This window comes from Brevundimonas sanguinis (genome assembly GCF_029636725.1).
In the GTDB taxonomy this organism is placed as follows: domain Bacteria; phylum Pseudomonadota; class Alphaproteobacteria; order Caulobacterales; family Caulobacteraceae; genus Brevundimonas; species Brevundimonas sanguinis.
The window spans coordinates 1-112971 of sequence record NZ_CP116770.1; the positions used below are offsets into that span (position 1 = coordinate 1).

Below are 112971 nucleotides of genomic sequence, written 5' to 3' on the forward strand. Positions count from 1 at the left end.
ATGATCGGGGGCGTGGCGATGGCGGGTATGACGGATCCCAACCGTATCTGGATGGAGGCGGCGGACCGCCTGAAAACTGAGATCGGCGACGGACCCTTCAGCAGCTACATCGCGCCTTCGGCGGTGCGCGTGGATTCTCAGGGCAATCTGATCCTGGTGACCCCGACCGCCTATGCGCGCGACTGGGTGCGCAAGAACGCCCTGCGTCGGATGAACGAGCTGTGGCTGGGCCTGGACGGCCTGTCGCGTCGCCTTGAGGTCCGCTGCCGCGCCGAGATGGGCTCCGTGCCCCCGGCTTCCGCCTCGCGTGAAGCCCCGCGCCTGGCCTCGATCAGCGCCGCGCCGGCGGCCGCGCCTGCCGCCCCCGCCTTCGCCCCGGCCACCGACGGCGCCCGCGCCGTGCGCGCCGCGGGCCTGCAGGAACGCCTGACCTTCGACAGCTTCGTCGAGGGCCACGGCAACGCCTTCGCCCTGGCCATCGCCAAGCAGGTGGCGTCCTGGGCCGACGGCCACTTCAACCCCGTTTTCTTCTGCGGCCCCTACGGCTACGGCAAGACCCACCTGCTGAACGCCATCGCCTGGGAGGCGCAGCGCCTGCGCCCGGACGCCAAGGTGGTCTATCTGACCGCCGAACGCTTCCTGTCGACCTTCGTGCGCGCCATGCAGGACCGCTCGACCGCCGCCTTCAAGGAGAGCCTGCGCTCGGCCGACATGCTGCTGCTGGACGACGTCCAGTTCGTCGGCGGCAAGACGAGCACCCAGGAAGAGCTGCTGAACACGCTGACGGCCCTGATCGAGGACGGCAAACGCATCGTCCTGTCGGCCGACCGCGCGCCGGTGGCCCTGACCGACGTCGAGCCGCGCCTACGCAGCCACCTGGCCGCCGGCCTGACCTGCCCGGTCGAGGCGGCGGACCGCGACCTGAAGGTCGCCGTCGCTCAATCGCGTCTGAACGCTCTGGCCAAGCTGGGCGTCGTCACCGGCGAAGCCCGCCCCGAGGTGCTGGAGCACCTCGTGGACCGCACCCCCGGCTCGATGCGCGAACTGGAAGGCGCCGTGAACACCCTGGCCGCCGTGGCCGGAAGCCGCCTGTCGGCCCTGACCGTCGACGAGGTCCAGACCCTGCTGGGCGCCGCCCTGCGCACGGGGCCTGAGCGCCGCATCACCGTGGACGAGATCCAGAAGACGGTGGCCGAGCACTTCAACCTGAAACAGGCCGACCTGCTGAGCGAGCGCCGCACCCGCGCCATCGCCCGCCCGCGCCAGGTCGCCATGTATCTGTGCAAGCAGCACACCACGCGCTCCTACCCCGACATCGGCCGCCGCTTCGGCGGGCGCGACCACACCACCGTCCTGCACGGCGTCCGCAAGATCGAAGAGCTGATGCCCAAGGACGACCAGATCGCCCGCGACGTCGAGGCCCTGACCCGCAAACTGCGCGGGTAGGCCGGGCAGCATCACCGCCCCCTTCTTTCGTCATCCTCCGGCTTGACCGGAGGACCCAGCGGCGCCGAAGGCGATCTTCGCCGCAGGCGTCGCGCGCGCGTCTTCGCGCTGACGCTCGCCGCTGGGTTCCCCGGTCTGCGCCGCTCCGCGGCTTGCCGGAGAATGACGGAAAGAGGATCCGGCCTGTGGAAATCGGGGGCAAGCGCCTCTGCCCGTTGCCCCTTTCGCTCAATGCGCTAGTGTTCCTGCCCATATTTACGGCGACGCTGCTTCGACAGGGTCGCGACCGGGCGAGACCATATGCAGCTGACCATCGAACGTTCCGCGCTTCTTCGGGCCCTGGGGCACGTCCAGAGCGTGGTCGAGCGTCGCAACACCATTCCGATCCTGTCCAACGTGCTGCTGAGCGCCGGGCGCGACCGCCTGTCGTTCGCCGCCACCGACCTGGACATGGAAATGGTCGACGAGGCCGAGGCCCAGGTGAACGTCGAGGGCCAGATCACGGCTCCGGCCCACACCCTGTATGAGATCGTGCGCAAGCTGCCGGACGGCGCCGAGGTGTCGCTGACCTATTCGGGCGATGATCCGCGTCTGGTGGTGGCGGCGGGGCGCTCGCGCTTCAACCTGCCGGTGCTGCCGGCGGGCGATTTCCCGGTCATGTCGACCGAGGCTTCGGGCGCGCGCTACACCCTGCCCAAGGAAGACCTGGCCCGCCTGATCGACAAGACGCGCTTCGCCGTCTCGACCGAAGAGACGCGCTACTATCTGAACGGCCTGTATCTGCACACCGTGGCCGACGGCGGCATTCCGCTGCTGCGCGCCGTGGCCACCGACGGCCACCGCCTGGCCCTGGCCGAGACCCCGGCGCCGGAAGGCGCGGCGGGCGGCCCTGGCGTCATCGTGCCGCGCAAGACGGTGGATCAGGTCCGCCGCCTGCTGGACGACGGCGCCGGCCCGGTCGAGGTCCAGGTCTCGGCCCAGAAGATCCGCTTCGAGTTCGGCCAGGCCAGCCTGACCTCAAAGGTCATCGACGGCGCCTTCCCTGACTATCTGCGCGTCATCCCCAAGGGCAATGACAAGCAGGCCGACATCGACAACAGCCTGTTCGCCAAGGCCGTCGACCGCGTCGCCACCATCTCGGCCGAGAAGAGCCGCTCGGTGAAGCTGGCCTTCGACAACGACCGGGTGAAGTTGACCGTCCGCAACATGGAGGCCGGCCAGGCCGAGGAAGAGGTCGAGATCGGCTATTCCGACGAGCCGTTCGAGATCGGCTTCAACGCCCGCTACCTGCTGGACGTCGCCGGCCAGATCACCGGCGAGACCGCCCACTTCAAGTTCGCCGACCCGGCCAGCCCGACCCTGGTGCTCGACCCGGCCGACGTGGGCGTCCAGTACGTGCTGATGCCGCTGCGGGTGTGAGTTGACCACTCCTGAACCGCACCTCGTGTTTCAAGGTGCGGCATGGAAGTCGGGGCTAAGGACGCTTGGAGCGATCGGCGTCCTGGCCGGCGCTGTCTGGATGTTGGGCAGCGACCACGAATCTTCTCGGTATCCAAAGGCGACGCGCGACATCATTGCAATCGGCTGCATTATATGGGCCGGTTGGGACGGTATCCTGTCGTTTGTCAGGTTGTGCCTTCCCCCTGAACTTGTTCTGACCAAAGAAGGGTTCAGCGTTCGAGACCTGGGAAAGGCTCGGTTGATGCGCTGGGAAGACATTCAGAGTTTCGAGTTGGTTGAGCGCCGCCGCGGAAACGCGGCTGGCTACGTCCTCAAGCCGGAGGCGAGGCGACGCGTCCGAGGTTTGCCGCGGCTCAGGGCCGGCATTGATGGAACAATCGCCGTATCTCCTGAGGAGTCGCCGGGGTATGTCGTCAAGATTCTAAACGACTGGCGTCGGTGCTATGCGCCGCCGTCCTGACCCCAGCGCCCTTGATCACCTCCCTCGCCCTCACCGACTTCCGCTCTTACGCGGGCGCGACCCTGCCGGTTTCCGGCGGGACGGTGGTGCTGCATGGGCCGAACGGAGCAGGAAAGACCAATCTGCTGGAAGCCGTCAGCCTGCTGACCCCTGGCAAGGGGCTGCGCGGGGCGACGGCGGCCGAGATGGGGCGGCGCGAGCCGGGCGAGGCGGTCGGGCGGCCCTGGGCCGTGGCGGCAACGCTTAGGGGCGCTGATGGCGACGAGGTGCGTCTGGGCACCGGCGTTCAGACCATGGGACCGTCGGCGCGGCGCATCGTGCGCATCGACGGCGAGACGGCCCCGCCGGGGCGGCTGCTGGATCATCTGCGCCCCGTCTGGGCCACGCCCGAGCAGGACCGGCTGTTCTCGGACGCGCGGGCCGAGCGGCTGCGGTTCTTCGACCGGCTGGTTTTCGCCGCCCATCCTGACCACGCCGCTGTCGTCTCGACCTATGAAAAGGCCCTTCGCGAGCGGCTGCGCCTGCTGACCGACGAGACACGCCCGGCCGACCCCCTGTGGCTCGACGCCCTGGAGGCTCGGCTGGCCGAGAGCGGGGCGCGCGCCGCCATGGCCCGCGCCGCCGCGCTGAAGGAACTCCAGGCCGGCATCGACGCCCGCGCCGACCGCCCCTTCCCCCAAGCCGATCTGGGGTTGGCCGGTCCGGCCGAAGAGATGGCCACGGCGGGCGCCGACGAGGCCGACATCGTCGAGGCGCTCGGAGAAGGCCTGATGCGCGCGCGGCCCCGCGACGCCGCCGCCGGGCGCAGCCTGTTCGGCCCGCACCGCTCGGACCTCACCGCCCTGCACCGCGAGAAGAACCGGCCCGCCGCCGAAGGCTCGTCGGGCGAACAGAAGGCCCTGGTCCTGAACCTCATACTGGCCCAGGTGACGCGCCTGGCGGATCAGCCCGCCCAACCGATCCTGCTGCTGGACGAGGCCCCCGCCCATCTGGACGAAGCCCGCCGCGGTGCCCTGTTCGACGAGATCGAGGCGCTGAAGCTTCAGGCCTTCATGACCGGGACGGAGCGGCCGCTGTTCGCGGCTTTGGAGGGACGGGCGCAGTTCGTGGCGGTGGAAGGCGGCGGGCTGTCTTCCCCTTCTCCCCTTGTGGGAGAAGGTGGCGGGCGGAGCCCGACGGACGAGGGGTGACCACGCGACCTTGCCGGTTTTCCCGAGCCTTTAGCCATCGTACTTAAACCTCACGCAGACACCCCTCATCCGAGCGCCTTCGGCGCCCACCTTCTCCCGCAAGGGGAGAAGGGAAAGAGTGGCTTTTCCCGTCCAATTTCCTATATATCGGAGACTTCGGGACGCGCTGATTTGCGCCCCTGAGACAGGCGGTCGAACCGCCGCCTCTTCCCCGTCCGCCCGCGGACCCTGAGCCGACGTTTTCATGACCGAACAGACTGCTCCCTCGCCCGAATACGGCGCCGATTCCATCAAGGTTCTCAAAGGCCTGGACGCGGTGCGCAAGCGCCCCGGCATGTATATCGGCGACACGGACGACGGCTCGGGCCTGCACCACATGGTCTATGAGGTGGTGGACAACGCCATCGACGAGGCCCTGGCCGGGCACGCCGATCTGGTCACCGTCACCCTGAACGAGGACGGCTCGGTCACCGTGACCGACAACGGGCGCGGCATTCCGGTGGCCACTCACGCCGAGGAAGGCATTTCGGCCGCCGAGGTCATCATGACCCAGCTGCACGCCGGCGGTAAGTTCGACCAGAACTCCTACAAGGTGTCAGGCGGCCTGCACGGCGTGGGCGTCTCGGTCGTCAACGCCCTGTCGGACTGGCTGGAGCTGGTCATCTATCGCGAGGGCAAGAAGCACAGCGTGCGCTTCGAGCGCGGCGACACCGTACGGTCGCTGGCCGTCATCGGCGACGCCCCGATGCGCGAGGACAAGGGCCGTCTGCTGACCGGCACCGAGGTCACCTTCTATCCGTCGATCGACACCTTCAGCCACATCGACTTCGACCTGAAGACGCTGGAACATCGCCTGCGCGAAATGGCCTTCCTGAACTCGGGCGTGGTCATCAAGCTGAGCGACAAGCGCGGGCCGGAGCCGGTCGAGATCCTGCTGCACTATGAGGGCGGCGTCGAAGCCTTCGTGCGCCACCTGGACAAGTCCAAGACGCCGATCCTGAAGGACGTCATCGTCATCCGCGGCCAGAAGGACGGCATCGAGCTGGACCTGGCCCTGTGGTGGAACGACAGCTACCACGAGACGATGTTGTGCTTCACCAACAACATCAACCAGCGCGACGGCGGCACCCACCTGTCGGCCTTCCGCGCCAGCCTGACGCGAGTCATGGGCGCCTATATCGAAAGCTCAGGGCTCGCCAAGAAGGAGAAGGTCTCCGTCTCGGGCGAGGACGCCCGCGAGGGCCTGACCTGCGTCCTGTCGGTCAAGGTCCCGGACCCGAAATTCTCCAGCCAGACCAAGGACAAGCTGGTCTCGTCCGAGGTGCGTCCGGCCGTTGAAAGCCTGTGCTCCGAGGGTTTGTCGACCTGGTTCGAGGAACACCCGGTCGAGGCCAAGCTGGTCGTCTCCAAGATCATCGAGGCCGCCTCGGCGCGTGAAGCCGCCCGCAAGGCGCGCGACCTGACCCGGCGCAAGTCGGCGCTGGAGATATCCTCCCTGCCCGGCAAGCTGGCCGACTGTCAGGAGCGCGATCCGGCCAAGTCCGAACTGTTCATCGTCGAGGGCGATTCCGCCGGCGGCTCGGCCAAGCAAGCGCGCAACCGCGAGAACCAGGCCGTCCTGCCCCTGCGCGGCAAGATCCTGAACGTCGAGCGCGCCCGCTTCGACCGGATGCTGTCGTCCGACACCATCGGCACCCTGATCCTGGCGCTGGGCACCGGCATCGGCCGCGACGATTTCGACGCGGACAAGCTGCGCTATCACAAGATCATCCTGATGGCCGACGCCGACGTCGACGGCGCCCACATCCGCACCCTGCTGCTGACCTTCTTCTATCGTCAGATGCCGGAGCTGATCGAACGCGGCCACGTCTACATCGCCCAGCCGCCGCTCTATAAGGTCTCCAAGGGCAAGCAGCACCGCTACATCAAGGATCAGGCGGAGATGGACGCCTATCTGATCGAGGAAGGCAGCGCCGAGGCGACGCTGGAGCTGGCCTCGGGCGAGGTGCGCGCCAGCATGGACCTGCAGGAACTGGTCCGCGAGGCCAAGGCGTTCAAGGCCCTGGTCGACCGCCTGGCCAGCCGCGCTCCGGCCTTCGCCATCGAACAGGGCGCCCTGGCGGGCCTGTTTGACGAAAACACCGGCGAGCTGTCCGACCGCGCCACGCGCGCAGCCGAGCGGCTGAACCTCTACGCCGAGGAAGGCGACGGTCCGTGGAGCGGCGAACTGGCCGCCCAGGGCGGCGTGGCCTTCACCCGCGTGCGCCGCGCCGTCAGCGAGACCATCGTGCTGGACGAGGTGCTGGGCCGTTCGCTGGACGCCCGCCGTCTGGCCGAGCGCGCCGCCGCCTTCGACGGTCTGTTCGCCACCCCGGCGGTCTATCGCCGCAAGGACAAGACCACGACCATCCGCGGCCCGCTGGACCTGCTGGCGGCCGTGCTGGACGCGGGCAAGAAGGGCATCGCCATCCAGCGCTACAAGGGTCTGGGCGAGATGAACCCGGAACAGCTGTGGGAGACGACGCTGGACGCCAACGCCCGCACCCTGCTGCAGGTCAAGGTCGAGCACGGCGACGACGCAGACGACCTGTTCGCCAAGCTGATGGGCGACGTGGTGGAGCCCCGCCGCGAGTTCATCCAGGAAAACGCCTTGGACGCCGCCGTCGACGCCTGACGGTTAGAGCGGAATCGGTTGAGTTGGGCGCATGCCCGACTCAACTCAGATATTCGCGCCAGAACAATCGCCTAGAGCATCACCATGACCGTGTGCGCGAGCAGGACGATCAGTCCCGCCCACTGCACGGCGGCGGCCGGCCAGATCAGCATGGGGACGATGCAGGCGAAACGGACGCCCTGATAGATCAGCATTGTCGGGATAACCGGGGCGATCGGCTCATTCAGCTTCAGAATATAGACGATATTGACGATGGTGCTGGCGAGCACCGGGACCAGCAGGGCGCCGACGATCACCCTGCGGTGCTGGGCGTAATAGGTCTCCAGCGACGCGACTTCATCATAGCGGGGCCGGATGACCTGGCTGATGAAGATGTACGGCAGGGCCATCGCCAGACAGATGAACAGCTCCACGGCCCCCAGCCTCACGCCGGCCTGGGCGCGGAACAGGGACAGCCACTGCTGGCAGGCCGCTATCAGCACGAGGGCGCCCAGAAGAGGGACCGTCCAGCCGATCATCACCCGGCCGCGCGCCTTGTACATTTCGGCGAAGGCCGTCGCGACATTGGCGACCGCCAGCCCGAGCAGGAGGGCGTAAAAGGCGAAGAGCGCGTCGAATTCCTGCAGGGCGTTCCCCGATCGTCGGGACGCATTAATAACCCTGTTTTTTGAGATCAAAAGCGCTTATTCGGCGCCGGCTGTCGCGAGCGCCGAGAAGAGCCGGCTAGGCGATCTCCACCCGGTTACGGCCATTCTGCTTGGCGCGGTACAGGGCGTCGTCGGCTTCCTTGACCAAATAGTTCTCATCCGGATGGCCCCCGTGTTCGGCCGCGCCGATGGACACGGTGACGTGGAAGGGTTCCAGACCCGAGGCCGTAATGGCCTTGGTCGCCAGGGCCTGGCGCATCCGTTCGGCGATCGTCGCAGCCTGGCGCAGGCTGGTTTCGACCAGGACGATCAGGAACTCCTCGCCGCCATAGCGGAAGACGAAATCGCTGGGGCGCACGTTCTCGGTGACCGCCTCGGCCACCTGGCGCAGCACCTCGTCGCCGATGGGGTGGCCGTGGGTGTCGTTGATCCGCTTGAAGTGGTCCACGTCCAGCAGCAGCACGGACAGCGGCGTGTGGTTGGCGTTGGCGAAACCGATCTCTCGGCTCAGGATCGACGACAGGAAGCGCCGATTCAAGGCGCGCGTCAGCGGATCGCGTCCGCCTTCCATCCCCGCCAGCCCCTGGAACATCTCGTTCAGCAGGAAGGCGACCTCGTCCACCGCCGCCTCCAGCGCCTCCAGCGGCCCGGCCAGATCAGACGAAGCCGCGCCCGGCGTGAAGCGAGGCAGCAGTTCGGCGTCGATGCGCTCCATCGCCGCGTTCAGTCGCGTCAGGTGGGGCGAGCCGTCGAACAGGAAGTCGGCCCGGTGGCGAATCCACAGGCCGAAGGGCGAGGCGCTGAGCGCGCCCGCCCCCTCCACCCCGCCCGAGGCCAGGATGCGGAACAGGGTCTTCTGGCTCCATTCCATCAGGCCGGCGCGCTGGCTCTCGCGCTCGAAATGGATGTCCTGGTCCAGCGAGAACAGGCGATAGGCCTCGTCCAGCCGCGCGCGATTGCTGGCGCCCTTTTCATAGGACTGGCTCATCAGGCGCAGGGCGTGGTCGATGCGCTCGCCGGCCAGCCGCAGCAGCTCAAAGGCGGCCGGGTCGCTGGCCAGGGCGTCGGCCAGCCGGCCCTTCAGCACCGCCGCCCCGGCCATGACCAGATGCATCGGAATCTTGATGCGGGCGTGGACCTCGCCGATCTTCTGCTGGCGGGCCGCAAAGGCCGCCCCGGCCAGGTCGGCGCCGGGCGCGAAAAGATCCACCAGCCAGCGGCGCAGCGAGGGGCTCAGCCGCTCCTGGACCACGGAATGATGCAGGAAGGAGCGCGCCTCTTCATCGGCCAGGAGAGCGTCGTAGAAGGCCGCCACCAGGGCGTCGGCATGATCTTCAACGCGTTGGCGCAAACGGCCCAGGGACGCGGCGTCGCCGGCGCGCGAAAGCACGCCGTCCTGAGGATCAGATGAAAGCTGCAAAACGACTGCTCGATACTAAAAACGCGGCGCCCGATCGACCGAGGGCGGCCTTAACCCCAAGGGCCGACCGGCACAAGCGGCCCCTTCGGCCGCGTCAGCGCGAGTCGGGACGTCCGGCTTCGATGAAGGCGCGGATCGTCGGGAAGGCCGCCGTTCCGCGCTTGTCCTCGCACACGATCTCCTTGACGTAGGAGTCCAGAGAATTGCGCACGATCGGCTCGAAATCATAGCCGTCGTCGATCCGCTCCTGCTCGGCGCCGTCCGGACCGTAATACACCTCTTCGCCCGCCTTCGACTGGTTGGCGGCGCAGCGGAAGCTGACGGTCCCGATGCTGTGCGACAGATCCGTCGGCTCGCCCTTGGCGGGCACGCGCGCCAATCGGGCGCTGGTCACGCCGTCGGCCTGTGCGATCGAATCGACATCCACCATGAAGGCGGTGGCCGAGCTTCGCGAAATGACGTTCCAGTTTTCAGGCAGAGCGGGCGATGCAGCCAAACCCGCAACGGCGGACAGGACGATGATGGATTTCTTCATGAGAACCTCCCCAGATCCAATGATTTCACTCCTGATCGTCGTAAAATTCAATCCATCACGCCAAGAGCCTCTCGCCGAGGTTTCGCCGCTATCTGACGGCAGGTTGACGCCATGAGCCGGTTTTCCGTTGTCCTGACCGCCCTTTTTCTGAGCCTGACGACTGCCGCGGCGCCCGCTGGGGCGCGCTCGCTCGCTGTCTCGCCTGCGGCGAGCCCTGCCGCAATCCCCGGCGCGTTTCAGTCCTCGCGCATCGTCGTAGAGACGCGCGGACAGGGGCCGGACGTGGTGCTGATCCCCGGCCTGGCCTCGACCTCGGCGGTCTGGAGCCGCACCGCCGACGCGCTGCAGGACCGCTACCGGGTGCACCTGGTCACCGTGCGCGGCTTCGGCCCGCTGGCGGCGGCGGGCAACGCCGAGGGCCGCATCGGCGGGCCGGCGGCGGGGGAAATCCTGCGCTACATCCATGAGGCGGGCCTGGATCGTCCCGCCCTGATCGGCCATTCGATGGGCGGGCAGATGGCCCTGCGCGTCGCGGCCGAGGGCGGCGGCCGCGTCGGCCGGGTCATGGTGGTGGACGCCTCGCCCTTCTTCCCGTCCCTGATCAGCCCCGGCTCGACGGTGGGCGATGTCGAGCCTCTGGCGCGGCTGGCCTATCAAGGGCTGATGCTGCTGGGCGATCAGGTCCTGCGCACCCAGGCCGCCTCAATGGGGCTGGAGCTGGGCGGCGCGGCCGACAGCCTGTTCAACGGCCTGGGCTGGCAGGGCGGCGACCGGCGCGTCCTGGCTCAGGGCCTGTATGAGGTGATGACGGTGGATCTGCGCTCGCGCCTGCCGCTGATCCAGGCGCCGGTCACGGTCGTCTATGGCTGGAGCCCAGACGCCGACAGCCCGCGCAGCCACGTCGACGGCCTGTTCCGCGACGGCTACCGCTCCCTGCCCCGCCCGGCGACCTTCGAGCGGATCGAGGGCGCCGAACACATGGTCATGATCGACCGACCGCGTCAGTTCCAGCAGGCCGTCGACCGCTTCCTGCGCTGAGGCTTCACGCCACGGCGTCCAGAACCTCCAGCACCGCCGGCCCGTAGCGGTCCAGCTTGCCTGCGCCGACGCCGGGGATGACGGCCAGTTGGTCCAGGCCGCGCGGCTCCTGCAGGGCGATCTCGACCAGGGTCTTGTCCTGGAAGATGACATAGGGCGGCACGCGCTGCTCGATGGCGCGGTCGCGGCGCCAGGCGCGCAGGGCCTCGAAACGGGCGCGCACATCGGCGTCCAGCCCCTCGACCGCCAGATTGCGCCCGGCGTTGCGGCGCGGCTTGTCCAGCGCCACGGCCCGGATCGGCGCCTGCCGCACCCGCACCGGCCGCTCCCCGCGATAGACGGCCCGCACGGCCTGCGCCTCGCCCAGGCGGATGATCGGCTTGCCGTCGTTGGGGTCTTCGACCAGCAGGCCCTCGAACAAAAGATGGTCGATCACGTCGCGCCAGGCGGCCAGCGACAGGTCGGCGCCGATGCCCCAGGTCGACAGCCCCGCCTCCCACGGCTGGACGTCCTTGGTCTTGCCCAGCAGGTGATCGACGACGCGCGTCCGGCCGAAGCGTTCGCCCAGACGCTGGACCGCCGCCAGCGCCTTCTGCGCCGGCACTACGGCGTCGAAGGTGGCGGGCGGGTCGCCGCAGATGTCGCAGACGCCGCACGGCTGGGCGTCCTGCTCGCCGAAATAGCGCCGCACGGCCTGGGGCCGACAGGTCGCGCCGTCCAGCATGGCGAACAGCTGGCGCACCTTGCGGGTCTGGACCTGTTTGACCTCCTCGGCCATCGGCCGCCCCTCAAGGCGACGCAAGGACCAGGCGATGTCGGACGGGCCGTAAAGCGTGATGCCCTCGGCCGGTTCGCCGTCGCGCCCCGCGCGGCCGATCTCCTGCCAATAGGCCTCCAGAGAACCGGGCGGATCGGCGTGGATGACGAAGCGCACGTCCGGCTTGTCCACCCCCATGCCGAAGGCGATGGTGGCGACCATGACGGCGCCGTCCTCGGCCAGGAAACGCTCCAGCCGCCGGTCGCGCTCGCGGGCGTCGAAACCGGCGTGATAGGCGATGGCGTTGCTTCCGGCGTCTCTCAGGGCGTCGGCCACCCGCTCGCAGCCGTCGCGGCTTCCGCAATAGACCACGCCCGACTTGCCGCGCCGTTCGCGCACCAGTTCGATGACGGCGGCGTCGGTGCGGGCGCGCGAGCCGTTGACCTTGCGTTCGGCCGACAGCTGAAGATTGGGCCGGGCGAAGCTGTCGACGAAAACCCGCGCCTCGCCCAGCCGCAGCGAGGCCAGAATATCGTCGCGCGTGCGGGCGTCGGCCGTCGCCGTCACCGCGATGCGGGGCGTGCCGGGGAAGATCTCGGCCAGTCGGCCCAGGGTGCGATAATCGGGCCGGAAGTCATGGCCCCACTGAGACACGCAGTGCGCCTCGTCGATGGCGATCAGGCTGATCGGCAGCTCGGCCAGCCGGTCCAGCATGGCGCCCGACGCCAGCCCCTCGGGCGAGACGTAGAGCAGGTCCAGCTCCCCCGCCCGCGCCGCCCGCCACACGGCCGAGCGCTCGTCCATCGTCAGGCCTGAATCCAGACGCGCGGCGGCCACCCCCTGCTGTTTCAGCGCCTCGACCTGATCGGTCATCAGGGCGATCAGCGGCGACACGACCAGACCCACGCCGGGCCGCAGGATGGCGGGCACCTGATAACAGACGCTCTTGCCGCCGCCGGTCGGCAGCACGGCCATCACGTCGCGTCCGGCCAGCACCTCCTGGATCACGCTGGCCTGCAGGCCCCGAAAGTCGGCATGGCCCCAGACCCGCTCCAGCAGCGTCCGCGCCTCGTCCAGGGTCGGAAAGGCGGCGTCGGTCGGGCGAGGGTCGAACATGGCGGGGGTTGTGCCGTATTCGTTCCGAGGTGTCATCCCGTCATCGCCGCGCCGTCGGGAACCGCAGCCCCCGTTGTCACGAGGCCGCTTTCGGGCTTACCTCCGCGCAACAACGGAAAAAGAGCCCCGCATGACGGACACGCCCGCCGGAACCGGCAAACGCATTGAACTGACTATCCGCGCCCTGATCCTGGGCTGTTTGCTGGCGGCGGTCTTTACGGCGGCCAACACCTATCTGGGGCTGAAGGTCGGCCTGACCTTCGCCTCGGCCATTCCGGCGGCGGTCATTTCGATGGCCCTGCTGCGGGCGTTCCGCGGCTCGACCATCTGGGAGAACATGACCGTCCAGACCGTCGCCTCGGTCGGCGGCGCCATGAGTTCGATCATCTTCGTCCTTCCCGGCCTGGTCATGATCGGTTGGTGGATGGACTTCCCGTTCTGGGAATCGGTGATGATCTGCATCCTCGGCGGCGTGCTCGGGGTGACCTTCTCCATCCCGCTGCGCCGCACCCTGGTCGTTCAGGGCGGCCTGCCCTACCCCGAAGGCGTCGCCGCCGCCGAGGTGCTCAAGGTCGGCTCGCCCGGCGCTGAACAGACCGAAGAGGCCGTGCGCGAGAACCGTTCGGGCCTGTTCGTGGTCATCGGCGGGGCGATCGCCTCGGCGGTCTTCGGCTTCCTGGCCGCCGCGCGGGTCTTTGCGGCCGAGACGGCCGCCTTCCTGCGCCTTCCGGCCGCCCTGGGCGGCGGAGCCACCGGCGTCGGCTTCTCCATGCAGTTCGCCCTGCTGGGCGCCGGCCACCTGATCGGCCTGGCCGTCGGCCTGACGCAGCTGTTCGGCCTGGTTCTGGCCTGGCTGATCTTCGTGCCCATCCTGACCTCGCCCGAGTTCGCAGCCTGGGCCGCCGCCCACGGCCTGCCGTCGGTCGCCGCCTCCGTCCCGGCCGACGCCGGAGCGGAAGGCCTGGCCATGACCGTCTGGGCGCGCGAAGTCCGCTTCATCGGCGCAGGGGTCATCGGCGTGGCCGCCCTGTGGACGCTGGCCAAGCTGGCCAAGCCGCTGGTCGCAGGCCTGGCCTCGGCCGTCTCGGCCCAGTCGCGCCGCGCCCACGGCGAGACGCTGGAGCTGACCGAGCAGGACATCCCCATCAAGATCGTCGGCCTGCTGTCCGTCGCCGCCCTGGTCGGCATCGCCGTGCTTCTGGCGGTCGTGGCTCAGGGCACGTCTCTGGCCGGTTCGGCGCCGCTGCTGGTCATCGGCGGCCTGGTCTATGTCGTGGTCATCGGCTTCGCCGTGGCGGCCATCTGCGGCTATATGGCCGGGCTGATCGGCTCGTCGAACAGCCCGGTGTCGGGCGTCGGCATCCTGGCCATCATCATCGCGTCGCTGCTGATGCTGGGCGTGCTGGCCGTGGCGGGCGTGCCCGCTGATCCGTCTGTGATCGCCTTCGCCCTGATCGTCACCGCCATCGTCTTCGCCGTGGCCGTCATCGCCAACGACAACCTGCAGGACCTGAAGACCGGCCAACTGGTCGAGGCCACCCCCTGGCGTCAGCAGACGGCCCTGCTGGTCGGCGTCGTCGCCGGCGCCCTGGTCATCCCCTTCGTGCTGGACATGATGAACCAGGCCTTCGGCTTCGAGGGCGGCCCGCCCGCCATCGTGCAAGGATCGCAGACCCTGGCCGCGCCTCAGGCGACCCTGATCTCGGCCCTGGCCAAAGGCGTCATCTCGGGCGATCTGCGCTGGGACCTGATCGGCATCGGCGCCGTGGTCGGCGTTCTGGTCATCATCCTCGACGTCGTCCTGCGCCGCACCACCAACGACAAGATCAAGCTGCCGCCGCTGGCCGCCGGCATCGGCGTCTACCTGCCCGCCGCCGTCACCACCATGCTGGTCGTCGGCGCCGTCTGCGGCTGGCTGTACGACCGGGCGGTCAAGTCGACCCGCTACGCCGACGTGGCGCGCCGCATGGGCGTGCTGCTGGCGTCCGGCCTGATCGTGGGCGAGAGCCTGTTCGGCGTCTTCACCGCCGCCGTCATCGTCAGCGCCAAGAACGAAGCGCCCTTCGCCCTGCTTCCGGCCGACAGCGGCTGGCCGGCCATGTGGGCGGGCCTGATCGCCTTTGCAGGCCTGACCTACGCCCTGTACGCCTGGGTGCGCCGCCGCGCCGCCAAGGTCTAAGCCGAACTAGAGGGCGGCGGCGAACGCTTCCGCCGCTCGACTGGCGCCGCGCTCGCGGTGCCGCAGGCGATAAAAGGGCCGCTCGGGCAAGTCGAGCGGCAGACGGACCAGCCGCCCCGCTTCGATCAGGGGCCGGGCGGCCAGTTCCGAGATGGCGGTGACCAGTCCGGCGCCGCCCCCGGCCGCCACCGCCGTCAGGATGGCTTCATTGGACGGCAGCACCAGCGCCGTCTTCAGGTCGGCCGCGGCCATACCGCGCGGCAGGGCCGCCTCGAACTCGCTGCGGGTGCCCGAGCCCGGCTCGCGCAGGGCCCAGTCCAGCGCTTTCAGGTCCGCCGCCGCCAGCGCCGCCTCGCGTCCGGCCAGCGGATGATCCGGCGCCGCCACCACGATCAGCCGATCGGCGCCGATGCGGGTCCGCTCTAGACGCGGCGCATCCTCGGCGCCCTCGATCAAGCCCAGTTCCGCCTCGCCGCCCAGAACAGCCTCGACCACCCGATGGGTGTTGCCGATCGACAGATGCAGCTCCACGCCCGGATGGCTCTGGGCGAAGGCGGCCATGCGCGGCGGCAGCCAATAGGCGGCGATGGTCTGGCTGGCGAACAACCGCACCGAGCCGCGCTTCATCCCCGCCAGCTCGTCCAACAGCCGCTCGGCCGCCTCGGCCCGCGCCAGCACCGCCTTGGCTTCCGGCAGAAACGCCGTCCCCGCCGCATTCAGCGCCAGCCCCCGTCCGACCCGGTCGAACAGCCGCGTCCCGTGCCGCGTCTCCAGCGCCTGAACCGCCGCGCTGACCGCCGACTGGGTCAGATGCAGCGCCTCGGCCGCACGGGTCATATGCAGCCGCTCGGCCACGGCGACGAAGATGCGGAGCTGTTCCAGCGTCATGCGCGATTGATCAGATATATTGATCGTTAAGTCCAGAGCTACGCGTTGGATCGATCATAAGACAGAGCCGATAAGGAGGGCATGACCGTCGCCCTCGACCCCGCCGCCGCCTCTCGCCGCCTGACTGGCCCGCTGCGCCTGCTGCCGGGCGTGGCCCTGTCCGCTGCCATCGGCGCCGTCGCCTTCGGCCTTCAGTTGTTCGAGGCGCGCCTGTTCGGGCAGGCGTGGATCGAGGGTCTGGTGCTCGCCATCCTGATCGGGGCGGCCCTGCGGCTGGTGTGGACGCCGTCGTCGCTGTGGGCGCCCGGCGTTAGCTTCAGCGCCAAGACCCTGCTGGAGGTTGCGGTCGCGCTGCTGGGCGCCACCGTCTCGGGCGCGGCCGTCGCGGCGCTGGGGCCGTGGCTGCTGCTGGCCATCGTCGGCGTCGTCGCCCTGGCCATCCTTGGCGGCTACGCCCTGGGCCGAGCCTTCGGCCTGCCGCACGCCATGGCCCTGCTGGTCGCCTGCGGCAACGCAATCTGCGGCAACTCGGCCATCGCCGCCGTCGCCCCCGTCATCGAGGCCGAGGGACAGGACGTCGCCGCCGCCATCGGCTTCACCGCCGTTTTGGGCATCGCCGTCGTGCTGCTGGTCCCCATCGTCGGCGCGCTGATGGGTTATGACGCCACGCGCGTCGGGGTACTGGCGGGTCTGACCGTCTACGCCGTGCCGCAGGTGCTGGCCGCCGCCGCGCCCGCCGGCCTGGCCGCCGTCCAGACGGGCGCCGTGGTCAAGCTGGTGCGCGTGCTGATGCTGGGGCCGGTCTGTCTGGTGCTGGGCCTGATGCGGTCGAAACAGGCCGCAGGCGGGCGCGGGCCCAAGCTGCACCAGATGGCCCCCTGGTTCATCCTGGTCTTCCTGGCCCTGATGGCCGTCCGCTCCCTGGGCTGGCTGCCCGAGGCGATCCTGCCGCCGCTGCAGGTCTCGGTCTCGGCCCTGACGCTGATCGCCATGGCCGCGCTGGGGCTGATGGTCGATCCGCGCGCCGTGGTCCGGGCCGGGCCGCGCGTGGCCGCCGTCGCCGCCCTGTCGGCCCTGCTGATCGGCCTGCTGGCGCTGGGGGTGATCGCCCTCATCCCGCTGGGTTGATCGGCTGAACGCGCACCGGACTGGCGTTTTGGCCCGCATCCCTGTAAGAGGCGCCCCGAACCCTTCCCTTTTCTGCAATCTTCTTGCAGCGGCGCGGCCTATCCGTGACCGAACACAGTCCGCCCGAGCCCGATATGAACCTTCGTAACGTCGCTATCATCGCCCACGTCGACCATGGCAAGACGACCATGGTGGACGCCCTGCTGGCCCAGTCGGGCCTGTTCCGCGCCAATGAGGCCACGACCGAGCGCGTCATGGACTCCGGCGATCAGGAGCGCGAGCGCGGCATCACCATCCTGGCTAAATGCACGTCGATCCAGTGGAACGGCAAGGCAGGCGAGACGCGCATCAACATCATCGACACCCCCGGCCACGCCGACTTCGGCGGCGAGGTCGAGCGCATCCTGGGCATGGTGGACGGCTGCGTCCTGCTGGTCGACGCCGAAGAGGGCGTCATGCCCCAGACCAAGTTCGTGCTGACCAAGGCGCTGAAGATGGGCCTGCGTCCCATCCTGTGCATCAACAAGGTCGACCGCGCCCACGCCGACCCGGACCGCGTGCTGAACGAGACCTTCGACCTGTTCGCCGCCCTGGGCGCCACGGACGAGCAGCTGGACTTCCCGGTCATCTACGCCTCGGGCCGTTCGGGCTGGGCGACGCTGGACCTGGCCCAGCCGAACGACAACCTGCACCCGCTGTACGACCTGATCGTCGACCACGTCCCGGCTCCCGAGGCCCAGGCGCGCGTCAACGAGCCGTTCAAGATCCTGAACGTCCTGATCGAAAGCGACCCCTTCCTGGGCCGCCTGCTGACCGGCCGCATCCACTCGGGCAAGGCGGTTCCGGGGATGGCCATCAAGGCCCTGTCGCGTGACGGCAAAACCATCGAACAGGGCCGCATCACCAAGGTGCTGGCCTTCCGCGGCCTGAAGCGCCAGCCGATCGACGAGGGCGTCGAGGCGGGCGACATCGTCGCCATCGCCGGCATGTCCAAGGCCACCGTCGCCGACACCCTGTGCGCGCTGGACGTCGACACCCCGCTGGACGCCCTGCCGATCGACCCGCCGACCATCTCGATGACCGTGGGCGTGAACGACAGCCCCCTGGCCGGCCGCGAAGGCGACAAGGTGCAGTCGCGCGTCATCCGCGACCGCCTGCTGAAGGAAGCCGAGGCCAACGTCGCCATCCGCATCACCCAGACGCCGGACTCCGACGCCTATGAAGTCGCCGGCCGCGGCGAACTGCAGCTGGGCGTGCTGATCGAGAACATGCGCCGCGAAGGCTTCGAGCTGTCGATCAGCCGGCCGCGCGTGGTCTATCAGACCGGCGAGAACGGCGAGCGCATGGAGCCGATCGAAGACGTCGTCATCGACGTGGACGACGAGTTCTCGGGCGTGGTCATCGAGAAGCTGTCGGCCCGCAAGGCCGAGCTGACCGACATGGGCCCCTCGGGCGCCGGCAAGACCCGCATCCAGCTGAAGTGCCCGTCGCGCTCGCTGATCGGCTATCAGGGCGAGTTCCTGACCGACACGCGCGGCTCGGGCGTGCTGAACCGCGTCTTCTCCCACTATGAGCCGCACAAGGGCGCCATCGAAGGCCGCCTGAAGGGCGTGCTGGTGTCGAACTCGGACGGCGACACGGCGGCCTTCGCCCTGTGGAACCTGGAAGACCGCGGCGTCATGTTCGTCGGCGCCGGCGAGAAGACCTATCAGGGCATGATCATCGGCGAGAACAGCCGCTCCGACGACCTGGACGTCAACCCGATCAAGGGCAAGCAGCTGACCAACGTCCGCGCCTCGGGCAAGGACGAGGCCGTGCGCCTGACCCCGCCGCGCAAGATGAGCCTGGAGCAGGCCATCGCCTATATCGAGGAAGACGAACTGGTCGAGGTCACGCCCAAGTCGATCCGCCTGCGCAAGGAGGTCCTGAACCCCTCCTTCCGCAAGAAGCGCGTCCGCGCCGACTGATCTGCGTCGACATTGTCGAAATGAGAAAGGCGGCTCGCAAGGGCCGCCTTTTTTAGTTTGGGCCTATCGCCCTGCGGCCACCGCTGCGGGGCGTCCGGGATGACGGAGGCGCTACCGCTTCAGCCCCAACAGCCCCCGCCAGCCGCCGCTGGTCAGCAGGGCCACGTCCAACAGGGCCAGAGGCAAGGGCGTGCTGGGCGGCGCGGCGATGAATACCGGCCGCCAGACGGGGTCGAACTTGGCCTTGTAGGCGCGCAGGCCCTGAAAGCCGTAGACGGCGCCGCCCTCCTCGAACACCAGGGCCCCGACGCGGGCGAAGACGGGGGCCGTCCGCCGATCCTCGAGGCCCGACAGGGGCGCCATGCCCAGATCCAGCCGCGCCACCCCCTGGTCGCGCGCCCACTGCGCGGTGCGCGTGAACAGATAGTCCATCACCCCGTTCGGCCCGTCGGGATCATAGCGCATCAGGTCGATCATCACCTCGCCGCCGCCCGCCCCGCGCAACAGATTGGCGAAGGCGACGATGCGGCCGTTTTCGCGCACCAGGGCCAGGGGCTGGCGGTCCAGATAGTCGATATCGAACCGGCCGAGCGAAAAGGTTTTTTCCGAGCCGTTGTGATGCCTCAGCCAGGCGTCCGACACGGCGCGCAGTTCGGGCTCCAGCCCGCGCGCCGCGCCGGGCGGGACCACTTCGAAACCGGCGCCCTCGCGTTCGGCGCGGTTGACGGCGGTGCGCAGGTTCTGCTTGCCCTTGCCCTCGGTCGTGAAGCGAGCGGTGTCGATCACGGCGGCCTCGCCCACCTTGCGGACCGCCAGCCCCAGGGTCGCCAGGTCCGCCAGCAGCCCTTCGCCGACCGAATAGAAGACCGCCGCCCCGCCGTAGCTGTCGGCCAGCTGGGCGAAGGCCCACAGCAGTTCCAGCCGTTCCGCCGCCAGGCCCGCCGGCTCGCCCATGGCGATCCAGCGACGGCCCCGCACGCGATAGGCGATGAAGCTGCGGCCGGACGGACTGAACAGCAGAGCCTTGTCGCCCAGCAGGGCCAGTTCCGCCTCGGGCGCGGCCGCCTCGGCGCTCTCCAACGCCTGCCGGGCGCGTTCGAGCTCTTCCGGGGCGGCGGGGCCGTGGGTGCGGGCGCCCGGCGCCGTCGTCAGCGAGCGTATGGCCACCGCCAGGGTCAGCAACGCCAGCACCGCCCCGGCGCGCAGGAAGCCCGACGCCTGCTTGTCGACCAGGAAGGTCCACCACAGCTCGTCCGTATAGGCGGTGTCGCGATAGGCGAAGAAGCCCAGCCAAATCATGGCCGCCACCGCCGCCGCCAGCATCAGCAGCCACCCCGGCCGCAGCGGCTCGCCCAGGCGCGACCGGCGGTTGAAGGCCGCTCGGCATGGCGTCAGCAGGGCCGCCGCCAACGTCAGTTCGATCGCCTGGAGCCAGTCCAGCCCTCTCAGCAGCGAGAAGACCGCCCCGACCAGAAGGAACGCCAGCGCCGCGTAATAGGCGCCGCGCCGCCGTCGCCACAGCCCCGCCGAGATCAGCAGCAGGACGAAGCCCGTCACGCTGGCGGCGAAGTGCGACAAGTCGATCAGCAGCGGCGGATAGAACCGGCCCAGCGCGCTGAGTTTTTCGTTAAAGGCGGGGGTCACCGCGGTCAGCAGCATCACCGCCCCCAGCAGAAAGGTGGCCGCCGCGAAGATTTGCGGGGTCAGCTCATAGGCCAACCCGGCCAGTCGCCGGGTTATGCGCAAGGGGTCGTGTTTTGCGCCAGACTTGGTCAACCGCCCTCCATCGAGCAAGAATCGGCCGTTTGCGGCCGGTAAAAGGTCATTTCAGGGCAGGCGAAACCATCCTGGATCACGCGGGTTCATTTTTTCGCGAGCGCCGAGCTCGCCATTCCAGGAGTTTCTCATGATCCGCAAGACCGCCCTGCTGACCGGCATCGCCGGCGCCCTGTTCATCGCCGCCCCGTCTTTCGCCCAGGACGCCACGACGCCGCAGACGCCCGAGCCGGCTCCCGCTGAGGCGGCCGCGGCTCAACCCCAGAGCCTGACCCTCACCCCGGGCTCCACCGTCAAGAGCGGCGACGGCTCCGAGATCGGCAAGCTGGTCGGCGTTCAGAACGGCGCCAACGGCCAGGAACTGACGGTCCGCACCGCCGACGGCCAGGTCCGCCCGGTGCCGCTGGCCGGCATCCGCCAGGACGGCGCTGACATCGTTGTCGACGCCAGCGCTTCGGATGTCCAGTCGGCCGCGCCGATTGCTTCGGATACGGCCGAGCCGACGCCGGACGCCACGCCGGACGCCGCCCCGGCTGATGCGCAAACTGGCGACGAGCCGACCGGCGATCAGCCGACTGGCGATGAGCCGACCGACAGTCCTGACTAAGCGTCTGTCGCACGATAAGAGGGGCGGCCCGTCGGGCCGCCCCTCAGTTCGTGATGGTGCGACCGGCGGTTAGGCCCGTCGCTTCACCAGGCCCAGCAGGAACAGCAGCACCACGGCGCCGATCGTGGCGACCAAGATGCCGACGATCCAATTGCCGGCCGCGTCCACGCCCAAAAGATTATTGGCCAGGAACCCGCCGATCAGCGCGCCGACCACGCCGACGATCAGATTGGTCAGCAGGCCGTGTTCCCGCTTCATGATCTTCTCCGCCAGCCATCCGGCGACGATGCCGATGATGATCCAGGCGATGAATCCAAATCCACCCATGTTTCTTCCTTCCTGAAAAGGCTGTCTGCCTTGGCCGTTAATGCGCGTACGCCGCGGCGGTTGCCTCATGTCGTGCGCCTTCCCCGCTGAGGGGAAGCCGGCACGCCGTTTGCGAGACCTCCCTCGCCACGTGCCGAACCGGCACAACATCTAAGATGGGGAGAGGGTCATGGCCGCCGAGATCGATCTGCACCTGGGTCGTCGCCTGCGCCGACGTCGCCGTCTTCTGGGCCTGACGCAGCAACAGCTGGGCGATCGGGTGGGCGTCCGTTTCCAGCAGATCCAGAAATATGAATGCGGCGCCAACCGCCTGTCGGCCGCCCGCCTGTGGGAATTGGCCGAAGCGCTGGAAACCCCCGTCACCTATTTCTACGACGGCCTGTCCGCCGAGCCCGCCGCTCTGCCGACCTCGACCCTGCACCCGACGCTCAACGCCGCCTAACGCTCGCCCCCAGCCTGGCGCCACCAGCCTCGCCCCGCGTCCCAGGACCGTGTATCCGGGCCCTATGACCGAGCTGGAATCCTTCGCCGTCGAACTGTCGCGTGAGGCTGCGCGCGTCGCCCTGCCCTTCTTCCGGGGCGCTTTCACGCAGGAAGACAAGGGCGTCCCCGGCGCCTTCGACCCCGTCACCGAAGCCGACCGCGCCGCCGAAGCCGCCATCCGCCGCCTGATCGCCGCCCGCTATCCCCACCACGGCGTCATCGGCGAAGAGTACGGCGAGGATCGGCCCGACGCCGAACACGTCTGGGTGCTGGACCCCATCGACGGCACCCGCGCCTTCATCGCCGGCCTGCCGTTGTGGACCACCCTGATCGCCCTGCGTCAGGACGGCGCCCCCGTCATCGGCGCCGTCGGCCAGCCCTATCTGGGCGAAGTTTTCCTCGGCGGCCCGTCCGGCGCGCGCCTGCTGAAGGGCGCCAGCGAGACCCGGCTCAGGACCCGCGCCTGCGCGCGCCTGGATCAGGCGCTGATCGCCACCACCGACCCCGAAATCTTCACCGGCGCCGACCGGGCCGCCTGGGACCGGCTGCGCGCCTCGGCTCGTCTGGCCCGCCTGGGCTGCGACGGCTACGCCTACGCCATGGTCGCGGCGGGGAGCATCGACCTGGTGGCCGAGAGCGAGCTTCAGGTCTGGGACTGGTCGGCGCTCAAACCGCTGGTCGAGGCGGCGGGCGGCCGGTTCACCGACTGGCGCGGCCAGCCCCCGCATGAGGCCGACGGCCGCGTGCTGGCGGTCGGCGACGCGCGTTTGTCCGATCAGGCCCTGCCCCTGCTGGCCCCAGCCTGACCGATCAGGCGGGTTCGGCCGTCCGAGCGCCCGCAGAGGTCGAGGCCGCTTGCGGCCCCGGCGCCACATAGTCGGCCAGGGCGTCGAACTCGTGCAGGAAGACCCCGCGCAGCTCGTCGACCTCCATGATCACCTCATGCTTCGCCGTGGGAACCTCGACGTAACGGCCGCGCCCCAGCCGCCGGGCCGCCCAGCGATTGGTCTGCTTCCATACCTTGTCGTCCTCGGCCGCCTGAACCACGCAGACCGGGATCTTCACGCCTTTCAGCGCTCTGGGCTTCAACACCCGCTCGCCGGCGTCCAGGGCGAAGGCCAGCCAGCCCCAGGTCGGCCCGCCCAGCGCCAGGTGCGGACAGGCGTAAAGCTGCTGTCGCCACAGATCATAGCGCGCCCGGTCCGAGGTCAGGGCGTCGTTGTCAAACGTGTGGTCGAAGGGGTCGTCGGGGTCGTCCAGCACATAGTCGCCCGCCTTGCCGTTGCGCAGCGCCCAGCGCACCGCCAGCTTGACCGTCCACATCGACCGCTTGCCGGTCTTGATCCGCAGCATGGGGCTGGACAGCAGGGCGCCGCCGAACCGGCTCTCGCCCGTCTCCAGCGTCAGCAGGTTCAGACACCCGCCCATCGAATGGCCGACCATGATCCAGGGCTTGGGCGCGCGCGCCTCATAGGCGTCCAGCAGGCGGGCGTAGTCGTCCAGGAACTCCTCGACCGCCCGGGCGTGGCCGCGCAGCCGATCCGGCAACAGCCGCGCCGACAGCCCCTGCCCCCGCCAGTCGTGGGCCAGGACGCAGAAGCCGCGCGCCAGGAAGTTGCCGATCAGCTCGAAATATTTCTCGATCGGCTCGGTGCGGCCGGGGCTCAGCACCACCGTCCCGCGCGGCGTCTTGGCCTGCAGGCTCGACGGCGTCCAGAAGGCGGCGCGCAGACGCAGGCCGCCGGCGCCCCGGAACCAGTCGCCCTCTCCCCCCGGCGGACAGGCGGCGCCCGGCACGCCCATCAGCGGCGCATGGGCGGCGAAGGCGGCGGGGCGGCTCACTCGGGCTTCCTGAACTTCAGGGTCATACGGTCGCTTTCGCCGATGGCGTCGTACTTGGTGCGGTCGAACTCAGGGTCGGCGGGCTGGCCCAGCGGGGCCGTCAGGCGGCGCGGCGGCAGGGTCTCGACCCCGAACGGATGGTCCTTGGTGTCGGCCGGGTTGGCGTTGATCTCGGACGCCTCGACAAAGACGAAGCCCGCCTCTTCGGCCAGCTGGCGCACGAAGGCTTCCTGCACATAGCCGTTGGCGGCGGCCGGGTCCTGATCCTCGTCCGGCTGGAGCCGGTGCTGCTCCACGCCCAGGATCCCGCCCGGCCGCAGAGCCGTGAAGGCGTCGGCGAAGGCCTTTTCAGCGATCCCCGCCGCCATCCAGGCGTGAACATAGCGCATGAACAGCACCATATCGGCCGTGCCCGCCGGAGCCACCGGGTCCGAGCCTGGCCCGAAGGCGGTGAACTGCACCGGCCCGTACAGCTTCTTGGATCCCAGGATACGGGCCTTCAGCGCATTGTTGATCGCCACCTGGGCCGGGTCGGCGTTCGGTCCCTCGACAAAGCCCGCCAGATACAGCGTCCCGCCGCCCCGGTTCAGATAGGGGGCCAGGATCTCGGCGTACCAGCCGCTGCCGGGCCAGAAGTCCACGACCGTCATCTTCGGCTGCAGGCCGAAGAAGCGCAGCGTCTCGATCGGGTGGCGCCAGACGTCGCGCGCCTTGTCGTCCGCCGTGCGCCACGAACCGGCGACCGCCCATTCCAGCGAGCCTTCGGGCGGGCCCTTGGGCGCCTCGGGCGCGGCGGGCGTCGGCGCCTCCTTGCGGCCGCAGCCGGCCAGGCCGAACAGGGGCGCGACCAGGGCCAGGGCGCTGGCGCCGGCCAGGACGGATCGCCGCGTCGATCGGTCTGTCATGCGCGCTTCCTCTTGCCGCCAAATGTCTTCGCTTGGGGCTTAAGGCGCTTCTGCGCCAGGGTCAAAATCACGCACTGCATTGTCATCGAGAGGCTTCAGTCGGCCGCATGGGGCTTGCGGAAGCGCAGGGTCATGCGGTCGCTCTCGCCGATGGCGTCCAGCGCCGCGCGCTCGTCGGGCGTCAGCGTCCGGCCGTCGCGCTCCGAGGTGCGCGTCGGCTTCAGGCTCCACACGCCGAAGGGGTGGTCCCGGTCGTCCTTCGGGTTGGCGTTCAGCTCGCTGCGCGCCTCCAGTTCGAACCCGGCGCGGCGGGCGGCGTGGATGACCCAGCTCTCGGGCACATAGCCGCTGGGCGCCGTATCGGCGACGTTGAGCCCCTCGACCGCGCGGTGCTGCTCCACCGCCAGCACGCCGCCGGGCTTCAGCGCCTTGAAGAAGGCGGCCAGATAGGGCTCGGCCCGGCCGTCGCGCGACCAGTTGTGGAAGGCGCGGGCCACCACGACCATGTCGGCGGTTCCATCGGCGACGCCCATCCCCTCGGTCGGACGGTTGACCGGGACGTAGCGCCCGCCGGTGGCCGCCGCATAGGGCTCCAGGATATTGCGCCACCACCCGGCGCGGCCCGGCTCGATCTCCACGACGGTCAGGCCCGGCTGCAGTCCCCAGAAGGTCAGGGTTTCGAACGGATGGCGCTCGCCGTCGCGCGCCCGGTCTGCTTCAGGGCGGCTGGTCGAGGCCACGGCCGCCTGAAGCGCGGCGTCCTCGCTGAGGGTCGGCATCTCCATCGACAGGCCCTCGCGTCGCGGCAGGGGCGCGGCGTCGGACGGCGCGGCTTGCGCCAGCGCGGGGACGGGGGAGCCGAGGACGGCCCCGGCGAGGGCGATGAAGGCGAGGGTTCGCATGGAGGCTCCGGTCGCTTCGGAAGGATGAAGGTAAAATCCTTACGGCGCTTCGCGGCCGCCGCAAGGCGTCGATGCGGCGGAGCGGCGATTTCGCGCGGCCCCTTGCGCCCGAAAAACGGCCTCCTACCTCTTCGTCCGAGAGCGCCGATCCTCGGGCTCTCCAGACCTGACGGGGCCGAATGCGGACCGCCGGGGCTGAAACCCTCCGTCGTCCGGGGCCAAACCGCCGGGCGGCTCAACCTTGCTGAATGTCAGAAGGATGACCCATGCGTACCTATGATTTCTCGCCGCTGTACCGTTCCGCCGTCGGCTTCGACCGTCTGGTTCGCCAGTTGGAAAGCGCTGCACGCTCCGGCCCGGAAAACGGCTGGCCCCCCTACAATATCGAAACGACCGGCGAGGACGCCTATCGCATCGAAATCGCCGTCGCCGGTTTCTCGGCTGACGAGCTGAACATCGAGGCCAAGGAAAACCTGCTGACCGTCACCGGCAAGAAGGCCGCCAACGACAGCGAGGGCGTCCAGCGGACTTTCCTGCATCGCGGCCTGGCGGAGCGCGATTTCGAGCGCCGCTTCCAACTGGCCGACTATGTGGTGGTCAAGGGCGCGGCCCTGGCCCACGGCCTGCTGACCATCGAGCTCAAGCGCGAACTGCCGGAGGCTCTCAAGCCCCGCAGCATCGAGATCGCCACCGGCTCGACCCTGATCGAAGGCAAGGCCGAGGACACGGCCGATAAGGCGGCCAATAAGGCGGCCTGAGCCGTCTGGCCCTGACAGACTCATTCAAGGGGCGGCGTTCGCGTCGCCCCTTTTTCGTGGGAGCGGATGCTAACCTGCGTTCAAGTCGGACAGGTCCAGCCCGCGCGCGCCGCCGGTCTGGGCGCCGGTGAAGTCGGCCTGTCGGGTCTGGGCGCCGTGCAGGATGGCGCGACTGAGGTCCGCCTCGCTCAGCACGGCCCGGCGCATGTCCGCGCCCGTCAGGTCCGCGCCGCGCAGGTTCGCCCCGCTCAGATCGGCGGGCATCAGCCGATCCGCCGTCAGCATCAACGGCCCCAGCTGGGCCTCGCGCAGGTCCGCCCCATTCAGCCGCGCCCGCGTCAGTCGCGCCCCGCGCAGGTCCGCCCGGCGCAGATTGGCCGAGCGCAGGTCGGCGCCCTCCAGTTGCGCCCCCTGAAGCTGCACCCCTTCCATGTCCAGGCCGTAGAAGACCGCTCCCTTGGCCGACAGGGCCGTCAGGTTCAGCCCGCGAATGCTCTCCAGCGGCCGCAGATCGACGCCGTCGAACACCGAAGGCTGGCCCTCTGCCCCGCCCGTCTCGCACCACTGGGCGTGTTCGCGCAGCATTTCGGCCGCAGGCATCTGGCTGACCGGTTCGCCCGCCGGGCGGTTGTCGATCAGGGCGCCGTCCATATTGGCCCCGTCCGTCCGCCACATGGCCGCCTTGACCCCCACCAGAATGGCGTCGGTGAGGTCCGCGCCCGACAGGTCGGCTCCCGACAGGTCCGCCCCGGCCAGATCGGCGCCGCGAAAGCTGGCCTGTTTCAGGTTGGCCCGGACCAGCTTGCAGTCCTTCATGATGGCGTCGGTGAAGTCGGCGGCCACGGCGATGACGCCGGTCATGCGCGACCGCTGCAGATTGGCGCCGGCCAGCACGGCGCCCTGCGCCTCGGTGTCGGTCCGCTTGCGCGCCTCGACCACGCGAAAACCAAGCTTGGCGTCCTTGGCGGCGATGGTCCCTTCGCGCAGGTCAGCCTCGAACAGGTCCGCGCCCGACAGGTCCGCGCCGCGCAGGCAGGCCCCGCGCAGATCGGCCCGGCGCAGGCTGGCGTCGACCAGGGTCGCATCCTGCATGTCCGCGCCGAAGAAGTTGGCGTTGTCCAGCTTGGCCCCGGTCAGGTCGCAGCCGATCAGGCAGGCGGCGGTGAAGTCGGCGTCGGCCAGGTTGCGCCCGCGCAGAGATACGCCCGACAGGTCCGTCCAGGCGAACACCGCCCGCGCCCCGCCCGGCCGCGCCTGCCACAGCCGGTCGTGCTTCAGGCAGACGGCGTCGGCCTCTTCCTGAGTCAGTTTCCTGCGGACGGGTTCGACGGCCTCGCTCATGGGGCCGTTTATGGCTTACGCCGGATTAAGGAAGCTTTGCGGAAACAAGGGTTTTTCCGTCGCCTCCGCCCCGCCGCTGGCCGCCCTATTCCGTCAACAGCCCCTGTTCGCGCAGGGCCGCTGCCAGGTCGCCCTCTTGGGTCCAAAGACGGGTGTAGCCCGCCTCGCCCAACCGGTTCAGCTCGGTCGTCAGATCGGCGCGTGCGGAGGCGGCGAACCGCCCGTCAAAGCCCGCGCCGTCCAGGCTGACGCGGACCATAGGCCGGCCCGTCTCCAGCCGGTGCAGGAAGCCCTCGCACAGGACGGCGGCCTCATCCGACAACAGCCCGGTCTCGACCGTCAGGCCTGACTGGCGCAGCCGTTCCGTCCCCCGCCCCGAGGCGAAAGGCGACGGGTCCAGCGCCGCGATCACCACCCGCTCGACCCCGGCCTCGGCCAGGAAGTGGGCGCAGGATTTGCGGCCCGACGAGCGGGCGCCGCACGGCTCAAGCGTCACATAGGCGGTCGCGCCCTTCACGGCCTCGCCCGCCTCGGGCACGGCCTGTTCCTCGGCGTGCGGACGTCCGCCCGGCGCCGTCGCCGCCTCGGCCAGCACGACCCCGTCCTTGACCAGGACGCAGCCGACGGCCGGATTGGGCCAGGTCTCGCCCATGCGGCTCAGGGCCAGATCAATGGCCCGCCGCATGAAGACGGCGTCGTCCGCCGCCCCGCTCACGCGATCACTCTCGCAATTGGGGGCAGGGCCTGCGCCCGCCCCTCGTCCAGATAGCGGGCGGCGACCGGCTTCAGGTCCGCGTCCAGATCGATCTCCAGCGGGTTGCCGGTCGGGATCTCGACGTCGACGATCCTGTCGTCCGGCACGGCGAACAGCAGTTTGACGATGGCGCGCAGGGAGTTGCCATGGGCGGCGATCAGCACGTCTTCGCCCGCCTTGAGGCGCGGGGCGATCTCGGCGTCCCAATAGGGCTGCACCCGGTCCAGCGTCGTCTTCAGGCTCTCGGTGTCCGGGATTTCCTTGCCGACGTAGCGGGGGTCGGCGTCGAAATCGAACTCGCCGCCCGGCGCCAGCGGCGGCGGCGGCACGTCATAGCTGCGGCGCCAGACCTTGACCTGATCCTCGCCGTGCTTGGCCGCCGTCTCGGCCTTGTCCAGCCCGGTCAGGCCGCCGTAGTGGCGCTCGTTCAGGCGCCAGTCCTCGATCACCGGGACATCCTTCAACCCCGCCGAGTCCAGCGCCAGGGCGCCGGTGCGCTTGGCCCGCTTCAGCACCGAGGTGAACATGACGGCAGGCTTGAACCCCGCCTGCGCGATCAGCTCGCCGCCGCGCCGGGCCTGGGCCTCGCCCTCGGCCGTCAGGTCGACGTCGACCCATCCGGTGAAGCGGTTCTCCAGGTTCCATTGGCTCTGGCCGTGGCGCAGCAGGATCAGGCGGGTCATGAAGGTCTCCGGGAGCATCCGTATCTTGAGGTTCTCGCTAGGCCCCCGACGCGGGCGCGGTCAAGGTTTCGCCGCACATCGGCGAATAAGCGCCCCGCAAGCGCAGCCCTAACAAGGGTCGCGCGTTGTGGCCTCTCAAGCGGGGGAAGGCTATAGGCCAAGGCAGAATAGCAGCCCCCGCTCCCCCCGGGACCATCTAGGAAGACTTATGCAAAAGCCCCGTCAGGACATCCGCCCCAACACTGCGGAATATGAAACCCTGCCTCTGGTCAAGCCGACCGGCTTTCGCGAATACGACGCCCGCTGGATCCTGGAAAAAGAGATCAACCTGCTGGGCATTCAGGCCCTGGGCCTGGGCCTGGCCACCTATGTCCATGAGATCGGCCAGACGCCGAAGATCGCCGTCGGCCACGACTTCCGCGGCTATTCCCTGTCGGTGAAGCAGGCGCTGATCCTGGGCCTGCTGGAAGGCGGCATGGAGGTGCTGGACATCGGCCTGGCCCTGTCGCCGATGGCCTATTACGCCCAGTTCGCGCTGGACTGCCCTTGCGTCGCCATGGTCACGGCCAGCCACAATGAGAACGGCTGGACCGGCGTGAAGATGGGCGCCCAGGCGCCGCTGACCTTCGGCCCTGACGAAATGGGCCGCCTGAAGGAGATCGTGCTGAACGGCCAGGGCGTCGCCCGCCCCGGCGGTCGGCTGGAGCGCGTCGAGGGCTTCCGCGAGACCTACATCAAGGACGTGGCGTCCAAGGTGAAGCTGTCCCGCCCGCTGAAGGTCGTGGCCGCCTGCGGCAACGGCACCGCCGGGGCCTTCGCCCCCGAGGTGCTGCGCCTGATGGGCGCCGAGGTGATCGAGATGGACACCGACCTCGACTACACCTTCCCCAAATACAATCCGAACCCGGAAGACCACGCCATGCTGATGCAGATGGCGGCCAAGGTGAGGGAGACGGGCGCCGATCTCGCGCTCGGCTTCGACGGCGACGGCGACCGCTGCGGCGTGGTCGACGACACGGGCGAGGAGATCTTCGCCGACAAGATCGGCCTGATGCTGGCCCGCGACCTGTCGGCCATCCACCCGAACGCGACCTTCGTCGTCGATGTGAAGTCGACGGGCCTCTACAAGACCGACGAGGTGCTCAAGGCCAACGGCGCGACCACCGTCTACTGGAAGACCGGCCACTCCTACATCAAGCGCAAGACTGCTGAACTGGGCGCCCTGGCGGGGTTCGAGAAGTCGGGCCACTTCTTCCTGTCGGGCGATCTGGGCCACGGCTATGACGACGGCCTGGTGGCGGCGGGCGCCGTTCTGGCCATGCTGGACCGCAACCCCGGCAAGAGCCTCAGCGAACTGAAGACCGCCCTGCCCGACGCCTGGACTTCGCTGACCATGTCGCCGCACTGCGACGACGAGCTGAAGTATGACGTGCTGGCCAAGATCGTGAAGGAGTACGAGGACCTGGCGGCCTCCGGCGGCTCGATCCTGGGCCGCAAGATCGTCGAGGCCATCACCGTCAACGGCGTGCGCGTCCACCTGGAGGACGGCTCCTGGGTGCTGGTCCGCGCCTCCTCCAACAAGCCGGAACTGGTCGTGGTGGTCGAGAGCATGCGTTCGGCCGACGACATGCGCGACCTGTTCCGCAAGGAAGTGAAGCCGCGCCTCGCCGCCCACCCGGAAATCGGCGCCTTCAACCAGGAAATCTGAGCCGCCCGCCAGAGGCCAAGCCCGCGCCTCTCCCTCCCCTTCATGGGGAGGGTGGCTGAGGCGAAGCCGAAGCCGGGTGGGGGCGGCAAGGCGATGTAGACGCAGGGGCCAGATACGCTGGGGGCCAGGCAGGCTGGTGGCGAGACAGGCCAAGCCCCGCCTCGCCCGGCCCTCCCCACCCGGTCGCTGCGCGACCACCCTCCCCGGGACGGGGAGGGAGAAACGCTGCGCCTGTCTAACTTCCTACAAAGTGGGGCAGGGAAGATTGACCTTCCGGCCCGCCTCTGGCGTCTTCCCCTGATGAACGACGCCGCTTCCCTCCCCGTGGTCATCGTCGGCGGCGGGTTCTCCGGCGCCATGCTGGCTGCACGCCTGGCCGAACTGGGCCAGGCCTCGGTCCTGATCGAGCGCGGCGAACAGGTCGGCCCCGGCGTCGCCTATTCCACGCCGCTTGACGACCACCGGCTGAACGTCCGCGCCGAGCGGATGAGCGCCCGCCCCGACCGGCCCACCGACTTCACCGACTGGCTGGCGCTCCACGCCCCCGCCTACGCCGATCCGAACGGCTTCGCCCCGCGCCGCCTCTACGGCCTCTATGTGCAGGCCCGCCTGGCCGAGGCCGAGGCCGCCCATCCCGGCCTGATCCGTCGTGTGAAGGGCGAGGCCGTCCGCATCGACGGCGAGACCGTCATCCTCGCCGACGGCGCCCGCATCCGGGGCCGCGCCGTGGTCCTGGCCACCGGCAATCCCGCCCCGCGCCCGGTCGCGCCCGGAGCAGGCCCGCGCCGCCTCGCCGATCCGTGGGCGCCCGGCGCCCTGGCGGCCGTCGGCGCCGAGGATTCCGTCCTGATCCTCGGCTCCGGCCTGACCATGGTCGACGTGGCGCTGGCGCTCCAGGCCCAGGGCTGGCGCGGCCGGGCGACGGTGGTGTCGCGCCGGGGCCTGCTGCCGCGCGCCCACGGTCCCCATCACGACGCCCCGATCGACCTGCCGCCCGACGCGCTCGAAGGCGCCTTATCCCTGCGCTTGGCCTCGGCGCGGCGGCTGGCGCGCGCGCACGGCTGGCGCCGCGTCATGGAGGGCTATCGCCCCGTCACCGCCCAGCTGTGGCGGACGGCGACGACGGCCGAGCGCGCCCGCTTCCTGCGCCACCTGCGGCCCTGGTGGGACGTCCACCGCCACCGCATCGCCCCCGAGATCGCCGCCGCCCTGGACGCCCTGATCGCCTCGGGCCGCCTGGCGGTCGTGGCCGGGCGCGTGCAGGAGGTCGAGGCGGGCGACCATGGCCCCGCCCTGAGCATCCGCACGCGCAAGGGCGAGGATCAGCGCCTGACGGCCGACTGGCTGATCGACTGCACCGGCCCCGGCCATGACGCCGCCCGCGCGCCCCTGACCGCCGCCCTGATCGCTGAGGGCCGCGCCCGCCTCGATCCCACCGGCCTGGGCCTCGACCTCGACGCCGAGGGGCGCGTGATCCACGCCGACGGCGCCGCCGATCCTGGCCCGTTCATGCTCGGCCCGCCCGCCCGCGCCGCCTTCTGGGAGACCGTCGCCGTGCCGGACATCCGCCAGCGCATCGAGGCCCTCGCCCGCGTCCTGACGGCCTGATCCCCGCCGGCCGCCTTGCGGTCGAAATTTCCAAGGCGCGGCGCCTCTCCTCCATGACTTAGCGTCTGGCGGGCCTTTTCCGGGTCGGCTATCACCGGCGCAGGAGAGGAAACATAATAATGAACCGCCACCGCACGCGCGTCCTCGGCGACCGCACCCTCGCGCCCGAAACCCTGATGATGGGCTACGGCTATGATCCGGCCCTGTCGGAGGGCGCGATCAAGGCGCCGCTGTTCCAGGCCTCGACCTTCGTCTTCAAATCGGCCGAGGACGGCAAGCGTTTCTTCGAGGTCGCCTATGGCCTGCGCCAGCGCGATCCGGACGAGGCGCTGGGCCTGATCTATTCGCGCATCAACAACCCGAACCTCGAAATTCTCGAAGACCGCCTCGCCGTCTGGGACAAGGCCGACAAGGCCCTGGTCTTCTCCAGCGGCATGGCCGCGATCTCGACCGCCATGCTGGCCCTGGTGCGGCCCGGCGACGTCATCGTCTATACGGCCCCGGCCTATGGCGGCACCGAATACCTGTTCGACCGCATCCTGCCCCGCTACGGCGTCAAGGCGATCAGCGTCCCCGCCGCCGAGGGCGCCGACGCCCTGGCCGCGGCCATGATCGCGGCGGCCGACCAGGCCAAGACCACCGGCGGACGCCTGGCCGCCGTCTATCTAGAGACCCCCGCCAATCCGACGAACCAGTTGGTCGACATCGCCCGCGCGGTCGCCGCCGCCAAGGCGCTGGATCAGGCCGAACCGCCGGTCATCGCCGTCGACAACACCTTCCTGGGTCCCCTGTGGCAGAGCCCGCTGGAACTCGGCGCCGACCTCGTCCTCTATTCCCTGACCAAATACGTCGGCGGCCACTCGGACCTGATCGCGGGCGGCTGCATGGGCGGGGCGGACCTCATGGCCCGCGTCGGCGAGATGCGGACCATCTGCGGCACCACCGCCGACCCGCACACCGCCTGGCTGCTGCTGCGCAGTCTGGAGACCCTGCACATCCGCATGGAGCGCGCGCAGGACACCGCCCTGATCCTGGCCGAACGCCTGCGCGCCGATCCGCGCGTCAGCGCCGTCCTGACGGCGGGCGGCCCGGACGCCTCGCCCGAACAGCAGGCGATCTTCGAGGCCCAGTGCAAGGGCGCCGGCTCGACCTTCTCGCTGGAGCTTCCGGGCGGCGAGACCGAGGCCTTCCGCATGCTGAACGCGCTTCGCCTGTTCAAACTGGCCGTCAGCCTGGGCGGCGCCGAGAGCCTGGCCTCCCACCCCTCCAGCATGACCCATTCGGACTACACGCCAGAAGCCAAGGCGCGCAGCGGCATCGGCGACAATCTTGTGCGTCTGTCGGTCGGGATCGAGAACGTCGAGGACCTGTGGGCCGACCTGGATCAGGCCCTGTCCCCCATCTGACGGCGCAAGCGGCGGGCGATCAGCCCGCCGCCTTCACCGCCTCGGCGACCTCGTTGACCACGCGCTTGACCAGGGCCTCGTCATCGCCCTCGGCCATGACGCGGATCAGCTTTTCCGTGCCCGAGGGGCGGACCAGCAGGCGGCCCGCGCCGTTCAGGGCGGCTTCCGCCTCGGCCATCGCCGCCTTGACCTTCTCGTCCTCCAGCGGCTTGCCGGCCGTGTAGCGGACGTTCTGCAGCAGTTGCGGAACCGGCTCGAACTGGCGCGCCAGCTCGCTCATCGGCGCGCCCGCCTCGACCAGGACGGCCAGCACCTGCAGCGCGGCCATCAGGCCGTCGCCCGTCGTGGCATGGTCCTTCAGGATGATGTGCCCCGACTGTTCGCCGCCGATGTTGAAGCCGCCCTCGCGCATCCGCTCCATGACGTAGCGATCGCCGACCTTGGTGCGCTCCAGCGTCAGCCCCTCGGCCTTCAGGCGGCGCTCCAGTCCCAGGTTGGACATGACGGTGGCGACGAGGCCCTTGCCGTTCAGCCGCCCGCGCTTGGCCCAGTCCAGACCGATCAGAGCCATGATCTGGTCGCCGTCGACCACATGGCCCTTCTCGTCGCAGATGATCACCCGGTCGGCGTCGCCGTCCAAGGCGATGCCGATGTCGCAGCGATAGCGCTTGACTGCTTCCGACACGGTCTCGGGATGGGTCGAGCCGCACTCGGCGTTGATGTTCAGACCGTTCGGCTCCACCCCGACGGGGAAGACCTCGGCGCCCAGCTCATAAAGGGTCGTCGGGGCCACGCGATAGCCGGCGCCGTTGGCGCAGTCGATGGCGATGCGCAGGCCCTTCAGGCTCAGCCGCTTGGGGAAGGCCTGTTTGGCGATTTCGATATAGCGGGGCGGCGCGTCGTCGATCCGCTTGACCCGGCCCAGCTTGTTCGAGGGCGCCAGGTCCTGATCCAGGGCCTCGTCCATCATGGCTTCGATCTTCAGCTCGATCTCGTCCGACAGCTTGTAGCCGTCCGGCCCGAACAGCTTGATGCCGTTGTCGGCGTAGTCGTTGTGCGAGGCCGAGATCATGATGCCCAGATCCGCGCGCATCGAGCGGGTCATCATCGCCACGCCCGGCGTCGGCAGGGGGCCGAAGGTGCGCACGTCCATGCCGACCGAGGCCAGGCCCGCCACCAGCGCCGGCTCGATCATATAGCCCGACAGGCGCGTGTCCTTGCCGATCACCACCAGATGGCGACGGTCGTCGTCGGTGCGGAACAGCCGCCCGGCGGCCAGGCCGACGCGCAGGGCCACCTCGGCCGTCATCGGATGGGTGTTGGCCCGGCCGCGAATGCCATCGGTGCCGAAGTATTTTCTCTCGCCCAAGAGGCCGTCCTTCGCTGGCGGCCCCGGAGTTTGCAAAGAAACCTTCCGAAACCCATTTTTTGATGTCGCCGCCCCCGCGATTTCCTAGAGCTGAGATCCAGGGCGGAGGCTGAACCCTCTCGCTTACCTCAATTTCGCGGCGCGGCGCAAAAAGCGGCGGCTGCCTGCCCATCGGAGCAGACCTCATGTGCGGCATCATCGGCGTCACCGGAACCGGCCCCGTCGTCTCTCGCCTGATCGACAGCCTGAAGCGGCTTGAGTATCGCGGCTACGATTCCGCCGGCATCGCCGTCCAGTCCGAGGGCCGCATCGAGCGCCGCCGCGCCAAGGGCAAGATCCGCGAGCTGGAGGCCGTGCTGGCCGCCGAGCCGGTCGCCGGAACCGTCGGCATCGGCCACACCCGCTGGGCCACCCACGGCGCGCCGACCACCAGCAACGCCCACCCGCACAAGGCCGGGCGCGTCTGCCTGGTCCACAACGGCATCATCGAAAACTTCGCCGAGCTGAAGGCCGAAATGGAGGCCGAGGGCCGCGTCTTCGAAAGCCAGACCGACACCGAGGTCGTCGCCCACCTGCTGGACCACAAGCTGGCCGCCGGCATGGCGCCGCTGGACGCCTTCAAGGCCACCCTGGACCGTCTGACCGGCGCCTACGCCCTGGCCGTGCTGATCGAGGGCGAGGACGAGCTGATCCTGGGCGCGCGTCGCGGCAGCCCCCTGGTCGTCGGCTGGGGCGAAGGCGAGATGTACCTGGGCTCGGACGCCCTGGCGGTCGGCCCCTTCACCCAGAAGATCTCCTATCTGGAAGAGGGCGATTTCGTCGCCGTGACCCGCACCGGCGCGCGCATGTTCGACGCCTCGGGCCGCCCGGCTGACCGCGCCGTGGTCCAGGTCTCGGCCTCCTCGGCCCTGGTCGAGAAGGGCGAATACCGCCACTTCATGGAAAAGGAGATCCACGAACAGCCCGACAGCGTCCAGCACACCCTGTCGGAATACCTGGACCTGGTCTCCGGCAAGGCCAAGGTTCAGGCCGTGGACTTCGCCGCCCTGGGCCGCATCCAGATCGTCGCCTGCGGCACCGCCTTCTACGCCGCCCAGATCGGCCGATACGCCTTTGAGAAGTACGCCGGCCTGCCCTGCGACGTCGAGATCGCCTCTGAGTTCCGCTACCGCGACCCGGCCCTGTCGCCCGGCACGCTCGCCGTCGCCGTCAGCCAGTCGGGCGAGACCGCCGACACCCTGGCGGGCCTGAAATGGTGCAAGGCGCAGGGGATGAAGACCGCCGCCGTCGTCAACGTCCACACCTCCTCCATGGCGCGCGAGGCGGACGTGCTGTGGCCCACCCACGCCGGGCCCGAGATCGGCGTCGCCTCGACCAAGGCCTTCACCGCCCAGGTCGCCGCCCTGCTGTCGCTGGCCGTCGCGGCGGGCGTGGCGCGCGGCAAGATCGACGCCGTTCAGGAGGCCGAACTGGTCAAGGCCCTGTTCGAGGCCCCGCGCCTGATCGCCGAGGCCCTGCAGATGGACGCGGGCATCCACGCCCTGACGCTCGACCTGGCCAAGGCGCGCGACGTCCTGTTCCTGGGGCGCGGCCCGATGTTCCCGCTGGCCATGGAAGGCGCGCTGAAGCTGAAGGAGATCAGCTACATCCACGCCGAGGGCTATGCGGCGGGCGAGCTCAAGCACGGCCCCATCGCCCTGATCGACGAGGCCACCCCGACCGTCGCCCTGGCCCCGCTGGACGACCTGTTCGAGAAGACCGCCTCCAACCTGCAGGAAGTCGCCGCGCGCGGCGGCCCGGTCATCATGATCACGCCCGAGACGGCGCCGGCCCTGCACGGCGCGGGCGTCCGCCGCGTCCACGCCCCGGACTGCCCGGCCCTGATCGCGCCCCTGGTCTACGCCGTGCCGATGCAGCTGCTCGCCTACTATACCGCCGTCCAGAAGGGCACCGACGTCGACCAGCCGCGCAACCTGGCCAAGTCGGTGACGGTGGAATAGGCGAACCCGATCGGCCCGGGGGCGTTTGGAAGCTTCACAAATTGCGCCTATGACAGGCGCCCCAAGGCTGATCAGGACGATCCATGACGACCTCCCCCGCCCGCCTTCGCCCAGCCCCTCTGCGCAAGGCGGTCCTGCCCGTGGCCGGTCTCGGCACGCGGGTTCTGCCCGGCACCAAGACCACGCCCAAGGAGCTGCTGAACGTCGTCGACCGGCCGATCCTCTCCTATATCGTGGAAGAGGCGCGCGAGGCGGGGATCGAGCACATCGTCTTCGTCACCGGCCGCGCCAAACAGGCGATCGAGGACTATTTCGACCACCAGATCGAACTTGAGGCCCAGCTCCTGGCCAAGGGCAAGACCGAGATCCTGGCGACCATGAACGCCGAGCTGGCCCAGGCCGGCGAGATGAGCTTCACCCGCCAGATGCAGCCCAAGGGCCTCGGCCACGCCGTTTGGTGCGCCCGCGACATCATCGGGCCGGAGCCGTTCGCCGTCATCCTGCCCGACGTGATCGTGGATTCGCAGCCCGGCGCGCTGAAGCAGCTGGCCCAGCTCTACGCCGAAGTCGGCGGCAACGTCATCGGCGTCGAGGCCGTGCCCGAGGCCGACACCCACAAATACGGCATCATCGATCCCGCCTCCCACGACGGCCGCCGCTACGGCATGAAGGGCATGGTCGAAAAGCCCGCCCAGGGCACGGCCCCGTCGAACATGTCGATCTCGGGCCGCTACATCCTGCAGCCGGAAATCTTCGACCTGCTGGAGACGCAGGAGCGCGGCGCGGGCGGCGAGATTCAGCTGACCGACGCCATGGCCCGGCTGATGCAGTCGCAGACCTTCACCGCCTATGAGTATGAGGGCGTGACCCACGACTGCGGCGACAAGATCGGCCTGCTGCGCGCCAACGTCGCCCTGGCCCTAAAGCGCCCCGACCTGGGCGACGCCGCCCGCGCCGCGATTGAGGGCCTGCTGTAAATTCCCTTCTCCCCTTGTGGGAGAAGGTGGCAGGCGAAGCCTGACGGATGAGGGGTGGCGACGGCGCGTTTGCAAACCTACCGCTAGTGTTCCGCCTCGTCGTCTAAAGGTCGCGCTCACACCCCTCATCCGAGCGCCTCCGGCGCCCACCTTCTCCCACAAGGGGAGAAGGACGAACGACGCCTGCACGTCAGGCTTTGAAAACCTCTTTTATTTCAAGTTCCCGCCCTCTGCGTCCCCTGTTCAGTCCGCCTCATTATCCCATCGCCTCATGATCCCGTTTGCGCCGGACCAATCCCTCCGATTTCAGACGATTCAGACGAATTGGACTCTGTTTTTTCGTCCTGCGTCGCTTTAGCCGCTCCCCGCGCGCCACGCTTTCGCCCGCTCACGCGTTCGGCTAGGCAAGAGGGGACGTTGAAAACGAGGTTCGACCGATGCGCGTGATGATTCTGGGCGGCGACGGCTTCTGCGGCTGGCCCACGGCCCTGCACCTGTCGGCGCGCGGCTGGGAGGTGTTGATCGTCGACAACCTCAGCCGCCGCAACATCGACAATGAGCTGGAGATCCGCTCCCTGACCCCGATCCGCACCATGGGCGAGCGCATCGCCGCGTGGAAGGAGGTGTCGGGCCGCACCATCGATTTCGTCAATCTGACGGTCGGCAAGGAGTTCGACCGCCTGGTCGCCCTGATCAAGGATTGGGCGCCCGACAGCGTCGTCCATTTCGCCGAACAGCGCGCCGCCCCCTATTCGATGAAGTCGGCGCGGCACAAGATCTACACCGTCGACAACAATCTGAACGCCACAAACCACCTGCTGGCCGCCATCGTCGAAAGCGGCCGCGATGTCCACCTGGCCCACCTGGGGACCATGGGGGTCTACGGCTACACCACGGCGGGCCTGCGCATCCCCGAGGGCTATCTGAAGGTCACAGTCGACACCGACCACGGGCCGACCGAGCAGGAAATCCTGTTCCCGCCGAACCCCGGCAGCATCTATCACATGACCAAGACGCAGGACGCCCTGCTGTTCCAGTTCTACGCCAGGAACGATTCCCTGCGGATCACCGACCTGCACCAGGGCATCGTCTGGGGCGCCCAGACCGAGGAGACGAAGCAGGACGAGCGCCTGATCAACCGCTTCGACTACGACGGCGACTACGGCACGGTGCTCAATCGCTTCCTGATGCAGGGCGCGCTGGGCTATCCGCTGACGGTCCACGGCTCGGGCGGCCAGACGCGGGCCTTCATCCACATTCAGGATACGGTGCGCTGCGTCGAGCTGGCGCTGAACAACCCGCCCAAGCGCGGCGATCGGGTCAAGATCCTCAACCAGATGACCGAGAGCCGGCGCGTCCGCGATCTGGCCCGTATGGTGGCCGACATGACCGGCGCCCCGGTCCACAACGTCGCCAATCCGCGTCAGGAGGCCGACGAGAACGAGCTGGTCGTCGCCAACGATCAGTTCCGCGAGCTGGGGCTAAAGCCCATCACTTTGGCCGAGGGACTGATGGCCGATGTCACCGACATCGCCCGGCGCTACGCCGATCGCGCCGACCGCAGCAAGATTCCTTGCGTCACCGCCTGGAACGCCGGCCGCGCCGACGCCCTCCGCGACGAGGCTGAAACGGCCTTCGCCGCCGCCCCCGTCCGCATCCTGTCCGCCTGAGAAGCCGAAGCCTGATGACCGAACCCGCCGCCGCCCCGTCCCTGTTGGTCTTCGGCGGCGGCTATCTGGGACAGGCGGCGGGGCGCGAGGCCGTGCGGCGCGGCGGCCGGGCCTTCGCCACCTCGCGCGACCCCGACACCCGTCAGACGCTGGCGGCGCAGGGGATGACGCCGGTCGATCCGGCCGACGCCACGGCCCTGGGCGCGGCGCTCGCCGCCGCGCAGGCCGTGCTGATCACCACGCCGCCGGACGCCCATGGCTGCCCGGCCCTGCGCGCCCTGACGCCTCTGGCGGGCGACGCCTGGCCCGACTGGATCGGCTACGCCTCCTCCACCGCCGTCTACGGCGACCGGGCGGGCGGCTGGGCCTTCGAGGGCGATCCGCTGAACGCCGCCACGCTGGAAGGCGCCCGCCGCGCGCGGGTCGAGCGCGACTGGCTGGACGGAGCCCAGGGCATGGGGCTGACGCTGCAGGTCTTCCGCCTGCCCGGCTTCTACGGTCCCGGCCGCAGCGTCATCGACCGCCTGCGCGCCGGAACCGCGCGCCTGGTGAAAAAGCCCGGCCAGGTGTTCAACCGCATTCACGTGGACGACATCGTCTCGGGCCTGTTCGCCTCCATGGCCCGACCGCGCCCCGGCGGCGTCTACAATCTGACCGACGACGAACCGACCTCAGCCGACGTCGTCACCGCCTGGGCCGCCGAGCGCCTGGGCCTGCCGCGTCCGCCCGAAGTCGACTGGACGGCACCCGAAGTCAGCGAGGCCATGCGCCGCTTCTACCTGGACTCCAAGCGCGTCTCCAACGCCCGCGCCAAGGCCGAACTGGGCTGGCGCCCCCGCTATCCCTCCTACCGCGAAGGGCTGGAGGCAATCCTCGCCGAGGAACAGTCCTGACACACAAAAGGCGCGCCGACCGAAATCGACGCGCCTCCTCTTTCGCTCAAGCCGCGAGGGTCCGCGACCCGAGCATAGCGTCCCTTAGAAAGGCAATATGTTGCGCTGGCGGCTGTAGCTCATGGTGCCGACGTTGGCGCCCAGACGCACGCCGACGCCGGTGCGGATCGGAGCCAGGACGATGCCGTCGGCGCGCTGATAGTTCACGCCGAGACCCGCGATCAGATAGGCCGAGCCCTCAACGCCCGGATAGCGGCGATAGAGCATGTCGGGGTGATACAGGCCGTAGACCAGGGTGAAGACCCGGCTGGCGTTGCCCCCCCAGTCCCAGCCGATGGAGGCGCCTTGCCAGAACACCTCCTGCGAGGCCGACAGGTCCTTCATGTGCAGGGCACCGCGACCGTAACGCAGGCCGGCCACGACGGCGCCGGCGCCTTCTTCGCCCGCGATATAGGCGGTCGGGCGGTCGCCCTGTTCGGCGAAGATGCGCTCGATGGCGCCGCCCACGGCCTCGGCCGCGATGCCCAGCTCGCGCGACCCGGCGGCGACCAGCTCGTCGAAGGTATAGGCCTGGGCGTTGTTGTCGGAGGCGATCGGATAGTTGGGATCGGCCGGCGGGCGGCTGGCGCAGGCGCCCAGGCCGGCGGGCAGGGCGCCGGCGGCGGCGAGGCCGAGGCTGGTGCGGATCAGTTGGCGGCGGTGCATGGTCGAGGCTCCCGGCTAAGGACGGTCCGCCCGTCGTCGCGGGCTTGGCCTACCGTCCGTGCCTTTTACGGCAGCCTTGGGGCTTTAAGGTTAACCAAAGATTGCTTGGCCGCAGAAGTTCCGGCGGCCCGAGCTCCAGGCCGCCGGATTTATCTGTCTTCAGGCGCGCAGCGTTCCGCCCGCCTTGGCGGCGGCGCCCTTCACCTTGGCCATCAGGGCCTCGATCTCTGCTTCGGCCAGGGTCGCGGCGCGAGGCTGGATCTCGACCTCGATGGCCACCGACTTCTGGCCTTCCGGCACGCCCTGGCCGCGATAGACGTCGAACACGCGGACATCGGCGATCAGCGCCTTGTCAGCGCCCGCCACGGCGCGGGTCAGGTCGCCCACGGCCTTGGCCTCGTCCATCAGGAAGGCGAAGTCGCGGGTCAGGGGCATCAGGTTTGGCAGGTCCGCCGCGCCGCGCGCCTTGCCGCCCTTGCCGCGCGGTTCCGGCACGGAATCAAGCACGATCTCGAACGCCAGCATGGGGCCGTCGGCGTCCAGCGCCTTCAGCACGCGCGGGTGCAGGGCGCCGAACTCGACGATGACGTTCTTGGGTCCCAGTTGCAGCCGGGCCGACCGGCCCGGGTGCCACCAGTCGCGGTTCGACCCTTGCGCCAGCTGCAGGGAGCCGACCGGCGCGCCGATCTCCTCCAGCACGGCCAGCAGGTCGCCCTTCAGCGCGAACAGGGGGTCTTCCCCCGCTCCGCCCCAGTGCCGGTCGGCGTGCGGCGCGACCAACCCGGCGATGACCGTGCGCTGGCCGTTCGGCTGATCGTCCAGATAGATGGGGCCGATCTCGAACAGGGCGACGTCGGCGTGGCCGCGCGCGGCGTTGCGCGCCGCCGCCTGGATCAGGTTCGGCAAGGCCGAAGGCCGCATGCAGTCCAGATCGGCCGCGATGGGGTTTTCCAGCACCAGACGCTCGTCGCCGCCGCCGAACAGGGCCGCGATCGACTGCTTGGTGAAGGACCAGGTGACGGCCTCGGCATAGCCCAGAGCCGCCAGGGCGCGGCGGGCCGTGCGCACGCGCGCCTGACGCGGGCTGAGCACCCCGCCCGGGGCCGGGGCGACGGGCGGCAGGGGCGTGTCGGGCAGGGCGGCGTAGCCCTCGATGCGGGCGACCTCTTCGACCAGATCGGCCGGGCCTTCGACGTCGCGGCGCCAGGACGGCGGCGTCACCGACCAGGGCGAGCCGCGCATGACGGTGAAGCCCAGGGCGAACAGGATCTCGAAGATCCGGTCGTCGCTGAGGTCCATGCCCGACAGGCGCTTCACATAGGACGGATCAAAGGCGAAGGCGGCCGGGGCGGCCGGAGTCTGTCCCGCCACCGTGACCGTCGACGGCTCGCCGCCGCACAGGTCGAGGATCAGCTGCGTCGCCAGTTCCAGCCCTGGCACGACCGAGGCCGTGTCCACGCCGCGCGCAAAGCGGTACTGGGCGTCCGAGTTGATCCCCAGCGAGCGCCCGGTCTGGGCTGTGGCTATGGGGTCGAACCAGGCGCTTTCGACAAAGACGTCGACCGTCTCGTCCGAACAGCCGGTCGAGACGCCGCCCATGACGCCGCCCAGGCCGATGGCGCGCTGGCCCCCGGCGTCGGCGATGACGCAGTCGGCGGCGCCCGGCGCATAGGTCTTGCCGTCCAGCGCCTCGATCTGGTCGGGCTCGCCGCGGCCCGCGCGCACCACGATCTGGTCGCCCGACAGGCTCGCCAGGTCATAGACGTGCAGCGGCCGCGCGCGGTCGTAGGAAATCAGGTTGGTGATGTCGACGAGGCGGTTGATCGGACGCAGGCCGATGGCCGTCAGCCGCTGTTGCAGCCACTCCGGCGACGGGCCGTTCCGCACGCCCCGGATCACGCGACCGGCGAAGACCGGGCACAGTTCGGGCGCCTCCAGCGTCACCGAGACGGGACTGTCGAAAGCCCCGGCGACCGGCGCGATCTCCGGCGTCGTCAGCTTGCCGAGCCCGGCGGCGGCCAGGTCACGGGCGATGCCCGCCACGCCGAGCCAGTCGGGACGGTTCGGCGTCACCTCGAAGTCGATGACCGGCTCGGCACCGAAGACGCCCGCAGCAGGCGCGCCGACCTGCAGGTCGTCCGACAGTTCAAGGATGCCGTCGCTGTCGTCCGCCAGTTCCAGCTCGGCGGCCGAACACAGCATGCCGTTGGACACCACGCCGCGCACCGGCTTCTCGACCAGGGTCACGCCCAGACCCGGCACATAGGCGCCGATGGGGGCGTAGATGGTGGTCAGCCCAGCCCGCGCATTGGGCGCCCCGCAGACGATCTCCTTCAGGCCGTCCACGGTCTCGACCTGACAGACCTGCAGGCGGTCGGCGTTCGGATGACGCTCGGCCGAAACGATGCGCGCGACCGTGAAGGGGGCCAGGGCGGCGATGGGGTCGTGGACCTCCTCGACCTCCAGCCCGGCCATGGTCATGGCCTCGGCGACCTGATCGACCTGCGCCTCGGTATCGAGGTGGGCCTTCAGCCAGGAAAGCGTGAACTTCATTGCGCCGATCCTGCCTGGGACAGCGCCGCTACCATATTGTCGAGGAACTCCGACGGGCCGGTGAAGCCGACGCCCAGGAAGTTGCAGTTGATGAACTGGCAGTTCTTGAACGGGATCGGGCCGGTGACGCGCTGCGGACCCATCGGCGTCAGCATCAGGTTGCGCGGATCGCCCTTGGCGTCGCCCATGTTGCAGCCGTCGAAATTGCAGCCTTCCAGCGGCAGCAGGACGGCCGGCCCTTCCATCAGACAGTTCTCAAAGCGACGGTTCTCGATGACGGGCAGGCCGGCGCGCGCCGTCTCCATGAACAGCTGGGGCAGCCACACGTTCTTGCCGACATAGGTGGGGCCGGGGCCGAGCGCTTCGAGGGTGATGGGGGTGTCAGTCATGAGAATCTTTCAAAGAACACTGAAGGGGGCGAGCGGCGCCGCTCCCGGCGCCCGCAGGCGTCACCCCTTGGCTTGCGCCTCGGCGCGGGCGCTCAACAGGCCCTGCTCCAGTTCGTCCAGCGCCTCCTTGGCGCCGGTGAAGGCCACCTGCACGAAACGGCAGCGCACGAAGCGGCAGTAGGACATGCCGATCGCCCCGGCGATCATCGAGCCGCGCGGGTCCAGCAACAGGGTGCGCGGGTCCTCGGCCACGCCCATGTTGCAGCCGTCGAAGGTGGTGCCGTTCATAATCGCCATCACCGCCGGGCCTTCGATCAGGCATTCGGTGAAGGTCTTGCCGTCGATGACGACCTGTCCGGCGTTCATGTGCTGGACGGCCAGCGACGGCAGCCAGACGGCTTCCTTCTCAAACGTGGTGCGGGCGACGATCTCGCGGCCCAGTTTTTCTTCGGGCGACATCTCGGTCTGGTCGGTCATGGGCGTGTTCCAGTTCAGCTGAGGCCCGACGCCGGATTCGGCGCGGCGAAGGCGGAGAAGCCGTAGTGCGCCAGCCAGCGCGTATCGGCCTCGAACATGGGGCGCAGGTCCGGCACCCCGTATTTCAGCATGGCCAGGCGGTCGACGCCCATGCCGAAGGCGAAGCCCTGATACTCGTCCGGGTCGATGCCGCAGTTGCGCAGCACGTTCGGGTGCACCATCCCGCAGCCCAGAATCTCCAGCCAGTCCTCGCCCTCGTTCAGGGTCAGCTTGCCGCCCGAGCGGTCGCAGCGGATGTCCATCTCGGCCGAGGGCTCGGTGAAGGGGAAGTGGTGCGGGCGGAAACGGGCATGCACGTCGTCCAGCTCGAAGAAGCGGGCGATGAAGGTCTCCAGCGTCGTTTTCAGGTGGCCCATGTGGATATCGCGGTCGATCACCAGGCCTTCGATCTGGTGGAACATCGGCGTGTGGGTCGCGTCGCTGTCCTTACGGAAGGTGCGGCCGGGCGCGATGATGCGGATCGGCGGCTTCTGCGACATCATGGTGCGGACCTGCACCGGGCTGGTGTGGGTGCGCAGCACCTTGCGCTCGCCTGTTTCCGGGTCGGGCCTCAGGAAGAAGGTGTCGTGCATCTCCCGCGCCGGATGCTTGGGCGGGAAGTTCAGGGCCGTGAAGTTGTGGAAGTCGTCCTCGATGTCCGGCCCCTCGGCGACCGAGAAGCCCATGTCGGCGAAGACGGCGACCATCTCGTCCATGACCTGCATGGTCGGATGCACCCCGCCCTTGCGGCGCGGGCGGCTGGGCAGGGTCAGGTCGACGCGTTCGGCCAGCAGGCGGGCGTCCAGTTCGGCAGCCTCCAGCTCGGCCTTACGGGCGCTCAGGGCCGACGACACCCGGTCGCGCAGGCCGTTGATGACGGGGCCGCGCTCGCGGCGCTCATCAGGGCTCAGCGCCCCCATGCCTTTCAGCAGGCCCGAGATCGAGCCGGACTTGCCGAGGGCGGCGACGCGGATGTCCTCCAGACCCGCCACGCTCTCGGCCGAGCCGATGGCGTTGATGAGGTCCAGTTCCAGTTGAGCGAGATCGGTCATGCAGGTCGTCTAGCCGTTAGGATCGAAAGCAAAAAGCCCCCCGGCGCGAACCGGAGGGCTTTTGCTTCATCCCATGTGGGAGAAAGTTTTAGGCGAGGGCCGCGCGAACCTTGTCGGCGATGCCCTTGAAGCCGGCTTCATCAGCGGCGATGGCGGCCAGGACCTTGCGGTCCAGTTCGATGCCCGCCTTGTTCAGGCCGTGCATGAACTGCGAGTAGGTGAAGCCTTCGGTGCGGGCCGCAGCGTTGATGCGCTGGATCCACAGGGCGCGGAACGAGCGCTTCTTGTTGCGACGGTCGCGGTAGGCGTACTGACCGGCGCGATCCACCGCGGCCTTGGCGGCGCGGATGGTGTTCTTGCGGCGGCCGTAGAAGCCCTTGGCCTGCTTCAGGATCTTCTTGTGCTTGGCGTGGGCGGTGACGCCCCGGGTGACGCGAGCCATTGTAAATTTCCCTTCGGGAAGCCTCTGACGTTCGCCGCGCGGCGGCTCACTGCATGAGAGGCTTTAGTTCAAATTCTATGCGGTTGAGAGATCGTGTCTGCGTGCGCCGATCAGGCGTACGGCATGTAGGACTTGATCTTCTTGGCGTCGGCGTCGGCCATGACCGAAGTGCCGCGGTTCTGGCGGATGTACTTCGAGTTGTGGCTGATCAGGCGGTGGCGCTTGCCGGCCACGCCAGCCTTGACCTTGCCCGTCGCGGTGAATTTGAAGCGCTTCTTGGCGCCCGACTTCGTCTTCAGCTTCGGCATTTTCACTCTCTTTATTGAGGGGTCTACCGCCCTTCGGGCTACTTGAGCCCCAAGGTCAGATGACCGATTTAAGACCGCCCAGGCATGCCTGTTCGCCCGGCGGTCCGGTACGCGAAGGCGCGGCTTTTACGCCAAGAGCCGCGCAGAGGCAAGAAGAGTCCGCGCTGGCCTTGTCACGCCCGGGCCGAACGACGGCGCACGGCGCGCCCGGCGTTGATCGCCATGGCCGCTGCGGGAAGGGTCAGGGCGGCGCCGACCAGGAAGGGCCAGTCCGGCCCGACCGCCGAATACAGCACCCCGGCGACGATGGGGCCGACGATCCGCGCCATCGAGCCCGCCGCCATGTTCAGCCCCAGCATGGCGCCTTGCCGGTCCGGCGGCGACGAACGGCTGATCAGAGCCGAGATGTTGGGCATGGCCAGCGACATGCCGCATGCGCCGATCCCCATGATGACCGGAATGATCCAGCCGGCGACCAGCGGGAGGCTGAACAGGCCCAGGTCGATCCGCCCCGCCGGGAACCAGGCGACCGGCGCGGCCACCTGAAGCACCAACGACAGGCCGAACAGCAGCATCCCGGCCGCCAGCACCCGCGCCTCGCCGAAGCGCCGCGCCAGCCGCCCGGCCACCAGTCCCTGGTTCACCGCCGAGATCAGCCCCACGATCATGAAGCTGAGCCCCACCTCGCGCGCCGTCCAGGCGTAGCGCTGCTCGGCCCACAGGCCGAAGGCGGCCTCCATCGCCGAAAAGCCCGCCAGATAGATCAGGCTGACCACCAGGACGCGCGAAATCACCTCATCGGTGCGGGCGAAGCTGACGCCCGACAGGAAGGCCGGACGCGGCGCCGCCGGATCCGTCCGCGTGCGGCTCTCGCGCAGGAAGAACATCACGCCCAGCGCCGCCAGCACGGCAGCGCCCGAGGCGGCGAAGATCGGCAGTTGATAGCCGACATGGCCCATCTGCGGCTGGACCAGCAGTCCGCCCAGGCCTGGCCCGACGATGAAGCCCAGACCAAAGGCGGCGCCGATCATCCCCATGCGTCCGGCCCGGCGCTCGGGCGGGGTGACATCGGCGATATAACCCTGGACCGTCGAGATATTGCCCGCGCCCAGCCCAGTGAACAGCCGCACCAGGATCGCCGCCCAGATGGTCGGCGCAAACGCCAGCAACAGATAGCCCAGGGCGTTGGCCGCCAAGGTGACCAGCAGCACCGGCTTGCGCCCGATCCGGTCCGACAGCCGCCCCCAGAAGGGCTCGGCGAAGAACTGACCCAGGGAATAGGCCGAGAACATCAGAGTGATCTGCCACGGCTCGGCCTGCAGGCTCTGGGCGAAGAACGGCAGCAGGGGCACCACCAGGCCGAACCCGACCAGATTGATGAAGACCACCGCGAACAGAACCGCCAGGGTCGGAGCGCCCCCGCCGGGAGCCTTGATCGTCTGCGCCGTCATTCGTGTTTTTCCCGCCGGATAGTAAGACGCCCCGGCCGCAAGGCCGGGGCGTCCATAGTCTTGTCGTTCAGTGCGCGATCAGCGCGGCGCCAGGATCATGATCATTTGGCGGCCTTCCATCTTGGGATGGAACTCGACCTTGGCCTCTTCCTCGAAATCGGCCTGGACCTTGTGCATCAGCTTCATGCCCAGTTCGGGGTGGGCCATTTCGCGGCCCCGGAAGCGGATGGTCACCTTGACCTTGTCGCCGTCGTCGAAGAAGCGATGCATGGCCTTGGCCTTCACATCGTAATCGTGGCTGTCGATGTTCGGGCGGAGCTTGATTTCCTTCAGCTCGACGACCTTCTGACGCTTGCGCGCCTCAGCCTTCTTTTTCTGTTCTTGGAAACGATGCTTGCCGTAGTCGAGAATCTTGCACACCGGCGTTTCGGCGTTGGCGACGATCTGAACCAGGTCCAGGCCAGCCTCTTCGGCGGCCTCAAGCGCGGCGGACAAAGGCATGACGCCCTGTTTTTCCCCATTCTGGTCGATGAGCAGAACGCGGGCGGCGCGGATATCCTGGTTGATGGGCGGCCCGTCCTTTACGGGCGGCGCTTGCATGGGACGGCGAATGGGCGTCGTTTCCTTATGTGATCAGAAGATAGGCGAAATGAGCGGACGAAGGCGGACGGCGCCAGGCGCCATTCTCTTCGAGCGCCGCGAATATGGCGATAGAAGGCCCGGATTTCAAGGCTTCTCGGGGTTAAACCCGTTCGCGACATAGGCGTCGTGCAGCGCCAGCACCCCATCGAACACATGACCGACGCTCAGGTCCTCGATCGGGGCGAACTGGCCGCGCGTCTCGTTCGAGGCCACGGTGCGCGTCTTCGGCCCCCAGGGTCCATAGAGCCACCACTCGGTCGGACCGAACAGGCCCAGCGTCGGCCGCCCCAGCGCCGCCGAGACATGCATCAGGCCGCTGTCGTTGCCGACAAACAGGGTCGCCCGGTCGATGGCGGCGGCCGAGCACAGGATGTCGCCCTTGCCCACGCAGTCGATGCCGCGCGGTCCCGCCGCCTCCAGCGCCGGGGTGGCGGGCGGTCGGTCGCCGGGGCCGCCGACCGGCATGAAGCGCCAACCGTCAAAGCGCGGCTCGGCCTTCAGCTTCTCCACCAGCTGGCCCCAGCGCTCGGCGGGCCACGACTTGCCGGGCTGGTGCGCGATGGGGGCGAGCGCGATGATCGGGCCGGGGCCGGCGCCGCCTGCCAGCTGCGGGTCGATGACGGCGGCCGCCTCGGCGCGCGCCTGATCGTCAAGAAAGATTTCCGGGTCCAGCGGCGTCGCCGAGCCCATCAGGCGCGACACCATCTCGACCTTGCGCAGGCCGGTCTCCCAGCGACGGGTGTAGACGATGCGCCGCTTGGCCGGGATCAGCCAGGCGAGGGCCGAGCCGCGGATGTCCACGACCATGTCCCACTGCGTGCCGCGCACCTGTTTCCACAGATCGAGCCAGTGTCCGGCGGCCTTCTTCTTGTCGAGGATGATGACGCGCTCGACGTTCGGGGCCGAACGGAAGAAGGGCGCGGGCGGCCGGCCGCAGGCGACGGTGATCTGAACCCCCGGCAGCTGGCGCGCGATCTCGCGGATCACGCCCGAGGAGATGACGCAGTCGCCGATCCGGTTGGAGCTGACGAACAGGGCTTTGGGAGCAGACAAGCGGGCGCCTCGCGGCCTCTGTGAACAATCGTCGTCTCTGCTAAAGCCATTCCGCGAGGAATGACAGTCCGAGGAGTTTCCATGTCCGACTTCGACACGCTGGCCCGCCCCGACGGCGAGACCCTGGCCTATAAGGCGGTCACGGGCGACGGCCCGACGGTCATCTGGATCGGCGGCTTCCGCTCGGACATGGAGGGAACCAAGGCCCTGGCGCTGGACGCCGCCGCCCGCGAGCGCGGCTGGAACTACGTCCGCTACGACCACTTCGCCCACGGCGCATCAAGCGGCGACTGGAAACAGGCCGCCATCGGCCGCTGGCGCGAGGACGCGATCGCCCTGATCGACAGTCTTGAGGGGCCGGTGATCCCGGTCGGCTCGTCCATGGGCGGCTGGGTGGCGCTGTTGGCGACGCTGGCGAGGCCGCAGCGGGTCAAGGGGGTGGTGCTGGTCAACCCGGCGCAGGACTTCACCGAAAAGCTGATGTGGCCGGGGCTGGCCGACCACGAACGCCAGGCCATCCTGCGCGACGGCGAGACGGTCATCACAGAAGAAGGCCTCGGCTCCTACGTCCTGACCCGGCGGATGTTCGAGGAGGCCCGCGACTGGCTGCTGCTGGACGGGCGCATCGACATCACCGCCCCGGTGCACGTGCTGCAGGGCCGCGCCGACGACGTCGTGCCATGGCGCCATCAGGTCGAGCTGGCCGAACGCCTCAGCGGCGGCGACCTGCGGCTCGACCTCATCGAAGGCGGCGACCACCGCCTGTCGAGCCCGGCGGAGCTGGAGCGGTTGGTCGACGCGGTGGAGGCGATGCGGGGCTGATTTCCTCCCCATGAAATGGGGAGGAGAAAGGCCTCAGCCGATCACAGAATAAACCGGCTGAGATCCACGTTCTTGGCCAGATCGCCGACCTTCTCGCGCACCTTGTCGCCGTCGAAGGTCAGGGTCTGGCCGGACAGGTCCGACGCCTTGAAGCTGGTCTCTTCCAGCACCCGCTCCATCACCGTCTGAAGACGGCGCGCGCCGATGTTCTCGACGGTGGAGTTGGCGGCTACGGCGGCGTCGGCCATGGCCTCCACGGCATCGTCGGTGAAGACCAGCTCGACCCCTTCGGTCGCCAGCAGGGCCTGGTTCTGACGGATCAGATTGGCCTCGGGCTCGGTCAGGATGCGCTTGAAGTCGTCGCGGGTCAGGGCCTTCAGCTCGACCCGGATCGGCAGGCGGCCCTGAAGTTCCGGCAGCAGGTCCGACGGCTTGGCGACGTGGAAAGCGCCGGAGGCGATGAACAGCACATGGTCGGTCTTCACCGGCCCGTATTTGGTCGAGACGGTCGTGCCCTCGATCAGGGGCAGCAGGTCGCGCTGCACCCCTTCGCGCGACACGTCGGCGCCGCCGCCGCGATCCTGACGCGCAGCGACCTTGTCGATCTCATCCAGGAAGACGATGCCTTCGTTCTCGGCCAGCAGCAGGGCCTCCTTGGTCAGGCTCTCCTGATCCAGCAGCTTGTCGCTCTCCTCGGTGACGAGGGGAGTCAGGGCGTCCTTGACGGCCAGCTTGACCGTCTTGGTGCGGGCGCCGCCCATCTTGCCCAGCATCTCCGACAGGTTCAGCAGGCCGACGTTGCCGCCGCCCGGCACGTCCAACCCCTGCAGCGGCGAGGCGGTGTCGGCCAAGGCGATCTCGATCTCCTTGTCGTCCAGTTCCCCCGCGCGCAGCTTCTTGCGGAAGGCTTCGCGCGTGGCGGGCTGGGAGCCAGGCCCGACCAGGGCGTCGAGGATGCGCTCCTCAGCCATCCCCTCGGCCCTGGCCTTGACGCCCGAGCGGCGCTTGTCGCGCACCATGACGAGCGCGCTTTCCACCAGATCGCGCATGATCTGGTCGACGTCGCGGCCGACGTAGCCGACCTCGGTGAACTTGGTCGCCTCGACCTTGAGGAAGGGCGAGCCGGCCAGCCGCGCCAGACGCCGGGCGATCTCGGTCTTGCCCACGCCCGTCGGGCCGATCATCAGGATATTCTTGGGCGTGACCTCGTCACGCAGGTCGTCGGGCACGCGCTTGCGGCGCCAGCGGTTGCGCAGCGCCACGGCCACGGCGCGCTTGGCGTCGTCCTGACCGACGATGAAGCGGTCCAGTTCAGAGACGATTTCGCGGGGAGAAAGGTCGGTCATGGTTCAGACGGTCCAGAAATACGCACATCAGGCGCTCAAGCAGCAAGCCGCCGCGCGGCGAGCGACAGCGCCCTACAGACTTTCAATGGTCAGATTGCCGTTGGTGTAGACGCAGATGTCGGCGGCGATCTTCATGGCCTTGCGGGCGATCTGCTCCGCGTCCAGCTCGCTGTTCTCGTCGATCAGGGCGCGGGCGGCGGCCAAGGCATAGTTGCCGCCCGAGCCGACGGCGGCCACGCCGTATTCCGGCTCCAGCACGTCGCCGACGCCGGTGACAGTGAGTATCTGGGATTTGTCGGCGACCAGCAGCATGGCCTCCAGCCGGCGCAGATAGCGGTCGGTGCGCCAGTCCTTGGCCAGCTCGACGCAGGCCCGCGCCAACTGGTCCGGATACTGCTCCAGCTTGGCCTCCAGCCGCTCGATCAGGGTCAGGGCGTCGGCCGTGGCCCCGGCGAAGCCCGCCAGCACCTTGCCGTTCGCCAAAGCCCGCACCTTGCGCGCCGCGCCCTTGACGATGGTCGGTCCCATCGAGACCTGGCCGTCGCCGGCGATGACGGTGCGGCCGTTCTTGCGCACCGCCAAGATGGTGGTGCCGTGCCAGTCGGGAAAGTTCGAAGCGGTCGTGTTCATGGCGGGTCAGATGGCGAGGAACCGGCGTCGCCGCAAGACGGCCCGGCGCCGCAGAGAACCGCTCGCCATGCTCATGGCTCCGCTTGCCTCTGGCGCGCCCGCGTGACAGGAGCCCCTCCCCGCACGCGATCACCTGAGTCCGTCTTGCCCCTGCACCGCGCCATCTACGTCAGCGACGCCGTCGGCGACGCCGCGACGAGCCTGCTGGTTCTCGCCGAAATTCTCGGCGCCTCGATCAGAAACAATCGCCGGGACCGCGTCACGGGGGTGCTGATGCGCCACGACGGCCGCTTCCTTCAGGCCATCGAAGGACGCCGCGCCGATGTGGACAGGCTGATGGACCGGCTGCGCGCCGACCCGCGCCATGAGAACATCCGCCTGCTGTCGGACCAGAACACCACAGTGCGCCTGTTCGAGGAGTGGCCGATGACGCTGGTTGAGATGCCTCGTCCCGTCTGGCCGCACATAAGCCGCCCCTCCCTGGATCAGTTGAGCGCGGCCCAGGCCGAGGCCTTGCTGGTCACGGCGTCGCAGGTCCTGGCGCTTCCCGCCTGACGCATCGGCCGGACTGCGCTAGACAGTCCGGCGTGACCCAGCCTTCCGCCCCCGCCGCCCCGGTTCGCTTTTCCGACGAAGAGGTCGAGCGTTACGCCCGCCAGCTGGTGCTGTCCGAGATCGGCGGCCCCGGCCAGCAGGCGCTGAAGCGCGCCCGCGTGCTGATCGTCGGCATGGGCGGAGTGGGCAACCCGGCCGCCCTCTATCTGGCCGCCGCGGGGGTCGGGACGCTAGGGCTGATCGACGACGATACGGTGGCCCTGTCGAACCTGCAGCGCCAGATCGCCTTCACTGCCGACGACCCCGATCGCGCCAAGGTCGAGGCGGGCGCCGAACGCCTCAACGCCCTGAACCCGCACGTCACGGTCCGGACCTTCAACCAGCGCGTCACGCCCGACAGCGCGGCGGCCCTGATGCAGGACTTCGACCTGGCGCTGGACGGCACGGACGACTTCGAGACCCGTCTGGCCGTCAACGCCGCCTGCGTGGCGGCGGGCAAGCCGCTGGTGTCGGGCGCCCTGGGCCGCTGGTCGGGCCAGGTGTCGGTGTTCGAGGGGCGTCCGTGCTATCAGTGCCTGGTGTCCGAGGTTCCGCCCGACGCCGAGACCTGCGCCCGCGTCGGCGTGGTCGGCGCCCTGGCGGGCGTCATCGGGGCGATGGCGGCGCTGGAGGCGATCAAGCTAATCACCGGGGCGGGCGAACCGCTGACCGGCCGCCTGATGCTCTATGACGGGCTGGCCGGAACCAGCCGGGTGGCGAAGATCGCCGCCGACCCCGCCTGCCCGGTGTGCGGGTCAGGTCACGCCTAAACACTGGTCCTGAGCGAATATCTGAGTTGAGTTGGACCTGCGTCCAACTCAACCGATTTCGCTCTAGAGCATCGCCGGGATGACCCGATCCGGCGGGCGGTGGCCGTTCTGATAGGTCATGATGTTGGCGATGACGCGGTCGCCCATGTCCTGGCGCGCCTCGATGGTGGCCGAGCCCAGGTGAGGCAGCAGCACCACGTTCGGACGGCCGATCAGGCCGGGGTGGACCTTCGGCTCGTGCTCGAACACGTCCAGACCGACGCCGAACAGGGCGCGGCGGTCCAGCGCCTCGACCAGGGCCGCCTCGTCGATCAGTTCGCCGCGCGCGGTGTTGACCACGATGGCGTGCGGCTGAAGCCGGGCCAGACGCTCGGCCGACAGAAGGTGGTGCGTCTCCTTCGTCGCCGGGCAGTTCAGCGAGATGACGTCCATCCGCGCCAGCATCTGGTCCAGATCGTCCCACCAGGTCGCGCCCAGCTCTTCGGCGATCATGTCCGGGACGGGTTTGCGGTTGTGATAGTGGACCTGCATGCCGAAGGCCTTGGCGCGGCGGGCCAGGGCCTGACCGATGCGGCCCATGCCGACGATGCCCAGACGCTTGCCCCACAGTTTGCGGCCGCACATCCAGGTCGGGCTCCAGCCCTCGAAGCGCCCGGCCTCGACGACGGCGGCGCCCTCGACGATGCGGCGGCTCACCGCCAGGATCAGACTCATGCCCAGATCGGCCGTGTCCTCGGTCAGGACGCCGGGCGTGTTGGTGACGATGATCCCGCGCCCGACGGCGGCGTCGATGTCGATATGGTCCACGCCCGCGCCGAAGTTGGCGATCATCTTCAGCTGCTCGCCCGCGCCTGCGATCAGTTCGGCGTCCAGCTGGTCGGTGATGGTCGGCGCCAGCACCTCGGCCCGCTGCAGGGCGGCGGCCAGTTCGTCGCGCGACATCGGCCGGTCGGTCAGGTTCAGCTCGGCGTCGAAAAGTTCGCGCATCCGCGTCTCAACGGCGTCAGGCAGGCGTCTGGTTAATACGACCTTAAGCTTGCGAGCGGACATAGGGGACCTGGGTTTTCCACGGGCGGCGCCCGTTCGGAACGGGTCGATATTCGGTGTCTAGCAAAGCTGCGGTCAGGAACAAAAGGGCGCCTCGCGTCGCGGCCCTCGCCGCTGTCCTGGTGACCGGCGTTCTGCTGTCGGCGGGCGCCACCATGCCGGACGGCCGCCCCACCCCGACCGGGCTGGAGGTGCCGCGCTGGGTGACGCTGAAATCCTCGCAGGTGCGGGCGCGTCAGGGGCCGGGCCTCGACTACCGCATTCTGTGGGAATACCGCGCCGCCGGCCTGCCGGTGCAGGTGATCGCCGAGACGCGCGAGTGGCGAAAGATCTGCGACCCCGACGGCTCCGTGGCCTGGATCCACCGCACCGTCGCCTCGGGCCGCCGCAGCGTGTTCAACCGCTCGGACGAGCCTGTGCCCATCCGATCTAGCCGGTCGGAAACCGCCTCGGTCCGCGCCCTGCTGTCGCCGCACGCCCTGGTGTCGCTGGACGAGTGCGAGGACGGCTGGTGCCGCGTGCGGGCGCGCAAGCTGCGCGGCTGGGTGCGGCAAAGGGCCGTCTTCGGCGCCCAGGAACGCGCCCTGTGCAACGCCGCCCGCCCCGCCGGAACCGGCCGCAGCTCCTGATCCCCATATCCACGGCACGGTTGAGCGCGGCCTTCGGGTCGTGTAACCCGCCAGCAACACCTTTCGGAGCTGATCAATCTTGAGCCAGTCGTCGCAATATCCGTCGTCGTTCGATCACGAAGGCCTGCTGGCCTCGGGCCGGGGCGAGCTGTTCGGTCCGGGCAACGCCCAGCTGCCGGCGCCGCCGATGCTGATGTTCGACCGCATCAAGACCATCACGGCCGACGGCGGCGACTACGGCAAGGGCTATGTCGAGGCCGAACTCGACATCAACCCCGACCTCTGGTTCTTCCAGTGCCACTTCATCGGCGATCCGGTCATGCCGGGCTGCCTGGGCCTGGACGCCATGTGGCAGCTGGTCGGCTTCTACCTGGGCTGGATCGGCGGCCCCGGCAAGGGTCGGGCGCTGGGCGTCGGCGAGGTGAAGTTCACCGGCCAGGTGACCCCCGACATCAAGAAGGTGGTCTATAAGGTCCACCTGAAGCGCGTCATCAACCGCAAGCTGGTCATGGGCATCGCCGACGGCGTGCTCGAAGCGGACGGCGAGGTCATCTATACTTGCGCCGATATGCGCGTCGGCCTGTTCGGCGGCGCGGCTCCGGTGGAACCGAGCGCCGCCTGACCCCACTTGATGGACAGCCGCGGCCTACGCGGCGTCCGCAGACTTTGTAGGATTGGAAACACCATGCGGCGTGTCGTCGTCACCGGACTGGGCATCGTCTCCTCCATCGGCACCGGCCAAGACGAGGTCGCGGCCTCGCTGCGCAACGCCAAGTCGGGCGTCCAGCACGCCGCCGACCACGCCAAATACGGCTTCCGCTCCCAGGTCTGGGCGCCGCCCGCCCTGGGTCATACGGCCGAGGACTGGGCGCCGCTGGTGGACCGCCGCGCCGCCCGCTTCCTGGCCAACGGGACGGCCTGGGCGCACATCGCCTTTGAAGAGGCTCTGAAAGACAGCGGCCTGAGCGCCGACGAGATCAAGGACGAGCGCATCGGCCTGATCGTCGGCGAGGGCGGCCCCTCGACCCAGGTCATCCTGCAGGCGGCCCAGACGACCGTCGAAAAGGGCTCGCCCAAGCGCGTCGGCCCGTTCGCCGTGCCCAAGGCGATGGCGTCCGGCCCCTCGGCCGTGCTGGCCACCTGGTTCGAGCTGAAGGGCATCAACTATTCGATCAGCTCGGCCTGCGCGACCAGCGCCCACTGCATCGGCGCGGCCGCCGAGCAGATCGCCTGGGGCAAGCAGGACGTGGTCTTCGCCGGCGGCTGCGAAGACATCGACTGGTCCATGTCGAACATGTTCGACGCCATGGGCGCCATGTCCTCCAACTTCAACGACACGCCCGCCAAGGCCAGCCGCGCCTATGACACGACCCGCGACGGCTTCGTCATCGCCGGCGGCGCCGGCATCGTCGTGCTGGAGGAATACGAACGCGCCGTGGCGCGCGGCGCGACCATCTACGCCGAAGTCACCGGCTATGGCGCCAACTCGGACGGCTACGACATGGTGGCTCCGTCGGGCGAAGGCGCCGAGCGCTGCATGAAGATCGCGCTGGAAATGGCTGGCAATCCGAAGATCGACTATCTGAACCCGCACGGCACCTCCACGCCGGTCGGCGACAGCAAGGAGATGGGCGCGGTCCGCAACGTCTTCGGCGACGACCTGCCAATGATCTCCTCGACCAAGTCGCTGACGGGCCACTCCCTGGGCGCAGCGGGCGCGCAGGAGGCCATCTACTGCCTGCTGATGATGAAGCACGGCTTTGCGGCCGAGAGCGCCCACATCGAAAACCTGGACCCTGAGTTCGAGGGCATGCCGATCCTGCGTCAGCGCCACGACGGCGAGCTGAAGCACGTCATGTCCAACAGCTTCGGCTTCGGCGGGACCAACGCCTCGCTGATCCTGTCCAAGGTCTGATTTTCACCGATCAGAAAAATCTGAAGCGACACGAAAACGCCCCCATTCGGTCCTTCGTCCGCCCGGAAGGGCGCTCACAAAAGCAGCATCGGCCCGTCGGAGCCTGGAGAAGTCCCGGATCCTGAACAGCCCCCCCAGCCCCCCGGATTTTTCCGCGTAAAGGGCCTCGGCGGGTCGATGCTTCCTCCAAGCGACGCCCGCGCCTGCCTCCCCTCCCCCTCCCGGCAGCGCGGGCGTTTTGCTGTCTGCTTCCCTCAGCGCACAAGACTTCGCCCGCGCGACGACAAGGTCACGCGGGCGATGCCGCAGAGCTTCGGACGCCGCCGATCAGGCCAGAAGGTCGATCTCGACGCGTTCGTTTTCGCGCAGGACGATGATCGGCACGACCGCCTCGCCCGCCGCCTGCAGCCGCTGGGCCAAATCCTTCATGTCGGCGATCTCGACGCCGTTCGCCTGGACCACCACATCGCCGGCCTGGAACCCCGCCGCCGCGGCGGACGACCCCGCCTCGACCACGGCGATCTGGGCGCCCCGGCCTGACGTGGGATTGCGCAGGGTCAGGCCGCGGGCGATGGCGGCCTGCGCCCCCAGACGCACAGCGGCTGGATCAGACGGTTCGACCGTCAGCTGGGTCGAGGCCTCGCGACCGTCGCGCAGATAGACGACGGGCATCCGGGTCCCGGCCTGGGCGATGCCCACCGTGGCCTGAACCGACCCGGCGTTGGCCACCGGGCGACCCTGGATACGCGTCAGCACATCCCCCGGCTTCAGCCCCGCCTGCTCGCCCGACGAGCCCGGCTCGACGTCATAGACCACGGCGCCGCGCACGATGTTCAACCCGATCTCGCGCGCCCGCTCGGCCGTCAGGGAGCCAAGGCCCAGACCGACGCGGCCGCGCTTGACCTCGCCCGAGGCGCGCAACTGGTCGACCACGAACATCATGATGCGCGTCGGCACGGCGAAGGCGATGCCGTCGTTGCCGCCGCCGAATCCACCCGACAGAATGGCGGTGTTGATGCCGATCAGCCGTCCCCGGCTGTCCAGCAGCGGTCCGCCCGAATTGCCCGAGTTCACCGCCGCATCGGTCTGGATATAGTCCTCGATGGCGTCGCCCATGCCCGAGCGGTTCAGACCCGAGATGACGCCCATGGTCAGGGTCTGGTCCAACCCCAGCGGATAGCCGACGGCGAACGCCAGGTCGCCGCTGCGCAGGGTGTCGGAATCCACTGTCGTCACCTGCGACAGGCCCGGGGCGTCGATCTTCAGCACGGCGATGTCGGTGGCCTTGTCGGCCCCGATCAGGGTGGCGTCGAACAGGCGCCCGTCGATCAGGTCGACCGTGAATTTCTGGCCATTCTCGATGACGTGGTGGTTGGTGACGATGATGCCTTCGCGCGCGTCGATGATGACCCCCGATCCGCCCTGCGACGGCTTGGGGTTGCGCGCCGAACTGGGACCGCGCGACTGGCCCAGGGTCGTCACCTGCACCACGGCGGGCAGGCTTTCCTCCAGCCCGGCGGCGAAGGTGAAGACGCCGCGCCGGGCGTCATAGGGCATGGCGGCGACCGGCGACTGAACCGCCGCGCTGGCGGCCATCATAGGCGCCGCCTGGGCCATGCCGCTGACGCTGAAGATCGCCAGGGCGGCGCCGGCCAGCAGGCTGTGTTTGGTCATTCCGATTTCCTTCACGCGCCGACCGCCTTGGACCGACAGACTGCCGAGGACCGCCGCCCCGCAGGCAAGACAAACGCGCGACGACGGCAAAAGATCGGCCCGCCGCGCGTTTTCTGCAACGCTTGGATCAGAAGGCGGCTTCGCCGGTGATGGCGCGGCCCAGGATGAGGGCGTGGACGTCGTGGGCGCCCTCATAGGTATTGACGGTTTCCAGGTTCATGGCGTGGCGCATGACGTGCAGTTCGCCGGTGATCCCGGCGCCGCCGTGCATGTCGCGGGCCTCGCGGGCGACGGCGAGGGCCTTGCCGCAGTTGTTGCGCTTCATCAGGCTGATGGCCTCGGGAACCCAGGCCCCCGTGTCCAGCAGGCGGCCCAAGGCATAGGCGCCTTCGAAGCCGAGGAAGATCTCGGTCTGCATGTCAGCCAGCTTCTTCTGCACCAGCTGGCGCGCCGACAGCGGGCGGCCGAACAGGGTGCGCTCGGCCACATAGTCGCGGCTGGCGTGGAAGCAGAACTCGGCCGCGCCCATCGCGCCCCAGGCGATGCCGAAACGCGCCTTGTTCAAGCAGGAGAACGGCCCGCGCAGACCCTGCACGCCCGGCAGGATGTTGGTTTCCGGCACGAAGACGTCGTTCAGGCCGATGTCGCCGGTGATCGAGGCGCGAAGCGACAGCTTGTCGCCGATCTTGCCCGTGGTGAAGCCGTCGAAATCGCGCTCGACGATGAAGCCCCGGATGGTCCCGTCCAGCTTGGCCCAGACGATGGCCAGGTCGCTGATGGGCGAGTTGGTGATCCAGTATTTGCCGCCGTTCAGGCGATAGCCGCCGTCGACCGCCACCGCCGTGGTCTTCATCGAGGCCGGGTCCGACCCGCCGTCGGCCTCGGTCAGGCCGAAGCACCCGACCAGTTCGCCGGCCGCCATCTTGGGCAGGAACTTGGCCTTCTGCTCGTCCGAGCCGAAGGCGTAGATCGGATACATGGCCAGCGACGACTGCACGCTCATGGCCGAGCGATAGCCGCTGTCGATCGCCTCGACCTCTCGCGCGATCAGGCCATAGGCGACGTGCGACGCTTCGGAACCGCCGTATTGCTCGGGCAGCATGGCGCCCAGGAAGCCCATCTCGCCCATCTCGGTCATGATGGCGCGGTCGAAGACCTCGTCGCGGAAGGCGGCGACCACCCGCGGCAGCAGGGCCTCGCGCGCATAGGACCGGGCGGCGTCCTGGACCATCCGCTCTTCGTCGGTCAGACGCCCCGTCAGATCGAAGGGATCATCCCAGCGGAACGTCTGGCCCGAAGATTTCTGGGCGGAAGGGGTGGTGCCGTCGGCCATGTGTCGTCCTCTTGAGCTTGAAAAGGAAGATTCGTCCGCGCCCGCCTCACGCGGGGTTGAAGCGGCGTGACGAAGCGCCCTCTATTCCTGGCGCGGGTTTAGGCCAGAATGCGGCGGCCGGGTAGAGGGACCGGCGCGAACACGCTAGGCTGGCTGCATGTCGAACGCTTTCAATCGTCTGTTCCGCGATCACCCGCGTGAGGTCAACGAGACCTATTTCGAGCATATGGCCGCCTCGTCGCGCTTCGGCCTCAAGCTGCTGCGTCTGGCCGGCTGCGCCTTCATCCACGCCGTCGTGCCGGGCCGTCACAAGACCACGGTGTCCGACGCCATTCGCGGCATGGCCCATGACATGGGCGGCCGCGCCGCCGAGGCCCGCGAATGCCGGATGCGCGACGCGGGCGTCTGGGACGTCGGCCTCTAGGCGTTCAGGGTTGCGACCACCCACAGGGCCAGGCTCAGCAGCGCCACCGCAGCCAGGATCGCCAGGCCCGCCCACTGAAAGGCGCTGAACCGACGCGGCAGGCTGGTGCCGACAAAGCCCGCGCCCGACGCGAACGCCAACAGGGCCAAGCCGCGCGACGCTGCACGGACGGTCGCTTCGGGCGCGTTCAGGTCATCGCCCTCCTCCGTGGCGAACTCTCCGGCCCGCGCGCGTTTCAGCAGGTCGCGCGCCTGATCAGCCTGATCCGCCCGCCCCATCAGGCGGATGCCGAGCGCGCGCTGCATCAAGGGGTCGACCGTGGTCTGGAACCGCTCGGTCACGGACACCTCGATATCGTGCGCCGACAGGAAGGCCGCCGCCAGATCGGCCTCGTAAACATCTTGAAAGCGGGCGATCTCGACCAGGCTCATGCCTTCAGCCTAGCACGCCGGCGCCGCCCGCAAATGAAAACGGCGGGACCCGAAGATCCCGCCGTCGTCACTCGTTCGCGTCGCGCCGACCTTACAGGTCCAGCAGGGCGCGCGCCGGGTCTTCCAGCAGTTCCTTGATGCGGACCAGGAAGGTCACGGCTTCCTTGCCGTCGACGATGCGGTGATCGTAGCTGAGGGCCAGGTACATCATCGGACGGATCTTGACCTCGCCGTTGATGGCCATCGGACGCTGCACGATGTTGTGCATGCCCAGGATGCCCGACTGCGGCGTGTTCAAGATCGGCGTCGACATCAGCGAGCCATAGGTGCCGCCGTTGGTGATGGTGAAGGTGCCGCCCTGCATCTGATCCATGGTCAGGGCGCCGTCACGGGCGGCCTTGCCCAGGGCGGCGATGCCCTTCTCGATGCCGGCCAGCGACAGCGCATCCGCGTCGCGCAGGACCGGAACCACCAGGCCCTTGTCGGTGCCGACGGCGATGCCGATGTCGTAGTGGTTCTTGTAGATGATGTCCGCGCCGTCGATCTCGGCGTTCACGGCCGGGATTTCGTGCAGGGCTTGCACCACCGCCTTGGTGAAGAAGGACATGAAGCCCAGCTTCACGCCGTGGCGCTTCTCGAACACGTCCTTGTACTGGGCGCGCAGGGCCATGACGTTGGTCATGTCCACCTCGTTGAAGGTGGTCAGCTGGGCGGCCGTGTTCTGGGATTCCTTCAGGCGACGGGCGATGGTCTGACGCAGGCGCGTCATCTTCACCCGCTCTTCGCGCGGCTGGTCGGCGCGCGGAGCGGCCGGAGCCGCAGCAGCCTTGGGCGCAGCCGGGGCGGCGGCGCCGATGGCGGCGATAGCGTCGGCCTTGGTGATGTTGCCCTTCGGACCCGAGGCCGACAGCGAGGCCGGGTTCAGGTTGTTTTCCGAAACCACGCGCTGGACGGCGGGCGACAGGTGCGCCGAGGCCTTGTCCTGGCCTTGGACCTGGGCCGAACCCGTGTTGGCCGGGGCGGCGGCCGCAGCCGGAGCGGCCGCAGCAGCAGCGCCAGAAGCGGCGACCGAACCGATCACCTGACCCGGGGTCACGGTGGCGCCGTCGGCGGCGGTGATGGTCAAGACGCCGGCGGCCGGGGCCGAGACTTCCACGGCCACCTTATCGGTCTCGATCTCGACCAGCAGTTCGTCCTTGGCGACGGTGTCGCCCGACTTCTTCAGCCAGGTTCCGATCGAACCTTCGGCGACGCTTTCGCCCATCGTCGGCACGGCGATGTCGACGCCAGCGCCGCCCGAAGCGGCCGGGGCGGCGGCGGGCGCCGCAGCAGCAGCCGGAGCCGGAGCCGGGGCGGCGGCTGCGCCGCCTTCGGTCACAGCGCCGAGCACCGTGCCGGGGACGACGGTGTCGCCCTCGTCAGCGTTGATCGCCGACAGCACGCCGTCGGCGGGGGCGACGACTTCCAGCGAGACCTTGTCGGTTTCCAGCTCGACCAGGACCTCGTCCTTCTTGACGGCGTCGCCGACCTTCTTGGTCCACTTGGCGATGGAGGCTTCGGCGACGGATTCACCGAGGGCGGGGGTGAGGATATCGGCCATCTTCAGTGTCTTTTCGTGTCTGAACTTAACGTGTTTCTTAGGTCAGGCGCGGCGGTCAGGCCATGGCCTCGGCGAGGAAGGTCTCGAGTTCCTTCAGGTGTCGGCTCATCAGGCCCGCAGCGGTCGAGGCCGAGGCCGGACGACCGACGTAGCGCGCGCGCTTGGCCTTCACGTCCAGCTTCTCAAGCGTCAGCTCGAGCCACGGATCGACGAAGGTCCAGCCGCCCATGTTCTTCGGCTCTTCCTGGCACCAGACGAGGTCGGCGTTGGGGAAGCGCGCCAGTTCCGCCGAGATCGACTTGATCGGCCACGGATAGAACTGTTCCAGACGCAGGATGTAGATGTCGTCGCGACCGGCCTTCTCGCGCGCGTCCAGCAGGTCGTAATAGACCTTGCCCGAGCAGACGATGACCTTGCGGATGTCCTTGTCGGCCTTCAGCGTCACGCCCGCCACGTCCGGACGCAGCTGGGCGTCGTCGCGCAGCACGCGGTGGAAGGACGAACCCTCGGCCATGTCGGCCAGGGTCGAGACGGCCTTCTTGTGACGCAGCAGCGACTTGGGCGTCATCAGGATCAGCGGCTTGCGGAACGAGCGGTGCAGCTGGCGACGCAGGATGTGGAAGTAGTTGGCCGGCGTCGTGCAGTTGGCGACCTGCATGTTGTTCTCGGCGCACTGCTGCAAGAAGCGCTCAAGACGCGCCGAGGAGTGCTCGGGGCCCTGGCCCTCATAGCCGTGCGGCAGAAGCATCACCAGGCCGCTCATGCGCAGCCACTTGCGCTCGCCCGAAGAGATGAACTGGTCGATCACCACCTGGGCGCCGTTCACGAAGTCGCCGAACTGGCCTTCCCACATGGTCAGGGTGTTCGGGTCGGCCAGCGAATAGCCGTACTCGAAGCCCAGCACCGCTTCTTCCGACAGGGCCGAGTCGATGACCTCGAAATGGGCCTGGCCCTCGCGCAGGTTGTTCAGCGGGAAGTAGCGCTGCTCGGTCGTCTGGTCGGTGATGCCCGAGTGGCGCTGCGAGAAGGTGCCGCGCACCGAGTCCTGGCCCGACAGGCGGATGTTGTAGCCCTCGTCCAGCAGGCTGGCGAAGGCCAGGCTCTCGGCCGTGGCCCAGTCGATGTTCTCGCCGGCCGACACCGTCTCGCGACGGGTCTCGATGACGCGCTTCAGCGTCTTGTGCACGTCGACGTTGTTCGGAATGGTGGTCAGGCGGTGGCCGTAGTCGCGCAGCTTGTCCGCCGCGACCGCGGTCTTGCCGCGTTGCTGCTGGTCGTCGCCGGCGTCGACGCCCAGGCCCTTCCACTCGCCGTCCAGCCAGTCGGCCTTCTTGGCCTCGAAGGTCTTCCCGGCGTCGAACTCGGCGTCGAGGAAGGCCTCGAAGCGGGCGATCTCGGCGTCGACCTCGGCCTGGGTGATGACGCCCTCGGCGATCAGGCGCTTGGTGTAGATCTCCAGCGTCGAGGGCTGGTTCTTGATCTTGGCGTACATCAGCGGCTGGGTGAAGGTCGGGTCGTCGCCTTCGTTGTGGCCGAAGCGGCGGTAGCAGAACATGTCCACCACCACGTCCTTGTGGAACTTCTGGCGGTATTCGGTGGCCACCTTGGCGGCGAAGACGACCGCTTCGGGGTCGTCGCCGTTGACGTGGAAGATCGGCGCCTGAACCATCAGGGCCACATCCGACGGATAGGGCGAAGAGCGCGAGTTGCGCGGCGCCGTCGTAAAGCCGATCTGGTTGTTGATGACGAAGTGCAGGGTGCCGCCGGTGCGGTAGCCCTTCAGCCCCATCAGGGCGAAGCATTCAGCGACCACGCCCTGGCCGGCGAAGGCGGCGTCGCCGTGGATCAGCAGAGGCGCGACCTTGGAGCGGTCCAGCACCCATTCGGCGTCCGGCTTGCCCAGGTTGACCTCGGCCTCGCGAATGTCGAACGCCTGCTTGGCGCGCGACTTGCCCAGGACGACCGGGTTGACGATCTCAAGGTGCGAGGGGTTGGCGGTCAGCGACAGGTGGACGCTGTGGCCGTCGAACTCACGGTCCGACGAGGCGCCCATGTGGTATTTGACGTCGCCCGACCCTTCGATGTCCGAGGGGACGGAAGAACCGCCCTGGAACTCGTGGAAGATGGCCTTGTAGGGCTTGCCCATGACCGCGGCCAGAACGTTCAGGCGGCCGCGGTGCGCCATGCCCAGCACGATCTCGTCGACGCCCAGGGCGCCGCCGCGCTTGATCACCTGCTCCAGCGCCGGGACCATGGCTTCGCCGCCGTCCAGACCGAAGCGCTTGGTGCCGGGGAAGCGCTTGTGCAGGAAGCGTTCGAAGCCCTCGGCCTCGACCAGCTTCTTGAAGATGGCCAGCTTGCCTTCCTTGGTGAAGGCGTTCTGGGCGTATTTGTCCGGGCCCTCGATGCGCTGTTGCAGCCAGGCTTTTTCTTCCGGCTCGGCGATGTGCATGAACTGCACGCCGATGCTGCCGCAATAGGTGCGGCGCAGCAGCTCGATCACCTGGCGCAGCGAACCGGTCTCCAGCCCCAGCACGCCGTCGAGATAGATCGGACGGTCCATGTCGGCTTCGGTGAAGCCGTAGAATTCGGGCGTCAGCTCCGGGTTCTGAACCGGCGGCTCAATGCCCAGCGGGTCCAGGTTCGCCTGCAGGTGGCCGTTCACGCGATAGGAGCGGATCAGCATCAGGGCGCGGATGGAGTCGTGGGCGGCCGCGCGCACATCGGCGGCCGAAACCCCGGCGCCAGCTGCAGCCGGAGCCGGGCGCGCGCCGGGCTTGCCGGCGGCCTTGGGATCGACCTTGGGGGCGGGCCAGCGACCATCGAACACGGCGGTCTCTTCGGTCGGCTCGGTCGCGCCCGAACGGCCCCAAGAGCCGGCGGCGGCCGACTGCTTCACCAGGTCGGCGTTGTCCTTCAACTGATCGAAGAAGGCGCGCCATTCCCCCGACACCGAGCCGGGGTCCGAGGCCCATTTTTCGTGCAGGTCCTCAATGAAGGCCGCGTTCGCGCCATAGAGGAAGGAGGTCTCGGCAAAGACCTGGTTCAGCCGACCCGCATCGTCCGCCATTTTTCTTTCAATCGTCCCTTTACAACCGCCCGCGCACAGCCGCGCGGAGAGCAGCGCCGTTCATATAGGCCCTGTTTCCTTACTGGTCATGACCGAAGGGAGGCGGAGCGGGTGGAATTTGGTCGATTCCGCAAGAAAAAACGCCTCCGGACGATTCCGGAGGCGTTACAAAAGGTCACACGGCGCGAAAAACGTCCCCGGAACGCGGATCGACTAGACTTTAGTCCAATCCGCCCCCGCTCAGCGCCAAACCCACCCTTGAGTGAATCCGGCGCTCAAGCAGCGAGCGACCGCGTCGCGAGCGTTAGCGCCGCGCCTCCAAAGAGGCGCCGCTGAAGGGCTTTAGCCCTTCAGCACTTCCACCAAGGTCGTGCCCAGACGCGCCGGCGACGGCGAGACGCGGATGCCCGCAGCCTCCATCGCGGCGATCTTGGATTCCGCATCGCCCTTGCCGCCCGAGACGACAGCGCCGGCGTGGCCCATGGTGCGGCCCTTCGGCGCCGTGCGGCCCGCGATGAAGCCGGCCATCGGCTTCTTGCGGCCCTTCTTGGCTTCGTCGATCAGGAACTGGGCGGCGTCTTCTTCGGCCGCGCCGCCGATTTCGCCGATCATGATGATGGACTCAGTGGCGTCGTCGGCCAGGAACATTTCCAGCACGTCGATGAACTCGGTGCCCTTGACCGGGTCGCCGCCGATGCCGACGGCCGTGGTCTGGCCCAGGCCTTCGTTGGTGGTCTGGAACACGGCTTCATAGGTCAGGGTGCCCGAGCGCGAGACGATGCCCACGTTGCCCTTCTTGAAGATCGAGCCCGGCATGATGCCGATCTTGCACTCTTCCGGGGTCAGGACGCCGGGGCAGTTCGGGCCCAGCAGGCGCGAGTTGGAGCGGTCCAGGCGGGCCTTGACGCGCACCATGTCCTGCACCGGGATGCCTTCGGTGATGCAGGTGATGAAGGGGATCTCGGCCTCGATGGCTTCGATGATGGCGTCGGCCGCGCCTGCCGGCGGGACGTAGATCACCGAGGCGTCGGCGCCGGTGCGCTCCTTGCCTTCGGCGACCGAGGCGAAGATCGGCAGGCTTTCGCCGTGCGAACCGGTCCAGGTCTGGCCGCCCTTGGCCGGATGGATGCCGCCGACCATTTGCGTGCCGTAGTAGGCCAGGGCCTGTTCGGTGTGGAAGCTGCCGGTCTTGCCGGTCAGGCCCTGGACCAGGATCTTGGTGTTCTTGTTAACGAGGATGGACATGTGTCTGTGCTCTGAAATCTGTGTGTCTGCGAGGCGGTCGTCGTTAAGGCCGAGCCTTAGGCGATCGCCGCGACGATCTTCTGGGCGGCGTCGTCCAGGTCATCGGCGGCCGTGATGGCCAGACCCGACTCGTTCAGGATCTTCTTGCCCAGCTCGACGTTCGTGCCTTCCAGACGCACGACCAGCGGCACCTTCAGACCCACTTCCTTCACTGCGGCGACGACGCCTTCAGCGATGACGTCGCACTTCATGATGCCGCCGAAGATGTTGACCAGGATGCCTTCGACCTTGGGGTCGGCGGTGATGATCTTGAAGGCCGCTGCGACCTTCTCCTTCGAGGCGCCGCCGCCGACGTCGCAGAAGTTGGCGGGTTCCTTGCCGTACAGCTTGATGATGTCCATCGTCGCCATGGCCAGACCGGCGCCGTTGACCATGCAGCCGATGTTGCCGTCCAGGGCCACGTAAGCGAGGTCCCACTTGGAGGCCTCGATTTCCTTGGCGTCTTCTTCGGTCTCATCGCGAAGGGCGCGGATGTCTTCGTGGCGGTACAGGGCGTTGCCGTCGAACGAGACCTTGGCGTCCAGAACGCGCAGGCGGCCGTTCTCCATGACGATCAGCGGGTTGATCTCGAGCATGTCCATGTCCTTCTCGACGAAGGCCTTGTACAGGATCGGGAACAGCGACTTGCCGTCTTCGGCGGCGTCGCCCGTCAGCTCCAGCGCGGCGTTGATCGCGGCGATGTTCTCGGCGGTCACGCCGGTTTCCGGGTTGATGGCGATGGTGTGGATCTTCTCGGGCGTGGCGTGGGCCACTTCCTCGATGTCCATGCCGCCTTCGGTCGAGACGACGAAGGCCGTCTGACCGACCGAACGGTCGACCAGCAGCGAGCAGTACAGCTCACGCGCGATGTCGGCGCCGTCTTCGATGTACAGGCGGTTGACCTGCTTGCCGGCCTCGCCCGTCTGGGCGGTCACCAGGGTGTTGCCCAGCATTTCCTTGGCGTGGGCGACGGCTTCCTCGATCGAGAAGGCCAGACGCACGCCGCCCTTGGCGTCGGCGCCCAGTTCCTTGAACTTGCCCTTGCCGCGGCCGCCGGCGTGGATCTGCGACTTCACGACATAGAGCGGGCCAGCCAGTTGCTTGGCGGCGGCTTCGGCCTGGTCGGCCGAGGTGATGGCGACGCCGTCCGCAACCGGGGCGCCGTAGCCCTTGAGGACCTGCTTGGCCTGATACTCGTGAATGTTCATGTTGGACCCGCGCCGTTCTGAGGGAGGTTTGTGGAAACTTTGGCCGCGCTTATAGGCGTCGCGCCTTCGCCAGCGCAACCGCCTGTCTGTTTATGGCCTCACAAGGATTTTCTAATGCCGGGCGGCGGCCCCGCGCCGCCGCCGCCCAGACTGTTTTTCAGGCGGTCAGTCGACCCAGTCGTTCTTCAGCGTCCGCGAGGCGCAGATGAACAGGGCCGACGACAGCAGGTAGAAGCCCATGCCGGTATAGATGGCCCAGCGCAGGCTCTCCTCCCCGAAGGTCGGACGCAGCAGGTCGCTCATCCAGCCGAAATAATAGATGCCGACGGCGATCCCCAGCAGGTTGTTGATCAGCAGGAACAGGGCCGAGGCCGTGGTCCGCATCGACGGCCCGCCCAGATGCTGCACCGCCGCCGTGATCGGCCCCAGCCACACCAGGTTCAGCCCCGTGGGGATCAGGAAGATCGCGAAGGCCAGAGCCAGGGAGGCGAAGCCGTTGGGGTCCGAGCCCGGCATGACGGCGCCGACCACCGCGCCTGAGTTCATCGCCAGGATGAAACAGGGCACCGAGATCAGGAAAGCGATCGCCGGCGTCAGCGGATAGGCCGACTTGGACTTCTTGCCCAGGCGATCCGCCATCGACCCGCCCAGCCAGATGCCCGCCACCCCGCCGACCAGGACGATGGCCGAGTAATACCAGGCGGTCTGCGACAGGCTCAGACCGAAGCTGCGCATGAAGAAGCTGGGCAGCCAGGCGGCGACGCCGTAGCCGCACACCGACGAGGCGGCCGCGCCGAACGACAGCAGCCAGAAGCTGGGCTTGGGCGCCAGGGTGCGCACCACCTGCATGAAGGGCGGCGCCTTGGGCGCCTCGACCGGCGCTGCAGTCGGCGCAGAGGGCTCCACGTCCAGGCCGCCGCGCTTGGGATCCTTGACCGTCAGCCGCAGCACCGGGGCCACCAGCACGCCCAGAATCCCGACGACGATGAAGGCGGTGCGCCAGCCGTAGGTCGCCGCCAGCAGGCCGCCCACGAGCGTGCCCGCCGCCATGCCCAGCGGAATGCCGAAGGCGTAGGCCGCCAAGGCCCGCGCCCGCTGCGACTTGGGAAAATAGTCCGAAATCAGGGAATAGGCCGGGGCCACCCCGCCCGCCTCGCCGATGCCCACGCCCATCCGGCAAAGGAACAGAGAGCCGAAGCCGCCCGCCACGCCGCACAGGGCGGTGAAGCCGGACCAGATGGTCAGGGCGCCGGTCATGATCCACACCCGGCTGAAGCGGTCCGCCAGCCAGGCGATGGGGATCGCCAGGGTCGAATACAGCAGGGCGAAAGCCAGGCCGCCCAGCAGGCCGAACTGAGTGTCGCTGAGGTTGAACTCCGCCTTCAGCGGCGCGGCCAGGATGCCGATGATCTGCCGGTCCAGGAAGTTCAGCATATAGATGAGGATCAGGATCCCCAGCACATAGTAGCGATAGCCCGGCGAAGCGGCGCGGGCGTCGACCGCCGCTGCTTCGGCCTTGGCCGCTCCGATCTCACTCATGGACGTTCCCCGACTAGTTTGCTGTCCCGCGACGGTAACGGCCTGGCCGCCCCGCGCCATGGAAAAAAGAAGGGCGGCGGCTCCAGCGAACCGCCGCCCGTGATCAGATGATCAGGCGTTCAGGAGAAAAAACCCGATCAGAACTTGTACTGCAGCGACGCCGTGACGGTGCGCGGCGGGCCGTAGTAGCCGATCAGGGAGTCGTTGTAGGCCGCGCCCGCGAAGTTGTAGGCGCCGACGCGGTATTCCTCATCGGTCAGGTTCTTGCCGTACAGGCCGACGGTCCACTTGTTGCTGGGGTCCGTCCACACGACCGACAGGTCCACCAGGGCGAAGGCGTCCTGGTCCAGCACCGGGTTGGGGAACTCGAACTGGCTGTAGTCATCGCGGTAGCTGACCGAGGGCGTCACCGCCAGCGAGCCGCCGGCCACTTCGCCGAGCCACGTCAGGCCGAAATAGCCGGTCCACTTGGGCGCATTCTGCAGCACGACCAGGTCGGAGATGTCCTCGTACTTCTGGGTGGTCAGGTTGTAGCGCAGGAACTGCTCGAACTTGGAGTCCAGGTAGCCGACGGCGAAGTTGGCCGTCAGGCTATCGGTCAGGATCAGAGAGCCTTCGACTTCAGCCCCGTAGAACTTGGACGAACCGACGTTGTCGACGAAGCTGGCGATGCCGCCCACGGCCGGAACCTGGGTGGTGACCTGCTGGTCCTGGTACTCGTTGTAGAAGACGGCCGAGGCGAAGCTCAGGCGACGGTCGAAGGCCGAACCCTTCAGGCCGATTTCATACGAGTCGACCGTTTCCGGCTGATAGCCGTTGACCGTGTTCGGCGTCAGGATGGCGTCGCCGCGCATGTCGAAGCCGCCCGATTTATAGCCCTTGGAGTAGGAGGCGTAGCCGGTGATGCGATCCGAGAAGTCGTAGGACAGCGAGGCCTTGGGCGTGAACTGATCGAAGCTGTTCGAGCGCGTGTAGTCGGTGCGCAGCAGGATCGGGGCGCGCGCCGTGCCGCCCAGCAGCGGGCTGCGGGTCGCGCCCAGATAGTTGGCGCGGAACACGTGGCCGGTCTTGTCGTCAACCGTATAGCGCGCGCCCAGGCCCAGGTGCAGACGATCGGTCAGGTCCAGGTTGATGTCGGTGAACAGCGCGATGCTGGTCGTCTTCACGTAACCGGCCGTGCCGATGACGATGCCGAAGTTCTGGGCGATGGTGTCGAAGGCGCCCGAGGCGGTGCCGTCCAGGTAGAAGATCCCCGCCACGCCCTGAATCCGGTCGGTGCTGAACAGCGCCTGGAATTCCTGGGTGAACTGGTGGTCGCCGTAGATGGCCGGCACGTCCAGCGTCGGCGCCGGGGTGTTGTCGAAGTCGATCAGGGTGTCGGTGTCGCCCGAGCGATAGGCGGTGATCGACTTGACCGCCCACACGTCGTTGAGGTCGACCTGAGCCGTCAGCGAGACGCCTTCGGTGGTGACCTTGTTGCGGTCGCCCAGGCCGGCGTAGGTGTCATAGACGCTGCCCGGAACGCCGGCGCCGGGGCCGACGCCGGCCTTCTCGCGGTGGCCGTGACGCGGGTTCGAGCGGTCCTCGACGCGATCATAGGCCAGGCGGAAGAAGGTGTTGTCGGTGGGCTGAAACTCGACGCTGACGCGGCCGGCCAGGACATCCTTGTCGTAGTGCTCGGCGCCCGTGTTCAGGTTCTCGCCGTAGCCGTCGCGGTTGTAGCTGGCGACGGCGCCGCCGATGCGCAGCTTGTCGGTCACCGGCATCGAGCCCTGGGCCAGCAGATCGATCTGGTTGTAGCTGCCGTAAGCGCCGCGCAGCGTCAGCTCCGGCGCGTCAGGGGCCAGACGCGACGTGACGTATTTGATGGCGCCGCCGACCGTGTTGCGGCCGTACAGCGACCCCTGCGGCCCGCGCAGGACCTCGATGCGCTCGATGTCGAAGATGTCCAGCACGGCGCCTTGGGGGCGCGCCACATAGACGTCGTCGACATACAGGCCCACGCCCGGCTCGAAGCCCCACAGCGGGTCTTGCTGGCCGATGCCGCGAATGAAGGAAATCAGGGTCGAGTTGGACCCGCGCGCCACCTGAACGGTCGCGTTGGGCGTTTGCTGCTGCAGGGCGGTGATGTCCGAAGCGCCGGTCTGCTCCAGGCGCTCGGCGCTCATGGCCGACACCGACACCGGCACGTCCTTCAGCGCTTCGTCACGGCGGCGCGCGCTGACGATGATGTCGTCGACAGTCGAGGCCTGCGCCTCCATGGCCGGAGCCTGTTGCGCCTGCGCGGCCGAAGCCATCACGCCGAAGGCGGCGCCCGCCAGAAGGGCGGTTTTCACGAGTCTGTTCATTTCAATCCCAATCATGTTTCCGGCCCGATCGACGCTTTTATTCAGCGTTCAATGATTTTCAGCATAGGTGACCGGGTTTCGGCCGGCTGTCAAACGGCCAAGCCTGATTTGCGTCACGGAAAGGCCCTCCCTGTGGCGCCGTTGCACTAACCCCCAAAGCGCGACTAGCTTCCGACCATGACGAAGAGCGACCTGCCGCCGCCCCAGATTCCCCCCTCGCCCGCCGCCCCGGCGCGGCGCGGTCGGCCCAAGAAATCCAAGGCGTCCGCCGTTGGAGAGACCCGCGACGCCATCATGAACGCGGCCGAGGACCTATTTTCCAAGCACGGCTTCTATGGCGTCACCATCCGCGAGGTGGCGCGCGAGGCGGGCGTGGATACGGCCCTGGTCCACTATTATTTCGGGGCCAAGAAGGAGCTGTTCGACTCCGTCTTCAACCGCCGCGCCGAGGTGTGGAACAGCGAGCGCGTCGCCGCCATGGATCGCTACGCCGAGGCGACGGGCCCGGCCATGACGCTGGAAGGCCTGCTCGAAGCCTTCCTGCGCCCGCCTTTCCAATGGTCGCTGAAGGGCGGGCCGGGATGGAAGCACTACGCCGCCCTGGTGGCCCAGACGAACGCCCAGCCTGCCTTCGGCGGCGAGACCATGGCCCGTTATTTCGACCCGGCCATCCGACGCCTGCTTGAGCTGGTCAAACGCATCATGCCGGAGGCGCGGGACGAGCAGCTCTATTGGGCCTGGCACAACCTGTCGGGCGCCCTGACCCTGACGCTGGGCGAGACGGGGCGGCTGGATCGCCTGTCCGGCGGCCTGTGCCGGTCGGGCGACCTGGACAGCGCCTGCGACTACATGGTGCGTTTCGCCGCCGCCGGTTTCCGCGCGGTCTGCGGCCCGTCTCAGGACGGTTAGAGCCAGCGTTTCTTGCGGAAGACGAAATAAGGCAGAGCCGCCGACAGGATCATCGCCCCCACCGCCGCCGGATAGCCGTACCGCCAGTGCAGTTCCGGCATGACGTCGAAGTTCATGCCGTAGATCGACGCGATCAGCGTCGGCGGCAGCAGGGCCACGGCCGCGACCGAGAATATCTTGATGATCTGGTTCTGCTCCAGATTGATCAGCCCCAGAGTGGCGTCCATCAGGAAGGTCACCTTGGAGGACATGGAGACGCTGAGCTCGCTCAGCGCCGCCGCGTCCCGCTGCAGCAGACGCACGGTCTGGCGCGCCTCGCGATCGGCCTTGCTCCCGGCCCGCGCGCCCGACACGGCCGCATGATAGGCCAGCAGGCGCTGCAGGCTGGACAGGCTCTCGCGGATCAGGCCCAGGAAGTCGCCCGCCCGGCCGATGTCGCGGATCACGGCCTGAAGGTTGTGGCTCTCCATCGCCTTGGGGTCGCGCTTGCGAAAGATCATGCGCGAGATGGCGTCCAGCTCCAGCCCCTTGGTTTCCAGGGCATCGGCGTAGCGGTCGATCACCGCCTCGATCAGCCCCATCATCACGGCCTCGCCGCTGGCCAGCCGCTCGCCGGGCTTGTGGGTGGCGTGGGCGATGAAGGTCTGGAAGGAGCGCGGCTGGCCGTAGCTGACCGTCACCAGCCGCCCGCCCTTCAGGATGAAGGTCACCGGCGTCTTGATCGGATCGTGGGTCTCTAGATCCGTCGCCACGGCGGCGATCATGAAGACGCCCCCGTCTTCAGCGTAGAGGCGGGCGGACGGCTCGACATCGTCCATCTCGTCGCGGCTGGGGAGGTCGATGCCCGTCAGGATCTCCAGAGCCGCCGCCTCCTGCGCGGTCGGAGAGACAAGATCGATCCAGCAGGCGGGGCCGTGATCCACGGTCGTATCGAGGCGCACGAGCCGATCGGCCCGCCAGTCATAGGCGTTCAGCATGGTTGCTTCCTTTCGCGAGGGCGCTCGCGCGGAAGCGAACGTCCTCAGAGCGTCGAAGAAGTTGAAGACAGACTTCGGTCTTCGGGGTTCATCTGAGGGTTTCCAAAAAGACGCCGCCCCACGACAGGCATCTGGACGGCGCAGGCGTCTTGACCCGTTCGCAAACCAGGGTCAACCGCCCGCCCCTCCGCCAAGACCCGGCTGAGGCTTCAGCATGACCTTTCCGCCCAGCGCCCGCAAAAGCCCCGCCTGATCGAAATCCATGCGGAAGACGCGACCTTGCGTCCGCAGCCCGGCTTGCCCCTCGCCTCACACCCACGTAAGTCGCAGGGCCATGACCCAGACCACCGCGACCGCCCCGCTGATCTGCCCCTCCATCCTGGCCAGCGACTTCTCCAGGCTGGGCGAGGAAATCCGCGCGTTGGAGGCAGCCGGCGCCGACTGGATCCACGTCGATGTCATGGACGGCCATTTCGTGCCTAACCTGACCATCGGCCCGGACGTGGTGAAAGCCCTGCGGCCCCACACCAGCCTTCCGTTCGACGTGCACCTGATGGTCGCGCCGGTCGACAACTGGCTGGAGGCCTATCGCGCGGCGGGCGCCGACATCATGAGCGTCCATCCCGAAAGCGGCCCCCACGTCCACCGCACGCTGGGCCAGATCCGCCAGCTGGGCGCCAAGGCGGGCCTCGTCTTCAATCCGGCCACGCCATTGAGCGTGCTGGAAGAGGCGGTCGAACTGGTCGATCTGGTGCTGATCATGTCGGTCAATCCGGGCTTCGGCGGTCAGAAATTCATCGAGACCTCGCTGCGGAAGATCGAGCGCGCCCGCGCCATCCTCGACCGCGCCGGATCAAAGGCGCACCTGCAAGTGGACGGCGGGGTGGTCGCCGCCAACGCCGGGGCCTGCGTCGCCGCCGGGGCCGATGCGTTGGTCGCCGGCTCCTTCGTCTTCAAGGGCGGGCCGGACGCCTATGCCGCCAATATCCAGGCCCTGAAGGCCGCCGCCGCGTGAGCCCCCTCGGCCCCTTCGCCCCGCGCGACAGCGACGTCCCCCTGGCCGAAGGGCACATCCCCGGCCTGAAGGGCGCCCCGATGCGGACCCCCGTGCGCCCCGCCTCTGGCGCCCGACCGGACCCGCGCCTGTGGGCCTCGGTCGCCAAGGGGCTGGTGGCGCGCCAGGCGTGGATCGAACTTTACGGCCTGCCCGGCTACGGCCTGACGCTGGGCGGTCCGACCGCCGAGGGTTTCGCCGTCAGCCCGCGCGACTTCCGCCCCCTGCCCGAAGAGGCGCCGCGCCCCCTGCTGTCGGGCAAGCTGACGCTGGCGGGCCTGAGCCTGGACGCCGGAACGCCGACCGAGCTGTGGAATAGCCCGACGCCCAGCCGCGCCTTCGCCGTCGAGCTGCACAGCTTCAACTGGCTGCCCGCCATGATGGCCCAGGGCGATCGCGGCGTGCGCGAAGTCCTGGCCCTGACCCTGGCCTGGCATGAAGTCTTCAGCCGCTGGTCGCCCTTTTCCTGGGATCCGGACATTCTGGCCCGCCGCGTCTATCACCTGGCCTGCGCCGGACGGCGGCTGGCGGGCGCAGCGACCGAGGTCGAGCGCCTGAAGCTGACCGACATCCTGGCCCATCAGGCGCGCCAGCTACTGCGGCCGCCCGGCGGGATCCTGGGCCGGGCCGAGCGCCTGACCGCCGCCGCCGTCGCGGGATGCGCCCTGACCGGCAAGGCCGGCGCCGCCATCCGCAACAAGGCGCTGAAACGTCTGCCCGCCGCCCTGACCGCCACGGTCGCCCCCGACGGCGCCCACGCCTCGCGCGCGCCGGAAAGGGGGCTGGAGCTGCTGCTCGACCTGCTGACGCTGGACGACGCCCTGGCCCAGCTGTCCGAAGTCACGCCCGAGCCGGTGGCCGAGGCCATTTCGCGCCTGACGATGGCCCTGCGCCTGCAGACCCTGCCCGATCGGAAGCTGGCCGTGTTTCAGGGCGGCGGCCCCTCCACGCCTGAGCGCATCGCCGCCGCCCGCGCGCATGACGACGCCCCCGCCGCCCCGCCCAGCGGCGTGGTCGGCGGCCTGCTGCGCGTCTCCAGCCCCCTGCTGACCGTCGTGGTCGATGTCGAGGCCCCGGCGCGCAACGCCTGGTCGGCCGCCGCCTGCGGCCAGCCCGCGGCCCTGGAGGTCGTCTGCGGCCGCGACCGCCTGTTCACCTCGGCGGGATGGACGCCGCGCGCCCTGGACCGACAGGCCCTGCGCCTGACGCCGGGCGCCTCGACCCTGACGCTGGGCGAACAGCCTCTGGCCGAGCCTCTGGCGGGCTGGAAGGGCGAGCTGCTGGGCCCGCGCCTCGTCGGCCCCGCCCTGCACGTCACCCGCCAGCATCAGGAAGGCGACGGCGCCGTCTGGCTGGAGGTCGAGCACGACGGCTGGATGGCGCAGTACGGCCTGATGCACCAGCGCCGCCTCTACATCGACCAGCGGCTGGACGAACTGCGCGCCGAGGAGCGGCTGCACCCGCCCGAAGGCCGCCCCGAAGCGACCCGCGCCATCGCCGCCCCCTACGCCCTGCGCTTCCAGCTGGAGCCGGGGGTGCAGGCCTCGCTGGCCCGCGACCGCCGCTCCATCCTGCTGCGCGGCCCGTCCGGACGCGGCTGGTGGTTCCGCAGCGACGGCCCCGACGTGGCCATCGAGCCCGCCGTCCACATCGACGAAGGCCTGACCCGCCGCTCCTTGCAGATCGTCGTGCGCGGCTCGGCCCGCACCGACGCCGAAACCAAGGTCCGCTGGAAGCTGAGCCCGGCCGGCGCGAGCGGCGATCCGGACTAAAGCCGGTCGAGGCGCTTCAGAAATGCCTCGGCGCCTCCCTCGCTCCCTCCGTCATCCTCGGGCTTGACCCGAGGATCAGGCGCCAATCCAAACAGGCTGGGATAGAGATCTTGCCACTGTGGGTTGGTCTTCTCGATCAGCTCCAGCTTCCAGGTGCGGTTCCAGCGCTTCAGCGCCTTCTCGCGCCGGATCGCCTCGGTGACGAAGCCGTGCGTCTCATCCAGACCAGCGTCTTGCAGCCGTAACGCTGGGCAAAGCCTTCGATGCCGTCCTCCCGATGCTGGCGGATGCGCTCGTAGAGGTTCGAGGTCATGCCGACGTAAAGAACGCCGAGCGGGCGACTGGCCAGAATATAGGTCGCGATGAAAGGGCGGCGCTCGTTCATGGAACCATGAGTGGCGGACAACTCGATCCTCGGGTCAAGCCCGAGGATGACGCAGTGTGAGCAAGACAACGACAACATTCTCCACGTGCCCCCTCCCTTTCGTCATCCTCGGGCTTGACCCGAGGATCGGGCGCCGGGAGCACAGCAACGGCCGCCAAGGGCTGACGCCGTGTCCCGTTGGTGCTAGAGGCCCCGCCATCTCCCCGCCCCAGCCGTAAACGGACGCCGCCCATGCCCGCCGCTCCCGACTTTCCGCCCGCCCCGGACGCGATCAAGCCCGTCCGCGCCCTGATCTCCCTGTCGGACAAGGCGGGGCTGGAGGACGCCGCGCGCACCCTGGCGGGCCTCGGCGTCGAACTGGTCTCGACCGGCGGCACCAAGGCGGCGATCGCGGGCTTCGGCCTGCCGGTCAAGGACGTGGCCGATCTGACCGGCTTCCCGGAAATGATGGACGGCCGGGTCAAGACCCTGCACCCGGTCGTGCACGGCGGCCTGCTGGGGGTGCGCAACGCTCCGGCCCACGCCGCCGCCATGACCGAGCACGGCATCGGCCCGATCGACATCGTCTGGATCGATCTCTATCCGTTCGAAAAAACCGTGGAATCCGGCGGCGGCTTTGAAGCGGCCATCGAGAACATCGACATCGGCGGCCCGGCCATGATCCGCTCGGGCAGCAAGAACCACAGCCACGTCGCCGTCGCCGTGGACGCCGAGAGCATCGGCCTGATCGTCGAGGCGCTGAAGGCCGACGGAACGACCACGCTGGCGCTGCGCAAGCAGTTGGCCGCCCGCGCCTTCGCCCGCACCGCCGCCTATGACGCCGCCGTGTCGTCGTGGTTCGCCGGTCAGCTGGAAGACGCCGCCCCGGCGCGCAAGGCGATCGCCGGTTCGCTGGCGCAAACGCTGCGCTATGGCGAAAACCCGCACCAGACCGGCGCCTTCTACCGCACCGGCGAGAAGCGCCCTGGCGTGGCCTACGCCACCCAGATCCAGGGCAAGGAGCTGGGCTACAACAACATCGCCGACGCCGACGCCGCCTATGAGCTGGTCGCCGAGTTCGAGGCCCCGGCCTGCGTCATCGTCAAGCACGCCAACCCCTGCGGCGTGGCCGTCGGCCACACCCTGTCGGAGGCCTACGCCCGCGCGCTGGAATGCGACGCCGTGTCGGCCTTCGGCGGCGTCATCGCCGTCAACCGCCCGCTGACGGGCGAGGACGCCCGCGCCATCACCGGCATCTTCACCGAGGTGGTCATCGCGCCGGGCGCGGACGACGAGGCCAAGGAAGTCTTCGCCGCCAAGAAGAACCTGCGCCTGCTGATCACGAATGGTCTCCCTGACCCGCACGGCCCGGGCGAGGTGTTCCGCTCGGTGGCCGGCGGCTTCCTGGTCCAGTCGCGCGACCGCTCGCTGATCAAGCCGGAAGATCTGAAGATCGTCACGCGCCGCCAGCCGACGCCGACCGAGATCCAGGACATGCTGTTCGCCTTCACCGTGGCCAAGCACGTCAAGTCCAACGCCATCGTCTACGCCAAGGACGGCCAGACGGCGGGCATCGGCGCCGGCCAGATGAACCGTCGCGACAGCGCCCGCATCGCCGCCATCCGCGCCAAGGAAGCCGGCGAGGCCAAGGGTCTGGCCCATTCGCTGGCTGAAGGCTCGGCCTGCGCGTCCGAAGCCTTCTTCCCCTTCGCCGACGGCCTGCTGGAAGCCGTCGCCGCCGGGGCCACGGCGGTGATCCAGCCGGGCGGCTCGATCCGCGACGAGGAAGTCATCGCCGCCGCCGACGAACGCAACATCGCCATGGCCTTCACCGGCGTGCGGGTGTTCAGGCACTGATAGACCGCTAACGCAGGCGGCGCAGCCGCCTGCTGGCTTGAGCGGGTTTGCAACCTTTAAGGCTGTGGAGGCGCCCCGCGCCTCCCCGACCCTATCGCCGGCGGCCCGCGCCGCCCGCTCCGCGGGGAGCGAGCGGGCTTTGCTGTATCAGCCCTGGGCGGCGTGGCCCTTGCCGCCGTTCGACGGGCGACGACGACGCGGGCGGCGCTGCAGTTCACCGACCGGCTTGGGCTCGGCCGAAGGTGCGGCGCGCACCGACGAACGGGCGCGATCGCCCGCCATCGGATCATAGGCAACCGCCGGACGCTCGGCCGCAGGCGCGCCGTTGCGGCCGCGACGCTGGCGGTGCGGCTGACCGCCGCCGTCATGCTTGACGCCTTCGCGGTGCGGGTTGCGGCCGCCGCGACCACGCCCGCCCCGGCCTTCGCCGTCCGAGCGGCCTTCACGTTCAGGCAGGGTCGCCTTCTTGGCCACGCCCGCCGCCATGATGGAGGCGTCCAGTTGGGCCAGCGCCTTGTCGTTGCGGCGGTCGATCGCGGGGATCTTCTGGCGCGTGACCTTCTCGATGTCCTTCAGCAGCTTCATCTCGTCGCCGGCGACGAAGCTGATGGCGGTGCCGTCCTTGCCCGCACGGGCCGTACGGCCGATGCGGTGGACATAGGCTTCCGGCACATAGGGCAGCTCGAAGTTCACCACGTGGGTGACCTTGTCCACGTCGATGCCGCGCGCGGCGATATCGGTGGCGACCAGAACGCGCAGCTTGCCGTTCTTGAAGGCTTCAAGCGCGCGCTCGCGTTGCGGCTGGCTCTTGTTGCCGTGGATGGCGCCGGCCTCGACGCCGCCCGCCTCCAGATAGGCCGCGACCTTGTCGGCGCCGTGCTTGGTCTTGGTGAAGACCAGGCAGCGCGTATAGGCGGGGTCGGAGAACAGCTCGGTCAGCAGGGCGCGCTTCTTGCCCTGTTCGACCCAGATCACCGACTGCTGGATGCGCTCGACCGTGGTGGCCTGCGGCGTGACCTGGACCTTGACCGGGTCCTTCAGCAGCTCGCCGGCCAGCTTGCCGATCTCCGACGGCATGGTGGCCGAGAAGAACAGGTTCTGACGCTTGGCCGGGATGCGGCTGACGATCTGGCGGATCGGCTTGATGAAGCCCAGGTCCAGCATCTGGTCGGCCTCGTCCAGGACGAAGATCTCGGTCTGCGACAGGTCCAGCGTCTTCTGTTGCAGGTGGTCCAGCAGGCGGCCGGGCGCCGCGACCAGCACATCAAGCCCCTGTTGCAGGGCGCGTTCCTGCGGGCCGTATTTCACGCCGCCGAAGATGACGGCGACGCGGAAGCCCAGGTGGGCGCCGTATTGCTTGAAGCTGTCGGCGATCTGGGTCGCCAGTTCGCGCGTCGGGCTCAGGACCAGGCAGCGCGTGGTGCGCGGCTTGGGCGCCACGCGGTTCTCGGCCAGGCGATGCAGGATCGGCAGGGCGAAGGCCGCCGTCTTGCCGGTGCCGGTCTGGGCGATGCCCAGCAGGTCCTTGCCCTTCATCACGTCGGGGATGGACTTGGCCTGGATCGGCGTCGGCTTCTCGTAGCCGGTTGCGGCCAGGGCGGTCAGCAGAGCCTTGTTCAGGCCCATGGATTCAAAAGTAAGAGTGTCGCTCACGTCTGTCTTTCACGAACGGCGGCGCGCGCGGCTGGACGAACCAGACCTTCACAAAAGGGCGCACGTCGCCTGCCCGAAATCGGGCGGGGAACGGGCGCCGCCCCGCGTGTATGGACGACGTATGAAATCGAATGATCCGGCCGCTCGACAGACAGGCCTTCCGGTCAGGGAAGCCCAAACACGCGCTGGAACGCGCCGGTCACCGCATTGTGCGATGCAGCGCAGATGGACCTCAATAGCGGCCAAGTCAAGGCGAACCCGCCGAAAGCCTACAGCAGGTTGACCGCCAGATTGACCGCCAGGGCCAGGATCACCGTGTTGAAAAGCCAGGCCAGGATGCTGTGGACGGTGGCGATGCGGCGCAGGCGCTGGCTGGAGATCTGCACGTCGGCGGTCTGGTTCGCCACGCCGATGATCAGGGCGAAGTGCAGGAAGTCCCAATAGTCGGCGTCGTCCTCGCCGGGGAACATCAGCCCTTGGCGGTCGCCCTGGCCGGTCCCGGCCGGCGCATAGAATTCATGGGCGTAATGCAGGGCGAAGATGGTCTGCACGAACAGCCAGCTGAGGGCGATGGTGGCCACGGTCAGCGTCGCCGCCGTCGCCGTAGGCTTGCCCCCCGAGGCCGCCATCAAGACGATGACGAAGACGCTGGCCCCCGCCGCCAACAGGCTGAGCGGCAGAACCGCCCTGCCCGCCTGGTCCATTTCCGCCGCCCGCGCGCGGATGGTCGCCACCGATCGGGTTCGGCTGAGCCGCACGAAGGTCAGCAGCAGAAAGGCCGCCACGCCCGCGTCCCACGCGACCGCCAGCCGCATCGGCCAGCCCCAGGCTACGGGCGAAACGGCGCTCGCGGCCGCCATGACCGCCAGGCCCAACCACAGGGCCAAATGCAGACGAAAGAGGCGGGCGACCGACTTCATGACGGCATGATTGCGCGGTTCCGCACGGAACGGCCAGAGCTGAGCCGCCGGAGTTCCGCCATCAGCTCTTCCAGCGCAGCACCGTCTCCTTGATCGGATTGACGAAGGCGCGGCCCTCGGCGCGGCTCTTCAGCCATTCGCGCTTCAGCTGCTGATACCATTTCGCCTGTTTGTCGGCGTCGTCGATCCAGATCAGGGCCGGGTCGTATTTCAGCCCCTCGTTCTGCAGGTTCACCATGCCGCCGTCCTGCTTGAGGAAGGCGACGACGCCCATGCGCAGGAAGGGCTTGGCGATGCCGAACACCCAGTGGTCGGACCAGAAGATCTGGGTGATGCGGGTCTTGGTCTCGCTCACCGGCGTCAGGCAGGTCAGGGCCAGCACCTGCTTGGCGCCGACCTGGATATGCTCCCAGCGGTAGCCCGGCAGGCGGAAGGTGATCTCGGTCGCGGGCGCCCCGCCCAGCACCTTGTACAGGCGGCTGTTCGAGGACGGCGCATGGCGCACCATGGCCCAGCCGAAGTCGACCGGGGCGAAGGTTTTGGCCTTCTCGTGCATGGAATGCTCCGAGCGCCACCACCACTGCTGGTGGACATAGGGGCCGTGGGCGGGGTCCATCAGGCCGACGACAGCGTGGTCGATATGGCTGTCGAAATCCATCGCCTCGACTAGGCGCGGCTGGCCGACGGCGCCGGGGAACAGCGGCGGTTCCTGATCCGGCTCGGACGGGTTGCGCGCGTCGGCCGCCATCCAGACGAAGACCATGCCCTGACTTTCGCGCACCGGATAGGAGCGGACCTTGATGCGGTTCGCCTCGAACGCCTGATCCTCAACCAGCGACGGAATGGCCGCGCACACCCCATCGGGACGGAAGCGCCAGCCGTGATAGGGGCACTCGATCGTCTCGCCCTCGCCCGGCTTCTCGACCAGGCGCCCGGCCGACAACGGCGCCGCGCGGTGGGGGCAGATGTCGCGCATGCCATAGACCTCCCCCGCGCGAGTGCGGCCGATCAGCACCGGCTCGCCCATAATCTCATAGCGCTTCAGGCTGGCCACCGGCACGTCGCGCGCCAGGGCGACGAAATACCAGGCGTCGGCGATGAAGCCCTTGCCGAAAGCGGTCGGCGGAGCCTTGGCCTCGGGGGCGGATACTGGAGCGGGCGCGGCGTCTGCAGTCATGGCCGCCTTGTAGCAGCAGGGACGGTCAGCCGTCCAAAGGCCATTCCCTTCCTCAGCCGATGAATTAATCTGTCTCAAATTCTCTTTGGGAGAGACGCCTTGATCCGCACCGCCTCCACCGCCTTTTTCGGCGCCGCCGCCCTGTTGCTGGCCGCCGCCCCCGCCGTGGCTCAGGACGGCCATGTCAACCGCGCGGCGCACGCCGCCTTCACGTCCGACCGCCTTAGCGTGACGGTCGACGGCCCCGAGGGCGCGCCCGACCTGATCCTGATCCCCGGCCTGTCGTCCTCGCCCGCGGTCTGGCAGGGGACGGTCGATCACCTGGCCGGGCGCTATCGCATCCACCGCATCCACGTCGCCGGTTTCGCGGGCGCCGCGCCTCAAGCCAACGCCCAGGGCGACGCGCCCCAACCGGTCGGCGCCCCCGTGGCCGAGGACATCGCCCGCTACATCCGCGAACAGCATCTGAACCAGCCCGCCGTCGTCGGCCACTCCATGGGGGGCACCATGGGCATGATGCTGGCCGCACGTCACCCCGAGCTGGTCGGCAAGCTGATGGTCGTGGACATGATCCCGTTCATGGGCGCCATGTTCGGCGCGCCCGGCGCGACGGCGCAGAGCGTGACCCCCGTCGCCGATCAGATCTGGACCGCCCAGTCGACCAGCCCGCGCGAGGCCTACGTCGCCCAGGCCACAGCCTCCATCAACGGCATGATCAACACCGAAAGCCGCCGCGAAGAGGCGTTGAAAGACATGCGGGCCAGCGACCAGAAAGTCTCGGCCGCCGCCTTCCGCGAACTGGTGACCACCGACCTGCGGCCTGAATTGGCCAAAATCACCGCCCCGACCGAGGTGCTCTACGTCAAGTTCAACGACGCCCGCATGACCGATGCGATCACCGACGCCATCTATCAGATGTCGTTCGCGACCCTGCCCGGCGCCAGGCTGAAGCGCATCGACGACAGCGCCCACTTCATCATGTTCGACCAGCCCGACGCCTTCCATGGCGCGCTGGACGCCTTCCTGGCCAAGTGAGCCATCCGGCTGCGGATCGGATCGTCGGCCTCTATCAGGACAAGGCGGCGGACTGGATTCGCGACCGGGGCGTCGTGCTGCGCCGGGATGAAGGCGACTGGAACGAAGCCGCCTGGCTGGACCGCTTCACGCAGGGCTGGCCGCGCGGCGCCCGCGTGCTGGACGTCGGCTGCGGCTCGGGCTGGCCCATGGGCGCCGCCCTGCTGGAGCGCGGGTTCGAGGTCGTCGGCCTCGACGCCTCGCCCGGCCTGATCGCCCATGCGCGCGAGACCTTGCCTGGCGGCGACTGGCGTATCGGCGACATGCGCGACGCCTTGCCGGACGACGCTTTTCACGGCGTTCTGGCCTGGCACAGCCTGTTCCACTTGACTCCGGAAGCGCAAACAGCGGTCCTGCCGGCCCTGGCCGCCCGGGTGACGCCCGGCGGCCGGCTGATGTTCACCGCCGGGCCCGCCCACGGCGAGGCGATCGGCGAGTGGCGCGGCGAAGCCCTCTATCACGGCAGCCTGGCCCCTGAGGCGTATCGCGCCGCGCTGACCCAGGCCGGACTGGCGGTTGAGAACGGCGGCGGGAACGGCGTCTGGCTGGCCCGCCGCGCCATTCTTTCGGCGAAATAGGCGCACACGCTGCCGTGATCGAAAACGGGGGCGTTTTCGCCGGCGACGGGAACGGCTAGAGCGAAATCGGTTTGGTTGGACGCTTGTCCAACCAGACTCAGATCTTCGCTCCAGTTAATTCTGGACCATTGTTCTAGGGGCAGTCGATTCCGACTGAACCGAAAATGGTCTAGGGTCCATGTCGCTGGCATAGAGGGATGTTCATGGCGCGCAACGACCGCGGACCCGACCGCAACGAGCAGGGTGGAGCACGCCCGCGCCGAACCGTCGTCGGCCGCCTGTTCTACTGGGGCGCGGTGCTGGCCGTCTGGGGCCTGATCTTCGCCGTGGTCTTCCTGGCCGTCTTTGCGCGCGACCTGCCGGACACCTCCAGCCTGTATGAGGTCGATCGCCAGCCCTCGATCACCTATCTGGACCGCTCCGGCGCCCTGATCGCGGTGCGCGGCACCCAGATGGCGCCGCCGGTCGATCTGGACGCCCTGCCCGACTACGTCCCCGCCGCCTTCGTGGCCATCGAGGATCGCCGCTTCTATCACCACCCCGGCTTCGATCCGATCGGCATGAGCCGGGCCATGGCCTCGAACCTGAGGGCCGGGCGCGTGGTTCAGGGCGGCTCGACCATCACCCAGCAGCTGGCCAAGAACCTGTTCCTGACGCCCGATCAGAACATGAAGCGCAAGGTGCAGGAGCTGATCCTGGCCGTGTGGCTGGAGATGAAGTTCTCCAAGAAGGAAATCCTCGCCCTGTATCTGAACCGCGTCTATTTCGGCGCGGGCGCCTATGGCATCGAATCCGCCTCGCAGCGCTATTTCGACAAGAGCGCCGACAAGCTGACAGTCGGCGAGGCCGCCCTGCTGGCGGGCCTGCTGAAGGCGCCCTCGCGCTATTCCCCGGTGTCCGAGAGCGAGCGCGCCGCGACACGCGCCAACGTCGTGCTGAACGAGATGGTCGAGGTCGGCGCCATCACCCCGGCCCAGCGCGAGGCCGCCGTGGCCGAGCCGGTGCGGGTGTCCAAGACCCTGGCCAGCCAGCACGCCCAATACTTCATCGACTGGCTGGACAAGCAGATCCGCACCCTGGTCGGCGAACCGACCGAGGACATGGTCGTCGAGACGACGCTCGATCTGACCTTGCAGACCGACGCCGAGCGCGCCGTGCGCCGCATCCTGGACCGCGACAAGGGCAAGGGCGTCGAACAGGCCGCCCTGGTCGCCCTGGACGGCGACGGCCGGGTGCGCGCCATGATCGGCGGCGCCTCCTACGGCGACAGCCAGTTCAACCGCGCGGTGGATGCGCGGCGTCAGGCGGGCTCGGCCTGGAAGCCCTTCGTCTACCTGGCCGCCGTGGAGGCGGGCTATACGCCCCAGACCCCGGTGGTGGACCAGCCCGTGACCATCGGCGGCTGGTCGCCGCGCAACTATTCCGGCAATTTCTCCGGCCAGATGACACTGGCCCAGGCCGTAGCCCAATCGACCAACACGGTCGCGGCCTATGTCGCCGATCAGGTCGGGCGCGACAGCGTGGCCCGCGCCGCCCGTCGCCTCGGGATCTCCAGCGAGATCGGCCTGCAGCCGTCCATGGCGCTCGGCGCCGTCGAGGTCAGCCCGCTGGAGATGGCTCAGGCCTATGACGCCTTCGCCAACGGCGGCCGCCGCGTCGACGCCTATGGCATCAGCCGGATCCGCACGCCGTCCGGCCGCGTGATCTATACCCACGGCCCGTCGGAAGGCGGCCAGGCCATCAACAATCCGCCGCTCTATTACATGAACCAGATGCTGCGCGGCGTCGTCACGTCGGGCAGCGGCCGCTCGGCGGCGATCGGCGGGCGCGATATCGCCGGCAAGACCGGCACCACCTCGGATTACAAGGACGCCTGGTTCGTCGGCTACACCGGCGGCTTCGTCGCCGCCGTCTGGGTCGGCAAGGACGACAACAAGCCGATGGCCCGGGTCACTGGCGGCGCGGCGCCCGCCGCCATCTGGCGCGGCTTTATGGAAGCCGCCCTGCCCAAGCTGGCGGTCCAAGCCATTCCCAACGGTCCGCCCCTGCCCGAAGGCTGGATCCCGCCCGATCCGGTCGGCGATCTGATGGGCCAGGTCGAGGACCCTTACGCCGCGGCCACGCCCTACGACGCCCCGCCGCCGGTGATCATCGACGGCCAGGCACAGCAACCGGTCCAGCCGCAACCGGCGCCGGCGGCCCGGCCCGCCCCGCCGCAGACGCCCCCTGCGCCCCAGCAGGAACGGCGCCCGGACGCGCTGTTCTTCTGACCGATTGGGCGCCCTCTGCCTCGTGGCGGGCCGCCTTCTCCCGCGAGGGGTGAAGGAGAAGAGTAAGGCGCTCAAGCCGCGAGCGACCGCGTCGCGAGCATAGCGCGCAAAAAGCAGCCTATCGCGGCGCGCGCTTGGCCAGGATGCGTTGCAGGGTGCGGCGGTGCATGCCCAGGCGGCGCGCCGTCTCGGACACGTTGTGGTCGCACAGCTCATAGACCCGCTGGATATGCTCCCAGCGCACCCGGTCGGCCGACATCGGGTTTTCCGGCGGCTCGGGCGCCTCGCCGGTCGACAGCAGAGCCTTGACCACGTCGTCGGCGTCAGCGGGCTTCTGCAGATAGTCGACCGCGCCCGCCTTGACCGCCGCCACGGCCGTGGCGATGGCGCCGTAGCCAGTCAGCATGACGATGCGGGCGTCCTCGCGCCGCTCGCGGATCATCTCGACCACCTTCAGGCCGTTGCCGTCCTCAAGCCGCATGTCCAGGACCGCGAAGGCCGGGACCGACTGGCGCAGGGCGTCGCTGGCCTCGGCAACCGAACCGGCGACAGAGACGGCGAACCCGCGCGATTCCAGCGCCCGGCCCAGCCGGGTGCGCAGCGCCTGATCATCGTCCAGCAGCAGCAGGGACTTGTCGTTGAGGGCGGCGATCTGGGTCTCGAGTTCGGACATGAAATTCTCCTGAGGTTTCAGGTCGTGCGTCAACGACGCAGGGTCAAGGGCCAAGCTCGCAACTGCGACATCAGGTTCCGCCGCCATCCATCGCCGAGGCGGTGACTTCCAGCGCCTGACGCGCCCAGCGCACGGAGACGAGGGCGCCGCCGGGCTGGCCCTTGGCGGGCGCGCCCGCGCCGACCGAAACCTTGGCGCCGGTCCGTTCCAGCAGGGTGCGGGCGATGAAGAAGCCCAGCCCCATGCCGCCCTGGCTGGGCGCGATGGGGGCGGTGACCGGCGGCGGCGGCGCGCGCCGTCCCCTGCGCGCCGGGCTGGACGCCGAGGCGATCTGGGCCGCCAGGGCCCGGCGGGCCTTGGCCTGCGGACGGCTGGTCACATAGGGCTCGCCCAGGCGCGGCAGGATTTCAGAGGCGAAGCCGGGGCCGTCGTCGACGATGTCGATCTCGATCCATCCTGCGTCCACCACGGCGGTCAGTTGCACCCGCGCCGTGGCGAAGTCGGCGGCGTTCTCGACCAGGGTGGACAGGCCGTGCACGATCTCGGGCAGGCGGCGCACGCGCGGCACGGGCTGGCCGGGCGGCGCCTTCACGGCGATGTCGAAGTCCAGATCAAAGCCCCGATGCGGCTGGGCCACCTCTTCCAGCAGGGCCTTCAGATCGATGTCGGCGAACAGGGCGTCGCCTTCCTGGGGCTGGGCCGACAACTGCTTCAGGATGGCGCGGCAGCGCTCGGCTTGCTGCAGGATCAGGCCGGCGTCCTCGGCGGCGGGACTGCCGGCGGGGGCGTCCCGCAGCATCTCCTTGGCGACGACCTGTATGGTGGCCAGGGGCGTGCCCAGTTCATGGGCGGCGGCGGCGGCCAGACCGCCCAGGGCCGCCAGCCTCTGTTCGCGCTGCAGCACGTCCTGCGTGGTGGCCAGGGCCAGCTCCAGCTTGTCGGCGTCGGCCGCCACCTTCCACGCATAGCCGGAGGTGAACAGCACCCCGGTCACCAGCGCCAGCCCCAGCCCCAGACGGTAGAGGCCCGGCAGCTCCAGATGCTCATGCAGGCGCCACGGCAGGGGCAGGGACCAGGAGAACAGGAAGCCCACGGCGATCAGGGCCATGACGCCCAGAATGACCGCCTGCCGCGCAGGCAGGGCCGCCGCCGCGATCGTCACCGGCGCGACCAACAACAGGCAGAAGGGGTTGGCCAGACCGCCGGTCAGAGCCAGCAGCGTCGCCAGCTGCAGGATGTCGAAGCCCAGCTGGGCGGCGGTTCTCGGCCCGTCCGGCAGGCTGCCGTCGATGCGCCGCGCCCGCGCCATCGTGGCCAGGTTCATCGCCACGCCCGCGCCGATCACCGTCAGGCACTCCCATAACGGCAAGGGGAAGTGCAGGGCGAAATAGGCGGTCAGGATGGCGCAGGTCTGGCCGATCACCGCCAGCCAGCGCAGCACGATCAGGGTGCGCAGCGACAGGCCGCGCCCGCGCCGGGGCAGTTCGGGCAGACCGGCCAGTTCGCCGCCCGCCTGGGCCAGGAGGTGCAGCGGGGCGTGCGGCGGTATGGGGGCTTCTGTCGGGCTCACCCCTCTTCTATAGACCGCGCGAGTGGCGGCTGCACGGTACGCCGTGTCGCGCCCGCCCGATGTTCCGCGTCGTTCCCCTCAAGGAGAGGCCATGCCCCGCCGTCCCGTCATCCTGTTCGCCGCCGCCTGCGCGGTCATCGCCCTGGCGCTGGGCCTGATCACCATGGTGGTGGTCGGCGGTCGTCAACAAGCGGCCCAGACGACGGATGCGGCCACCGGCCAGCCTCTGGTCGGCGGCCCCTTCACCCTGACCGATCAGGACGGGCAGGCGGTCACGGAAAAGATTCTTGAAGGCAAATGGAGCCTGGTCTTCTTCGGCTTCACCTATTGCCCCGACTACTGCCCGACCACGCTGGGCGTGCTGAACGCCGTGCAGGAACGGATGGGCGACAAGGCCAAGGACCTGCAGATCGTCTTCATCAGCATCGACCCTGAGCGCGACACCCCGCAGATGCTGAAGGACTATCTGTCGTCGGACGGCTTCCCCGACGGCGTCATCGGGCTGACCGGCACGCCGGAACAGGTGGCCCAGGTCGCCAGGGAATACCGCGCCTTCTATCAGAAGGTCGGCGAGGGCGAGGGCTACACCATGAACCACGGCCTGACCGTCTATCTGATGGGGCCGGACGGCAAGTTCCGCAGCGCCGTCGCCCACGATCTGGGGCCCAGCCGCACCGTGACCCTGATCGAAAACGCGATGGAGAAGGGCTGATCACCTTTGCCTGAACGCGGCGCGGCCGGGCTTTTTTGCAGCGCATCATCCTGTATGATCGGCGATCCGCATCGGCGGGGGGCCGCACTCGGGGTTTCATGCTCTACGCTTTTCACGAGCTCGCCTACCATTCAGCGACGCCGTTCCGGATCGGGGCCCAGATGGCCCGGCAGTTCTGGACCTCTCCGCTCAATCCGGCGGCGGACACAGCGATCGGCCGCACCGCCTATGCCGCCGCCGAGGTGTTCGAAAGCCTGACGCGCCGCTACGGCAAGCCCGACTGGGGCCTTGAGACGATCGAGATCGACGGCAAGCCCGTGCGCACCACCGAACAGGTGGTGTGGTCCTCGCCCTGGTGCCGCCTGGTGCGGTTCGCCCGCAACATCGGCGACCTGAAACGCGCGGGCCGACCCGCCGCCGCGCCCGCCGTGGTGATCGTCGCTCCGCTGTCGGGCCACTACGCCACCCTGCTGCGCGGCACGGTCGAGACCTTCCTTCAGGACCACGACGTCTATGTCACCGACTGGGCCAACGCCCGCCAGGTGCCGATGCTGGAAGGCCGGTTCGACTTCAACGACTACATCGACCATGTGCGCGACCTGCTGGCCGCCGTGGGCCCGCGCGCCCACGTCGTCGGCGTCTGCCAGCCGGGGCCGCCGGTGCTGGCGGCCTGCGCCGTGATGGCGGCCGAGGACGACCCGAACCGCCCCGCCTCCATGACCTTCATGGGCTCGCCCATCGACGCGCGCCTGTCGCCGACGGTGACGAACCAGCTGGCCGAGGAAAAGCCCTTCACCTGGTTCAAGTCGAACATGATCCACACCGTGCCTCTGCCCTATCCGGGCGTGGGGCGGCGGGTCTATCCGGGCTTCGTCCAGCTCTACAGCTTCATGTCGATGAACGAGGACAAACACGTCGACGCCCATCGCCGCTATTTCGAGGACCTGGTGGCGGGCGACGGCGACGGGGTCGAGAAGCACGAGCAATTCTACGACGAATATCTGTCGGTGCTGGACCTGACCGAGGAGTTCTATCTCCAGACCATCGACATCGTCTTCCAGCAGCACCTGCTGCCGCGCGGCCTGTTGCAGCACCGCGGTCAGACCGTCGATCTGACGGCGATCAAGGACATTGGCCTGGCCACCATCGAGGGCGAGATGGACGACATCTCCGGCGTCGGCCAGACGCAGGCCGCGCACGGGCTGACGCCCAACATCCCCGACGACCGCCGTCTGCTCTACGTCCAGCCCAAGGTCGGCCACTACGGCGTCTTCAACGGCCGCCGTTTCCGCGAGGAGATCTATCCCCGCGTGCGCGATTTCATCGCCCAGAACGAAGCCCTCAGTGTCGTACCGGAACGGTCAGCGTCTGCCGCTTGAGGGCGGCGGCGCCCTGAGGCTGTCGGTCAATCCGCGCGCGCGGCGTCTGTCGATCCGCATCGACGCCCGCGCCGGCGAGGCCGTGGCCGTGGCCCCCAGCGAGCGGCGCCTTGGCGAGGTCGTCGCCTTCGCCCGCACCAAGGCCGGATGGATCGCCGAACGGCTGGCCGCGCGGGTCGAGACCCTGGCGTTTGAACCCGGCGCCGTCGTCACCTGGCTGGGCCGTCCGCTGCGGCTGGAGGCGAGCGGCGGCGCGGGCGCCGCGCGCCTGATCGAGACGGACGAGGGGTCTGTGCTGCGTTCAGGCGGCCAGGGCGAGGCCTTCTCTCGCCGTATCGAGAACTGGTTCCGCCGGGCCGCGCGCGACTTCCTGACCGAACGCACGCAGATCCACCTGAAGACCCTGGGTCAGGGGCCGGTGAAGGTGTCCATCGTCGACACCCGCTCGCGCTGGGGCTCGTGTAGCCCGCACAACCGCTCGATCCGCTACTCGTGGCGCGTCATCATGGCCCCGCCCGCCGTGGCCGACTACCTGGCCGCGCATGAGGTCGCCCACCTGGTCCACGCCGACCACAGCCCGGCGTATTGGGCCGTCGTGGCTCGACTGATCGGGGATCATCGCCCGCACCGCCGCTGGCTGCGCGACCATGGCGCGGCGCTGCACGCCGTGGGCGGGTAAGGAGGCCCTTCTCCCCTTGAGGGAGAAGGTGGCAGGCGCAGCCTGACGGATGAGGGGTGTGAGCGCAGCGGCTTAAGCGGCTGTCGCAGCGCCCGATCGCTAGAACTTCAGACACCGCGCCGACCCCCCTCATCCGAGCGCCTCCGGCGCCCACCTTCCCTCAAGGGGAGGGCGTTATTCCCGCATCGCCCTGAGCGCGCCCAGACGGGCGAAGGCCAGGGTCAGGGCCTTGCGGCGCGCGGGGGCCAGGGGCGTCGCCGGCGCCTCGCGCAGCACCGCCCCGCCGAAGCCGTCGGCCACGATCAGGCCCGGCTCGTCCGGCAGCACGCCCTCAGGGAACTCCGGGGCCACGGCGAAGTAGAAGGCGTCGCAGAACGGCCCGTACTCCTGCCATTTGCGGTCGACGCGATAGTCGTCGATACCCGACTTCACCTCGCAGATGACGATGTCGCCCTTGGGTCCAAGGGCCATGACGTCGGCGCGCCGCCCATTGGGCAGACAGACCTCCAGCAGGGGCGCATAGCCCATGTCGACCAGCAGCCGAGCGGCCCCTCGCGTCACCGAGAGGGTGGTTTCGGGGCGGCTGAAGATCAATTCGAGGTGAAGCGCAGCGGCGGCCATGCGCCTTTATGTTCCCGTTGCGTTCCTACCGCAAGCGCTGCCGGTTCGCCCGCCACTGCTCGCGCGTCTGGCCCCACAGATTGACCTTGTGCTCGTGAAACGGCGGCGGGATCGCGCCCGGCCCGCGATTGGTCGAGCCCAGCCGCTCGGCCAGCTTCTCCGAGGCGCGGTTGTCCGGGTCGATGCAGTGGATGACGTCGGGCCACTCCAGCACGTCGAAGGCGTAGTCCATGGTCGCCGCAGCCGCCTCGAGCGCATAGCCCTTGCCCGTGGCGTCGCGGTGCAGGCTCCAGCCCACTTCCCGGCCCGGCCAGTCATAGGGGTGCAGCGGCCCGATCCGGCCCATCCACAGGCCGGTCGCCTTCTCGATCACCGAGAACATGCCCTCGCCCTGCAGCGCCCACATGCCCGCCACCGAGGCGATGGCGCGCCAAACCTCGTGCCTGGACTGCACCCCGCCGATGAAGCGGGTCGTCTCCGGGTCGCTCATGAAGTCGGCCCAGCGCGGGAAGTCCTCCAGCGTCGGCGGGCGCACGAACAGACGCTCGGTTTCCAGCGTGGGGCCGAGGGGCGAGGTGGGACGCTCGATCACAACAGATACTCCCGTTCCAGGGTGTAGACGCTGCCGTCCCCGGTCAGGACGCTGGAGTAGAGGCCGAAGCGATCCACCCGGATCGGCGGCGACTTCAACAGGTTGTGCCCGGCGATCCAGGCGCCGATGCGGTCGGGGTTCGCCTGGGGCTTCAGATAGGCCAGGGTGACGTGCGGCCGGTATTCGCGCTTCTCCGGCGGGACGCCCGCGCGCTCGCCGGCCGACCGGCAACGCCCGGCCAGGACGTTCAGCGGTTCGGACCGCTCCAACCCGGCCCACAGGGTGTGGCTGCGATGGGCGTCGCCGAAGGCGCCGACGCCGCTCAGGGTGAGCTTAAAGGGCCCCCCGCCCTCGGCGCGGGTCAGCTCGGAGGCCAGGTCGTCGGCCGTGCGCTCGGACGCCTCGCCATAGAAGGCCAGGGTGACGTGCAGGGCGTCCAGCGGCCGCCAGCGGGCGCCGGGCAGGCCGGACTGCCGCCGCGCCAGGGTCTCGGCGACGTCCTCGGGAATGGCGATGGCGGTGAACAGACGTAGCATGCGACCCTTGGTAGCGGGCGGAACCGCCGGCCGGAAGCCCGCTTTTTCTTGCATGGACGCCCCGGCGTGCCGATATTTGAGCCAAAGGTCGGGACCATCCCGCCGAATGGGAGACTTCTTTCGCGATGAGCGATTTCAACAACGGCTATGCGCGCCCGCTTCCGCAGTCGGCGGACATGTCCGTCGACGCCGGCCTGCGCGCCTTCATGCTGGGCGTCTACAACAAGCTGGCGATCGGTCTGGTCGTCGCCGGCGTCCTGGCCTACGTCACCGGCAACGTCCCCGCCGTGCAGCAGCTGCTGTTCGCCCGCATGCCGGACGGCCGCATCGGCCTGACCATGCTGGGCATGATCATCCAGTTCTCGCCGCTGGTCATGCTGTTCGGCTCCATGTTCTTCATGAAGAACCCGACGGCCAAGGGCGTGAACATGCTCTACTGGGCCGTGGTGGCCACCATCGGCGCCGGTCTGGGCGTGCTGTTCCTGCGCTATACGGGCGGTTCGCTGGCCTCGACCTTCTTCGTCACCGCCGCCGCCTTCGCGGGTCTGAGCCTGGTCGGTTACACGACCAAGAAGGACCTCAGCGGCATGGGCACCTTCCTGATCATGGCCCTGATCGGCCTGATCCTGGCCATGCTGGTCAACGCCTTCCTGGTGAAGTCGGGCATGTTCGGCCTGGTGATCTCGGGTCTGGGCGTGCTGATCTTCTCGGGCCTGATCGCCTATGACACCCAGCGTCTGAAGATGACCTACTACGCCCTGGGCGGCGACAAGAACGCCATGGGCGTGGCCACGGGCTTCGGGGCCCTGAGCCTGTTCATCAACTTCATCAACCTGTTCCAGTTCCTGCTGGCCTTCATGGGCGGCAGCCGCGAATAGAGGCTTTTTGAGTGCGCTATGGCCGTGACGCCGTCACGGCCGACTTGAGCGTCGGCCTCAAGCAGCCCGAAGGGCGATAGGCCAAGAAAGAATGAGGCTCCGACGGCGACGTCGGGGCCTTTTTCTTTGGAATTGGCGCCATTGCCTCCGTCATCCTCGGGCTTGACCCGAGGATGACGGCGGAGAGAGGGGTTGAGGCTGACGGCAAGGAGAGGTCGAGGACGAGGGCGAGACCGCCCTACTCCACCACCGTGAACTTGCGGCTGTCGAACACGCGCAGCACCTGGGCCAGATCGCGGCCGCGTTTCAGCACATGGCCGCCCTCGCCGATCACGGCCCACTGGCCCTGCTTCAGGCGCAGGGCGGGGCGTTTCTCGATGCGATAGACGGGCGCGTCGCCGTGGCGGCGGAAGACGGCGAACTCGGCGTGCTCCCTGGCCCCGGCCATGGCGTAGTCGCGCCATTCGCCCGCCGCCACCATCCGCCCATAAACCCGCAGCATCTGGTCCAGTTCGCGGCGGTCGAAGAAGACGGGACCAGCCTGCGGCTGCGCATTCGAACTGTCGGCGTCGAGGCTCATGACGCCAGCTTAGGCCGCTAGCGGATAAACGCCAGCGTCAGCACTCACTTGTCACCCGCCGCGCGCCCGTCCAAAAGGCGGATCAAGTTCTAGATACGGAGACGAACCATGGCGACGAGCGAAGGCTGGGACATGCCCACCGGCGAACTCATGAAGGGCAAGAAGGGCCTGATCATGGGGGTGGCCAACTCCAACTCCATCGCCTGGGGCATCGCCTCGCAGCTGGCCGCCCAGGGCGCCGAGCTAGCCTTCACCTATCTGGGCGAGGGTCTTGAGCGCCGCGTGCGCCCGCTGGCCGAAAGCGTCGGCGCCAAGCTGCTGATCCAGGCCGACGTCACCGACGACGCCTCGATGGACGCCGCCTTCGCCGAGCTGGAGAAGGAGTTCGGCACGATCGACTTCGTCGTCCACTCGGTGGCCTTCGCCAACAAGGACGAGCTGAAGGGCTCCTTCGTCGACAACACCACCCGCGACAGCTTCCTGCTGGCCATGAACATCTCGGCCTTCAGCTTCGTCGACGTGGCCAAGCGTTCGGCGAAACTGATGCCCAACGGCGGCTCGATGATCACCCTGACCTACCTCGGCTCCGAGCGGGTCATCCCCAACTACAACACCATGGGCGTGGCCAAGGCCGCGCTGGAAGCCGCCACCCGCTATATCGCGCGCGACCTGGGACCGAAGGGCATCCGCGTCAACGCCATCTCGGCGGGCGCCATGCGCACCCTGTCGCTGGCGGGCATCTCGGGCGGGCGCGGCCTGCACTCCAAGTCGGCCCAGTTCTCGCTGATCAAGGAAGAGACCTCGATGGAAGGCGTCGCCGGCGCCGCCCTGTGGCTGTGTTCGGACCTGGGCCGCTCGACCACGGGCGAGGTCGTCCACGTCGACGCCGGCTTCCACGCCGTCGGCCTGCCGGACGACATGGAGGGCTGAACCCCCGACTTCATGCGAACACAGAGGGCCGTCGGGCGAACCGGCGGCCTTTTTTGCATCTCCTCCACTACCCGCTCATCCCGGCTGACGCCGAGATGAGCGGAAGATAGGTTTCCGCTTTAGACACGCCGCCGCCCGGCCTAGCTTGGGCGCATGAGTTCCGCGCGCCTGCCTCCTCCCGCCAGTTTTTCCGCCGCCGCGGTGGCCACCGTCGTCGGCTTCGGCGGCACGGTCGCCCTGATCGTTCAGGCGGGACAGGCGATGGGCGCGTCGCCCGGCCAGATCATCTCCATGGTCACCGCTCTGTGCCTGGGCATCGGCCTGCCCGGCGCGGTGTTGAGCTGGCGACTGAAGATGCCGGTCGTGCTGGCCTGGTCGACGCCCGGTGCGGCCCTGCTGGCGGCCTCGACGCTGGGCCTCGGCTGGTCGACGGCCGTGGGCGCCTTCGTCATCGCCGGGCTGATGATGGTGCTGACCGGGCTGGTCCCGGCGCTGGGACGGCTGGCCGAGCGCATTCCGGCGGCCGTCGCCTCGGCCATGCTGGCGGGGGTGCTGCTGCCTTTCTGCCTCAAGCTGTTTCTCGTGTTCCCGACCGATCTGATGCTGGCGGCGGGACTGCTGCTGGTCTTTCTGGTCATGCGTCGGCTGGCGCCCGCCTGGTCCCTGCCCGCCGTTCTGGTCGTCGCCTTCGCGGTTCTGACCGTGCGCGGTCAGGTCGCCCTGCCCGAGGGAACCGGCCTGTTCGGCGCCCTATCGCCGGTCATGCCAGCCTTCGACTGGAAGGCGGCGGTCAGTCTGGCCCTGCCGCTGTATCTGGTGACGCTGGCCTCGCAGAACCTGCCCGGTCTGGTGGTGCTGAGGGCTGCAGGCTACGCCCCGCCCGCCGGAAAGTTGATCTTCTGGGGCGGGCTGACCAGCACGCTTCTGGCGCCTTTCGGCGCACACGGCGTCAATCTGGCCGCCATCACCGCCGCCATCTGCACCGAGCCGGACGCCCACCCTGACCCCGCCAGACGCTGGACCGTGGGGGTGATCTACGGCCTGTTCTATCTGGTCGTCGCCCTGTTCGCGGCGCCGCTGGCGGGCCTGTTCATCGCCATGCCGACCGGCGCGCTTGCCGCCATCACAGGACTGGCCCTGATCGCGCCCCTGACCGGGTCGCTGGGCGCCATGATGAGCGAGGTCAAGAATCGCGAGGCGGCCGTGCTGACCTTCGCCGCCACGGCGTCGGGCATGGCGCTGTTCGGGGTGGGTTCGGCCTTCTGGGGCCTGGCGGTCGGCTTCATCGCCCTGGCGGCGCGTCGCTGGATTGGCGCGCGCTGAACACCCGGCGACAGGGATAGCGGTCGCGAACGCGCAGCCCGAAGAAGCGCCCCTTGGACGACGCCTGCGCCAGACCCTTGGCTACCTCCGGCGGCACGTCGTCGTAGTCGTAGACGGCGCCCGAGACGAAGGTCAGCCGCAATCGACGGGCGGCCTCGTCATAGCGGAAGCGGCGGATGACGCTGGACGGCATAAGGGGAGAACGGCCAGCCGGCGTCTCGGCTCCCCCTCACGCACCCGTGTTCGGCGGGGCATTGACGAGCGAAGCGACTATGTCAGCTTGACCTTGGGCCGACTGGGGCCTGCGAAGTGAGGCGATCATGGCGCACAAGTTCGAGGTCTACCAAGACAAGGCCGGCGAGTTCCGCGTCCGGTTCAAATACAACTCGGAGGTCATCTTCTCGACCGAGGGCTATTCCGACAAGTCGGGCGCCAAGCGGGCCATAGAGTCGATCAAGAAGCACGTCGGCGACGCCCCGACCGAAGAAGTCTAGGTCGGGCGGGGCCGCGGAGTCGCGCCCCCGCCTCCATTTACGCCCGCGCCGGGATCTCCAGCCCGCGCTGCACCGCCGGACGCGCCAGGCCCCGCTTCAGCCAGGCGCCGACGCGCGGGAAGTCGGAAAAGCCGACCAGATCGCCCGCCTCATAGAAGCCGATCAGGTTGCGCACCCAGCCCAGGATGGCGATGTCGGCGATGGTGTAGTCGGCGCCCATGATCCAGTCGCGACCCTCGAGCCTTCCCTCCAGCACGCCCAGCAACCGCTTGGACTCGGCGACGTAGCGATCGCGCGGCCGCTTATCCTCGTACTCGCGCCCGGCGAACCGGTGGAAGAAGCCCAGTTGGCCGAACATCGGGCCGATGGCCGCCATCTGGAAGAAGACCCACTGCAGGGTCTCATAGCGCGCGGCCGGATCGGCGGGCAGGAAGCGCCCCATCTTCTCGGCCAGATAGACCAGGATGGCGCCGGATTCGAACAGGGGCAGCGGCTTTCCGCCCGGGCCGTGGGGATCGATGATGGCGGGAATCTTGCCGTTGGGGTTCAGCGACAGAAACTCCGGCGTCCAGGTCTCGTCCTTGCCGATGTCGACCAGATGGGCCTCGTAGGGCAGACCCAGTTCCTCCAGCAGGATCGACACCTTCACCCCATTGGGCGTCGGCAGCGAATAGAGCTGCAGCCGGTCCGGATGCTGCGGCGGAAACTGACGGGTGACGGGGAAGGCGGACAGGTCGGCCATGGAACGCTCCGGCTGGTGTGACCCTGTCCATGTCGGGAACCGTAAGACGATCCGCAACCGCCCATGCGGCGAATGTCCGCGCGTCAGTCTTCGTCGCGGTCGCTGACTTCGGTCGGGCGGACGATGCGCAGCCAGCCTTCGTTGATGTGCAGTTCCGGCGCCGCCTCGCGGGTGAAGGGCAGGTACCAGGTCGGGCCGCCCTCGGCCGGGGCGATCTCCAGCATGTCGTCGGCGCCGAAGTTCTGGACCGACTTGACCTTGCCCAGCACCACGTCGGCCGGATCACGCCCCTCCAGGCCGACCAGGTCGGTCAGGTAGAACTCGTCCTCCTCCGGCTCCGGCAAGGCGTCGCGCGTGACGAACAGCTTCTGGCCGCGCCGGGCGTCGGCCTCTTCCTTGGTCGCGATCTCCTTGACCCGCGCCACCACGCCCGCCTTGTCCGGCCGGGCCGAGATCAGGGTCAGCGCCGGCTTGCCGTCGGCGCCCAGCAGCGGCGAATAGCCGACCAGGGCCATGGGGTCGGCGGTATAGGCGCTGATGCGCACCTCGCCCTTCACGCCGAAGGCGCCGCCGATCTGGCCCACCAGGATCAGTCTGTCTTCGTTGCTCATACCGGGCTCCGTTTACCGATGCGATGGGGTCCAGATAGCAGAAAAGCAGCGCCCCGAAAGGACGCTGCTTTCCCGTTTCAGCCGGCCGCAGCCGGATGAAAAGTAAGGCTTAGGCCTGCTCTTCGGTCGCCTCAGCGGCGGCTTCGGCAGGCGCTTCAGCCGCAGGGGCTTCTTCAGCCGGAGCTTCTTCCACGGCCGGAGCGGCGGCAGCAGCGGCGGCGGCTTCAGCGGCCTCGGCCTTGGCGGCGGCTTCTGCTTCCAGGCGGTCGGCTTCGCGCTGCGCGCGCTCGGCGGCGCGTTCCTGGGCCTTCTTGCCCGGCTCGGCCTTCTTCGGGTTGTTGCCCTGGACCCACTGGACCTTGCCGGCCAGCGCTTCGTCCTGGCTCTGGCTGATGAAGCGGGCGACGCGGTCGGTCGGCTGGGCGCCCTTGGCGAGCCACTCGGCGATGCGGTCGGCCTTCAGGACGATGCGCGGGGTGGCGCTGTCCTTCGGCAGCATCGGGTTGTAGCTGCCGACGCGCTCGATGAACTTGCCGTCGCGCGGGGCGTGCGAGTCGGCGATGACGATGTGGTAGTAGGGGCGCTTCTTGGCGCCGCCGCGGGACAGACGAATCTTCAGCATTTTCAGTCTCTTTCTAGAAAGGCGTTAGTTCTTTTTGGGGAAGCCCGGCAGACCCGGAAGGCCCCCCGGAAGTTGTCCGCCGCCCAGACCCGCCAGGCGGTCCTGAATGGCTTTCATTTCATCGGCCGAGGGTTCCGGCATCTTGCCGCCGCCCAGGGCCTTCAAGCGGTTCATGTCCGGACCGCCGCCGCCCATGCCGGGCAGGCCGCCCATCATGGAGGCCATTTTCTGCAGGTTCTTGCCGCCGCCCTTGGACAGGGACTTGACCATGTCGGCCATCTGCCGGTGCTGCTTCAGCAGGCGGTTGATGTCCTGGACCTCGACGCCGGCGCCCTTGGCCACGCGCTTCTTGCGGCTGGCGTTCAGCAGGTCCGGCTTCTTGCGCTCGGCCTTGGTCATGGAGTTGATGACGGCCAGTTGGCGGTCGATCATCTTGTCCGAGACGTTGTTCTCGGCCATCTGGTTCTTCAGCTTGGCCACGCCGGGCAGCAGGCCCATGATGCCCTGAAGACCGCCCATCTTCTTCATCTGGTTCAGCTGGCCGGCCAAGTCGTCCAGGTCGAACTGACCCTTGGCCAGCTTGCGGGCCATCTTCTCGGCCTTGGCCTGGTCCAGCTCGCCCGCGGCCTTCTCGACCAGGGCGACGATGTCCCCCTGACCCAGGATGCGGCCGGCGACGCGGCGGGCGTCAAAGACGTCCAGCGCATCGACCTTTTCGCCCGCGCCCAGATATTTGATCGGCAGGCCGGTGACGGCGCGCATCGACAGCATGGCGCCGCCGCGACCGTCGCCGTCGGCGCGGGTCAGCACCAGGCCGGTCAGCGGCAGGCGCTCGTGGAAGGCGGTGGCGGTGCGCACGGCATCCTGACCGGTCAGGCTGTCGGCGACCAGCAGGGTCTCGACCGGCTTGGCGATCTGCGCGACCTCGGCCACCTCGTTCATCAGCCCTTCGTCCAGGGTGATGCGGCCGGCGGTGTCGAGGATCAGGACGTCGAAGCCCTGCAGCTTGGCCGATTGCAGCGCGCGGCGGGTGATCTGGACTGCGCTCTCGCCCGCCACGATGGGCAGGGTCGCGACCTCGATCTGCTGGCCCAGGGTGGCCAGCTGCTCCATGGCCGCCGGACGACGCGTGTCCAGCGAGGCCATCATGACCTTCTTCTTGTCGAACTTCGACAGGCGCAGGGCCAGCTTGGCCGAGGTCGTCGTCTTGCCCGAGCCCTGCAGACCGGCCATCAGCACGACGGCGGGCGGGGTCGCATTGGTGTTCAGCGGAACCGGCTCTTCGCCGCCCAGCATGTCGACCAGGCCGTCATAGACGATCTTGATGACCTGATCGGCGGGCTTGACCGCGCGGATGACGTCCTCGCCGGTCGCGGCCGTCTTGGCGCGGGCGATGAAGTCCTTGACCACCGGCAGGGCGACGTCGGCCTCGAGCAGGGCGACGCGGACCTCGCGCAGGGCCTCCTCGACATCCTTTTCGGACAGGGCGCCGCGTCCGGTGATCCGGTCGAAGACGCCTGTCAGCCGCTCGTTCAGAGCCTCAAACATTCAAACCCTTTCATGCGCCTGGGCCTTGGCCTCCGTGAGCAGCGCCCATAGGCGGGCGACCTCTGCGAACGATCACGTCGACAGAGGCCCTCTCCCGCCTCGTCCTGAAGAAAATCAGGGGTCGTGCGGGTGGAGGCGCAGGTTCAATTGCGCCGGAAGTCGCGGCTTATGGCGGAAAAGCAAGGCGATGTCGACTCCGTTCTCAAGACGAAAGGCGACCGCTCAGGGGGTTGGCGCGTTGCCTCGTGGACTAGCGCACCGGGATCACCCTGATACGGTTTCGCTTCCGGCCTCGCCCTTGAGAGACAATCCATGAGCCAGACTTCGGAATTTCCCCACGACCGCCTCCGCGATGAGGTTCGGCTTCTGGGCGCCCTTTTGGGCGAGGTGATCCGCGACGAGGGCGGACAGGCGCTCTACGACCGGATCGAAGCCGTGCGAAAGGCGTCCGTCGCCTATCACCGCGACCCGGCCTCGGACGATGCTTCGGAACTGGAGCGTCTGCTGGGCGACCTGTCGCTGGATCAGGCCATCGGCCTGACGCATGGTTTCGCCGCCTTCTCCCTGCTGGCTAATGTCGCTGAGGACCGGGCGGGCAAGCGCCGCGCCCAGGCCCAGGCCGAGGCGGGGGAGCGGGCGGACACCCCCGAAGGCGTGCTTAAACGACTGGCCGAAGCGGGCGTCGACAGGGGCGCGGTGCGCGACCTGCTGAGCCAGACCCTGATCTCGCCGGTGCTGACCGCCCACCCGTCCGAGGTGCGGCGCAAGAGCGTTATCGACCGCACGGCGGCGGTCGGCGAACTGCTGGACGGCTGCGACCGCGCTGGGATCGCCTGCGAACCGGAAACGCTGAAGGCGGCCCTGCGCCGTCAGATCGTCATCCTGTGGGCCACGCGGCTGACGCGGGCCTCGGCCCCGGTGGTGCAGGACGAGATCGACATCGTGGTCGACTGGCTGCGGCGCATCTTCCTGCAGGTCGCCCCGGCCCAGCTGGCCGAATGGCGGCGCCTGCTGGAGGCGCCCGACCTGACGCCCTTCGTGCGCATCGGCTCCTGGGTCGGCGGCGACCGCGACGGCAACCCGAACGTCGACGCCGACACCCTGCGCGCCGCCTTCCGCAGTCAGGCCCGCGCAGCGCTCGGCTTCTATCTGGACGAGGTGCACGCCCTGGGCGCCGAGCTCAGCCTGTCCATCGACCTGACCCGCGTCACGCCCGAACTGGCCGCCTTGGCGCAAGGCTCGGGCGACGCCTCCATCCAGCGCGCGGACGAACCCTATCGCCGGGCGCTCAGCCAGATCTACGCCCGCCTGTCGGCCGCCTATCCGGCCCTGACCGGCGAGCCGACGCCGCGCCCGGCCCGATTTAAGGCTCCGCCCTATGACGGCCCCGACGCCTTCCGCGCCGACTTGAACATCCTGCACGACAGTCTGGTGCGGACCCACGGCGCCGTCTTCGCCGACGACCGGCTGACGCGACTGATCACGGCGGCGGACGTGTTCGGCTTCCACATGGCGACGCTGGACCTGCGCCAGAACGCGGACGTGCATGAGCGCGTGGTCGCCGACCTGCTGAAGGTCGCGGGCGTCTGCCCCGACTACGCCGCCCTGGACGAAGCTGAGCGGCTGGCCGTGCTGGCGCGCGAGCTGACCAGTCCCCGCCGGCTGTTTTCTCCCTATGCGGACTATGCCCCCGAGACGCTGAAGGAGCGCGCCATCCTTCAGGCCGCCGCCGAGGCTCTTTCGACGTTCGGCCCGCAGGCGATCCGCACCCACATCGTGTCCAAGACCGACGCCGCTTCGGACATGCTGGAGGTCTATCTGCTGCTCAAGGAAGTCGGCCTCTACGACCCGGCCGACGCGTCCGCCTGCCCCATCCAGGCCGCGCCCCTGTTCGAGACCATCGACGACCTGCGCGCCGCCCGCGCCACATTGGAACGCGTCCTGGCCGAGCCGTCCGCCCGCGCCGTGACCGAGGCGCGCGGGGTGCAGGAGGTGATGATCGGCTATTCGGACTCCAACAAGGACGGCTCCTACCTGACCTCGGGCTGGGAGTTGCACGAGGCCTCGCGCGCCCTGCTGGAGGTCACGCGCGCGACGGGGGTGCGGCTGCAGCTGTTCCATGGGCGCGGCGGCGCCGTGGGGCGCGGCGGCGGATCAAGCTTCTCGGCCGTGCTGGGCCAGCCCGCCGGGACCGTCGCAGGCCGCATCCGCGTCACCGAACAGGGCGAGGTCATCGCCAACAAATACGGCGAGCCGGAGGTGGCCCAACGCAACCTCGACGCCCTGACCTGCGGGACGCTGCTGGCCTCGCTGGGGCCGCAGTCCGACGCAGGCTACAGCGCGCGCTATGGCGAAACGGCGGCGCGCCTGTCGGCCGCCTCGATGAAGGCCTACCGCGCCCTGGTCTATGAGACGCCCGGCTTCGTCGACTATTTCCGCGCCGCCACCCCGATCGCCGAGATCGCCGACCTGAAGATCGGCTCGCGCCCGGCCAGCCGCACCGCCTCGCCCGCCATCGAGGACCTGCGCGCCATTCCGTGGGTGTTCAGCTGGTCGCAGTCGCGGGTCATGCTGCCCGGCTGGTACGGCTTCGGCTCGGCGGTCCAGGGCGAAGACCCGGCCGAACTGCGCGCCATGGCCGAAACCTGGCCCTTCTTCCGCACCGTCATCCAGAACATGGAGATGGTCATGGCCAAGGCCGACATGGCCGTCGCCCGGCGCTACGCCGGCCTGGTCCCCGACCCCGCTCTGGCCGAGCGCATCTATGCTTCTATCCGCGCCGAATGGGACCGCACCGTCGCCGCCGTCCTGTCGATCACCGGCCAGGACGCCCTGCTGGGCGGTCAGCCCGAACTGGACCGGCTGATCCGCCAGCGGATGCCTTATGTCGAGCCGCTGAACCATGTTCAGATCGAGCTGATCCGCCGCCGCCGCGCAGGCGACGACGATCCGCGCGTCAGCAACGGCATCCTTCTGGCCATCAACGGCGTGGCGGCAGGCCTCAGGAACAGCGGCTGAGCAAGGCCGCCTTGCGGCCCTCAGATGACGCGCCGGTAAGGTGACCCATTCTTATGCGAGCGTCGCAAATCAGCCCTTGAACGAACTCCGTTCCGCTTGAAACGCCGCGTGATCTCCCAGCCGTCGTCGCCGCAACGCGACTTTAAAAAGGTTGGAAGCCCATGCTCAGGATCATTTGTTCAGCCGCCGTTCTTTTGGCCTCGGCAGGCGTCGCCTCGGCGGACAGCCGCCTCGCCATCAACGTCCGCGACCTGGCTTCGCGGGAAGGCGCGGCAGCCTTCGACCGCGATGTGATGCGCGCCGCCCGGCGTCTCTGCCAGAGATACAGCGGCGTCGCCCGCATCCGCTGCCTGGGCGGCGTGCGCGACGAGGCTCTGGAGAAACTGCCGCAGTCGGCCCGGCTGACCTATGCGCAGGCGCGCGCACGGGCAGGATGAATCACAGCCAACGCGTCCGCTTGAAGGTGACGTACAGGCCGATGCAGATGGCGACGATGAAGGCCAGAACGGCCGGATAGCCATAGGTCCAGCGCAGCTCCGGCATGTGTTCGAAATTCATGCCGTAGATGCCCGCCACCGCCGTCGGCGTGGCCAGGATGGCGGCCCAGGCGGCCAGCTTGCGGGTGATGACGCCCTGGCGCTGCTGCTCCAGCAGGTTGGACACCTCGAACACCGAGGCCAGGATGTCGCGCAGGCCCGCCGCCCGGCTGGCGACGCGGCGCACATGGTCGGCCACGTCGCGGAAGTAGGGCCGCACCTCGCGGTCGATGCAGGGCAGGTCCAGCGACTGCAGCTTGACGCTGACTTCCTCCATCGGCCCAAGCACCCGGCTGAACTTCACCAGTTCGCGGCGCAGCTGGAACAGGCGGGTGATGTCGGCGCGCGACAGGAAGCTGTCCAGGGCCACCTGCTCCATCTCCAGCACCTTGTCCTCGATGGCGTCGATGATGGGGATGTAGCCGTCGACGATGAAGTCCAGCACTCCGTGCAGGATGAAGTCCGGGCCGTGGCTCAGCTGGTGGGGCGAGGCCTCCAGCTGGGCGCGCAACTGGGTGTGGGCGCGGGCCGAGCCGTGGCGGATGGTGATGACGTAGTTGGGGCCGATAAAGACGTGAGTCTCGCCGTACAGGATGCGGTCGCCCTTGGCCTGGGCCGTGCGGGCGACGATGAACAGTTCGGAGCCATAGACCTCCAGCTTGGGGATCTGGTGCGCCGTCAGGGCGTCCTCGACCGCCAGGGGGTGCAGGTGGAAACGTCGGACCAGGACATCGAACTCCTCGTCCGTCGGCTCATGCAGGCCGATCCACAGGTATTCGCCCTTGGCCAGGGCCAGGCCCTGATCCGTCAGCGGCGCCGCGCGCACCCGCTTGCCGTCCTTGTAGACGTAGGAGGCGACGACGCTCATGGGCGCTCCTTCTTTGGCGGGGCCGCGGTCAGAAGGCTCGACCCTGGCTGCTTCGCGCCGCCTTACGGGTCTCGACCCGACGCGGCCCGTGACGCCGCCAAGGCTTAGCATGAACGCGGGCGCCGTCGAGGCCCCCTCTTCGTCATCCTCGGGCTTGACCCGAGGATCGAGCGCCGAGCCCCGCGACGGGTCATCGTTAAGCAGGCCGACAATCCGATCCTCGGGTCAAGCCCGAGGATGACGGCGTATGAACGAACTAAGAAAAGGCCCGGCGGATCACTCCGCCAGGCCCTCTCTTTGGTTGGGCCGCGGTCAGAAGGCTTTCGCCTTCTCGACCCGACGCGGCCCTAGGCGCTAACGGGCCTCAAGTAGCCCGAAGGGCGGTAGGCCCACTCTTAAGAAGTCGGGAAGCCGCGCACCTTCAGCAGGGCCGCCACGTCCGGATTGCGGCCGCGGAACTGGCGATAGGCGTCGCCGCGGTCGGTGGTGTTGCCCGGCGCCAGGATGATCGACTTGAAGCGGCCGCCGATCTCCGGGTTGAAGACGTCGCCGGACTCTTCGAAGTAGGCCCAGGTGTCGGCGTCCATCACTTCCGACCACAGGTAGGAATAGTAGCCGGCCGAATAGGCGTCCGAGGTGAACAGGTGATTGAACTGCGGCAGGCGGTGCCGCATCACGATCTCCTTGGGCATGCCCAGACGGTCCAGCGAGGCTTTCTCGAAGGCGGCGATGTCGGTCGGCGGCGTCGCCTGCGTGTGCAGGTCCATGTCGACCAGGGCCGAGGACAGGTAGCTGACCGTGGCGTAGCCCTGGTTGAAGGTCGAGGAGGCCTCGATCTTGTCCACCAGCGCCTGCGGCATCGGCTGGCCCGTCTCCACGTGCTTCATATAGCCATCGAGGATGGGCCGGGTCAGCACCCAGTGCTCATGCACCTGCGACGGATATTCCACGAAGTCGCGCGGCGTATTGCCGAACGACGGATAGGTCACCACCGACGAGAAGTAGTGCAGGGCGTGGCCGAACTCGTGGAACAGGGTCTCGGCGTCGTCCAGCGAGATCAGCAGGGGCTGACCGTCCGGCGCCTTGACGAAGTTGTTGTTGTTCGAGGCCAGGATCGGCTTGGAGCCGGTCAGCTGCGAGAAGGACCGATAGGTGGTCATCCAGGCGCCCGAACGCTTGCCCGGACGGGCGAAGTCGTCGGCGTAGAACAGGCCGATCAGCTTGCCGGTGGCCTTGTCCGTGACCTCATAGGTGGTCACGTCCGGCTCGAAGGTCGAGACGGTCCCCTTGGCCAGCGGCTTGAAGACGAAGCCGTACAGGCGCTCGGCCATGTAGAAGGAGGCCGCGCGCACGGCGTGCAGTTCGAAGTAGGGCTTCAGCTCGTTCTGATCGAGGTCGTACTTCGCCTTACGCACCTTCTCGGCGTAGTAGAGATAGTCCCACGGCTCGATGTCGTGACCGGCGATCGCCTTCATGTCGGCGACTTCCTCGGCGACGCGGGCCTTGGCCGGGGCCCAGACGCGTTGCATCAGGTCCATCGCTGCGGCCGGGGTCTTGGCCATGGTGTCCTGCATGCGCCATTCGGCGTGGTTGCCGAAGCCCAGCAGCTTGGCGCGCTGCTGACGCAGGGCGACGATACGGGCGATGGTCGACTTGGTGTCGTTGGCGTCGCCGTTGTCGCCGCGCTTGACGAACTTGGTCCAGACCTGCTGGCGCAGGGCGCGGTCGTCGGCGAAGGTCAGGAAGGGATCGACGCTGGAGCGGGTGTTGATGATGGCCCAGCCCTGGACGTTGCGCGAACGCGCGGCGGCGGCGGCGGCGGCCTTGTTGGAGTCCGGCAGGCCCTTCAGCCCGGCCTCATCAGTGATGACGGTCCAGGTGTTCTCGTCGGCCACGACCTTCTGGCCGAAGCTGGTGAAGGCGTTCGACAGATCGGTGTTGATGCGGCCCAGCTCGGCCTTGCCCGCGGCGTCCAGGGCGGCGCCGTTGCGCACGAAGGCGTCGCGGCTGCGCTCGGCCAGACGCTTCTGCTGGGGGTTCAGGCCTGCGGCGTCAGCGCCGTCGGCCACAGCCTTGATGCGGGCGAACAGCTTTTCGTTGAAGGTGATCTCGTCCGAGGCGGCCGACAGGATCGGCGACAGCTCGGTTTCCAGCACGTCCCACTGCTCGCCGCCGATGTTCGAGGTCATGACGCTGAACACGTTCATGGCGCGGTCCAGCGGCTCGCCCGCCATCTCCATCGCCGCCATGGTGTTGGCGAAGGTCGGCGCCTCAGGGTTGTTCGCGATGGCGGCGATGTCGGCGCGTTGCAGTTCGATGCCTTCCAGGATGGCTTCGCGCATCTTGGGCGCCGTCACCTTGGCCCACGGCGGCACGCCTTCATACGGACCGGTCCAGGGCTGCAGCAGCTCGGCGCGCGGCGCGGTCGCCGGCAGGACGGCGCGGGCGATCCGGGCCTCATCGGCGGTCGTCAGGGCGGCGACGGCGCCGCTCACCGCGTTCTCCACGGCCCCGGCCGAAGCGCAGCCCGACAGGGCGAAGAGGCTCGCGCCTCCGATGAGAAGATGGCGTCTATGCATCCAGGTCTCCCAACCATAGCTGTTTTGGACATCCTTCGGCGCAGGGTCCGAGAGCGTCCCATAAATCCGGTTTAGTCCTAAGTATTGGACGGCGAAACCCCGCAGGTCTAAAGGCCGCTGCATGGCGATAGGCGTTTTCGACTCCGGCGTGGGGGGCCTGACGGTCCACCGCGAACTCACGACCCGCTTTCCGACGCGGGACTTCATCTATCTGGGCGATCAGGCGCACGCCCCCTATGGCGGGCGCGGCGGCGAGGACATCGTCGAACTGACCCGCGCCGGATGCGAGCGCCTGTTCGAGGCGGGCGCCTCTATCGTCGTGCTGGCCTGCAACACAGCCTCGGCCATTGCGCTGCGCCGTCTGCAGCAGACCTGGATTCCGGAGATGCGCGAAAAGCTGGGCCGTCCGATCAACGTGCTGGGCATCATCGTGCCCACCATCGAGGCGGCCACCGGCCTGCCCTGGTCCTATGAGGCCGAACGCAACGGGCGGCTGGAAGGCGAGAAGAAGCAGGCCATCGACGTCACCGGCGTCTTCTGCACCGCCGCCACGGCCATGAGCCGCGTCTATGAGATCGAGATCGACAAGCGCCGCGACGACCTGGCCGTCTTCACCGAGGCCTGCCCCGGCCTGGCGGGCCTGATCGAACTGGGCGCCCCGCCGGAGGAGTTGAAGGTGGTCATCGACGACCACGTCGACGCCTTGCGCCGCCGGATCGGCCGCCATCCGGACAAGGCCGTCCTGGGCTGCACCCACTATGAGATCGTGGCCGACCTGTTCGCCCAGGCCCTGCCGCCCGGCGTCCAGATCATCAGCCAGCCCGCCGCCGTCGCCGACTCGCTGGAGCGCTATTTCGGGCGCCATCCGGAATATGAGTTGGGCTCCTCGGCCCGCCGCGACTTCCTGACCACCGGAACGCCTGGCCCGCAATCGGACCTGGTCGCCCAGTTCTGGGGCGCGCCCCTGACGTTCGAGGCGGCCTAAGACGCCCCGCCGCTATTCCGCCGATCGCGTCGCGTTACGACGCTGGCCGAAGGTCGGCGCCCGCTCCTTCTGCTGCGCCCAGTAGGCCGGGCCGTCGTCCGGCTTGAACATGGTGCGCGGCACGCCGTTGCGGTCGACCACGGCGAAGGTGTTGGTCGCGGCCTGATAGAAGAGGGTGTCGCCGTTGGCGCGCTTCACCGTCTCGGTTCCCTTCGGCGTCGCCTCGGTGAAGCTCCGCACCTTCTGCAGGTAGTCGTCGGCCGAGCGGGCGCCGAAGTCGGCGCCGTTTCGCTCATACAGCCGCTGCACCTTGGCGTCGGCGGTCTCGCGCCGGTTGGCGGTGACGGCGGGTTTGGCCGCGTCCGGCGACGCGGCGGCCGCCGCATCGTCCGGCCCGCTCGCCGAGATCAAGCCGACCGGCTCGGCGGCGCTGCGATCGCGCGTCTCGACCGCCGAACCGCCGCTATCGCATCCCGCCAGAGCCAGAACCGCCGCAGCCAGAGCCGCAGACATCCGCATACGCATGGCGCCCCTCCCGATATCTCTGAAGAACGCAGTTAGGCATGATTTTCATCGCCCGGCAAAGCCCTGTCGCGCAAACGGGGGCGACGTCGCTTTGTCTCGACGCCGTCACGCCACGCCGCTAGACCTTGGTTCATGACCGCACCCTCGCTTTCCAGCGCCCTGGCCGGCCGCAAGGTCCTGCTGATCATCGGCGGCGGCATCGCCGCCTATAAGGCGCTGGAGCTGATCCGCCTGCTCAGCAAGGCGGGCGTCGAAGTGATGACCGTGTTGACCAGAGCCGGGGCCGAGTTCGTCACCCCCATGTCGCTGGCGGCCCTGACCGGCCAGCCGGTCCGACAGGACCTGTTCATGCCGGACGACGAAACCGCCATGGGCCATATCGAACTGTCGCGCTGGGCCGATCTGGTAGTGGTCGCGCCCGCCACGGCCGGGCTGATCGCCAAGGCGGCCAACGGCATGGCCGACGACCTGGCCTCGACCACGCTTCTGGCCACCGACAAGAAGGTGCTGCTGGCCCCGGCGATGAACGTGCGCATGTGGCTGCACCCGGCGGTTCAGGCCAATGTCGCGCGGCTGAAGGGGTTCGACGGCTTCCACGGCACGGCCGTGGTCGGACCGGACGACGGCGTCATGGCCTGCGGCGAGTTCGGGCCAGGCCGCATGGCCGAGCCCCCGGTCATCCTGGACGCCATCGCCCGTCTGCTTGCCGGACCGGATGGACGCCCGCTGACCGGCCGCACCGCCGTGGTGACGGCCGGGCCGACGTTCGAGCCGATCGACCCGGTGCGCGGCCTGACCAACCGCTCCAGCGGCAAGCAGGGCTATGCGGTCGCCGCCGCCCTGGCCGAACTGGGGGCGCAGGTGACGCTGATCTCCGGCCCGGTGGCGCTGGACGCGCCCGTGGGCGTGACCCGCGTCTGGGTCGAGGCCGCCACGGAAATGAAGGCCGCTGTCGACGCGGCGCTCCCGGCCGACATCGCCGTCATGAGCGCCGCCGTCGCCGACTGGCGCGTGGACGGCGTGGCCTCGGGCAAGATCAAGAAGGCGCCGGGCGGGCCGCCGTCGCTGGCGCTGATCGAAAACCCCGACATCCTGGCGGGCGTCTCCGCGCCCGGCCCTCGCCGCCCGAGACTGGTGGTCGGTTTCGCCGCCGAGACCAGCGACCTGGCAGCCAACGCGCGCGCCAAGCTCTCCCGCAAGGGGTGCGACTGGATCGTCGGCAATGACGTCTCGGACGAGGTGTTCGGCTCGGACGGAAACGCCGTGACCCTGTTCACCCGCAATGGCGACGAGCCCTGGCCGCGCCAGTCCAAGACCCAAGTCGCCAGGAAGCTGGCCCAGCGCATCGCCGATCACTTCAAGGCTTGAGACCATGACCGCCCTCCGTATCGAACGCCTGCCCCACGCCGAGGGCTTGGCCCTGCCCGCCTATGAGACCGCCGGTTCGGCCGGCATGGACCTTCGCGCCGCCCTCGCCGAGGGCGAGACCCTGGTGCTGGAGCCCGGCCAGCGCAAATTGGTGCCCACTGGTCTGAAGATCGCCCTGGAGCCCGGGTACGAAGCTCAGGTGCGCCCGCGCTCGGGCCTGGCGCTGAAGCACGGAATCTCGGCGCCGAATTCGCCCGGCACCATCGACAGCGATTATCGCGGCGAGGTCGGGGTCATCCTGGTCAACCACGGCGAGCTGCCGTTCGAGATCAAGCGCGGCGACCGCATCGCCCAGATGGTGATCGCCCGCTACGAGCAGGCGCAGATCGTCGAGGTCGAAGCCCTGGACGAAACCGACCGGGGCGCGGGCGGATTCGGTTCAACCGGGCGTTGATGAAGACTCTACTTTCACATCCTTAGATACTGGTTTAGCGTGGCGGTCATGAACACGCTGGAACAGCTCGTCTACTTCAGCCGGTCACGGCTCGCTCGCGAAGACGAGGCTAAGGCGATCGCCGACATCGTCGATGTCGCGGCTTATTTGAACGCCCGCAACGGCATCAGCGGGGCCCTGACCCTGCAAGACGGCGTGTTCGTTCAGATCCTCGAAGGCTCGCCCAGCGCGCTGGATATCCTCATGCTGCATCTGCATTTCGATGAACGGCATGAAGATATCGAGGTGTTGGTCAGGGACACGATCGAGCGCCGCAGCTTCGCCGCGTGGGGAATGACGGCGCCGTCGCCTCGTCAGTCCGAGGCGCTCCGACACCTGATCGCAGCCCGCTCGCAGGACCTTTGCGCCTGGCGCGCCGCCATGACCGAACTGTTGTCCGAAGCGGCCTGAGGCCGCGATACGATCGCGCTCTAGTCTGTCACGCCTGACGGAAGCCCAGCACGTCCTGCATGTCGTAGAGGCCGGGGCGGCGGTTGCGCACCCAGGCGGCGGCGGCCACCGCGCCCTTGGCGAACAGGCTGCGGTCGATCGCTGAATGCGACAGGGTCAGCATCTCGTCTTCCGAGGCGAACATGACGGTGTGTTCGCCGATCACCCCGCCGGCGCGCAGGGAGGCGAAGCCGATCTTGCCCGGCTCGCGCGGGCCGGTGATGCCGTCATAGGGGGCGCTTTGCAGCTCGGCCAGCTCGCGGCCCCGGCCGTTGGCGGCCGCCTCGCCCAGCATCAGGGCCGTGCCCGAAGGCGCGTCGACCTTGCGCCGGTGATGGGTCTCCAGCACCTCGATGTCCCAGTC

Annotated in this window: 102 protein-coding genes and 1 pseudogene (1 of these 103 only partly in view); 47 read left to right on the forward strand and 56 right to left on the reverse strand. The window is 68.7% G+C overall.

Annotated elements, in window-relative coordinates:
- The first annotated feature begins 27 nt into the window (after positions 1-27).
- The 5 genes from dnaA to gyrB all read left to right on the forward strand — a co-directional run bounded on the left by dnaA (position 28) and on the right by gyrB (position 7231).
- A complete protein-coding gene (gene dnaA, locus PIB44_RS00005) occupies positions 28-1446 on the forward strand; it encodes a chromosomal replication initiator protein DnaA (protein ID WP_278070002.1) in 1419 nt (472 codons plus the stop codon).
- Between the two features lie 300 nt (positions 1447-1746).
- Complete coding sequence (gene dnaN, locus PIB44_RS00010; protein WP_278070003.1) at positions 1747-2865, forward strand: DNA polymerase III subunit beta; 1119 nt, start codon at positions 1747-1749, stop codon at positions 2863-2865.
- A gap of 1 nt (position 2866) precedes the next feature.
- Positions 2867-3367 (forward strand): hypothetical protein, encoded by a 501-nt coding sequence (locus PIB44_RS00015; RefSeq protein ID WP_278070004.1) that lies wholly within the window; start codon positions 2867-2869, stop codon positions 3365-3367.
- Positions 3368-3378: 11 nt separating this feature from the next.
- Complete coding sequence (recF, locus tag PIB44_RS00020) at positions 3379-4557, forward strand: DNA replication/repair protein RecF (RefSeq protein ID WP_278070005.1); 1179 nt, start codon at positions 3379-3381, stop codon at positions 4555-4557.
- Between the two features lie 244 nt (positions 4558-4801).
- Positions 4802-7231 carry a DNA topoisomerase (ATP-hydrolyzing) subunit B gene (gene gyrB / locus PIB44_RS00025; RefSeq protein ID WP_278070006.1) on the forward strand — a complete coding sequence of 810 codons (2430 nt, stop codon included), beginning with the start codon at positions 4802-4804 and terminating at the stop codon, positions 7229-7231.
- Positions 7232-7302: 71 nt separating this feature from the next.
- Here the strand turns inward: gyrB and PIB44_RS00030 are convergent, their stop codons facing one another.
- The 3 genes from PIB44_RS00030 to PIB44_RS00040 all read right to left on the reverse strand — a co-directional run bounded on the left by PIB44_RS00030 (position 7303) and on the right by PIB44_RS00040 (position 9833).
- The gene (locus PIB44_RS00030) at positions 7303-7908 is read right to left on the reverse strand and encodes a hypothetical protein (protein WP_278070007.1); all 606 of its coding nucleotides are present in this window, start codon (positions 7906-7908) and stop codon (positions 7303-7305) included.
- A 46-nt stretch (positions 7909-7954) separates the two neighbouring features.
- A complete protein-coding gene (locus tag PIB44_RS00035) occupies positions 7955-9268 on the reverse strand; it encodes a GGDEF domain-containing protein (RefSeq protein ID WP_278070008.1) in 1314 nt (437 codons plus the stop codon).
- A 124-nt stretch (positions 9269-9392) separates the two neighbouring features.
- Positions 9393-9833: a hypothetical protein gene (locus tag PIB44_RS00040; RefSeq protein ID WP_278070009.1), complete on the reverse strand. Its 441-nt coding sequence runs from the start codon at positions 9831-9833 to the stop codon at positions 9393-9395.
- Positions 9834-9944: 111 nt separating this feature from the next.
- Between PIB44_RS00040 and PIB44_RS00045 the strand changes: the two genes are divergently transcribed.
- Positions 9945-10871, forward strand: coding sequence for an alpha/beta fold hydrolase (locus PIB44_RS00045; protein ID WP_278070010.1), 927 nt, complete (start codon positions 9945-9947; stop codon positions 10869-10871).
- A gap of 4 nt (positions 10872-10875) precedes the next feature.
- On the opposite strand, the gene recQ is transcribed toward PIB44_RS00045, so the two are convergent.
- Entirely contained in the window at positions 10876-12744 is a 1869-nt protein-coding gene (gene recQ / locus PIB44_RS00050) for a DNA helicase RecQ (protein WP_278071009.1), read from the reverse strand.
- A 130-nt stretch (positions 12745-12874) separates the two neighbouring features.
- Between recQ and PIB44_RS00055 the strand changes: the two genes are divergently transcribed.
- On the forward strand, positions 12875-14923 hold the full coding sequence (locus PIB44_RS00055; protein ID WP_025977998.1) for an OPT family oligopeptide transporter: 2049 nt from the start codon (positions 12875-12877) through the stop codon (positions 14921-14923).
- Between the two features lie 6 nt (positions 14924-14929).
- Here the strand turns inward: PIB44_RS00055 and PIB44_RS00060 are convergent, their stop codons facing one another.
- Positions 14930-15811, reverse strand: coding sequence for a LysR family transcriptional regulator (locus tag PIB44_RS00060; protein WP_278070011.1), 882 nt, complete (start codon positions 15809-15811; stop codon positions 14930-14932).
- A gap of 81 nt (positions 15812-15892) precedes the next feature.
- On the opposite strand from PIB44_RS00060, the gene PIB44_RS00065 reads away from it, so the two are divergent.
- Both PIB44_RS00065 and typA read left to right on the forward strand, forming a co-directional pair.
- Complete coding sequence (locus PIB44_RS00065; protein ID WP_278070012.1) at positions 15893-16939, forward strand: YeiH family protein; 1047 nt, start codon at positions 15893-15895, stop codon at positions 16937-16939.
- Between the two features lie 134 nt (positions 16940-17073).
- Positions 17074-18906 (forward strand): translational GTPase TypA, encoded by a 1833-nt coding sequence (gene typA, locus PIB44_RS00070; protein ID WP_025977995.1) that lies wholly within the window; start codon positions 17074-17076, stop codon positions 18904-18906.
- Positions 18907-19017: 111 nt separating this feature from the next.
- On the opposite strand, the gene PIB44_RS00075 is transcribed toward typA, so the two are convergent.
- Positions 19018-20652: a phosphatidylglycerol lysyltransferase domain-containing protein gene (locus PIB44_RS00075; RefSeq protein WP_278070013.1), complete on the reverse strand. Its 1635-nt coding sequence runs from the start codon at positions 20650-20652 to the stop codon at positions 19018-19020.
- 160 nt (positions 20653-20812) lie between these two features.
- On the opposite strand from PIB44_RS00075, the gene PIB44_RS00080 reads away from it, so the two are divergent.
- On the forward strand, positions 20813-21289 hold the full coding sequence (locus PIB44_RS00080) for a superoxide dismutase (protein ID WP_253122173.1): 477 nt from the start codon (positions 20813-20815) through the stop codon (positions 21287-21289).
- Positions 21290-21358: 69 nt separating this feature from the next.
- Here PIB44_RS00080 and PIB44_RS00085 read toward each other — a convergent pair whose 3' ends face one another.
- Complete coding sequence (locus tag PIB44_RS00085) at positions 21359-21616, reverse strand: GlsB/YeaQ/YmgE family stress response membrane protein (protein ID WP_025977992.1); 258 nt, start codon at positions 21614-21616, stop codon at positions 21359-21361.
- 169 nt (positions 21617-21785) lie between these two features.
- Here PIB44_RS00085 and PIB44_RS00090 point away from each other — a divergent pair.
- Together PIB44_RS00090 and hisN are read left to right on the forward strand one after the other, a co-directional pair.
- Positions 21786-22001 (forward strand): annotated as a pseudogene (locus PIB44_RS00090) (helix-turn-helix domain-containing protein); the annotation flags it as partial.
- Positions 22002-22122: 121 nt separating this feature from the next.
- The gene (gene hisN, locus PIB44_RS00095; protein WP_278070014.1) at positions 22123-22905 is read left to right on the forward strand and encodes a histidinol-phosphatase; all 783 of its coding nucleotides are present in this window, start codon (positions 22123-22125) and stop codon (positions 22903-22905) included.
- A gap of 4 nt (positions 22906-22909) precedes the next feature.
- Here the strand turns inward: hisN and PIB44_RS00100 are convergent, their stop codons facing one another.
- The 3 genes from PIB44_RS00100 to PIB44_RS00110 form a co-directional block, all read right to left on the reverse strand.
- On the reverse strand, positions 22910-23941 hold the full coding sequence (locus PIB44_RS00100) for an alpha/beta fold hydrolase (RefSeq protein WP_025977989.1): 1032 nt from the start codon (positions 23939-23941) through the stop codon (positions 22910-22912).
- Positions 23938-24846: a class I SAM-dependent methyltransferase gene (locus tag PIB44_RS00105; RefSeq protein WP_278070015.1), complete on the reverse strand. Its 909-nt coding sequence runs from the start codon at positions 24844-24846 to the stop codon at positions 23938-23940. Before PIB44_RS00105 ends, PIB44_RS00100 begins: the two co-directional genes overlap by 4 nt.
- A gap of 95 nt (positions 24847-24941) precedes the next feature.
- Complete coding sequence (locus PIB44_RS00110; protein ID WP_278070016.1) at positions 24942-25748, reverse strand: class I SAM-dependent methyltransferase; 807 nt, start codon at positions 25746-25748, stop codon at positions 24942-24944.
- 266 nt (positions 25749-26014) lie between these two features.
- Between PIB44_RS00110 and PIB44_RS00115 the strand changes: the two genes are divergently transcribed.
- Positions 26015-26506 (forward strand): Hsp20 family protein, encoded by a 492-nt coding sequence (locus tag PIB44_RS00115; protein ID WP_278070017.1) that lies wholly within the window; start codon positions 26015-26017, stop codon positions 26504-26506.
- A gap of 69 nt (positions 26507-26575) precedes the next feature.
- On the opposite strand, the gene PIB44_RS00120 is transcribed toward PIB44_RS00115, so the two are convergent.
- The 3 genes from PIB44_RS00120 to gpmA form a co-directional block, all read right to left on the reverse strand.
- Positions 26576-27847 (reverse strand): pentapeptide repeat-containing protein, encoded by a 1272-nt coding sequence (locus PIB44_RS00120; protein ID WP_278070018.1) that lies wholly within the window; start codon positions 27845-27847, stop codon positions 26576-26578.
- Between the two features lie 85 nt (positions 27848-27932).
- Positions 27933-28562 carry a bifunctional diaminohydroxyphosphoribosylaminopyrimidine deaminase/5-amino-6-(5-phosphoribosylamino)uracil reductase RibD gene (ribD, locus tag PIB44_RS00125; protein ID WP_025977984.1) on the reverse strand — a complete coding sequence of 210 codons (630 nt, stop codon included), beginning with the start codon at positions 28560-28562 and terminating at the stop codon, positions 27933-27935.
- Positions 28559-29284: a 2,3-diphosphoglycerate-dependent phosphoglycerate mutase gene (gene gpmA / locus PIB44_RS00130; RefSeq protein ID WP_025977983.1), complete on the reverse strand. Its 726-nt coding sequence runs from the start codon at positions 29282-29284 to the stop codon at positions 28559-28561. Before gpmA ends, ribD begins: the two co-directional genes overlap by 4 nt.
- Positions 29285-29492: 208 nt before the next feature.
- On the opposite strand from gpmA, the gene PIB44_RS00135 reads away from it, so the two are divergent.
- The 3 genes from PIB44_RS00135 to PIB44_RS00145 all read left to right on the forward strand — a co-directional run bounded on the left by PIB44_RS00135 (position 29493) and on the right by PIB44_RS00145 (position 34006).
- Entirely contained in the window at positions 29493-30992 is a 1500-nt protein-coding gene (locus tag PIB44_RS00135; RefSeq protein WP_278070019.1) for a phosphomannomutase/phosphoglucomutase, read from the forward strand.
- Positions 30993-31292: 300 nt separating this feature from the next.
- The gene (locus PIB44_RS00140; RefSeq protein ID WP_278070020.1) at positions 31293-32600 is read left to right on the forward strand and encodes an FAD/NAD(P)-binding protein; all 1308 of its coding nucleotides are present in this window, start codon (positions 31293-31295) and stop codon (positions 32598-32600) included.
- A gap of 119 nt (positions 32601-32719) precedes the next feature.
- On the forward strand, positions 32720-34006 hold the full coding sequence (locus PIB44_RS00145) for a cystathionine gamma-synthase family protein (protein WP_278070021.1): 1287 nt from the start codon (positions 32720-32722) through the stop codon (positions 34004-34006).
- A gap of 19 nt (positions 34007-34025) precedes the next feature.
- Here the strand turns inward: PIB44_RS00145 and glmM are convergent, their stop codons facing one another.
- Entirely contained in the window at positions 34026-35375 is a 1350-nt protein-coding gene (gene glmM, locus PIB44_RS00150) for a phosphoglucosamine mutase (RefSeq protein ID WP_278070022.1), read from the reverse strand.
- 185 nt (positions 35376-35560) lie between these two features.
- Between glmM and glmS the strand changes: the two genes are divergently transcribed.
- The 4 genes from glmS (at position 35561) to PIB44_RS00170 (ending at position 40915) form a co-directional block, all read left to right on the forward strand.
- On the forward strand, positions 35561-37375 hold the full coding sequence (glmS, locus tag PIB44_RS00155; protein WP_278070023.1) for a glutamine--fructose-6-phosphate transaminase (isomerizing): 1815 nt from the start codon (positions 35561-35563) through the stop codon (positions 37373-37375).
- 83 nt (positions 37376-37458) lie between these two features.
- The gene (gene galU / locus PIB44_RS00160; protein WP_227157340.1) at positions 37459-38352 is read left to right on the forward strand and encodes a UTP--glucose-1-phosphate uridylyltransferase GalU; all 894 of its coding nucleotides are present in this window, start codon (positions 37459-37461) and stop codon (positions 38350-38352) included.
- A gap of 437 nt (positions 38353-38789) precedes the next feature.
- On the forward strand, positions 38790-40022 hold the full coding sequence (locus tag PIB44_RS00165) for an NAD-dependent epimerase/dehydratase family protein (RefSeq protein WP_278070024.1): 1233 nt from the start codon (positions 38790-38792) through the stop codon (positions 40020-40022).
- Positions 40023-40036: 14 nt separating this feature from the next.
- Complete coding sequence (locus PIB44_RS00170) at positions 40037-40915, forward strand: Rossmann-fold NAD(P)-binding domain-containing protein (protein WP_278070025.1); 879 nt, start codon at positions 40037-40039, stop codon at positions 40913-40915.
- 84 nt (positions 40916-40999) lie between these two features.
- Here the strand turns inward: PIB44_RS00170 and PIB44_RS00175 are convergent, their stop codons facing one another.
- The 10 genes from PIB44_RS00175 to PIB44_RS00220 form a co-directional block, all read right to left on the reverse strand.
- Positions 41000-41620, reverse strand: a complete 621-nt coding sequence (locus PIB44_RS00175) for a DUF1134 domain-containing protein (RefSeq protein ID WP_025976284.1) — start codon at positions 41618-41620, stop codon at positions 41000-41002.
- Positions 41621-41779: 159 nt separating this feature from the next.
- The gene (pheT, locus tag PIB44_RS00180) at positions 41780-44173 is read right to left on the reverse strand and encodes a phenylalanine--tRNA ligase subunit beta (RefSeq protein ID WP_278070026.1); all 2394 of its coding nucleotides are present in this window, start codon (positions 44171-44173) and stop codon (positions 41780-41782) included.
- Positions 44170-44562 carry a hypothetical protein gene (locus tag PIB44_RS00185; RefSeq protein WP_278070027.1) on the reverse strand — a complete coding sequence of 131 codons (393 nt, stop codon included), beginning with the start codon at positions 44560-44562 and terminating at the stop codon, positions 44170-44172. The genes pheT and PIB44_RS00185 overlap by 4 nt, the downstream gene beginning before the upstream one ends.
- Before the next feature lie 60 nt (positions 44563-44622).
- Positions 44623-45039 carry a hypothetical protein gene (locus PIB44_RS00190; protein ID WP_278070028.1) on the reverse strand — a complete coding sequence of 139 codons (417 nt, stop codon included), beginning with the start codon at positions 45037-45039 and terminating at the stop codon, positions 44623-44625.
- Positions 45040-45053: 14 nt separating this feature from the next.
- A complete protein-coding gene (gene pheS / locus PIB44_RS00195; protein ID WP_134581850.1) occupies positions 45054-46130 on the reverse strand; it encodes a phenylalanine--tRNA ligase subunit alpha in 1077 nt (358 codons plus the stop codon).
- A gap of 88 nt (positions 46131-46218) precedes the next feature.
- Complete coding sequence (gene rplT / locus PIB44_RS00200; protein WP_025976289.1) at positions 46219-46572, reverse strand: 50S ribosomal protein L20; 354 nt, start codon at positions 46570-46572, stop codon at positions 46219-46221.
- 110 nt (positions 46573-46682) lie between these two features.
- Positions 46683-46880 carry a 50S ribosomal protein L35 gene (gene rpmI, locus PIB44_RS00205; protein WP_003166435.1) on the reverse strand — a complete coding sequence of 66 codons (198 nt, stop codon included), beginning with the start codon at positions 46878-46880 and terminating at the stop codon, positions 46683-46685.
- 173 nt (positions 46881-47053) lie between these two features.
- Positions 47054-48331 (reverse strand): MFS transporter, encoded by a 1278-nt coding sequence (locus PIB44_RS00210; protein ID WP_025976290.1) that lies wholly within the window; start codon positions 48329-48331, stop codon positions 47054-47056.
- A 78-nt stretch (positions 48332-48409) separates the two neighbouring features.
- Positions 48410-48931: a translation initiation factor IF-3 gene (gene infC, locus PIB44_RS00215; RefSeq protein WP_025976291.1), complete on the reverse strand. Its 522-nt coding sequence runs from the start codon at positions 48929-48931 to the stop codon at positions 48410-48412.
- 126 nt (positions 48932-49057) lie between these two features.
- Positions 49058-50026: a glycosyltransferase family 9 protein gene (locus PIB44_RS00220; protein WP_278070029.1), complete on the reverse strand. Its 969-nt coding sequence runs from the start codon at positions 50024-50026 to the stop codon at positions 49058-49060.
- 81 nt (positions 50027-50107) lie between these two features.
- On the opposite strand from PIB44_RS00220, the gene PIB44_RS00225 reads away from it, so the two are divergent.
- Positions 50108-50848, forward strand: coding sequence for an alpha/beta fold hydrolase (locus PIB44_RS00225; RefSeq protein ID WP_278070030.1), 741 nt, complete (start codon positions 50108-50110; stop codon positions 50846-50848).
- 41 nt (positions 50849-50889) lie between these two features.
- On the opposite strand, the gene hslU is transcribed toward PIB44_RS00225, so the two are convergent.
- Positions 50890-52194, reverse strand: a complete 1305-nt coding sequence (gene hslU, locus PIB44_RS00230) for an ATP-dependent protease ATPase subunit HslU (protein ID WP_025976294.1) — start codon at positions 52192-52194, stop codon at positions 50890-50892.
- A 72-nt stretch (positions 52195-52266) separates the two neighbouring features.
- Entirely contained in the window at positions 52267-52824 is a 558-nt protein-coding gene (gene hslV / locus PIB44_RS00235) for an ATP-dependent protease subunit HslV (protein ID WP_278070031.1), read from the reverse strand.
- A gap of 144 nt (positions 52825-52968) precedes the next feature.
- Between hslV and PIB44_RS00240 the strand changes: the two genes are divergently transcribed.
- Positions 52969-53379, forward strand: coding sequence for a BLUF domain-containing protein (locus tag PIB44_RS00240; protein WP_025976296.1), 411 nt, complete (start codon positions 52969-52971; stop codon positions 53377-53379).
- A gap of 32 nt (positions 53380-53411) precedes the next feature.
- Positions 53412-54188 (forward strand): HesA/MoeB/ThiF family protein, encoded by a 777-nt coding sequence (locus PIB44_RS00245; protein ID WP_253122235.1) that lies wholly within the window; start codon positions 53412-53414, stop codon positions 54186-54188.
- A gap of 63 nt (positions 54189-54251) precedes the next feature.
- Here PIB44_RS00245 and PIB44_RS00250 read toward each other — a convergent pair whose 3' ends face one another.
- Positions 54252-55238 (reverse strand): 2-hydroxyacid dehydrogenase, encoded by a 987-nt coding sequence (locus tag PIB44_RS00250; protein WP_025976298.1) that lies wholly within the window; start codon positions 55236-55238, stop codon positions 54252-54254.
- A gap of 119 nt (positions 55239-55357) precedes the next feature.
- Here PIB44_RS00250 and PIB44_RS00255 point away from each other — a divergent pair, with 119 nt between their 5' ends.
- From PIB44_RS00255 to fabB, 3 genes are all read left to right on the forward strand, one after another.
- Positions 55358-55864: an SH3 domain-containing protein gene (locus PIB44_RS00255; protein WP_278070032.1), complete on the forward strand. Its 507-nt coding sequence runs from the start codon at positions 55358-55360 to the stop codon at positions 55862-55864.
- Positions 55865-55943: 79 nt separating this feature from the next.
- Positions 55944-56486, forward strand: coding sequence for a 3-hydroxyacyl-[acyl-carrier-protein] dehydratase FabA (fabA, locus tag PIB44_RS00260; RefSeq protein WP_134581859.1), 543 nt, complete (start codon positions 55944-55946; stop codon positions 56484-56486).
- Between the two features lie 63 nt (positions 56487-56549).
- A complete protein-coding gene (gene fabB / locus PIB44_RS00265) occupies positions 56550-57779 on the forward strand; it encodes a beta-ketoacyl-ACP synthase I (RefSeq protein WP_278070033.1) in 1230 nt (409 codons plus the stop codon).
- A gap of 327 nt (positions 57780-58106) precedes the next feature.
- On the opposite strand, the gene PIB44_RS00270 is transcribed toward fabB, so the two are convergent.
- On the reverse strand, positions 58107-59453 hold the full coding sequence (locus PIB44_RS00270) for a S1C family serine protease (RefSeq protein ID WP_278070034.1): 1347 nt from the start codon (positions 59451-59453) through the stop codon (positions 58107-58109).
- Positions 59454-59580: 127 nt separating this feature from the next.
- Positions 59581-60786, reverse strand: a complete 1206-nt coding sequence (locus PIB44_RS00275; protein WP_278070035.1) for an acyl-CoA dehydrogenase — start codon at positions 60784-60786, stop codon at positions 59581-59583.
- Between the two features lie 157 nt (positions 60787-60943).
- On the opposite strand from PIB44_RS00275, the gene PIB44_RS00280 reads away from it, so the two are divergent.
- A complete protein-coding gene (locus tag PIB44_RS00280) occupies positions 60944-61210 on the forward strand; it encodes a DUF6356 family protein (RefSeq protein ID WP_278070036.1) in 267 nt (88 codons plus the stop codon).
- On the opposite strand, the gene PIB44_RS00285 is transcribed toward PIB44_RS00280, so the two are convergent.
- The 7 genes from PIB44_RS00285 to PIB44_RS00315 all read right to left on the reverse strand — a co-directional run bounded on the left by PIB44_RS00285 (position 61207) and on the right by PIB44_RS00315 (position 72690).
- Positions 61207-61641, reverse strand: coding sequence for a hypothetical protein (locus tag PIB44_RS00285; protein WP_278070037.1), 435 nt, complete (start codon positions 61639-61641; stop codon positions 61207-61209). The two genes, PIB44_RS00280 and PIB44_RS00285, sit on opposite strands and share 4 nt — an antisense overlap.
- 91 nt (positions 61642-61732) lie before the next feature.
- Positions 61733-63241, reverse strand: coding sequence for a 2-oxoglutarate dehydrogenase complex dihydrolipoyllysine-residue succinyltransferase (odhB, locus tag PIB44_RS00290; protein WP_278070038.1), 1509 nt, complete (start codon positions 63239-63241; stop codon positions 61733-61735).
- A 55-nt stretch (positions 63242-63296) separates the two neighbouring features.
- Positions 63297-66311 (reverse strand): 2-oxoglutarate dehydrogenase E1 component, encoded by a 3015-nt coding sequence (locus PIB44_RS00295; RefSeq protein ID WP_278070039.1) that lies wholly within the window; start codon positions 66309-66311, stop codon positions 63297-63299.
- Between the two features lie 342 nt (positions 66312-66653).
- On the reverse strand, positions 66654-67556 hold the full coding sequence (sucD, locus tag PIB44_RS00300) for a succinate--CoA ligase subunit alpha (protein WP_024354482.1): 903 nt from the start codon (positions 67554-67556) through the stop codon (positions 66654-66656).
- Between the two features lie 56 nt (positions 67557-67612).
- Complete coding sequence (gene sucC / locus PIB44_RS00305; RefSeq protein ID WP_278070040.1) at positions 67613-68803, reverse strand: ADP-forming succinate--CoA ligase subunit beta; 1191 nt, start codon at positions 68801-68803, stop codon at positions 67613-67615.
- Between the two features lie 165 nt (positions 68804-68968).
- Complete coding sequence (locus PIB44_RS00310; RefSeq protein WP_278070041.1) at positions 68969-70342, reverse strand: spinster family MFS transporter; 1374 nt, start codon at positions 70340-70342, stop codon at positions 68969-68971.
- A gap of 137 nt (positions 70343-70479) precedes the next feature.
- Entirely contained in the window at positions 70480-72690 is a 2211-nt protein-coding gene (locus PIB44_RS00315) for a TonB-dependent receptor (RefSeq protein WP_278070042.1), read from the reverse strand.
- 177 nt (positions 72691-72867) lie between these two features.
- Here PIB44_RS00315 and PIB44_RS00320 point away from each other — a divergent pair, with 177 nt between their 5' ends.
- Complete coding sequence (locus PIB44_RS00320; protein WP_025976312.1) at positions 72868-73599, forward strand: TetR/AcrR family transcriptional regulator; 732 nt, start codon at positions 72868-72870, stop codon at positions 73597-73599.
- Here PIB44_RS00320 and PIB44_RS00325 read toward each other — a convergent pair.
- Entirely contained in the window at positions 73596-74576 is a 981-nt protein-coding gene (locus tag PIB44_RS00325; RefSeq protein WP_278070043.1) for a magnesium transporter CorA family protein, read from the reverse strand. The genes PIB44_RS00320 and PIB44_RS00325 overlap by 4 nt on opposite strands.
- Before the next feature lie 334 nt (positions 74577-74910).
- Here PIB44_RS00325 and rpe point away from each other — a divergent pair, with 334 nt between their 5' ends.
- Entirely contained in the window at positions 74911-75591 is a 681-nt protein-coding gene (gene rpe, locus PIB44_RS00330; protein WP_278070044.1) for a ribulose-phosphate 3-epimerase, read from the forward strand.
- On the forward strand, positions 75588-77402 hold the full coding sequence (locus PIB44_RS00335) for a heparinase II/III family protein (protein ID WP_278070045.1): 1815 nt from the start codon (positions 75588-75590) through the stop codon (positions 77400-77402). Before rpe ends, PIB44_RS00335 begins: the two co-directional genes overlap by 4 nt.
- Before the next feature lie 169 nt (positions 77403-77571).
- On the opposite strand, the gene PIB44_RS15145 is transcribed toward PIB44_RS00335, so the two are convergent.
- A complete protein-coding gene (locus PIB44_RS15145) occupies positions 77572-77787 on the reverse strand; it encodes a GIY-YIG nuclease family protein (protein WP_318035481.1) in 216 nt (71 codons plus the stop codon).
- 231 nt (positions 77788-78018) lie between these two features.
- On the opposite strand from PIB44_RS15145, the gene purH reads away from it, so the two are divergent.
- The gene (purH, locus tag PIB44_RS00345) at positions 78019-79623 is read left to right on the forward strand and encodes a bifunctional phosphoribosylaminoimidazolecarboxamide formyltransferase/IMP cyclohydrolase (RefSeq protein ID WP_278070046.1); all 1605 of its coding nucleotides are present in this window, start codon (positions 78019-78021) and stop codon (positions 79621-79623) included.
- A gap of 147 nt (positions 79624-79770) precedes the next feature.
- Here purH and PIB44_RS00350 read toward each other — a convergent pair whose 3' ends face one another.
- From PIB44_RS00350 to PIB44_RS00360, 3 genes are all read right to left on the reverse strand, one after another.
- Positions 79771-81249: a DEAD/DEAH box helicase gene (locus tag PIB44_RS00350; RefSeq protein ID WP_278071011.1), complete on the reverse strand. Its 1479-nt coding sequence runs from the start codon at positions 81247-81249 to the stop codon at positions 79771-79773.
- Positions 81250-81545: 296 nt separating this feature from the next.
- The gene (locus tag PIB44_RS00355) at positions 81546-82196 is read right to left on the reverse strand and encodes a DUF1345 domain-containing protein (protein ID WP_278070047.1); all 651 of its coding nucleotides are present in this window, start codon (positions 82194-82196) and stop codon (positions 81546-81548) included.
- A 61-nt stretch (positions 82197-82257) separates the two neighbouring features.
- Positions 82258-83373: a Rieske 2Fe-2S domain-containing protein gene (locus PIB44_RS00360; RefSeq protein ID WP_278070048.1), complete on the reverse strand. Its 1116-nt coding sequence runs from the start codon at positions 83371-83373 to the stop codon at positions 82258-82260.
- Between the two features lie 99 nt (positions 83374-83472).
- On the opposite strand from PIB44_RS00360, the gene PIB44_RS00365 reads away from it, so the two are divergent.
- The 3 genes from PIB44_RS00365 (at position 83473) to PIB44_RS00375 (ending at position 87295) form a co-directional block, all read left to right on the forward strand.
- Positions 83473-84408 carry an alpha/beta fold hydrolase gene (locus PIB44_RS00365; RefSeq protein ID WP_278070049.1) on the forward strand — a complete coding sequence of 312 codons (936 nt, stop codon included), beginning with the start codon at positions 83473-83475 and terminating at the stop codon, positions 84406-84408.
- Entirely contained in the window at positions 84405-85025 is a 621-nt protein-coding gene (locus tag PIB44_RS00370; RefSeq protein WP_278070050.1) for a class I SAM-dependent methyltransferase, read from the forward strand. The genes PIB44_RS00365 and PIB44_RS00370 overlap by 4 nt, the downstream gene beginning before the upstream one ends.
- Positions 85026-85222: 197 nt before the next feature.
- Positions 85223-87295, forward strand: coding sequence for a transglycosylase domain-containing protein (locus PIB44_RS00375; RefSeq protein WP_278070051.1), 2073 nt, complete (start codon positions 85223-85225; stop codon positions 87293-87295).
- A 118-nt stretch (positions 87296-87413) separates the two neighbouring features.
- Here the strand turns inward: PIB44_RS00375 and PIB44_RS00380 are convergent, their stop codons facing one another.
- Entirely contained in the window at positions 87414-87968 is a 555-nt protein-coding gene (locus PIB44_RS00380) for an ActR/PrrA/RegA family redox response regulator transcription factor (RefSeq protein WP_134581876.1), read from the reverse strand.
- Positions 87969-88038: 70 nt separating this feature from the next.
- Positions 88039-89538 (reverse strand): ActS/PrrB/RegB family redox-sensitive histidine kinase, encoded by a 1500-nt coding sequence (locus tag PIB44_RS00385; protein ID WP_134581877.1) that lies wholly within the window; start codon positions 89536-89538, stop codon positions 88039-88041.
- Between the two features lie 91 nt (positions 89539-89629).
- On the opposite strand from PIB44_RS00385, the gene PIB44_RS00390 reads away from it, so the two are divergent.
- The 3 genes from PIB44_RS00390 (at position 89630) to PIB44_RS00400 (ending at position 92308) form a co-directional block, all read left to right on the forward strand.
- Entirely contained in the window at positions 89630-90250 is a 621-nt protein-coding gene (locus tag PIB44_RS00390) for an SCO family protein (protein ID WP_278070052.1), read from the forward strand.
- A 98-nt stretch (positions 90251-90348) separates the two neighbouring features.
- Complete coding sequence (locus tag PIB44_RS00395) at positions 90349-91629, forward strand: polyhydroxyalkanoate depolymerase (protein ID WP_278070053.1); 1281 nt, start codon at positions 90349-90351, stop codon at positions 91627-91629.
- Complete coding sequence (locus PIB44_RS00400) at positions 91595-92308, forward strand: M48 family metallopeptidase (protein ID WP_278070054.1); 714 nt, start codon at positions 91595-91597, stop codon at positions 92306-92308. Before PIB44_RS00395 ends, PIB44_RS00400 begins: the two co-directional genes overlap by 35 nt.
- Positions 92309-92482: 174 nt before the next feature.
- Here PIB44_RS00400 and mmcB read toward each other — a convergent pair whose 3' ends face one another.
- Genes mmcB through thpR form a run of 3 tightly spaced genes read right to left on the reverse strand, consistent with a single transcriptional unit; the run spans position 92483 to position 94057 of the window.
- Positions 92483-92929, reverse strand: a complete 447-nt coding sequence (mmcB, locus tag PIB44_RS00405) for a DNA repair putative endonuclease MmcB (RefSeq protein WP_278070055.1) — start codon at positions 92927-92929, stop codon at positions 92483-92485.
- Between the two features lie 25 nt (positions 92930-92954).
- Positions 92955-93521, reverse strand: a complete 567-nt coding sequence (locus PIB44_RS00410) for a GNAT family N-acetyltransferase (protein ID WP_025976329.1) — start codon at positions 93519-93521, stop codon at positions 92955-92957.
- On the reverse strand, positions 93518-94057 hold the full coding sequence (thpR, locus tag PIB44_RS00415; protein ID WP_278070056.1) for an RNA 2',3'-cyclic phosphodiesterase: 540 nt from the start codon (positions 94055-94057) through the stop codon (positions 93518-93520). The genes PIB44_RS00410 and thpR overlap by 4 nt, the downstream gene beginning before the upstream one ends.
- A 125-nt stretch (positions 94058-94182) precedes the next feature.
- On the opposite strand from thpR, the gene PIB44_RS00420 reads away from it, so the two are divergent.
- Positions 94183-94935, forward strand: coding sequence for a Bax inhibitor-1/YccA family protein (locus PIB44_RS00420; protein ID WP_025976331.1), 753 nt, complete (start codon positions 94183-94185; stop codon positions 94933-94935).
- A 238-nt stretch (positions 94936-95173) separates the two neighbouring features.
- On the opposite strand, the gene PIB44_RS00425 is transcribed toward PIB44_RS00420, so the two are convergent.
- Positions 95174-95515, reverse strand: coding sequence for a DUF2794 domain-containing protein (locus tag PIB44_RS00425; protein WP_278070057.1), 342 nt, complete (start codon positions 95513-95515; stop codon positions 95174-95176).
- A gap of 132 nt (positions 95516-95647) precedes the next feature.
- On the opposite strand from PIB44_RS00425, the gene PIB44_RS00430 reads away from it, so the two are divergent.
- Entirely contained in the window at positions 95648-96445 is a 798-nt protein-coding gene (locus tag PIB44_RS00430) for an enoyl-ACP reductase FabI (RefSeq protein WP_162140912.1), read from the forward strand.
- Between the two features lie 153 nt (positions 96446-96598).
- Complete coding sequence (locus tag PIB44_RS00435) at positions 96599-97768, forward strand: benzoate/H(+) symporter BenE family transporter (protein ID WP_253120782.1); 1170 nt, start codon at positions 96599-96601, stop codon at positions 97766-97768.
- Here PIB44_RS00435 and PIB44_RS00440 read toward each other — a convergent pair.
- Positions 97728-97961, reverse strand: coding sequence for a KTSC domain-containing protein (locus PIB44_RS00440; protein ID WP_134581884.1), 234 nt, complete (start codon positions 97959-97961; stop codon positions 97728-97730). The genes PIB44_RS00435 and PIB44_RS00440 overlap by 41 nt on opposite strands.
- Positions 97962-98088: 127 nt before the next feature.
- Here PIB44_RS00440 and PIB44_RS00445 point away from each other — a divergent pair, with 127 nt between their 5' ends.
- Positions 98089-98262 carry a YegP family protein gene (locus PIB44_RS00445; protein ID WP_082891494.1) on the forward strand — a complete coding sequence of 58 codons (174 nt, stop codon included), beginning with the start codon at positions 98089-98091 and terminating at the stop codon, positions 98260-98262.
- 37 nt (positions 98263-98299) lie between these two features.
- Here PIB44_RS00445 and PIB44_RS00450 read toward each other — a convergent pair whose 3' ends face one another.
- The 4 genes from PIB44_RS00450 to ffh all read right to left on the reverse strand — a co-directional run bounded on the left by PIB44_RS00450 (position 98300) and on the right by ffh (position 101785).
- Positions 98300-99004 carry a glutathione S-transferase N-terminal domain-containing protein gene (locus tag PIB44_RS00450; protein ID WP_278070058.1) on the reverse strand — a complete coding sequence of 235 codons (705 nt, stop codon included), beginning with the start codon at positions 99002-99004 and terminating at the stop codon, positions 98300-98302.
- Positions 99005-99087: 83 nt separating this feature from the next.
- Positions 99088-99615, reverse strand: a complete 528-nt coding sequence (gene rimM / locus PIB44_RS00455) for a ribosome maturation factor RimM (protein ID WP_278070059.1) — start codon at positions 99613-99615, stop codon at positions 99088-99090.
- Positions 99616-99724: 109 nt separating this feature from the next.
- Positions 99725-100237, reverse strand: coding sequence for a 30S ribosomal protein S16 (rpsP, locus tag PIB44_RS00460; RefSeq protein WP_025976337.1), 513 nt, complete (start codon positions 100235-100237; stop codon positions 99725-99727).
- 24 nt (positions 100238-100261) lie between these two features.
- Positions 100262-101785: a signal recognition particle protein gene (ffh, locus tag PIB44_RS00465; RefSeq protein WP_278070060.1), complete on the reverse strand. Its 1524-nt coding sequence runs from the start codon at positions 101783-101785 to the stop codon at positions 100262-100264.
- 312 nt (positions 101786-102097) lie between these two features.
- Here ffh and ppc point away from each other — a divergent pair, with 312 nt between their 5' ends.
- Together ppc and PIB44_RS00475 are read left to right on the forward strand one after the other, a co-directional pair.
- The gene (ppc, locus tag PIB44_RS00470) at positions 102098-104803 is read left to right on the forward strand and encodes a phosphoenolpyruvate carboxylase (RefSeq protein WP_278070061.1); all 2706 of its coding nucleotides are present in this window, start codon (positions 102098-102100) and stop codon (positions 104801-104803) included.
- A 161-nt stretch (positions 104804-104964) separates the two neighbouring features.
- Positions 104965-105240, forward strand: a complete 276-nt coding sequence (locus PIB44_RS00475; RefSeq protein ID WP_278070062.1) for a hypothetical protein — start codon at positions 104965-104967, stop codon at positions 105238-105240.
- A 1-nt stretch (position 105241) separates the two neighbouring features.
- On the opposite strand, the gene PIB44_RS00480 is transcribed toward PIB44_RS00475, so the two are convergent.
- Together PIB44_RS00480 and PIB44_RS00485 are read right to left on the reverse strand one after the other, a co-directional pair.
- Complete coding sequence (locus tag PIB44_RS00480; RefSeq protein WP_278070063.1) at positions 105242-106207, reverse strand: magnesium and cobalt transport protein CorA; 966 nt, start codon at positions 106205-106207, stop codon at positions 105242-105244.
- A gap of 395 nt (positions 106208-106602) precedes the next feature.
- A complete protein-coding gene (locus PIB44_RS00485; protein ID WP_278070064.1) occupies positions 106603-108702 on the reverse strand; it encodes a M3 family metallopeptidase in 2100 nt (699 codons plus the stop codon).
- A 205-nt stretch (positions 108703-108907) separates the two neighbouring features.
- Between PIB44_RS00485 and PIB44_RS00490 the strand changes: the two genes are divergently transcribed.
- Positions 108908-109771, forward strand: coding sequence for a glutamate racemase (locus tag PIB44_RS00490; protein WP_278070065.1), 864 nt, complete (start codon positions 108908-108910; stop codon positions 109769-109771).
- A gap of 12 nt (positions 109772-109783) precedes the next feature.
- Here PIB44_RS00490 and PIB44_RS00495 read toward each other — a convergent pair whose 3' ends face one another.
- Positions 109784-110296, reverse strand: coding sequence for an S-type pyocin family protein (locus PIB44_RS00495; protein ID WP_278070066.1), 513 nt, complete (start codon positions 110294-110296; stop codon positions 109784-109786).
- A 132-nt stretch (positions 110297-110428) separates the two neighbouring features.
- On the opposite strand from PIB44_RS00495, the gene coaBC reads away from it, so the two are divergent.
- From coaBC to PIB44_RS00510, 3 genes are read left to right on the forward strand one after another with little or no spacing between them, the layout of a single operon-like run.
- Positions 110429-111664: a bifunctional phosphopantothenoylcysteine decarboxylase/phosphopantothenate--cysteine ligase CoaBC gene (gene coaBC / locus PIB44_RS00500; RefSeq protein WP_278070067.1), complete on the forward strand. Its 1236-nt coding sequence runs from the start codon at positions 110429-110431 to the stop codon at positions 111662-111664.
- 4 nt (positions 111665-111668) lie between these two features.
- Positions 111669-112118 (forward strand): dUTP diphosphatase, encoded by a 450-nt coding sequence (dut, locus tag PIB44_RS00505; RefSeq protein WP_278070068.1) that lies wholly within the window; start codon positions 111669-111671, stop codon positions 112116-112118.
- Between the two features lie 48 nt (positions 112119-112166).
- Complete coding sequence (locus PIB44_RS00510; RefSeq protein WP_025976347.1) at positions 112167-112568, forward strand: BLUF domain-containing protein; 402 nt, start codon at positions 112167-112169, stop codon at positions 112566-112568.
- Positions 112569-112596: 28 nt separating this feature from the next.
- On the opposite strand, the gene dapB is transcribed toward PIB44_RS00510, so the two are convergent.
- Positions 112597-112971: the end of a 4-hydroxy-tetrahydrodipicolinate reductase gene (gene dapB, locus PIB44_RS00515; RefSeq protein WP_025976348.1), read on the reverse strand. Its footprint extends 375 nt past the window's final position; 375 of the gene's 750 nt are visible here — the last part of the coding sequence; its start codon lies off the right edge, out of view; the stop codon is at positions 112597-112599.

Coding starts and splice junctions, on each gene's coding strand:
- dnaA (WP_278070002.1), top strand. CDS start 28: ATGACGGATCCCAACCGTATCTGGATGGAGGCGGCGGACCGCCTGAAA.
- dnaN (WP_278070003.1), top strand. CDS start 1,747: ATGCAGCTGACCATCGAACGTTCCGCGCTTCTTCGGGCCCTGGGGCAC.
- gyrB (WP_278070006.1), top strand. CDS start 4,802: ATGACCGAACAGACTGCTCCCTCGCCCGAATACGGCGCCGATTCCATC.
- PIB44_RS00040 (WP_278070009.1), bottom strand. CDS start 9,833: ATGAAGAAATCCATCATCGTCCTGTCCGCCGTTGCGGGTTTGGCTGCA.
- PIB44_RS00045 (WP_278070010.1), top strand. CDS start 9,945: ATGAGCCGGTTTTCCGTTGTCCTGACCGCCCTTTTTCTGAGCCTGACG.
- recQ (WP_278071009.1), bottom strand. CDS start 12,744: ATGTTCGACCCTCGCCCGACCGACGCCGCCTTTCCGACCCTGGACGAG.
- PIB44_RS00055 (WP_025977998.1), top strand. CDS start 12,875: ATGACGGACACGCCCGCCGGAACCGGCAAACGCATTGAACTGACTATC.
- PIB44_RS00060 (WP_278070011.1), bottom strand. CDS start 15,811: ATGACGCTGGAACAGCTCCGCATCTTCGTCGCCGTGGCCGAGCGGCTG.
- PIB44_RS00065 (WP_278070012.1), top strand. CDS start 15,893: ATGACCGTCGCCCTCGACCCCGCCGCCGCCTCTCGCCGCCTGACTGGC.
- typA (WP_025977995.1), top strand. CDS start 17,074: ATGAACCTTCGTAACGTCGCTATCATCGCCCACGTCGACCATGGCAAG.
- PIB44_RS00080 (WP_253122173.1), top strand. CDS start 20,813: ATGATCCGCAAGACCGCCCTGCTGACCGGCATCGCCGGCGCCCTGTTC.
- PIB44_RS00085 (WP_025977992.1), bottom strand. CDS start 21,616: ATGGGTGGATTTGGATTCATCGCCTGGATCATCATCGGCATCGTCGCC.
- hisN (WP_278070014.1), top strand. CDS start 22,123: ATGACCGAGCTGGAATCCTTCGCCGTCGAACTGTCGCGTGAGGCTGCG.
- PIB44_RS00105 (WP_278070015.1), bottom strand. CDS start 24,846: ATGACAGACCGATCGACGCGGCGATCCGTCCTGGCCGGCGCCAGCGCC.
- PIB44_RS00110 (WP_278070016.1), bottom strand. CDS start 25,748: ATGCGAACCCTCGCCTTCATCGCCCTCGCCGGGGCCGTCCTCGGCTCC.
- PIB44_RS00115 (WP_278070017.1), top strand. CDS start 26,015: ATGCGTACCTATGATTTCTCGCCGCTGTACCGTTCCGCCGTCGGCTTC.
- PIB44_RS00120 (WP_278070018.1), bottom strand. CDS start 27,847: ATGAGCGAGGCCGTCGAACCCGTCCGCAGGAAACTGACTCAGGAAGAG.
- gpmA (WP_025977983.1), bottom strand. CDS start 29,284: ATGACCCGCCTGATCCTGCTGCGCCACGGCCAGAGCCAATGGAACCTG.
- PIB44_RS00135 (WP_278070019.1), top strand. CDS start 29,493: ATGCAAAAGCCCCGTCAGGACATCCGCCCCAACACTGCGGAATATGAA.
- PIB44_RS00140 (WP_278070020.1), top strand. CDS start 31,293: ATGAACGACGCCGCTTCCCTCCCCGTGGTCATCGTCGGCGGCGGGTTC.
- PIB44_RS00145 (WP_278070021.1), top strand. CDS start 32,720: ATGAACCGCCACCGCACGCGCGTCCTCGGCGACCGCACCCTCGCGCCC.
- glmS (WP_278070023.1), top strand. CDS start 35,561: ATGTGCGGCATCATCGGCGTCACCGGAACCGGCCCCGTCGTCTCTCGC.
- galU (WP_227157340.1), top strand. CDS start 37,459: ATGACGACCTCCCCCGCCCGCCTTCGCCCAGCCCCTCTGCGCAAGGCG.
- PIB44_RS00165 (WP_278070024.1), top strand. CDS start 38,790: ATGCGCGTGATGATTCTGGGCGGCGACGGCTTCTGCGGCTGGCCCACG.
- PIB44_RS00170 (WP_278070025.1), top strand. CDS start 40,037: ATGACCGAACCCGCCGCCGCCCCGTCCCTGTTGGTCTTCGGCGGCGGC.
- PIB44_RS00175 (WP_025976284.1), bottom strand. CDS start 41,620: ATGCACCGCCGCCAACTGATCCGCACCAGCCTCGGCCTCGCCGCCGCC.
- pheT (WP_278070026.1), bottom strand. CDS start 44,173: ATGAAGTTCACGCTTTCCTGGCTGAAGGCCCACCTCGATACCGAGGCG.
- PIB44_RS00185 (WP_278070027.1), bottom strand. CDS start 44,562: ATGACTGACACCCCCATCACCCTCGAAGCGCTCGGCCCCGGCCCCACC.
- PIB44_RS00190 (WP_278070028.1), bottom strand. CDS start 45,039: ATGACCGACCAGACCGAGATGTCGCCCGAAGAAAAACTGGGCCGCGAG.
- pheS (WP_134581850.1), bottom strand. CDS start 46,130: ATGACCGATCTCGCTCAACTGGAACTGGACCTCATCAACGCCATCGGC.
- rplT (WP_025976289.1), bottom strand. CDS start 46,572: ATGGCTCGCGTCACCCGGGGCGTCACCGCCCACGCCAAGCACAAGAAG.
- rpmI (WP_003166435.1), bottom strand. CDS start 46,880: ATGCCGAAGCTGAAGACGAAGTCGGGCGCCAAGAAGCGCTTCAAATTC.
- PIB44_RS00210 (WP_025976290.1), bottom strand. CDS start 48,331: ATGACGGCGCAGACGATCAAGGCTCCCGGCGGGGGCGCTCCGACCCTG.
- infC (WP_025976291.1), bottom strand. CDS start 48,931: ATGCAAGCGCCGCCCGTAAAGGACGGGCCGCCCATCAACCAGGATATC.
- PIB44_RS00225 (WP_278070030.1), top strand. CDS start 50,108: ATGTCCGACTTCGACACGCTGGCCCGCCCCGACGGCGAGACCCTGGCC.
- hslU (WP_025976294.1), bottom strand. CDS start 52,194: ATGACCGACCTTTCTCCCCGCGAAATCGTCTCTGAACTGGACCGCTTC.
- hslV (WP_278070031.1), bottom strand. CDS start 52,824: ATGAACACGACCGCTTCGAACTTTCCCGACTGGCACGGCACCACCATC.
- PIB44_RS00250 (WP_025976298.1), bottom strand. CDS start 55,238: ATGTCCGCTCGCAAGCTTAAGGTCGTATTAACCAGACGCCTGCCTGAC.
- fabB (WP_278070033.1), top strand. CDS start 56,550: ATGCGGCGTGTCGTCGTCACCGGACTGGGCATCGTCTCCTCCATCGGC.
- PIB44_RS00270 (WP_278070034.1), bottom strand. CDS start 59,453: ATGACCAAACACAGCCTGCTGGCCGGCGCCGCCCTGGCGATCTTCAGC.
- PIB44_RS00275 (WP_278070035.1), bottom strand. CDS start 60,786: ATGGCCGACGGCACCACCCCTTCCGCCCAGAAATCTTCGGGCCAGACG.
- PIB44_RS00280 (WP_278070036.1), top strand. CDS start 60,944: ATGTCGAACGCTTTCAATCGTCTGTTCCGCGATCACCCGCGTGAGGTC.
- PIB44_RS00285 (WP_278070037.1), bottom strand. CDS start 61,641: ATGAGCCTGGTCGAGATCGCCCGCTTTCAAGATGTTTACGAGGCCGAT.
- odhB (WP_278070038.1), bottom strand. CDS start 63,241: ATGGCCGATATCCTCACCCCCGCCCTCGGTGAATCCGTCGCCGAAGCC.
- PIB44_RS00295 (WP_278070039.1), bottom strand. CDS start 66,311: ATGGCGGACGATGCGGGTCGGCTGAACCAGGTCTTTGCCGAGACCTCC.
- sucD (WP_024354482.1), bottom strand. CDS start 67,556: ATGTCCATCCTCGTTAACAAGAACACCAAGATCCTGGTCCAGGGCCTG.
- sucC (WP_278070040.1), bottom strand. CDS start 68,803: ATGAACATTCACGAGTATCAGGCCAAGCAGGTCCTCAAGGGCTACGGC.
- PIB44_RS00310 (WP_278070041.1), bottom strand. CDS start 70,342: ATGAGTGAGATCGGAGCGGCCAAGGCCGAAGCAGCGGCGGTCGACGCC.
- PIB44_RS00315 (WP_278070042.1), bottom strand. CDS start 72,690: ATGAACAGACTCGTGAAAACCGCCCTTCTGGCGGGCGCCGCCTTCGGC.
- PIB44_RS00320 (WP_025976312.1), top strand. CDS start 72,868: ATGACGAAGAGCGACCTGCCGCCGCCCCAGATTCCCCCCTCGCCCGCC.
- PIB44_RS00325 (WP_278070043.1), bottom strand. CDS start 74,576: ATGCTGAACGCCTATGACTGGCGGGCCGATCGGCTCGTGCGCCTCGAT.
- rpe (WP_278070044.1), top strand. CDS start 74,911: ATGACCCAGACCACCGCGACCGCCCCGCTGATCTGCCCCTCCATCCTG.
- PIB44_RS15145 (WP_318035481.1), bottom strand. CDS start 77,787: ATGAACGAGCGCCGCCCTTTCATCGCGACCTATATTCTGGCCAGTCGC.
- purH (WP_278070046.1), top strand. CDS start 78,019: ATGCCCGCCGCTCCCGACTTTCCGCCCGCCCCGGACGCGATCAAGCCC.
- PIB44_RS00350 (WP_278071011.1), bottom strand. CDS start 81,249: ATGGGCCTGAACAAGGCTCTGCTGACCGCCCTGGCCGCAACCGGCTAC.
- PIB44_RS00355 (WP_278070047.1), bottom strand. CDS start 82,196: ATGAAGTCGGTCGCCCGCCTCTTTCGTCTGCATTTGGCCCTGTGGTTG.
- PIB44_RS00360 (WP_278070048.1), bottom strand. CDS start 83,373: ATGACTGCAGACGCCGCGCCCGCTCCAGTATCCGCCCCCGAGGCCAAG.
- PIB44_RS00375 (WP_278070051.1), top strand. CDS start 85,223: ATGTTCATGGCGCGCAACGACCGCGGACCCGACCGCAACGAGCAGGGT.
- PIB44_RS00380 (WP_134581876.1), bottom strand. CDS start 87,968: ATGTCCGAACTCGAGACCCAGATCGCCGCCCTCAACGACAAGTCCCTG.
- PIB44_RS00390 (WP_278070052.1), top strand. CDS start 89,630: ATGCCCCGCCGTCCCGTCATCCTGTTCGCCGCCGCCTGCGCGGTCATC.
- PIB44_RS00395 (WP_278070053.1), top strand. CDS start 90,349: ATGCTCTACGCTTTTCACGAGCTCGCCTACCATTCAGCGACGCCGTTC.
- mmcB (WP_278070055.1), bottom strand. CDS start 92,929: ATGGCCGCCGCTGCGCTTCACCTCGAATTGATCTTCAGCCGCCCCGAA.
- thpR (WP_278070056.1), bottom strand. CDS start 94,057: ATGCTACGTCTGTTCACCGCCATCGCCATTCCCGAGGACGTCGCCGAG.
- PIB44_RS00420 (WP_025976331.1), top strand. CDS start 94,183: ATGAGCGATTTCAACAACGGCTATGCGCGCCCGCTTCCGCAGTCGGCG.
- PIB44_RS00425 (WP_278070057.1), bottom strand. CDS start 95,515: ATGAGCCTCGACGCCGACAGTTCGAATGCGCAGCCGCAGGCTGGTCCC.
- PIB44_RS00430 (WP_162140912.1), top strand. CDS start 95,648: ATGCCCACCGGCGAACTCATGAAGGGCAAGAAGGGCCTGATCATGGGG.
- PIB44_RS00435 (WP_253120782.1), top strand. CDS start 96,599: ATGAGTTCCGCGCGCCTGCCTCCTCCCGCCAGTTTTTCCGCCGCCGCG.
- PIB44_RS00440 (WP_134581884.1), bottom strand. CDS start 97,961: ATGCCGTCCAGCGTCATCCGCCGCTTCCGCTATGACGAGGCCGCCCGT.
- PIB44_RS00445 (WP_082891494.1), top strand. CDS start 98,089: ATGGCGCACAAGTTCGAGGTCTACCAAGACAAGGCCGGCGAGTTCCGC.
- PIB44_RS00450 (WP_278070058.1), bottom strand. CDS start 99,004: ATGGCCGACCTGTCCGCCTTCCCCGTCACCCGTCAGTTTCCGCCGCAG.
- rimM (WP_278070059.1), bottom strand. CDS start 99,615: ATGAGCAACGAAGACAGACTGATCCTGGTGGGCCAGATCGGCGGCGCC.
- rpsP (WP_025976337.1), bottom strand. CDS start 100,237: ATGCTGAAGATTCGTCTGTCCCGCGGCGGCGCCAAGAAGCGCCCCTAC.
- ffh (WP_278070060.1), bottom strand. CDS start 101,785: ATGTTTGAGGCTCTGAACGAGCGGCTGACAGGCGTCTTCGACCGGATC.
- ppc (WP_278070061.1), top strand. CDS start 102,098: ATGAGCCAGACTTCGGAATTTCCCCACGACCGCCTCCGCGATGAGGTT.
- PIB44_RS00475 (WP_278070062.1), top strand. CDS start 104,965: ATGCTCAGGATCATTTGTTCAGCCGCCGTTCTTTTGGCCTCGGCAGGC.
- PIB44_RS00480 (WP_278070063.1), bottom strand. CDS start 106,207: ATGAGCGTCGTCGCCTCCTACGTCTACAAGGACGGCAAGCGGGTGCGC.
- PIB44_RS00490 (WP_278070065.1), top strand. CDS start 108,908: ATGGCGATAGGCGTTTTCGACTCCGGCGTGGGGGGCCTGACGGTCCAC.
- PIB44_RS00495 (WP_278070066.1), bottom strand. CDS start 110,296: ATGCGTATGCGGATGTCTGCGGCTCTGGCTGCGGCGGTTCTGGCTCTG.
- coaBC (WP_278070067.1), top strand. CDS start 110,429: ATGACCGCACCCTCGCTTTCCAGCGCCCTGGCCGGCCGCAAGGTCCTG.
- dut (WP_278070068.1), top strand. CDS start 111,669: ATGACCGCCCTCCGTATCGAACGCCTGCCCCACGCCGAGGGCTTGGCC.
- PIB44_RS00510 (WP_025976347.1), top strand. CDS start 112,167: ATGAACACGCTGGAACAGCTCGTCTACTTCAGCCGGTCACGGCTCGCT.